Raw genomic sequence first — 115,343 nt, 5'->3', positions numbered from 1 at the left:
TAATTATGGAGAAGGCGTAATTGTAGGCATATCCGGAGGATATGACTCAGTCTGCCTGCTCCATGTCTTGCATTCTATTTCAAACGAATTGGGAATAAAAATATATCCAGTACACGTAAACCATATGTTAAGGGGTGAAGAAGCCCTCAGGGACGAGAATTTCGTAAGAAGCTTTTGCTCCACTTTAGGTCTTGAGGCTTACGTAAAGCATATAGATATCGCAAAAAAAGCAAAAAACGAAAAAATATCTCTGGAGGAAGCCGGTAGAAATGCCAGATATGAAGTATTTAGCTTAATTGCGGACGAGCATGGTGCGTCAAAAATAGCTGTTGCCCATTCAAGAAATGATCAGGCGGAAACTATTTTAATGAGAATTTGCAGGGGTACAGGTTTGGAAGGCCTTAGGGGAATGGAGTATAGGCGGGATAACATAATACGACCCCTGTTGGATGTTGACAGATCGCAGATAGAGGAATATGTAAACGGGATTGGGATAGAGGCCGTTACAGACAGTTCCAATCTTCATACTGATTATTTCAGAAATAGAATAAGGCTTAATGTGATTCCTGCAATTAATTCTGCATCCGGGTCAGATATTACAGAAAATTTACTAAGATTATCAAAAATAGTTGTAGCAGAGGATGATTATTTAAGATATAATTCTGAATTATACTATCAAAAATCAGTTCTTTCTGAAAAGAGAATGTATACAGAACTGGATTTGAAGGTATTGACAGAAGTGCATCAGGCTGTCAGATTACGTGTGTTGAGGATAGCTGTAGGGAAAACCTGCGGAACACTTAACGGGTTTGAGTACATCCATATGGATAAGCTCAACAACCTTATCGAAAACGGAAGAACTGGTGCTCAGATTGATTTACCCCACTTTATGGCAGCGGTGAGGACTTATAATTCTTTGATTTTAAAAGAACAGGGGAAAGTACAGCGGGAACAGTTTGAAAAAGTTCTTCATATTCCAGGAGTGACTGAAATACAAAATGAAGGTATAGTTTTTGAAACTGAAATTTTAAAAATTGAATCCATTAAAAGCTGTCGGGAATTTATAAATTGTAACGAAAAAGCTCATACTAAATTTATTGATCTAGATAAATTGACTTCATCCGGGGAAAATGTCCTTCTGAGAAACAGAAGAGACGGAGATGTTTTCAAACCATTAAAGTCAAATGGTACTAAAAAGCTAAAGGAATACTTTATAGATAATAAGGTTCCCAGAGAGATTAGGGATATAATTCCGCTTATAGCATTGAAAAAAGAAATAGTATGGATAGTAGGAAATAAAATAAGTGATAATTATAAAGTAACTGACAATACTAAAACTGTATTGAAGATTTCTTGTATTCCAGAGAAAAAATAAAAAAGATTTGCTTATATCAAGGGGGATTAGCATTAAATGGACGTAGTAGAGAGAGTATTGATTTCAAAGGAACAGTTGGACAAACAGGTTGAAGAACTTGGTGCCAGAATTTCGAAAGACTACGAAGGACAGGAGCTAGTTATTATTGGGGTTCTTAAAGGAGGATTTATTTTCCTTGCAGACTTAGCCAGAAAGATAACCATTCCTGTTGACTTGGACTTTATGTCGGTGTCAAGTTACGGTAATTCCTCAAAATCATCAGGAGTTGTAAAAATAATAAAGGATGTTGATACAAATATTACCGGCAAGCATGTATTGATAGTTGAGGATATTATAGATACAGGCCTTACACTTAACCACCTGGTAGAACTTCTCAAAACAAGAGGGCCACTGAGTGTAAAGGTGTGTGCGGCACTTGATAAGCCATCAAGAAGAAAGGTTGACCTCAAGGTTGACTATAAAGGAATTGAAATACCTGATGAGTTTGTTATTGGTTACGGACTTGATTATGCGGGTAAATACAGAAATATAGCTGAAGTGTGCGTATTGAAAAGGGAAGTGTACACAAAAAAATAAAAATTTATTACTGATAATGGTGTTTATTGTGTTTTATATGTGTATATGCTAATATAATATATACTGTACAAATTGGAATAATAAGCTAATAGAATAAAGCAATAGTGTTGTTTTTGCAATATATCCAGGAATTGCAGCCGCGTTTTTTGGGGTGTTTGGACTAAAATTTAAATAATAACTCAGTGTGCAAAATGAAGCAAAAAGGCCTTTGAGTTATATTTGATACCTGGGTCTAATTAAGGAGGGAGATATTTGAAATATTTTAAGGGTATCAGTTTTTATATAATTATTTTTATACTTATTTTGGTTATAATAACCTTTTTTACTGCTACTGATAATCCACCTAAAATGAGTTATTCTCAATTATTAACGGAAATGAAGGCCGGGAATGTAAAGAGTATAGGTTTACAAACAGATACGGCTACAATTGAATTGAAGAAGCCAAAGGAAAATAACAGGACCAAATTTGTAGTTATTGTCCCTCCGGATGTAACATCTGCATCTGATAGATTTACAGCTGCATTGGATAGTAACCTTATTGAAGATTTTCATGTAACACAGCCGCCTCAGCCACCATGGTGGGTGTCTATGCTGCCGACTGTGGGTCTTGTAATAATACTAATTCTGATATGGTTCTTTTTCATCCAGCAGTCTCAAGGCGGAGGCGGGGGCAACAGGGTTATGTCCTTTGGAAAAAGCCGTGCAAAAATGACTGTTGACGATAAGAAAAAGGTTACATTCGAGAATGTAGCCGGCGCAGATGAAGAAAAAGAGGAACTGGCAGAAATAGTTGAGTTCTTGAAAGCACCAAAGAAGTTTGTTGAACTGGGTGCCAGAATACCAAAGGGTGTACTCCTTGTGGGACCTCCCGGAACAGGTAAAACACTCTTGGCAAAAGCTGTATCAGGTGAAGCCGGAGTACCATTCTTCAGCATCAGTGGTTCAGACTTTGTTGAAATGTTTGTCGGTGTTGGTGCATCCCGTGTACGTGATCTTTTTGAACAGGCAAAAAAGAATGCACCATGTATTGTATTCATAGATGAAATAGATGCCGTAGGACGCCACAGAGGCGCCGGATTAGGCGGAGGCCATGATGAAAGAGAACAGACCCTGAATCAGCTTCTTGTTGAAATGGATGGTTTTGGTATAAATGAGGGAGTTATTATACTGGCCGCAACAAACAGACCTGATATTTTAGACCCTGCGTTGCTAAGACCGGGTCGTTTCGACAGACGTGTTGTTGTTGGTTTGCCAGATATAAAGGGTAGAGAGCAGATATTAAAGGTTCATTCAAGAGGAAAGCCATTAGCAGATGATGTAAAGCTGGACGATCTTGCAAGAATCACTCCGGGCTTTACGGGAGCAGATATTGAGAACCTTTTGAACGAAGCTGCTTTGCTTACTGCCAGAGCAAATAAGAAAAAGATAGGCAACGAAGAGATAAAAGAAGCTGCATTTAAAGTAATGATGGGACCTGAAAAGAAGAGCCGTGTTATGAGCGAGCATGATAAGAAAGTTACAGCATTTCACGAAGCAGGTCATGCTATTGCAATAAAGCTTGTATCCTCAAGCCAGAAGGTTGATAGGGTATCAATCATACCGGCAGGAATGGCAGGCGGATATACCGCAAGTAGACCCCAGGAAGATAAGAGCTATCATACCAAGTCACAGCTGATCGAAGAAATAATTATTGCACTTGGTGGAAGAGCAGCTGAAGAAATAATAATGGATGAAGTTAGTACCGGAGCATCAAGCGACCTTAAAAAAGTTAATCAGATTGCAAGAAACATGGTTACTAAGTACGGTATGAGTGAAAAACTTGGCAATATGATTTTCGGAAATGAGAATGATGAAGTTTTCATTGGAAGGGATCTTGCTCAGGCTAGAAACTACAGTGATGAGGTTGCAGCAATAATTGACAATGAAGTTAAAAGTATCATTGACAGTGCATATGAAAGAACCGTATCCCTGTTAAAAGAAAATATCGCAAGACTCAATAGACTTGCCGAAGTACTTCTTGAGAAGGAAAAAGTCGAAGGTGCAGAGTTTGAAGAGATATTCGAAAGTGTCGTACTGGAGGGTTCTTCACAAACACCTCAGTTGGAAGGTTAACTTTAATAGTTTTAAATATTTGGGGGGTTGCCTTTACAATGGGCAAGCCCCTTAATTATACTTATTTTCACATTGGAGGATATTATTCACATGGAACTAGAGGTTGGGATAACAGGAAGTGCACAGGTACTTGTTTCGGAGGCTAATACTGCAAAAACTATGGGGAGCGGCAGTCTTGATGTTTTTGCAACGCCTGCCATGATCGCATTGATGGAAAAGGCGGCTTCATTGGCTGTACAGAATTATATTGATGAAGACAGCTCAACAGTGGGAACTATGATAAATATAAAACATATAGCAGCAACCCCAGTGGGAATGAATGTAACTGCAAGGGCAGAGCTTGCTGAAATTGATGGAAAAAGGCTGGTATTTACAGTGGAGGCTTTTGACGGAAAGGCCAAAATAGGAGAGGGACAGCACGAGAGGTTCATAATAAACGCTCAAAAGTTTATAGCAAGGGCTAACAGTAAATTAAATGAATAATAGTAATTAACTTCTATTGACTAATAGACCCATTTATGGTTAAATAAACTTAAAAGTAAATATTTAATCCTTATCAAGAGAGGTGGAGGGAATGGGCCCGATGAAACCCGGCAACCAGCATAATTTTGCATGGTGCCAATTCCTCCGGGGCTTTGCCTGGAAGATGAGGGGTGTTATTGATATAAAACATGACAAACCTCGAAAGAGGTTTTTTTATTTTATAAAAAAATCTCTAAATTAATTTATATTAAATAGGGGAGGTAGTATTGTATGACAAAAAGGCTTTTTACTTCTGAATCAGTAACAGAGGGGCATCCCGACAAAATCTGCGATCAGATATCTGATGCAGTATTGGATGCAATTTATGAAAAGGACCCTCAAGCAAGAGTTGCATGTGAAACAGCAGTTACAACCGGTATGGTATTAGTAATGGGAGAAATCACAACCAACTGTTATGTTGATATCCCCAAGGTAGTAAGAAATACTATCAGGGATATAGGATATGATAGAGCAAAATATGGATTTGATTGTGACACATGTGCTGTAATGACTTCTATAGATGAACAGTCATCGGATATTGCTATGGGTGTTGACAAGGCCCTTGAAGCAAAAGTAGGTGAAATGAGCGAAGAGCAGATTCAGGCTATAGGAGCAGGCGACCAGGGAATGATGTTTGGTTTCGCATGCGATGAAACGCCCGAGTTGATGCCAATGCCTATAATGTTGGCTCACAAGCTTACTTTGAAACTAAGCGAAGTAAGGAAGAATGGGTTAGTAAAGTATTTAAGACCTGACGGTAAATCACAGGTTACTATTGAGTATGATGGGGACAAGCCTGTTAGAGTTGATACTGTAGTTATATCCACACAGCATGGAGCAGACGTTGACCATGATACTATAGAAAAAGATATTATGGAACATGTAATTATTCCTGTAATTCCTAAAGAATTGCTGGATGAGGGAACAAAATACTTCATTAATCCTACAGGAAGATTTGTAGTTGGAGGACCACAAGGGGATTCCGGACTTACTGGAAGAAAAATCATAGTTGATACTTACGGAGGTTATGCTAGACACGGGGGTGGTGCTTTTTCAGGAAAAGACCCCACAAAGGTTGACCGTTCCGCCGCTTATGCTGCAAGATATGTAGCTAAAAACATCGTAGCAGCAGGGATAGCTCGCAAATGCGAAGTTCAACTGGCATATGCCATTGGTGTTGCTAAGCCTGTATCAGTACTTGTTGATACCTTTGGAACAGCTGTTATATCTGAGGAAAAGATTTCAGAATTAGTAAACAAACACTTCGACTTAAGGCCAGCTGCTATCATAAGCAAACTGGATTTAAGAAGGCCAATTTACAGAAAAACAGCAGCATACGGTCATTTCGGAAGAGAAGATGCAGAATTTTCATGGGAAAAGACCGATGTAGCTGATGCATTAAGAAAAGAAGCAGGATTATAAGAATTATATTTTTAAATAACATAAAAGGGGTACAATTTAACGGCTGTAGTTAAGCGGCTGAGAAATTGTATCCTTTTTTAAATTGCCTCTTTGTAACAAAACATACCGATGTATCATAAAATATGGTACGAGGAATGTTACAGGAGGAGTTTATGACAGATTTCAGCTACATAGTTCTGGGGCTATTTTCTATTTATGGTATCATCAGCTTATTTAAAAGTATTTTCAGATTGTTGGAAAACAAAAAGTATTATGTTGAAAAAGCAAACCTTGTTCTCTTGGTTAATGATCAGGAGGAAAACATTGAAAGAATAGTCCGCGAAGCCATGATGAGTAAATTTGTAAGAAATATCGCTATAAACGGAAGTTTTATTGTTATAGATATGAAGTCAAAAGATCAAACTTATAAAATACTTAAAAGGCTTGAAAAACAGTACCCTCTGGTTGAAGTGTGCAGCTTTGATGAAAGGGAAAGTATTTTTTATAAATGAAAATAGAAATAACACCAAAGTATCCTTCTTGTAGCAGTATACAAAATAGGTTAAGATATATATGTTACGAATAAAAGTAAAAGGGACAAGCACTTATTTTACAGTTTTGGAGGTTACCGTGGCATCAGGACAATTTCAACAGCAAAGATGGTCATTCGACAGTTACCCCGTGGGGACAACCCTAAGCATTATTGGCCGGTTTGACTATAAAATATATGAAAATGCAGACAATGGCTATAAAATTTATACTTTTGATATAGAAAGAATTGTTGACGAGGACGGATTTGAGCATGAAGCCCAGGATCTAATAAGTGTAACAGGATACTATGAGGTGAATTACCATTGTGCGGTTTTGCCCTGTAAAATAGTCGGTATCGTAGGAGTATACAAAGGTGAAAAACAGCTTAAGGCTGATACTGTAGAATTTATTGAACCTGCTACGGATGAAGGAATAATAACCTTTCTATCATGTGGAATAATCAAGGGCGTGGGAGAAAAAACAGCAAGAAATATGGTTGTTGGCTACAAAACTGCTTCAGGCTTCGTAGAGGGCTTTGGAAGCAACACATTGGAGATTATAAAGAACGAACCGTTATCTTTGGTGAAAATAAAAGGTATATCTGCTGATAAAGCGAGGCTTATCCACGATTCCTATATGGAAAACATGGAGTACCAGAACGTTATGATTTTCTTTCAAAAATTCGGGGTATCATCAGCTAAGGCTATGAAGATATACAATACTTTCAAAGGAACATCTATAGCTATTGCTGAACAGAACCCATATATGTTTACAAATATTAAAGGCTTTGGATTCAGAACTTGTGACGAAATTGCAAAAAAACTTGGAATTGATTCTCATTCCATATTCAGAATGGAAGCCGCCCTAAAGAGTGTTTTGGAAACCGCTGAAACAGAAGGACATTGCTACTTATACAGACAACAGCTTTTACAGGCAACTTCAAAAGCTTTAAGTGATAATGTTGATAAAATCAACGAGGATGAACTGGACGAAGCCTACAAGAGGATGATAAAAACAGGACTTCTTGTGAACATAACATATACAGAAAATGAAGACAGATGTGAAGCGGTTTATACAAGGGAAATGCACAAACTTGAATACGAGACTGCACTTGCCATTAAAAATATAGTGACATGCCAGCCTGACATTAGCGTGGTACATGTGGACAAGTTGATAGCGGAATTTGAAGAACTGAAAGGCTTTGAACTTGAAGCCATGCAAAAGGAATCAGTAAGAGCTGTTTTTGAAACAAACATGCTGATTCTCACCGGTTCTGCAGGTAGTGGAAAAACTACTACTGTAGAATGTATGATATATGTGCTGCAAAGAGTTTTTGAGAACCGTGAGGAAATGAGTTTTATGCTGGCGGCACCTACAGGAAAGGCTGCTAAGAGACTTACAGAAATAACGGGTTTTGAAGCAATGACCATACACCGGCTTCTTCAATTTTCCTATGAAAATAAAGGTTTTTTTTACAGACAAGGCAATGAACTTCCTTACGACCTTATAGTAATAGATGAAAGCAGTATGCTTAGCATAGATCTGGCTCATGCATTATTTACTGCGATTTCACCTGGGACAACCGTAGTTATGATTGGTGATACGCAACAGCTCCCTTCCGTAGGTGCGGGAAACGTGCTTGATGATATGATAAAAAGCGGAGTTATACCTACAGTCAAGTTGAATGTTATAAAGCGTCAGGCAGACGGTTCTGGCATTATTTCAAATGCCAACAGGATTATAAATGGCGAAATGCCGGAAATAATCAATCAAAACAAGGATTTTTTTGTGATTGAAGAGGATGACAAATTCAGGGTTGTCAAAAAGACTCAGGAAGCATTAAACAGGCTTATGACAGCCTATAATCATACAATAGACGATATTCAAATAATTTGCCCGCAAAAATCTTCTGAAATCGGGACATATGAATTAAACAAAGCCATACAGGAGATGGTTAATCCTGAAGCGGCAAATAAACAGGAAATAAAAAGAGGAAATAGTGTTTTCAGAGAAGGGGACAAGGTTATTCACCTAAGCAATAATTATGAAACTCCTCACTATCAGAGAGACCCTGAAACCGGAAGATATTTTGCTGAAGAGAACTGTGGAATTTTTAACGGCGATATTGGGAGGATTATTGAAATATCCAATATCAAAGAAATTGAATCAGAGGACGAGGATACAAACACACCTGAAAAGAAGGTGGCGGTTCAGTATGATGATTTTATAATAATTTATCATATAAATGAACTTGAGGAGATAGATCTGGCATATTGCCTGACAGTTCATAAAATGCAGGGCTCCCAGTGCGAAGCTGCAATTATACTATGTCATATGAGAAACTATGTTATGCTGAACAGAAATCTTGGATATACAGCTGTTACAAGAGCAAAAAAAATGGCATGTATTATAGGACAAAAGAAGGCAATAAAATTAATGGTTTCAAATGTTAAAATTAATGAAAGAAATTCAATGCTGTGTGACCTTTTAAAAATATAGTAGCCCGTGAGACATAATAAATTGCTGTTGGTTTGTCAAACATGTGTTACACAATTAGTAAAAAAATAATGGAGCGTCTCATTAGGCGATTTCCAGCCTAATGGACGCATAGGAAATCTGTTATATTTCCAATTATGTATGTAAAGCTGCCTTTTGAAATCCTTAAAAGAATAGAATTTATGTACTGCATAGAAATACTCATTATCCTTGCGGTGGCTTCGCTCTACTTTACCATTATGTCTTGGTGTATATGGCCTGATTAATTTATGCTGTATGTCAAACTTGGCAAGTTCTAGTTCAAATAGTGTTGGTTTGTTTTTGTGTTGATTTAATCTATTAGTAAATTCAAATCCATTATCTGTTTGAACACATTCAACTTTGAAATCAAATGCGGCAATCATATTCCTTAGAAAAAGCATTGAAGTGTATGTGCTAGCTTCCTCAAAGGCTTCAACATACCTGAAGCGAGAAAACTCATCAAGTGCAGTATATTGATAAAGCTTTTGCCCCTGAATTTCGCCTACTATACAGCTTGTCGGGACATGCTTTACATCTATTTGAACCCTTTGCCCTGGGTAAAGCATTTGCTCATACGGCTTGGGAATATATTTGGGATTAGGTGGTTTTACAGCCATAAGTGAGCTTTTTCTAAGGAACCTGAATAAGCCCGGAATGGATCTGGTACATCCTCGTTGTCTGAGCTTTACCCAGAAAACGACCAACCCTTCATGAGGGTTCCTTCTCCTCATATCAGATATGAGCTTTATTTCTTCTGAAGTATGCTGGTTCGGGTGGCTATGAGGCCTTCTGGACATGTCAGCTAAGGAATCCAGAGTACCGTCATAACGATTAAGCCACCGATAAATGTACTGTCTATTTGTTTTATACTTAATGGCAGCTTTAGTTACTCCAAACTTCTGAGAATATTTAACTAGACGATATTTCATATCTTGTGTTATGCTGTTCATGCGGAAATGTATCCTCCTAATGTATATTTTTGTGTGGTAACTTAAACATACACTATGGATGCACTTTCCGCATTATTTTTTTACTAATTGTCACACATCTATTGTAATCCTACAGTAGCCCGTGCAACATAATAAATTGCTTTGTTGCACAAAAATGAAAAATGATGTAATATTAAGATATACTGTAATTTTCTATTAAAAATTGGGGGAGGAAAGTATTATAGCATTTATCGAATACATCTTTCCTCCGAGGTGTGCATTCTGCAACACTATTTTGAAGGCAGGAGTGCCGATATATATTTGTGAGAAATGTGTCGGGGAGATAGACTACTATAAAAATTCAATCCTATCATTAAATCTTCCCGTGGGAATACAAAACTATTGTGATGGCATACTTTGTGTGGGCAGATATTCAGATTGTCTGAAAGAGGCTGTGAGAAAGTTTAAGTTCAGCAATAAGTCATCATATTACCGGGTGTTTGGAAAGCTGTTAGCTTTAAAAATAGAAAATACAAGGCAATTAGACAGTTTTGACATTATTATTCCCGTTCCATTATATAAAAGCAGACAGAAGCAGAGAGGCTATAATCAGGCAGAACTGATGGCGGAGCAGATTGCTGAAACATTAAAGATACCATGTGGGAAAAATCTTTTAATCAAGAGTTCTGCTACAAAGAGCCAAAGTATGCTGAAAAGAACCGAACGGTTATTAAATCTCGAAGATGCGTTTATGGTTGTTAATGATGGATTAATAGCCAACAAAAATATATTATTAATTGATGATATCTTGACTACAGGAAGTACTGTTAATCAATGTTGTAAGACACTAAAGCGAGCTGGTGCCGAAAAGGTTATAGCGGGAGTTATAGCAACTACCAGAAATTATTGATACTGGGTTTTCAGCTTCAATTTGAGTATAATTGTTTGGGGAGGGATAGACATGCCAGATTTAAGAAACTGCAGAAGATGTGGCAGAATGTATAATTATATCGGCGGGGCTCCTATTTGTCAGGACTGTAAGAATGCCGATGAAGAAGTCTTTAAAAAGGTAAAGGATTATTTGTATGATAATCCCGGTGCAACACTATCACAGGTAGCTTTAGAGGTTGATGTGAGTGTGGAAAAGATAAAGTTGTTTTTGAAAGAGGGACGTTTGGAAATTACAGATGATTCCAACATAATTCTTGAATGCGAAAGATGCGGAAAATCTATAAAGACAGGAAGATTTTGCAGGGAATGTCAGAATGAAGTCAGCATTGATCTTGAAAAGACAACTAGAACAATTCAGCCGGATACTTCGGAGCAATTCAGGGCGAATGGCATTGGAATGAGATATTTAAACAAAAAGATATAAAAACTAACTTACTGCGAGGGTATATTAATACCCTCGTTTTTTAATGCCTAAAATTACTTTAAATTTATTTAAAATTTAAAATTATATTTACAAATAAAAAGCAATACTAAATAAATTCAATAATCTGTCGATAATATTTATATAGGTTGGATTTTATTGTGCACTTTAGAAAGTAGGTGTTTTAGATGAAGATTTCAGGTGACGTTTACAATGTTTCAAAGGTATACAACACTCAGAACCATGTAGGAGCTGTTAATCAGGTGAACTCTGTCAAACCCAAAAAGGATGTTATATCTATTTCGGATAATGCAAAGGATCATCAGGTTGTATTCAAGGCCCTCAAGGAGGTTCCTGATGTTAGGCAGAACAAAATAGATGAGTTCAAAGAGGTGTACCATTCCGGAACATACAATGTAAGCGGACAGGAAATTGTAGAGAAGCTTGGAAAAGCGATGATAGACGAGAAGGCATAAAGAGAGTCTATCTAATGGGTATGCTAACGTTCGGAGGTACTAAAAATGGATACAGGATTACTAAAAGAGTTAACGGACATTCTTAACAAGGAAAACGATATCTACGATACTTTTTTAAAGCTATCAAATAATAAGACAGATTTAATTGTGAGTGGTAATGTAAGTGAGCTTGAAAATATTGTTAAGATTGAGCAATCGCTGATTATAAAGATAGCAAAATTAGAAGATCAAAGAGAAAAGATCGTTGAATCCTTGTCCACAGTCCTTGGTAAAAACCCGGAGGAAATAACAATATCGGAGCTAACCTTGTGTTTAGGACAGAAGGAAGCAGCTGAGCTTAAAGAATGTCAGGAAAAAATACTTAATAGTATAAACGGTTTGAAAGTTAATAATGAGCTTAATTCAAAACTTATAAAAAATTCTCTGGAGTATATTGATTTTTCTATAAATATGATGACGAGTGTGGGGACTGTTACAAACAGTTATGGCAGTTCAGGAAACGCAGACGAGGTAAAGAAGAGAAACTTGTTTGACGTAAAGCTTTAATCAGACAGAACAATGTTTTTAGGGGGACAGCAAAATGGCTGTAGGATTTTCCAGTTATGAGATAGCACGATCCGGATTGAAGGTTAGTGAGAGAGGATTATTTGTTACAGGGCACAACCTGTCAAACGTTAATACGCCAGGGTTTACCCGGCAACAGGCAATTATCGAGACAAATCCTTATATTACCGAGTATGGTAAGAATGGTAAATTATTTCAATATGGGTTGGGTGCCGATATTCAGGAAACAAGGCAAATCAGGCATACATTTCTGGATATAGTATACAGACAGGAAAATACTATTCAGGGCTACTGGGATACCAGAAGTAAAGCATTTCAGGATGTAGAAGCAATTCTGAATGACCCTATGGGAGATGGCCTGCAGGGAGTTATGAATAAATTCTGGGACTCTTGGCAGGAACTGAGTAAGGAGCCTGAGAGCCTCACTGCCAGAGCGATGGTAAGACAGAGAGGACAGGAACTGGTATATTATTATAACCATATAGGGAATCAGCTGGATAAGCAGCAAAATGACCTTAATTCGGAGATTCAGGTTCGTGTTAATGAGGTTAATAATATAACAAGTCAGATAGCAAAGCTGAACACACAAATAGCTGCACAGGAAATAAACGGCGATAAGGCCAACGACTATAGAGACCAAAGGAATCTTCTGCTGGATAGACTCTCAATCCTGTGTGACGCTGAAGTGAATGAGATGCAGGACGGTCAGATGGATGTGACTCTGGGTGGGTACTATCTGGTTACCCGTGGACAATCAAAGAACCTTTATGTTCAGGCAAATGCAGAAGATGGTGAGTTCTTCTATCCCAAACTTGAAGGGACTAACATAAAGGTAAACGTAAAGAGCGGAATTTTAAAGGGATTAATGGAAGCCAGAGGAGAGGTTCCCGGCATTAAGGGGAGCACTGAAAATGGCACACCTAATTATAAGGTGGATTTAACCTTTGCAATAGATGTTTCCGATGGAAACAATTTTAATAACTTAAAGGCAGCGTTAACTTCATATGTAAATGAACTTAAACAGTCCGGTTTGGACTATAATATAAGATTTATAACCATGGGAACCACGTCCGATGTTTATGGAAAGGTTTATGATAAAAGCAATATTGATAGTATGTTAACCGATTTGACCGCGGCTAATTTATTAGAAGCGGACACGACAGTAGACGATGGTAGTTTTAAAGGATTACTTGATAAATTGGCTGCCTTGGATAATGCTCCAACCGGATTCAGGGAGGATGCAAAGAAATATACTTATGTATTCACAAATAAGAGTATAAATGGGAACAGCGGAGCGGCGGATGCATTTATCGGGGATGCTGCAAACTACGTGAACAGCCTGAATGCCATGAATATGAAGGTTAATGTAGTAACAGACCCCGCTTATTATACCAACGGGGAACCTGATGCCGCAAGTAATCCTGAGGCCGGATGGTCAATTATTACATCAGGAACCGGCGGAAGTTTGGTGGATATAAATAGTGATTTGACAGGTTATGAGGGTATGCTTAAAGGCTGGAATGATAATTTGGTCCAGACAGTAAAAGATGCACTTGGAAACATACCGCCATCATTAAATATAGTATCTGATGTAAAAATTAAGTTGAATGCAATGTTGAATAGGATGGTTAACGAAATAAACGCTCTTCAGATTTCAGGTATGACTTTGGATGGTAAACCGGGGGTAGCATTTTTTGAAACTATAGACAGTAACTATCCAATGGAGATGGGAAATCTGAAGCTAAGCAGTGCATTATTAAGTGATAGCGGATTAAACAATATAACAGCTTCAAAGACAACTGCAAAAGGTGATAATACAGTAGCCAGACAGATTGCTAACCTTAGGGATGTAGACATACTGGTTAACAGTACTGGAAAAGTAAGTATTGACGAATATTACAGAAACCTTATTCTTGAAATTGGAAACGGAGGCATGGAGGCTGACAGGATTGCCACTAGTCAGGCAACAGTGGTAAATGCGGTTGATGCTCAACGTAATGCAATTTCGGGAGTATCTATGGATGAAGAAATGTCAAACATGATGAAGTATAAGTTTGCATACGATGCTTCTTCCAGAGTGCTTAATGTAATGGATTCAATGATGGAAACTATTATTACATCAATGGGTAAGGTAGGAAGATAAGTATATTAAATAAAGAAATGGGTGAAATGAAATGCAGCAAAGCTTTTTTGGTTTGAATATCGCACTAAGCGGACTTTACACAGCACAAAGAAATCTGGACGTTGTAGGTCATAATCTTTCAAATGCAACAACACCCGGATACTCCAGGCAGCAGTCCATACAAAGTGCATCTAATCCTTTGGCCGTTATGGATGGAACAGGTATGGTGGGTACAGGATCACAGGTGACCGGTGTACAGAGAATCCGTGATACTTATCTGGATTTCAAGTACTGGAGCGAAAACGTAGCTAACGGGGAATGGAGCAAGAAGGCTGAGCTTATGGGTGAAATTCAGGTTACTTTTAACGAACCATCCAACAGCGGATTTGTCAAGATAATGGATGGCTTTTTTGATTCGTTACAGGAACTGTCAAAAGACCCTTCAAGTGGGGCTGCACGTTCATTGGTTGTTCAAAAGGCTACGACATTGACAAAATATTTTAACAATACAGCCACTCATTTTGAGCAGTTTCAAAACGATATAAATGATCAGGTTAAAACTGATGTTGATCAGATTAATATAATTGCATCTCAAATTCAACTTCTGAACAAGCAGATTTATAATTATGAGCTTACAGGAGGCACAGCCAATGATTTAAGAGATTCGAGAACCTTATTGGTTGACCAGCTTTCAAAGTTTGCAAATATTCAGGCCAAAGAAATTTCTTACGGCAAGCTTCCAAATGGAGATGACGATATACATTTCCAGATTACACTGGGTGGCAAAACACTGGTAGATCATTTCAGTGCTACTAAACTTACAGTAATCCAGAGAACTACGAAACTTAATGAAGAAGATATAGGAAATCTGTATGATATAAAATGGGAGGACGGCAACAGCGTAAACGTTTCAGGCGGCGAACTCCGGGGATTGCTGGATGTAAGAGACGGTAAGGATGGTATAGACGGTACTCCAATATATAAAGGAGTTCCTTACTATCAGAAAAAGCTGAATGAATTTGTTCAAACTTTTGCTATAGCTTTTAATGAAGGATATACAAAAATAGATTCAGGATATGCCCATACAGGTGTAGGACACATTGACGGGTACGGCTACGACTCCAATTTAACAGATACTAATCCTGCACCTACTGACATAAGATTCTTCTCAATGTTAGGCGTGGGGGATACACCTATAAGCAGTGCGGACTTAATAGCGGGGGTTACTGTGGGCGAAACAGATCCGGATTATATAAATCAAGTTGTCGCACAGTATAACAAATTAACTGCAAAGAACTTTAGTGTCAGCAGTGACATAATAGATAATGCTAATAATATTGCCACATCTGATGCAGATGGTCAAAACGGGAATACAAATATTCTTAAAAAATTAATGGGTATCAGATCAAACCAGAGTCTTTACAAGGAAGGTGCTCCCGAAGATTTTATGAAGTCATTGGTGGCAGGTATGGGTATAGATGCACAGCAAGCGGAAACCTTTGCCAAAACTCAGGAGACCTTAGTTAAGCAGGTTGATAATAGAAGAATGTCAGTATCCGGGGTAAACTTAAACGAGGAAATGACAAATATGGTTAAATTCCAGCAGTCATATAATGCGGCAGCCAGAATGATAGTAACTATGGGTGAAATTTACGATACACTTATTAACAAGTTAGGAGTGGGCTAAATATGAGAATAACTAATAACATGCTGATTTCAAATATGTTAACGGCCTTGGGAAATAACGAAAGCCGTATGAGCAAGTATCAAAATCAATTAAATACCGGAAAGAAAATTCAGCTCCCATCAGATGATCCTATTGTTGCCGCAAGAGCATTGAAATTGAGAACAGATGTCTCAAAGATAGAGCAGTACCAGAAAAATCTGGGGGATGCACAATCTTGGGTAGATGCTACAGATGCTGCCCTGGCTCAAATCGGAGATATATTAAAGCGTGCAAAGGAACTTTCTACTCAAGCCGCAAACGGTACCAATTCAATAACGGAGACCAGAGATATAGGGCAGGAAATGAAGCAATTGAAAATTCAGCTTGTGCATATTGCTAATACAACGTATAGCGGTAGATATATGTTTTCGGGATTTAAAACAGATCAAAATTTAATCAACGATGATGAAGCCAGCGCTGATTTTGGAAAATTCGAAATTGATGTTAATACGGTATCGGAAAAAATTCAGTTTGAGATTGGTGCTGGTGATAATATAAATATCAATGTAGCCGGGGGAGATATCTTTAACAGTGGGGGAGATGCAGTTGATGGGGCTGAACCCGCCATGATGGCACTTTTTTCCGGTGTCATAGCTGATTTGGATTCAGGAGATAACGCAGGAGTAAGAAGCAAACTGGATCAGTTTGATGTACAAATTGACAATCTGTTAAGAGTCAGGGCAGATATTGGAGCAAGGCAGAATAGAATTGATTTATCTGCAGATAGAATGAGTAATGATCTAGTTAATATGACAGATCTGATGAGCAAGAATGAGGATGCTGACCCTGCAGAAACAATTATGAATCTAAAAATGGAGGAAAATGTTTATCAGGCTTCATTAGCTGGGGGAGCAAGAATTATACAACAAACACTGGTGGATTTCCTAAGGTAATTTTAAAACAGTGTGATACAAGGACGTGAGAAGTATGGGACTTTCTATCCAAACGACACCCGCAAGAATCTCTATTGAGACTGTTGATTGCAAAATAGAACGTAAAAGTATGATGGCAAGGTTGGAGTTGAAACAAAAGCCGCCGGTAGTTAATATTAAGACTGAGCTGCCAAGAGTTTTGATTGACCAATATGAATGTTTTGCTGAAGAAGGGCTGAAAAATAACTATGATTTGCTTAAAGAGCAGTCAGATTATGCATACCGACATGCTATGGAGTATATTGCCAGGGTGTCACAGGACGGAGATGCCATGGCTAAAATCGGGAATAAGGCAAATATAATGATTGATATTGCCCAAAGGAATTCCGTTACTACCCATGAATTCGGTATGGTCACAGTTCCAATGTCGAGGCCAAAAATAGATGCTGTGGGTGGCACTGTAGAATTTGACCCGGAACCAATTAATGATATCGGTATGAGAAACGGGGTAACAGGAACATACATTCCAGCTCAGGTGGATTTCAATTACACTCCCGGGAAAGTTAATACAAGAGTGGAATCATACGGCTCCATAGAAATTAAATATACAGGCAATAATGTAGATAGTTATATTTAGGCATTATTGCCTTTTTACTTATCCACAAAAGCTCGTTTGAGAGGTATAATAAGCTAAATAGAAAAATAATTTTGGAGGAGTAAATATGCTGGTGAAAACAACGCACTTTGGTGAAATTGATATAAAAGATGAGGATATAATTGAATTTAATGAAGGTATTGTTGGATTTGAGGATATACACAGGTATGGGATTATCAGAAATCAGGATTCTGACTCGCCATTTAGCTGGATTCAGGCCATAGAAAAACCAGAGCTTGCGTTTGCAGTGATTGATCCTTTTGCCATAAAGAAAGACTATGATTTTGTATTGAACGATGAATATGTTAAGGCATTGGAAATAGAAAACCCTTCACAGGTTAATGTATTTGCAATTGTAGTAGTTCCAGAGGATTTGAAAAAAATAAGTATGAACCTTAAAGCTCCTGTGATTATAAACAAGGAAAATAGAAAAGCAGCGCAGGTGATATTGGATACAGATGAGTATTCGGTCAGACATTATATAATGGATGAGCTCCAGAAGCAGGAGGTGTAGCATGCTGGTATTATCAAGAAAAAAAGACCAGTCACTAATGATAGGCAATGATATTGAGCTTACAATCATAGAAATACAGGGTGATCAGGTTAAAATCGGTTTAAAGGCACCTAAAAATGTATCCATATACCGCAAAGAGTTGTATCTTGAAATACAGGAAGAAAACAAAAAAGCTGCCACAGCAGACATAGTGGAACTTGATTCCATATTTAAAAAGTAGTATTAAAAACAAAAAAAGTTTAAAGTTTTTTAGTTTTAGCTATAAAGTATTTTTAAAAAAGTACGATATATTAATTAAGCAGGAAGGCTATACGCTGTATACCGGCCGGATAAGCGGAGGGCAGGCCTGCATACCATTCGGGAAAGGAATCCCGGAAATATATATAATCATGGAGGATTTATATTATGAGAATTAATCACAATATTGCTGCAATGAACACTTACCGTCAGTTGACAAACAATACAACTGCAACAAGTAAGTCATTAGAAAAATTATCATCAGGTCTTCGTATTAACCGTGCAGGTGATGATGCTGCTGGTTTGGCAATCAGTGAAAAGATGAGAGGCCAGATCAGAGGTTTGGATCAGGCATCAAGAAACTCACAGGATGGTATCTCAATGATACAGACTGGTGAAGGTGCACTGGCTACAGTTAGTAATATACTTGTTCGTGTTAAGGAACTCGCTGTTGAGGCTGCAAACGGAACCTACGATGCAACAAACGACTTGGCAAGAATAACAGAAGAAGTAGCAGAGCTTGGAAATCAGATTACTGATATAAAAGACAATACAAAATTCAACGGTATTTCTTTACTTAATGGTAATGGAACTAAGGATATTGTTCTGCAGGTTGGACAGGAATCCGCACAGAAACTGACACTTACATCGTCTAAAACAGATCTTAAAGATGTTGTAACAGCAGTTTCAGGTTATGCCACTGCTTGGACTACTTCAAGCGCTGCAAGTGATGATATTGACGATATTGAAACTCAAATTAATAACGTAAGTGCGATGCGTTCTTATTATGGAGCAAATCAGAACAGATTGGAATACAATATAAACAACCTGGATACTTATTCCGAGAATTTATCTGCTTCTGAATCACGTATCCGTGATGTAGATATGGCTAAGGAAATGATGGAATTTACAAAGCAGAATATTCTGTCACAGGCAGCTCAGTCAATGCTTGCACAAGCAAATCAGCAGCCACAGGGTGTTCTTCAATTACTCAGGTAATAAATTTTCTGCAACTGACGGAGAGCCGGGGGATATATGCCTCTGGCTCTTTATTTTTACATTTATTCGGAATTACTTTATGCCTTTGGAGGTAAATATGACAGAAAAAATGAAAGTATTTCTCACCCCACAGTATTTTAGAAAATTCAGATGTATTGGCTCTGAATGTGAGGATTCCTGTTGTAAAGGTTGGAGGGTTAATATTGACAAGGAAACCTATAAAAAATATAGATGTGTACAGGATAGTGAATTAAGGCCTCTATTAGATAAATATGTAACTCGTGAAAGAAAAAATGGAGGAGACATTGTAAATTATGCAAAGATTAAAATGATTGATGAAGAAGCACTATGCCCTTTTCTTAACGATAAAAAGCTTTGCAAGATACAACGGGAATACGGAGAAGGCTATCTTTCAAAAGTTTGTACAATTTACCCCAGAACTGCAAATAGGGTGGACAACGCAATTGAAATGTCTACTACTCTATCCTGCCCGGCAGCGGCAAGATTGGCTCTATTGAATCCGGAAATCATGGAATTTGACAAATATGAAGATATTCCAAACCCAGATTTAATGGGTTCTCCTGGATTAAATACACAGGATAAACAATTTGCAAATCGGCCTCAGAGATATTTCTGGGATATCAGGATATTTACCATAGATATTTTACAGAACAGAAATTATTTTATGTGGGAAAGGCTAATTATTCTAGGACTGTTTATAGAAAAACTAAATAAATGTGTGATTGAAAACAAGGTAAATGACATACCCAATATAATACAATCCTATAATAAGATGATAGAAGAAGGGACATTTAAAGGAGTTCTTGATTCAATACCGGCTGATTGTACAGTACAATTGCAGTTAATTAAGGATATTATTGATATTCGTGTGAACAGGGGAGTTCTTAGTAAAATATATATGGAATGCTATGAACAATTTCAAAAAGGCATTAATTATACTGAAGAAGCAACAAAGGAAGAAATTATAAATAACTACCAGAAGGCGTTTGAAGAATATTACAAACCATATATGGATCAACACGAATATATATTTGAAAATTATCTTGTTAATCATGTATTTGCCAGATTATTTCCGTTTACCGATGGATCGATTTTTGATGCATATATTATGTTGGTTTTACATTATGCGATTATAAAGGTTCATCTGATTGGGATGGCGGGGTATAATAAGGGGCTTAACGAAGATATGCTTATAAAGCTCATATCTACATTCACTAAAACGGTTGATCATAATACCGTCTTTCTCAAAGATTTAGCAAAGCAGTTAAGTGAAAAGAATTACAATACCCTAGCATATATGACTATTATGATAAAAAATTAATATTTACATAGAAAAATATAGCTAACTCCAAAAACTGCTAAATACATGGTTGGTTTTTTCCGATAGAATAAGAAGAAGAGTTTTGGAGGTGCAGGTATGAAAATAGATGGCAGTGAATTAATGAGTAATAGTATCAGTTCAAAAAGTAATAACGCAGATATTCAAAAAATAAGTACAATAGGCAAACCGGATAGGACATTGACAACCACAAAGTCAATATCCCAAATAAACGATTATGATAAAGACAACATGCCTGTCTCTGAGAGAGTAGTTATCGAAGCGATACAAAAAGCAAACAAGGCGATTTCAGGGGGAAATAGAAGATTCGAATTTTCTATTCATGAAAAGACAAATGAAATAGTTGTAAAGGTATTTGATTCAGATACAAATGAACTTGTTCGTGAGATTCCTAACGAAAAGGTTTTGGATATGGTAGCGAAGATGTGTGAGATGGCTGGCATATTAGTTGACGAAAGAAGGTAGAGATATGAATGTTAACAGTTCCTCAAATACAAGTGGAATGCAGGGTACTACAAATTACTCAAGACTGACTGGAATGATATCTGGTTTTGACACTGATGCTTTGGTGAAGGCAGCACTTTCAAAGGATCAGGCAAGGATCGATAAGGTAAAGCAAAGCAGAGAGTTGAATATGTGGATGATTGATGCTTATAGAGATGTAACATCATCGCTGCAGAGCTTTTATAATCAATTTTTTGATACTGTTACTTCAACCACCAATTTGAAATTGGTATCTACATTCTCCGGTTATACCGCTGCACTGGCCGCAGGAAGTTCCTCTGATGTCGTTAGTGTAACTGCAGGAAGTGGGGCTAAAGCGGGGGTATATTCATTATCAAATATTGTTGCAGCGACCTATGCTCGTATATCGACCGGAGCAAATGTTACTAATACTGTTGAAACAGGTATGATTTCTCAGGCAGATTTAGATACAATAAAAAGTTCCAGTTATAATAATATATTCAGAATAACCCTGAATGGTAAAACAGTAGATATAAAATTGGACAATGACTCCGGTCAAATTTCAAGTGTAGACGATTTGGTTTCTCAACTTCAAAGTAAATTAAACAATGCCTTTGGAACGGATTCTTTAGGCAATGGTAAAATAAAAGTTGAAAATAACGGGGGAAGGCTTAAATTTACTACCCTTAGAAACACGGATACTTTTTCAATAGGTACTGTCAATAATGAAGGAGCAGGGAAATTATTCAGCACAGTACCATCTGGTACTACCCCTTTTGAATTAAATGGTGGTAATAATAAATTTGAGCTTACCATTGGAAACAGCACAAAAACTATTACCGTACTGCCATTGGCCGGAAACTCAACTTTTACAACTGCAGATGATCTGAAAGCTGCCATTCAGAATGGGATTGATGCTGCGTTCGGAGCCGGTTCAGGTGTAACAGCAGATATAAATAATGGGAAGGTTGTACTAAAATCTGATGCAGGTGTGAATTTCTCCATAGGGTATACAGTTAATGGAGCAGCTAATGCAATACTTCAGATTGATAGCTCCAATACTTCAAATAAGGTTGATTTAAAAGCAATGCTTTCAAGGATAGGTGCAGGCTTTGCAATTGACCCATTTAAAAATTCCGACGGGACATCAATTAAAAATGCAGATGGTACTTTCTCTAAAAATATAGAGTTTACAATAACAAGTTCCAAGGGAACTTCCACTTTTTCATTTGACCCTGCGACTACATCAATAAATGATATAATGAGAAAAGTAAATATGGACACTACTGCTAATGCAACCATGAGCTATGATGTTACCACAAATAGCTTTAAAATACAGGCTAAGGATACCGGTGCTACCTCTAAGCTTGATATAGTTGATACTGCAGGAGGTTTCATGTCATCACTGGGGATAGCCGGTACGGGTGCTGTCGGAAGTGATGCAAGTGTGACGGTTACAGGTGAGGACGGAACCTCCATGACTATAGTAAGGCCTAATAATTCATTTACCTATGCCGGACTTACATTTAATATATTGAAGGATTTGCCAGCAGGTGCAGATCCAATAAAAGTAACCGTTGCAAGTGATACAAGTAAAACCTTTAACACTATTAAAAGTTTTGTGGACCAGTACAATGCCTTAATTGATAAGTTGAATACAGAAATAAGTGAGAAAAAGGTAAACTCGTAATAGATGAATCAAAGTTGAAGGAAGCACTGACTAATAATCCCGACGAGGTCACAAATCTCTTTACTGCGGCTTCGGATAAGTCGTATTATAAGGCTTCCGGTGATTCTGCAATCAAAAAGGAGAGGTATAAAGAATCCGGGCTTGCAGACAGATTCTCTGATATTATACAGGATGCAATCAGAACTACACCTGATGCCAAGAGCAATCTCGGAACATTGATAATGAAAGCCGGTCAGGTTGGTGATGCATCAGAATACACCAACTCCTTAATAAAGGAGATTTTGGGCTTTGATAAAACAATAGATGATTTAAATGAGAAACTCACTTCCAAGGAAAATACACTATATGCAAAGTATGCAAACATGGAGAAAATGCTAAGCCAGATGAGTTCACAATCTAACTGGCTTGCATCCCAATTCAGTTCCGGACAATAAATAGAGACTAGAGAACAGCAGGAGGTTGCTAATGATGGTGAACAATGGTTATAATCAATATAAAGAAAATTCGGTATACACGGCTACTCCAGAGGAACTGACTCTGATGTTGTATAATGGTTTGGTTAAATTCATTATGCTGGCACAGAGTGCTATTGACGAGAAGAACATTGAAAGAGCCAATAACTCAATTATTCGTGCACAGGATATAGTCAGGGAATTTCAGGTGACCTTGGATATGAAATACGAAGTGTCCAAACATCTAGATAGTATATATGAATACATGCACAGAAGATTGATTCAGGCAAATATAAAAAAGGATAAAGATATTCTGGAAGAAGTGTTGGGAATGGCAAAAGATCTCAGAGATACATGGACGCAGGCTATGAAGCTTGCCAAACGGCATGTTTCATCTACGGATCAGATTGCAAGGTAAGTATTGAATTGTAAAAGCACCTCGCACACAATCAGATTTAGTGCGAGGTGTATTTATTAATTACAAGGCTTTGGAGGAGAGAAATAATGGCACCTGAACAATATATTCAAAAACTTACTGAATTATCTTTGAAAAAGTCAGATAATATGAAAAAAATTTTAACCCTTACAAAACGACAGTCTGACGTAATAACTGAAGACAGTATAAATGAATTACAAAACTTGGTCGATGTTAAGCAGAAACTAATAGATGAAATTAACGAGCTGGATGACGCATTTGAGGTATATTATTCAAGGCTGAAATCTATTCTTGGAATAGAGAGTATGGAAGAAGTAAGCATATCTGAGTACAATGAGGTTGTACGACTACAACAGACTATCAAAACAATATTTGATACAATAAAAGAAATACAAGCTGCTGAAAATGAAAATAATATGAAAGCCAGAGGTGTTCTGGACAGTCTGGGAGGACAAATAAGGCAGGTAAAACAAGGTAAGATAGCAAACAACGGCTATAATATCGGAGGGAAACTGCCCCAACAATCATATTATTTTGACACAAAAAAATAAAATAATACGTTAAGATAAAGTACACCTATTTTTAATGGGTGTACTTTTTACATATATAGGAATTAATATTTCATTATACCCCTTGTTAACATAAATTACAAGACTGCACATTACTTGGATAATGGTGTATAATAATACAGAAATATACAAAAGACTGAAAGGATGGTAGTACAAATGAGCTTAAAGGACAAGTTAAAGATTTTTAGTGCAATGGTATTTATGTTAGTCATCGTAATTTCAAGCAGTATGGTATTTGCGGCAGACCCGAATACCTGGACAACAAAAGCACCTATGGCGACTGCAAGGTATCTCACTGATGCAGTAGTTCTAAACAACCAGATATACATGATTGGAGGGCATGGAAGTACTACATTAAACTCAGTGGAGCAATATGATCCTGCAACTGATATCTGGATCACAAAAGCACCCATGGCCTATTCAAGATATGATCATCAAGTAGTGGTAACAGGCGGAAAAATTTATGCAGTAGGTGGTGGAGGAGGCACCTATGGTTGCGATACAGCGGTAGAAGAATATAACCCTGAAACCAACACGTGGAAAACTATGGCAGCTATGAATACACGGAGGAGTAGCTTTGCATCAGCCTTAGTAAATGGGAAAATATATGCTATAGGCGGAAGTGGAGTTAATTCGGTGGAGGAATATGACCCTGCAGATAATATATGGAGATTAAAGGCTTCTATGTCCGTTGTTAGGCAACAGTTTAAAGCAGCTGTGATAAACGGAAAAATCTATGCAATAGGTGGGTATGATGGTAAGAATTATCTCGGTTCTGTGGAGGAATACGACCCAGCAACTGACACTTGGACATCAAAGTCGCCTATGCACAATACCAGGTCTAGATTTGAAATAGCTGTACTAAACGACAAAATATACGTACTAGGGGGTACCACTGTTGGTAGTGATGTTGCTTCTTCCATAGAGGAATATGACCCTTTAACAAACACTTGGACAACAAAGACATCAATGCCCGCTTATTCAGGTGCGTCAGGGAGAGCAGTAGTATTAAATGGGAAAATATATATAGTTGGGGCTAGCGGCAACAAATTAGTTGAAGAATATGACCCTGCCACTGACAAATGGACCTATGATGCACCTATGTTGGCGGGTAGAAATGACCCCGGTGTAGCGGTACTAAATGGTAAAATTTATGCTATAGGGGGAAGGTACGGAGGTGCTACTTTAAAATCAGTAGAAGAATATACACCCACTAGTACAGGCGGTACCGGTGATGGTGGCAATGAGAATCCACCGGTTATTACAGGAAACAGTGCAATACTTGAAATAACAATGGTTAATGGAGTGATAAAGGAATACGATTTAAATGGTGTTGAACTTGATAGCTTTTTAACTTGGTATGATAACAGCTCAAACGGTAGCGCACCGTCGTATTACATATTTAATAAAAAGAACAATATTAAACCTTTCCTAAGCAGAAAGGAATATATCGCATATAACAAGATAGCAAGCTTCGAAATTAAGGAATATGCAGAATAATTTATATTCCGGTTAAGTTACGAGACTTAAAACAAAAAAGTGCAATTGTTAAATCACGATAAAATGGTTTAACAATTACACTTATTTTTTTACGTTATTTCTGCACTGCTTTTTCAGCTTCCTCAACACATTCATTTGAAAATTCAACTACCTGGTCTATATATTTATCCTGTGCAGACAAATAGCTTTCACCATAACCGGCTGCACCTGAATTCCAATAGTGTGCCTGTACGGGACTTTTTCTTTTATACATCTCATAAATCAACTTTGCATTATCAGAGGTACTGGGAGTATCCTGTGCCCCATCAATCAAAAGTACCGGAGTTGGAATAATAGAAGATACTTTTGATATTATGTCCATTGAACTGTCAACCTTTGCAATCTTTTTAACAGCAAATTTCACAGCAGGTTTAAAGGGGATATCAGGGAGCCACAGAGACGATTCCACTATATAGTCAATATAATCATCTATATTTGAGTAAGGACTGTCTGCAATTACGCCAATAATACTATCTCTATACGGAGTCTGTGTTAGTGCGGACAGGCACGAAGATGCTCCCGTAGAGAAACCCATTAGAATAATCTGTTCAGTAGTCCGCTGGTTAAGATATTTTACAGCACTTAAAACATCAGCGGTCTCATTTCTACCGAAGGTTGAGATTGAACCGGATGAGTTGCCGGAACCTCTCAGATCATAGGTCATTACATTGAAACCTTCTCTATTCAGATCTGCAATAAGAGGGAAGGTTTGTTCCTCAAACTGCAGTCTGTTTTTTCCATAGCCGTGAACCATAAGTACAGTTTTTTTGGAGCCGCTGTATGGGAAAAACCAGCCGTTTATTTTTTCTTTGGATTCACCTACCGTAAAGCTTATATTATTATAGTCAGGTGCTATATTGGAGGATATCTGAGGAGTAGTAACCTTTATGGGATGGGTAATTCTCCATGCAGAAAAAAAGGAAATCGCAGCAACAGCGGCTAACAACAAAACCAATATATAGATTACTGCCAAAAAGATATTCTTAGGTAAAACACTTTTGCGCTCCGCATAAGCAACAGGAAAAAGCCGCATATAAACTATCCTCCATTATTAAATAATTTACCAAACCCCAAGGAATGCTTGTAGACTTACAGAAATACCATATTGACTTATGATTTCCCAAGCTTTATTATATTTTTATTTACAGGGAATGTAAATACAATATCGATAATTGTTAAAACATGTCTAAAGGGAGGGAATTGTGTTATGAGTGAGATTTGCAGCTGCTGTCCGAGACATTGCGGAGTTGACAGAAATTGGGTTACGGGCTTTTGCGGGGTGCATGAACTGCCAAAGGTCGCTAAAGCTTTTTTGCATATGTGGGAAGAACCTTGTATCAGCGGCATAAACGGTTCGGGAACAGTATTTTTCAGTGGTTGTAACTTAAAATGTGTATTTTGTCAGAACTATGAAATCAGTCAGAAGGGATATGGAAAGGTGATAACCATAAGCAGACTGCAGGAAATTTTCATGGATTTGATTGGAAAAGGTGCACATAATATTAATCTTGTAAATCCATCACATTACACAAAAGCCATTAAAGAGGCGATTCTACCATTGAAACAGCAGGGTAGGATTAATATTCCCATAGTTTATAATACAAACGGATATGATTCACCCGAAACTTTGCAGGATATGAAGGGGATAGTAGATGTGTATCTGCCTGATTTTAAGTACTCTTCAGAGAAAACAGCTGTAAAATATGCGGCAGCATCGGATTATCCTCAAGTTTGCAGGAATGCAATTATCGAAATGCATAAGCAGGTGGGTTCACCAGTATTAGACTCGTACGGTATTATAAAAAAAGGACTTATTATCAGACATCTGATTTTGCCGGGACATGTTAAAGAGAGTATAAGTATTCTAGATTGGATATCTGAAAATCTACCCGGAGATGTTTATGTATCCCTTATGAGCCAGTATACCCCTTATTACAATGCAAAGAATTTTCCGGAGATAAACAGGCCTATTACAAGAAATGAATACGATAGGGCAGTTAACCACCTATACAAGCTTGGGTTGGAAGAGGGATATATTCAGGAAAGGGAATCTTCAGATACACAGTACATTCCGGATTTTAATTTGGATGGGATATGAAATTTTGTAAAAAAAGATTGCAATTAAGAAAAATGTGTTTTATAATTTTAGATGTCATTTCTATATTTTTCTATTTTATCTAAGAAATATTTCACTAAAATTATATTATCGAATACAGGTGTTTTCAAAATGCAGGATAGTTATTTTCATTTTAAGTACAGATATATAAGATTGCTGGGACACGGGGGCTGCGGAGATGTGTACCTTGCCGAAAATACTAAGTTGGGTAATTTCTGGGCTGTAAAAGAAATTCCAAAAGGCAGGGATTCCACCATCAGTGGTTACTTGGAACCTGAGATATTAAAGAGATTAAATCACCCTGCTCTTCCGAGAATATGTGATGTTTATGAGGATGAACGATGTATATATATCGTTGAGGACTATATAGAAGGAACCTGCCTCAAACAGATACTTGATGAAAAAGGCAGTGTTGAAGAGAAAAAGGCAGCAGAATGGGGGATACAGCTGTGCAGCGTCTTGGATTATCTCCACAGTCAGAAGCCGGATCCTGTTATATATGGTGATATGAAACCCAATAACATCATTTTAACAAAGGGAGAGACAATTAAACTCATCGATTTTGGAATTTCCTCCACGCTAAACGAATCGCGAGGCAAACCTCCCGGTTTGACAGAAACGGCTTTTATAGGCACAAAAGGCTATGCGGCTCCGGAACAATTTATGTGCTGTTGCTTATGCCCGGCAACGGATATTTATTCTTTAGGAGTTACTCTGCTTCATCTTATCACAGGGGTTGGCCCTGTAAAGAATTATTCTTTCTATCAGAATAACAATTTCTCAGAATACCTTTCACCTCAAATCGATGAAATACTTAAAAAATGTATAAATCCAAAGCCCGATTTACGATACAGGACGGCAGAAGAACTCATGAAAGACCTTAGACAGTATCTTTTGGCAAGTTCCGATACTCTTATTCGAAAATCCGTTCATGAAATATCCCCATCCTACATATTTTCTAAAATAACTGCAGTAACCGGAGCCGGTGGAACAGGTGTTTCTACACTTACAGCTGCAGTGGCTGAACAAGCTTCAAAGTCTGGTAATTCCGTATGTATAGTTGATTTAAGTAAGTCAGGAGATTTAGCAAAAATTTTTGTCCGGGCCGGTGAAAATTCCCCTTCAACCTTTCCCCATAAAACTAAACCTAACATGTATTATCTAAGACCGACAATCGAAGTGTCTGGTGATTCACCGGAGAATGTGACCTTAAACAAGCTGTTAGGACAACTTCAGGAGAAATACAGATACATATTTATTGATGGGCCACCGGACGTTCTGAAGACTATAGAAATATATCTTGATAACATTTTTATTGTTTCCGACATGAATCCTTTCAACATCATTAAAATTTTTCAAATTCTTGAAAAGGAAGGTCTGGCGGAAAAAATGGTATCCAGAACTTCTTTTATTATCAATAAATTTTATAAAGGTGAATTAAGTTCGGATATACTTTTACAGGGTGTTTTTAATAACGAACCGTTTAGAAAGACAGAAGTTTTTGAGGTGACCTACAGTGAAAAGGTATACTTGAAATGGATGTACGGTTATTTTGAAGAATTTGCAGGATTCAATAGTTTAATATCTGATAATTTCAAAAAGTCTATATCAAATATTATTTTACATAAAATCATTCCCAATGAAAAGAAAAGTTTATTTAAAAAGGAGTAAAGTCTATGAGTAAAAGGCTTATTATAAAGACCGTGCTTATCTGTCTCGGTTTATTTTTGATTTTGGATTCTGCAATATTTGCATATATCTTTACAAAATATCCGATTAATACGGAAAAGACAGTATCTGTTGTTGTAGCGACGGCAGATATAAAAGAAGGAACGGTAATAGAAGAACATTTTCTAAGGAAAAAACAAGTAAACGCATCGGCAGTAAGTTCTAATATTGAAACGGAAGTTGGTAATGTTGCAGGGACAAAGGCCCTTACAAATATACACAAGGATGATTATATAAGATCATACGACCTTCTGGAAAGGAAGAACTGGTATAAGGATGATGAAAGAATTATTGTGCTGCCGGTTAGTATGGAGGAAAGACTGGCTAATCTAATAAGAAAGGGTTCGTATGTTGACATAAGACTACAGAGGGACACTAGTGAAGTTACCGAGGATGTTTTATACAAAATACAGGTAAAGGATGTACTGGACGATACAGGTACAGCCTTGGATTCCAAGTCTGCAGTGAACTCCAAAACTGCTTACTTAAAGTTGGTTTTAGGTAAGAAGGACAGACAAAAGATATATTCTGCGTCAAGAAGCGGAAAGCTTATTTATGAGCTGTACTGCGATAGTACACAAAAATCAGTAGGGGAGGTTAATTAATGGGTAAAACGGCAGCGGTGATATCAGAGGTCAAAAACTCCGGCAAGTCAGTATTTACGTTTATTCTCGCGAACCAAATCAGGGAAATGGTAACTCAGGATACTAAAATACTGGTTTGCTGTCTCAATTCAAAATTCAGCCTTCTATATAAGCTACTGGGTATAAATGAGGTTTCCCCCGGAATTGAGGAATTAATAAATCTACAGGAATCGGGATGTGAAAATAAAGCTCGGACTTTAGCGGATTTGATTCCAAGGTCAAATGGCATATACTTTCTGGGAAGCTATAAAACTACAAATTCTTATGTTAACCGTAATGTGGAGGGCTTTTCAACACTTGTTGACAGTCTTGGAAAAACCTTTGATTTAATCATATTTGATACTGTGTCCAGCAAAGAAAATACTCTCACTGACATAGTATTAGATAAATCATCTATGCTCATAAATCTTTTTGTTCAGGATGCAGAAAGTGTAAATAAGCTTAAATTGGTTGGAGATAAAATGATACATAAATGCAATGAAATTTATCTGATAACAAAGTATAGAGATATCTATCCCAGAGTAAGTGACATAAAGAGAAGGTTTTCTCTGGATAAGCTGTTTAAGATGGATTACTGTGAAACTTTACAGGAAATGAAAAACAGGGACAGCCTTCATCTTTATTTACAAAGAGATACAGAGTGCAACCATTCTGTAAGAGTTATTTCAAAGTATATAACTCAGATATTTGATCTTGATATAAAAAGTAATAACAAGGATGGCAAAAAAGTGAATTATTTAAAAAGTATATTTGACATACTTACATAAACTTATTTTAAGATTTCAAAGGGGGTAAAAGTGTGAGAACGTTACTAAAGTTGTGTTTAAAGGAATTAATGGACTATGTGGAGGAAGAATTAAGACTAAACGGACTTAATGGGATAAAAGAATATCAGGAAGATACGGCAGGTATTATTATGGAAAATACAAAACAGGCTCAAAAGCTTCTGGCAATGGACGGAAGCCCTAAAGCAAGGGAATTTATGCAAAACAGCATATATTTTTTACTCATAGAAAAGTCTGAAATCATTACCCAGGAAAATATTGATGGAATTTTGGGAGAGTATCACATAAATTATTATGAAAATATATATACAGGCGCCGACGCAAACTTTATATCCAAGCCTATTGACACAGAGCTTGCAGAGTATTTAAGTCGGTATTCTATCAGTATAGACGACGATTTCGATATAAAGCTGCAAAAGCTTACGCAAATCATTTATCAGGAGATATACGGGTACGGCATCCTTGATGAATTGATTTTCGACCCGGTGCTCAATGAAGTTGCATGTACAAGGAGCGACTATATCTGGATTCAATACAAGGGTATAAAAAGGCATATTCCCAATAAGGCCTTTTGCTTCAGATGTGAGGACAGTTACAGAAAATTGATAGAGAATAGGTTAACCTCGACAGCAAGAGAAGAAATGAACGCAGGAGCACCCCTTGTATATGCAGTCTTAAAAAACGGGGCGAGAGTAACTGCCCTGAGACCTCCCTTATCAAAATACTATGTTGTAAATGTACGATTGTTTGCACCAAAAACTCAGTTGGTGAATTATAGAGACAACTTTATTGAAAACAGGATTGCCCGTATTATTGAACTCCTTGCGGGAAAGGGAAGAAGAAATGTAGCTATAATAGGGGAACAGGGCTCGGGGAAAACTACTGCAGCTGATGAGCTTATAATAAAGCAGCTTGACCCGGATATAAGCATAGGTCTGGCAGAAAACATACATGAGCTGAATATTTCTTCAAACTATCCCGGAAAGAATATAGTTGAACTGCAATACACAAAGGAGTTCAAGCCATCGGATATCACAGAGGTTTTTTTCAGACTGAACAGGGATATTGTAATATATGGAGAGGTTAGAAATTCATACGAGGCCTTTGAAATGATAAAGGCAATGCTAAGACAGGCCAGAGGCAGTCTATTTACCTTTCATTCATCCAGCCCTAGACGTATGATCCATGACCTGAGGCAGTTGTTAATGCAAACCGGCTATTATACCGACTTCAGGGAAGCCCAGTTTGATGTGGCAGATGCGGTTGATCTGATAATACACATAAAACTGGACAGAGAAACGGGACAACGTTATGTTTACAAGGTTTCAGAAGTTTTGGCCTGTGAAGAAAACATGACCTTTCAGATAAACGACCTTTTTGTTTTTGACAAGGAAAAAGGGAAGTACATATCAAACAAGAACGGTCTGTCAAAGCATCAATTACTATCCTGTCTGGAGTATGAATTTACCCAATCGGATGCAGAAGAATTGAGTAGATTGTTCTGCCAAAGTAATTCAGACAATGACTCTGGAAGTTTTGTGCCGGAGGTTGATAACATATGACGGTGATAGAGAGATTATCAAATTCAATTATAAATTTAATAAATGACTATCAACCGTACATTATCATGATTCTATCAGGACTGCTGCTTCTTTTAACAGGCATAGGAATTTCTGTATATAAGGGAGTTTTGAAAGAAAGTAAATACAGAATTAAAAAAGCCGCGCCGGGAAGCTTTGTTGAGTGTTTGGAAGTAATTACAGAAAAGTTTCCATTAAAATATGTTTCAAAGAGACTTGATAAGGCGTTAGGATATCTGATTCTGGACAACATTACCCAGAGAAAGCTTGTGGCAATAACCTCTATTTTTATACCCATAACCGGCCTTTTGCTCTATTGTACAATTGAAGCAATTATGAAGCTTTGGTATACAAAGCTGGTTGCACTTGCCTTATGTTTTATGGTACCGTACTATACCTTTACACTAACTCTTGATTATCTCAGATACAGTATAAAGCAAAGAATACCCTCTTTTATTGATTCCTTCAGAAGCTCCTTTGTTTCTCATAACAGAATAAAACCTGCGTTACAGGAATGTTGCTCAAAGGCCAATAAACATCTGGGAAGGATAATGTTAAGGGTATCGGACAGCTCTGATATTAATTACAGCCTCTGTGTCGTAAGAGACCGGATAAATGATATCTGGTTCAATATATTTGTGACACTTCTTATAAATTACAGAGAGAACGGAGGAGAACTTATTAGCCAGCTTTATAAGCTTAATAAGACAATAACCCGCTACAACAACATTGAGAAAAAGAAAAACAGGAGGCTTATCTGGTATGAATTTTTTACACTAGGTGCAAGTATATTCAGCCTGCCTGTAATTATGCTGATAAACAGAATGATTCTTGGGTCGAATATGAGGCTGTATTACAACACTGCACAAGCTGCGGGAAAGATAGCAATTTATTCTCTTTCGGCTTTAATAATAGTACGTGTACTTAGAAGACTATAAAAGTGAAAGGGGGATAAAAAGAGGATATGTTATTTATTCTGTTGATTATTGTTGGTGTTTTAGCAGTTTTTTGTGGATTAAGTTTCAAGGTTATTAAAATATCTAAAAATACTAAAAGAAAAAATATCACAGGTGTAATTGAAAGTGTGGAAGAAAATATCTTTGTAAAAACATTTCTTGATGTTCTTACAAAGAACAAAGGCCTGTGGTTGAACAGGTTTGAAGCGCGTGTACTGGAACTTAGCGAAGTTGGAATTAGTTTAAGAAGACTGTATCTGATTAAGGTATTATGTTTTTTATTATGTATTGTTGTTTTCTCTGCTATAAGATGTACAAATATGGGTTATGAACAAAGACTTGTCATTGAGAATACTGAGAAGGAGAATTCACTTTTTTACAGTACAAAGTCACAGGATAACCGGCAATACCGCTTCTACAGGGTAGTTTTAACAAAAGTAGGAAAGGATGTGCTTGAAAGCTCGGATGATACAGAGTTGTACCATCTGGTTGAAGAAAAAGTGGCTGAGGTTCTGAATTCATCAGATAAGCAGGAGATTGATGAAAATACAAGGTGGTTTATAGATAAATGGGAGGATACGCAAAAAATAGGGTTTTTTAAATCTGGATATATGTGGCTTATATTGATTTCGTTGTTCCTTCCGGACATATTTCTTGTTATTCGGTGGCTTGTAAAGGGTGCATTATATAAAAAAGAGATAATCAAACTTGAATACATATTTGAACTCCTTGCCAGAATAGATGGAATAAAAACACTTGACATAATCTACGAACTGGAAAAATCCTCAAAAACATATCAAGATTGGCTTCGGCAATTTGCGGTAATATTCAGGTACGATAAAAGGAAGGGTTTTGATTACCTGAAAAACAAAAACGTAAAGAGCCTGTCTAAATTCACTGATATTATAGAAATATACAGTCTCCATGACAAGGAGGTCGCACTGCAAATACTGGACAGAGAGGCTATAGAGAGGGACGAGGCAATAATCATGGTGGCAGATGAAACGCTGGACTTTATTGATTTAATAGCTTTTATCAGCATTGTACCTTTAGTATATGAGCTGGCGAGACTTATGCTGAATCCGATGCTGGATATCGTTTATAAGGCATTTGAATTCATTTAAAGGAGAGAGGTATGAAACAGGTAATCATAACTATAATAATGATGGCTATAGCACTGGCACTTGTAATAGGCGTGATAGTTCCATTAATAAGGCATGGGGCAGAAACGGGAAACCTTGCGGTAACCAAGGGGTACAGTGTACTTCCATGTATTGAAAATATTTTAAATTAATATAGAAAGGGTAGGAAAAATAATATGAAAAAAATAATTATCTCTATTGCAATGTTTGCGATAGCAATGGCACTTCTTGTTGCTGTAATTGTACCTCTTGCCAATCATGGCAGGGAGAACGGCGTTAAGGTTGAAGGGCAGTTGGATACCGTAGATTCGCAGATAAATACACTAAGCGGTACTATACGTTAATCGGGGGCATGTATGAAAAATATAATAATTGCAATAATCATGTTTGCATTATGTGTGGCTTTAGTGATAGGAACTATAGTTCCAACATCAGAGCTGATATCGGATACAGGCGAAAAGGTTTATCAGTCTGTGAAAAAACTTAACGATAATATTAAGGATGATTGATTGCACTAAACTTGGGAGGATGGATGAATAAAATATATGCGTTTCTTATTATTATTCCATTAATTGCAGTTCTCTTTTTTAAAACCCTCACATTTTATGAATATGACACCAAGCAAAGGTATGTAAAAAATACGGTAGACAGTGTTGCTCACAAGGTTATGATTACAGGGGTTATGACTGTCAGCGACCAGGAAGAACTCCTTGAAAAGCTCGGAGAACTGGGGACTTTCCTGGCCGGTAATATAAGTATCAAATGTGCAAATGTACAGCCGGATGGAACGGTTGGCGGACTTGGCGACTATGTTTTGGGAAGTGTTCTGGACAGGGAAGAAATATTCAGTATATATGTTGAATCGGAGAATGAGAGCATTTTTTCCGAAACGGAGGTTATTTCTGATAATGAAAGCAATAAGTTGCACTACAGGGCAAAAGCTACTTGCAGGGTTGAAAAAAACAGTGGGGTGGATTAAAAATCGGAGAGGTGGAGGCTTGGGTGTACTTTTCATAGGTATGGCTGTGACTTTTCTTGTATTGTTTGTATTTGTAAGTGTAGCAGACTATGCAGTTTATACATACAAAAGGAATTCTATTTCCAAGGCAATGGATTATGCAGTGACTGCGGCAGTTCAGGATATTAACAAATATAAAAGCCTTGAAGGACTGTCAGAGGGATTTAATGAAAACACGGGAACAAAAATTACAGACGGTATTGAAATAGACATTGACAGGGCTGAAACAACCTTTCTTTCAGTGTTTGAATCAAACTCAAATCATGAACAAACAGATATAAAAGGAAATTTACTTATTTGTGCTACATCGGTCAGTGGGGAAAATGTAAACTATAAGATTAAAACATCATCAGGAGAGGTATCAGATGGGACTGTTGAGGATCCTTACTTAATTGAAGACAGAATTAATGATACAGCTAAGAGTTGTTGGCCGGATTCATATGAGGACAATAGCAGAATATCAATAAACGGGAATCCTAAAACAAATATGGTTGAGAAAGGTACATATCTATTTGCTTATATAAAGGGTATAAGAATTACCGGGATATTTACGCAAAGAAAATTGGCTCTTTCATGCTTTGGGGGGGCAAAGCTTGAAAGAGCCAATGTGAAGAACTAAATAACTTACACTAATTGTTGTAACAGTTTATGGAGAGATTTTTGAAGCTGGACTATCTCTTCCATAGGCAAGTCAATACAGCTGCCAATTCTGTTGGGAATATCGAGTGCCTTATCCCGTAGATTCTTTCCCTCTTCGGTTAACCTTATATAAACATTCCTTTCGTCATCAGAACTTCTTTGCCTGACAACCAGCTTCTGCGACTCCATTTTTTTAAATAATGGGGTTAATGTGCCGGAATCAAGAAACAACTTTTTGCCAAGATCCTTTACGGTTATATTATCCTCTTCCCAAAGGGCCATAAGAGCTATATATTGAGTGTACGTAATCCCTAAGGGGTCAAGATAAGGCTTATATTTTTTTATTATTTCCTTTGAGCACGCATACAGAGGAAAGCATAGCTGATTTTCCAATTTTAGTTTATCGTACGGCATATAAATTCTCCTTAAAAAGTCATCTTTAAATTAGAATATCATACAATTCAATTTTATAAAACCATATCGAATCAACGGTATTGAAATCAGCCACAAGCAAAGAAATTAGCTCTCTAATAGTTCCTTTATTTTTGATTCCATATTCTCAGGTTTGTAAGTTGGAGAATATCTGCCTACAACGTTACCATTACGGTCAACTAAGAACTTTGTAAAGTTCCATTTAATGTTTGAACCTACAATACTCTGGCCTAAATCTTTAAGTACTTTCATAAAGGAAGAAGTCTCCTCGTTCTCCTTATCAGCAGGAGTTGCCTTTTTCAAAAATGTATATAAAGGGTCTGCATTACTTCCGTTAACATCAATTTTTGAAAAGGTTTTAAAAGAAACTCCATATTTCAACTGACAAAACTCAACTATTTCTTCATCAGTTCCGGGAGCCTGATTCAAAAACTGGTTGCAGGGAAAATCAAGAATTTCCAAGCCCTTATCCTTATATCTTCTATACAGGTTTTCCAAAGCTTCATATTGCGGTGTAAATCCGCAGCCTGTTGCCGTATTAACAATAAGAAGAACCTTGCCTCTATAGGAATCCATTGAAATCTCATTCTTTTGCGCATCTTTTACCTTAAAATCATAAAGTGTCATGTATATACCTCCTATTGAATAAAATTAAATTGTTCACAATTAGATTATATAATATTAAATTTGCAATGTCAATCTTAAATTTATTGTTATTGTTTACTGTTTACTATATACATATAACATGGTTTTTAGTGTAAAATAGCAATAACAATCTATATGGGGTAATCAATGAAAAAATTTAAAAAGGTATATATTGAGATAACTAATGTATGTAACCTTAAATGCAGCTTTTGTCCCGTCTCCGGAAGGCTGCCGGGATTTATGGATATAAAGGGGTTTACGCACATAATACGTGAAGTGAAACCGTTTTGTGATTATGTTTATTTACATCTTATGGGAGAACCATTATTAAACCCGAATCTGGAAAGTTTTCTAAAAATATGTTATGACAGCTTAATTAAAGTCAACATCACGACAAATGGAACCTTGTTAAACAGATGCGATGAGTTGTTGCTGAATTCAAAGGCATTACGGAAGGTGAGTATTTCACTTCACAGTTTTGAGGCCAATGAAGGAAATGAATTATTGGACAGCTATATAAATAACACTGTAAGTTTTATAAAGAAGGCTGTTGAGAAGGGCATTATCTGTGAACTAAGGCTTTGGAACATGGACAACGGCCCAATAAAAGGAACCAATGACATGAACGATGAAATTATAAGGAAACTGGAAGAGTCCTTTCAGCCCGATTTTGATTTATGGCTTGCTGTTAAGAACAAGCCAAATGTAAAACTGGAGGACAGACTGTTTATAAGCGGGTCGGAAATCTTTGAATGGCCGGACATTAGCAGAGATATTATTGATGAAAAAGTGTTCTGTTATGGGCTGAGGGACCAATTTGGAATTCTAGTGGACGGGACGGTTGTACCATGCTGTCTTGACAGTGAGGGGAATATCCCCTTGGGTAATATTTTCAAAGAGCCTCTGAGTGATATTCTAAATTCAGAACGGGCCCTACGAATATATGATGGTTTTTCAGGAAGAAAGGCCGTAGAAGAGCTTTGTAAAAAATGCGGATATGCAATGCGTTATAAATGATTAATAAAGGGGTACAAATAAATTACAGCAATTGTACTTCCTAAATGGTATAATAACACATAAGATAAAACAAGTAACGAAGGAGAATCAGGCAGTTGAATATTTTATCCGCTGAAGGTATTTCAAAAAGCTATAGTGAAAAAATATTATTTAATGATATATCGTTGGGCATAGGAGAGGGAGATAAAATAGGGCTTATAGGCGTCAACGGAACAGGTAAAAGCACTCTTTTAAAGGTAATAGCAGGTATTGAGACTGTTGATACAGGAAATATAATAAAGTCCAACAAAATACGAGTAGGCTATCTTGAACAAAGTCCTGCTTTTGAGCCGGGCACAACGGTGCTTCAACAGGTATTTAACGGACATTCCCCTGTTATGGTGCTGCTGAGGGAATACGAAGATATACTTTTAAAAAGCAGTCAGAATCCGGCAGATAAAAATCTTGAAAAAAGACTTCTGGATTTAATGCATAAGATGGATACAATGAATGCCTGGACTTTGGAGAGCGAAGCGAAAACTATACTTACAAGACTGGGAATCGATAGTTTTGAGGCGGATGTGGCAACTTTGTCGGGAGGACAGAGAAAGAGAATCGCAATGGCAGGAGCATTAATTAATCCCACTGAGCTGCTTATATTAGACGAGCCTACTAACCATATTGACAATGAAACTGTTGACTGGCTTGAAAAGTATCTGAATACCAGAAAAGGTGCTCTTTTGATGGTTACACATGACAGGTACTTTCTGGACAGGGTTGCAAACAGGATAATAGAACTGGACAACGGGAAGCTTTATAGTTATCAGGCTAACTACAGCCGATTCCTTGAAATGAAAGCCGAACGTGAAGAGCTGGAACAGGCTTCTGAGAGAAAAAGGCAGAACCTTTACAGAAATGAATTGGAATGGATCAGAAGAGGTGCACAGGCACGTTCTACCAAGCAAAAGGCCAGAATAGAGAGGTTTGAAAAGCTCAAAGAGACAGATGGACCCAAGCAGGATGAAAGTATTGAAATTCAGGTGGGAGCTGCGAGACTCGGAAGAAAAATAATTGAACTGGAAAATATAAAAAAATCTTATGGCGATAAGACGCTAATCAGCGATTTCAGTTATGTACTGCTAAGAGATGACAGGATAGGAATCATAGGGCCTAATGGAATTGGCAAATCTACACTTTTAAAAGTACTTTCAGGACAGATTGAACCTGATTCGGGAAGGGTCGAAATCGGCGAAACAGTAAAAACAGGATTTTTTACTCAGGAAAATACAGATATGGATCAAAGCCTTAGGGTTATTGAATATATCAGATCAGTGGCAGAGAATATAGAGACTGCAAACGGAAGCCTTAGCGCCTCCCAGATGTTGGAGAGATTTTTGTTTCCCCCAAGTGTTCAGTGGACGCCTATCTCAAGGCTTTCAGGTGGAGAAAAAAGGAGGCTTTATCTTCTCAGCATACTTATGGGTGCTCCAAACATATTACTTCTGGATGAACCTACAAATGATCTGGATATCCAGACACTTACCATTCTGGAGGCCTATTTGGACGAATTCCCGGGGGCAGTTATAACTGTATCCCATGACAGGTACTTTCTGGACAGAACGGCAAACAGGATATTTTCGTTTGAAGGTGATGGAGAGATTATCAAGTATGCCGGAAACTACTCGGATTACAGAGAGTATATAACCGGACGGGAAAAACAGGATGGTACAGGAAAGTCGGCTGACCCGGATAAAAAGAACGACGGTTCACAAAATAAGACAGAGTGGCAAAAGAATAAGGAAAAACCTCTCAAATTTACTTTTAAAGAGCAGAAGGAATTTGATGAAATAGACGATGTGATAGCCACTCTAGAGTCTGACATAGAAAAGGTAAAAAAGGATATAGATAAATCTGCAACAGATTTTACAAAGCTTCAGGAGCTTCTTCAAAAACAGCAGAAGCTTGAAAAGGAGCTGGACTTGAAAATGGAACGATGGACTTATCTGAATGAGCTGGCTGAAAAGATAGAAAACAACAAGAAAAAATAAAATGCGGTGTGTAAAGGAGAACGGCATGGAGCAGTTATTTGAGGACATGGAGCTGGAAAAGTCCCTTGTGGAGGCATTAAAAAAGGAAAGCATAACAGTACCTACCGATATACAGCAAAAAGCTATACCGGAGGAATTGAAGAACAGAGATGTAATTCTTCATTCTTCTACGGGAACGGGAAAAACACTGGCATATCTGCTGCCTCTTTTCATGAAACTCTCTGTTGATAAAAAGGAAATGCAGGCAATTATACTGGTGCCGACCCATGAACTGGCAATACAAGTTGAAAGACAGATAGAACTGCTTTCACAAAACTCTGAAATCAAGGCCACATCAACTCCTATTATCGGCGATGTTAATATTATGAGGCAGATAGACAAACTAAAGCTTAAACCCCATATAATAGTAGGAACAGCCGGAAGAATACTGGAATTGATTCAGAAAAAGAAGATTTCGGCACATACCATTAAAACAATTATTATAGATGAAGCAGACCGCCTCCTCGATGATTATAATTTAGATACAATAAAGGCTGTTATTAAGACAACTCTTAAGGAGAGGCAGATAGTAATGTGTTCTGCAACTATCTCAAAAAAGACAGTTGAGCGTGCCATGCCTTTAATGAAGGAACATCTTGTCATAGAGAGTAAATCTGACATGGGTGTTCCGGACGCGATTGAACACCTGTATTTTGTCGCCGAACAAAGAGAAAAAGTAGATGTGTTAAGAAAGCTTGTTCGAATGATAAATCCCAAGAAAGCAATTGCATTCTTTGCTAACAGCGAGGATATTTTTGTTTCGGAAGAGAAGCTCACATATCATAAGCTTAAAGCCGGGGGTATTCATGGTTCACACATAAAATCCGACAGGAAGAAAACCATGGACGATTTCAAAAATGGAAAGCTGCAGCTTCTCATAGCTTCTGATATTGCTGCGAGAGGTCTTGATATAGAAGATGTAACGCATATTTTTAATGTTAATATACCTGAAAGGTCAATGGACTACCTTCACAGAGCAGGCCGGACCGGTAGAAACGGGAAGCCGGGAGTGGCAATATCCATTGTCACCGAAAAAGAAATAGAGTTGATGAGGAAATTTGAAAAGGAACTCAAAATTAAGATAATTCCTAAATCCATGTATAATGGAAAGATTGTTGAATATAAAAAGGAAAGAAGCAAGAGGACACCGGACAGGGTTAAATCCGGAAGTCCAGCGGGTGCGGGAAAAAGTAAAATCAGTAATTTTAAGCAAAGCCTACCGGTTGATAGAAAAAAGTCTTTTGGAGATAAGAAAAAGTCGGGTAATGGAACTAAAGTATTTCGTAGACCGAAAAAATAGAAAAGCCTTGTCCTAAATGGTGTGGACTATCTAGGGTTGAAGGGAGTTGGGTAATATGGAAGCAACGACGCTTCCCAAAGCGTGGGAAGGTGTGCTGGGATCGGCAAGCTTTATTCCGGTTACCAGTGTAAAAGCCATTGAACGATACCATGATGCTGAGTGGTCAAAGGGACTAAGTGTACATGAAACCTTTGAAATGGTTTATATAAAATCAGGAAGCGGTGTTTTTGAGATTGGAGAACAGAACGTCTCTGTAGGCTCAAATGATATTGTAATAATTAAGCCAAACCAGAGCCATAAGCTAAGTGTAGATTCCGAGGACGGATGTGACTTTATAGTTCTGTACTTTAAGTTTATGGATCAGACGGAGCATACCCTTTCAGAGGTATCACTGGGGGATTTTATAAACTTCGTAAGCGGCAGGGAATCAGGTTCTTTTATTAAGCTGAAAGTGAGCCAGAAGAATGATATAATCGTTCTTTTAAACAGGATTCTCAAGGAACAGACAAATGACCAGTTGGGCAGCGACCTGCTTAACTATCTCATGCTGATGGAGCTGTTTGTACTCATATCCCGTGCCCTAAAGGCTGAATGGGAAAACAGTATAAAGAACAAAAGCCCAAAGATAAAAGAACTGATGCAGTCTGCAATACAGTTTGTTCACAATAATTTTGAACGGGAGATATCAATAACGGATATTGCAAAATATGTTTTTCTAAGTCCGAGTTACTTCACAAGGGCCTTCAAAGAGAACACAGGACTAAGTCCCATGCAATATCTGTTAAACATAAGAATCAAACGGGCATGTGAACTGCTTCAGGAGACAGATCAGAAGGTTGGCGAAATAGCTCTTAGTGTAGGGTTTTCCAACCAGCAGAGATTTAATGATATGTTTAAGAAACAAACCAACATGACTCCAATGCAGTATCGCAATTCGTCAAAAAACATTCATAATTGAAAAAATAACGGTAAATAACAGGAAGAACACTTTTTAAGCTTATTATATAATTGCTTTAATATTAAAAGCTTGAAAAGAGTTCTTTTATTTTACGAAAAAACATTTAAATTTATATATTTATATGACAAAAGGGGGATATAAAAATGGGAATGACAATGACACAGAAGATTCTTGCAACCCATGCGGGAATGGATAAAGTAGTACCCGGGCAGTTGATAAAGGCTAAACTTGATATGGTTCTGGGGAACGATATAACATCTCCCGTAGCTATCAAGGAATTTGATAAAATCGGTCTGGATAAAGTATTCGATAAGAATAAAATAGCTATAGTACCTGACCATTTTACTCCCAATAAGGATATTAAGTCCGCAGAACAGGTAAAGGTTTGCAGGGAATTTTCAAAAAGAATGGAAATAGTAAACTTCTTTGAAGTAGGACAAATGGGGGTTGAACATGCACTATTGCCTGAAAAAGGTCTTGTGGTACCGGGAGATGTAGTTATAGGGGCTGATTCCCACACATGTACTTACGGTGCACTCGGGGCATTCTCAACTGGAATAGGCAGTACAGATATGGCAGCGGGAATGGCAACAGGAGAGGCCTGGTTCAAGGTTCCTGAAGCAATTAAGTTCGTCCTTAAAGGTAAGCCTCAAAAGTGGGTTGGAGGAAAGGATGTTATCCTTCATATCATAGGGATGATAGGTGTTGATGGTGCACTTTACAAATCAATGGAGTTTACAGGTGACGGAGTAAACGCTCTTTCAATGGACGACAGATTCTCAATGGCAAACATGGCTATAGAGGCCGGTGCAAAAAACGGAATATTTGAGGTAGACGAAAAAACCGTTGAGTACGTAAAGGAACATTCTATCAGATCATATACCGTATACAAGGCTGACGAAGATGCTGAATATTCGGAAGTTTATGAAATAGACCTTGCTGAAATAAAGCCTACAGTTGCATTTCCTCATCTTCCTGAAAATGCACGTACTATTGATAATGTGGGTGATATTAAAATCGACCAGGTTGTAATCGGCTCATGTACAAACGGACGTATAGAAGACATGAGAATAGCGGCAGAAGTTTTAAAAGGGAAAAAGGTCAGCGACAATGTAAGATGTATTATAATTCCTGCTACTCAAAAGATATGGAAGCAGGCTATGAATGAAGGTCTGTTTGACATATTTATAGATGCGGGAGCTGCTGTGAGCACACCTACCTGCGGCCCATGTCTTGGAGGCCATATGGGGATACTGGCAAAGGGAGAGAGAGCAGTTGCAACTACAAACAGAAACTTTGTAGGACGTATGGGACATCCCGAAAGCGAGGTTTATCTTGCAAGTCCGGCAGTAGCTGCGGCTTCTGCCATAGCAGGCAGGATAGCCAGCCCTGATGAAATTTAAAAAGAGAGATTGACATAACAAAAACAGGCACGGATATTTGATTGGTATCTTGTCCGTTGTCGGAAAAGGAGATAGATATGAATGTTAAGGGTAAGGTTATAAAGTACGGAAACAACGTTGATACAGACGTTATAATACCTGCACGGTATTTGAACACATCAGACCCTACTGAACTTGCCAGTCATTGCATGGAGGATCTTGATGATAAATTTACCCAGAGAGTCAAAAAAGGAGATGTATTGGTTGCCGGAAAGAATTTTGGCTGCGGTTCATCAAGAGAACATGCACCAATTTCAATCAAGGCATCGGGAATATCCTGCGTCATAGCAGAAACCTTTGCAAGAATATTCTATAGAAATTCTATCAATATCGGACTACCGATTTTAGAGTGTCCCGAAGCAGCTAAAGATATCAAGGATAATGATCAGGTTGAGATAGACTTTGACAAAGGACTGATTAAAAATCTGACAACAGGCAAGAGCTATCAGGGCCAGCCGTTTCCTGGATTTATGCAGGAGATTATTTCTTCCGACGGGCTGATACAGTATATTAAAAATTCACTTTAATAGACTGCTGGAATGGAGATGAAAACATGAATTATAAAATAACAGTGCTTCCGGGCGACGGAATAGGCCCGGATATAATAGCGGAAGCCTTGAAGGTTTTAGAACTGATAGGTAAAAAATATGGCCACAGCTTTTTATTTACAGAAGCCGATTTAGGCGGTATAGCTATAGACAGGCATGGAGAGCCCCTGCCTCAAGCTACGGTGGATACATGTAAGGGTAGTGATGCAGTTTTACTGGGAGCAGTAGGAGGCCCTAAATGGGACACATTACCAGGAAACAAGAGGCCTGAAGCGGGGTTGCTGGGGATAAGGGCGGCTCTCGGATTATACGCGAATCTGAGACCTGCGGTCATATATAATGCTTTAAAGGATGCATCCCCTCTGAAATCAGAAATAATAAGCAATGGTATTGACATTATGGTTATACGTGAATTAACCGGGGGCATATATTTCGGCAAGAGAGGCAGACTTGATACAGAAGGCGGAGAGGCTGCATTTGACACCGAAATGTATAATGTATCTGAAATAAAGAGAATAGCAAAAGTAGGCTTTGAAACGGCGATGAAGAGAGGTAAAAAGCTTATGTCCGTTGATAAAGCCAATGTACTTGAAAGCTCAAGACTCTGGAGACAGGTGGTTGAAGAGGTGGCAAAGGAATACCCGGAGGTTGCCTTAAGCCATATGTATGTTGATAATGCGGCAATGCAACTGGTAAGAAACCCTGCTCAATTTGACGTTATACTTACAAGTAATATATTTGGAGATATCTTATCAGACGAGGCTTCCATGATAACAGGTTCAATCGGAATGCTGCCATCTGCCAGTCTTGGTTCAACAAAGCTGGGGCTTTATGAGCCAATACATGGGTCTGCCCCGGATATTGCAGGGCAGGATAAGGCAAATCCTATTGCCACAATACTTTCACTGGCTATGATGCTAAGATATTCACTTGATTTGTCCGGAGAGGCAGATGCCATTGAAAAAGCTGTTGCAGATGTTTTAAATACGGGCTACAGAACTGCTGACATAGCATCTCCGGGTACTAAGATTGTTGGTACCAAGGAGATGGGAAAGCTCATAAGGGAGCATATGTAGTTAAACATATATACAATTCCTAAAGCTGTTGCAGACTATTTAAAATGGTTTACAACAGCTTTTTTTTAAAAGCCTCACAGATTTTTGAGCCATTCATCGGAAGAGAGAACTTTACTGAATCTTGCTGCTTGTGTAACCAGAATAGCTTTATGAAGATCTTCGGCTGAAATAGTTCCTGCATTATTTGAAAATTGGAGTGTTCCTGTAGCATCTGAGAGGAATTCTACAGAATAACCCATATGCATTGCCTGTCTTGCAGTTGTATCACAGCACATCTGAGTCATATAACCTGTTATTGTAACAGTATCAATGTCTAGTTCCTTCAGCACGGACTCCAGATTAGTATTTGTAAAGCTGCCGGGTAGATATTTTTCGACGATATAATTATATTTCCTAAGTAAGAGGTCAGGATGAATATCCCATTCGCTACTTCCTTTTTTGAACGTGACTGCATTTTCACCGGGAGAGGTATGCTGAATCAGAATAACCGGTATATTTTTATCGTTTGCAGTATCAACAACTTTTAGAATATTGCCGTAGCTGTCCGAAGGATATGTAACAGGTAATTTTCCAGTAAAATACTCGTTCTGAACATCAATTACCAGCAATGCTCGTTTCATAAAAATACACTCCTTTAGAATCAATTTTAACCGCAATGTAATTATACACTAAGAGAAGGAATATATATATTAGATTACGGTAATATCTGGAATTCACGGAAAACCTCAACGTTAATAATTAGCAGTTAAGAGCAGCAGGTCTTTTTTTACAGGTTCCAGTACAATAGATGTATTTGTACTGCCACTCCAATAGACCTTTTGACTTCGGTCAATCTTCATAAACAGGCAGTCTTTGCCTTCCAGAATATTGCCGGAGAAAATTTTCCCGTAAAATTCTTCAAGGCACAGGTCTTTTGAAAACAGGAATGTACTAAGAGGGATTCCTGTGTATCTAAAATGCCAAGGCTCATAGGTAGCTCCCGTAACTGCTGTCTTGTTGCTGCCATACCTTAGTATAAAGCCGTATTTATAGGCATTTGAGTCCAGCCATATCTGTTCCTTGGTTCCTTCAAAATTACTTCTATGCCGCCCCTTAATACTGAATAAATCCACGGCAAGACCTGTCTGATGTTCGGAATAACCGGGCATCGCTACCAGTAAACGAGTTTTTTCAAGGGCTTCCATATTGGTCCTACTGGTCTTTTTAAAAATGCTGAGATTGTAATCAAATATTTCTTTTTGAGAGGCCTCTGACCTATAGGCACTGTTTAAAACAAACCCCTTAACACCGTCCCTTCGGGCTGAGTCAAGCATGGAATACAAGGCCTTGGCAGTGGAGAAATCCAGCTTTAGCCCCGGGTTTTCAAGGACTATTTTATTTGAATCAATATCGACAAGGTCAATATTCATATTATTCTTATCCAAGGGAGTATCCTTGTTAACCAGAACTTTTGTGTTAGATGACTCAACAGCAACTTCACTGAATTTTTTTAAATCAAAGTTATGGTTTATATCCGTAATATATAAATTATTGTTAAGTATCATTATTTTTAAATAATTTGTGTTTTTCGAGATATATAAAACTGTTGGTGAAAGGACTGACTCTGCCTGTCCTGCTTGGTTAGAATCTTTTGCCCAATTCAGTTTTATTTCCGACACAGTAATGGGATTGCAAAAAACCAACACTGATACAAGCACTGCGAACATAAGGAACTTTTTCATTGTAGCCTCCTATTTTTTAACAATTATTATTATATGCTAAAAATCAGCTTCAAATAATAATAAAATGCTTTTATTTGTATTTATTAGTTAAATGAATAGTAAAGTTACATTTTGCAAATAATAGGCTATGAATTAACTATAAACAGCTGAAAAAATGGCTTATGGAGGCAGTGAGGATTATGAGTGTTCACGAAATATCACAACATAATGTAGATTTCAGGAAAGGTTTTATTTTATTAGGAGGTTGGATTTCCGCCGTGTTATCACTTTTCATTTATCCGTTTGTTTTCGGAATGGTAGGAGTGATTTCGGGGATTCTTGTCGCTAAAGATGAGAAAAGCAGAGTCGGAGTCATGCTTGTTGCAGCCTCAATTATACTCATGGGAGCAGGACTAGCTTTTAGTAACAGACTTTTGGCTACAACCATGAGCTATTTTGGATTTTAAATTTAATTAATAATATACCTTTAATATATTTGGAGGAAAACATGGAAGACTTGGTTAACGGCAACCTGCTGATAATAGGAGGGGCTGAAGATAAATGGGGCCAGAGTAAGGTACTCAAGCATGCCATTGAGATGTGCGGAGGACCGGAATCAAAAATCATGGTTTTGACAACAGCTACACAAAAACCGGAGGAAGTTGGCAAGGAATATAGGACTGTTTTTTCAAGACTTGGAGTAAAATCCATAGACGTTTTAAATGTAGACAGCAGAACAGATGCAAACAGCGACTCTGTGGCCCAAAAAATATCAGGTGCTGCAGGGGTTTTTTTTACAGGAGGCGACCAGCTGAGGATTACAAGCATATTAGGCGGTACAAAGACTGCCAAGGTTCTTATGGATATGTATAAAAAGGGAATACCTATTATAGGAACAAGTGCAGGTGCTTCGGTAATGAGCAGTGTTATGATAGTTGACGGTAATGGAAATTCAGCTGCAAGAAAATGTACCCTCGGGATGTCTCCCGGACTTGGATTTATAGATCAGGTTATAATAGATCAGCACTTTGAGCAAAGGGGAAGACTAGGCAGACTTTTGATAGGGGTTGCCCAAAACCCTTCAGTTCTCGGTATCGGTATAGATGAGGATACTTCAATAAAGGTATATTCAAATGCATCCTTTGAGGTAATAGGGACAAATTGTGTTACGGTAATCGATGGAAATACTATTCAGGAGTCAAATGTTTCAGAGCTGAAATCAGAAGAAATAATTGCATTGTCAAATGTAACCATACACATATTACCCGGTGGATACGGATATGATATCAGTCAGAGAAAAATAATAAGGCCTAAAGAAAACAAACACAATTAAATGTTGTAATTTCAACTTATCAGGAGGTTTTTCAAGGTGCAGATTCAAAGCATTTATTGCTTTAAAGGAAGGAATATATACAGTCACCAGCCGGTAATCCGTATGGTAGTGGATATAGGAAAGTACGAAGAGGGCCCTACCAAGGATATACCTGGATTCAATAAAAAACTTCTCGAATTTTTCCCTGAAATAGCAGAACACACCTGCGGAGTGGGGTATGTAGGAGGATTCGGTGAAAGGCTTATTGAAGGAACATACATCGGACATGTAGCTGAACATTTGATAATAGCAATACAAAACAGGTTTGGTTACTATGTAAAATATGGTAAAACCAGACAAATAGGTAATACATCTAAATATTATATAATTTATGAATACAGCAATGAGGCTTTTGCCGTTGAATGCGGCAGAAAGGCAATTGAAATAGTGGAAGCCTTTGCTGAAGGTAATCCCATAGATTTAGAAAAAATAATGAAGGAATTAAAATATATATCCTCAGATACCGACATGGGCCCCAGTACAAAAGCTATTTATCTGGCTGCAAAAAGAAGAGGAATACCCGTAACAAGAATCGGCGACGGAAGTATTCTTAGGTTGGGCTACGGAAAGTACACAAGGGTAATTCAAGCATCACTTACGGATGGGTCAAGCTGTATAGCGGTAGATATTGCATCAGATAAACAGATGACAAAAAAACTTTTAATGGATAATAACATACCGGTTCCATACGGAGTTGTTGTAAGAACCGAACAGGAAGCCTTTGAGGCTGCTGCAAAGGTAGGCTATCCTCTTGTAATTAAGCCGATAGATTCCAATCAGGGAAAAGGAGTTACTGTAAATATCTGTTCTGAGGATAAAATCAGGGTGGCTTTTACAGAAGCACGAAAATATTCGAAAAAAGTTATAGTTGAAAAATATGTATGCGGCAAGGATTACCGGGTGCTTGTAGTAGGAGAAAAGGTCTGTGCTGTTGCTGAACGCAGGCCTCCCCGTGTCACCGGGGATGGAATGAGTACTATAGCACAGCTTGTAGAATATGAAAACGCTAATCCTCTAAGGGGCGAAGATCATGAAAAACCGTTGACCCTTATTAAACTCGACGATATATCATTAAATTATCTTAAAACTCAAGGATATTCTCCTGACACCATTTTAGAACCCGGACAGACAGTTAATCTCAGGCAGAACGGAAATCTTAGTACAGGAGGAACAGCCAAAAACTGTACAAGAGAAATTCATCCCAAGAACGCACAGTACGCATTGGCTGCTGTAAAAGCCATGGGACTTGATATTGCAGGGGTAGATTTTTCTGCTCAGGATATTTCAATCCCTATTGATAACAACCGGGGTGCAATTATAGAAGTAAATGCGGCGCCGGGACTGAGGATGCATCTTCACCCAAGTGAGGGTGAGTCGGTAAATGTTGCTGATGCTATACTTGATATGATGTATCCGCAAAATAAACCGGTCAGCATACCTGTTGCCGCGGTTACAGGTACAAACGGCAAAACCACTACAACAAGACTCATAAGACATACCCTTTCACTTATGGGATACAATGTAGGTATGACCTCCACAAGCGGCATTTATATAGGCGATAAATGTGTGCAAAAGGGCGATAATACCGGCCCTGTCAGTGCAGAAGTCATATTGGCAAACAAGGAAGTTGATATAGCGGTTCTGGAAACGGCCAGAGGCGGAATAGTCCGTAGGGGATTGGGGTATGATCTGGCTGACGTAGGAGTTCTTATTAATATAAGTGACGACCATCTTGGAATAGACGGAATAAATACAATTGAGGATCTTGCAAAAACAAAGGCTCTTGTGGTAGAAGCTGTAAAGCATGACGGATATGCGGTATTAAATGCTGATGACGGGATGACACCTTATATATTGGAGAGGACTCGCAGCAATGTCATAATGTTCAGCAGAGGTGTATCAAACCCTTTATTTAAAAGGCATTGCAAAAACCCTAAAAATATATCTGTATATGTAAGGGACAGTTATATTTGGATTCAAAGAAATAACAAAAAGATTCCCCTTATAGGCTTGGACGATATCCCTATTACTTTCGGAGGAATAGTGGACTGTAATATAGAAAACTCTCTTGCTGCCATATCAGCGCTCATCGGACTCAATGTCCCGCTGGATATTATAGTAAAAGGTATGAGTACGTTCCAACCTGATACGGAGCTTAATCCCGGTAGATTTAATATTTTTGACATGGGAACATTTAAGGTTATGATAGATTACAGCCACAATATAGCAGGATATTCTGCTGTAGTAAAGTTCATGCAAAGGGTAAAGGCAAAAAGACTGGTAGGGATAATAGGTATGCCGGGAGACAGGCAGGATTCAAATTTAAAAGAGGTTGGGGAGCTTTGTGCCAACTCCTTTCACAAGATTTATGTAAAGGAAGATATTGATTTAAGAGGACGAAGACGAGGAGAAGTAGCGGATATATTTGAACAGAGCATAATTAACGCCGGAGCAAAAAGAGAAAATGTAGAAATTATATACAGTGAAACCGAGGCGCTCGAAAAAGCCATGCTCGATGCACAACCCGGCGATTTGATAGCATTGTTCTATGAAGAATTTGATCCGGCAATTCAGGTTATAAACAGGTTTAAACAAGAGCAGGAACATGCAAATGAACTGCTGGAAGGTAGTTTAAATGCATCTATTAAAAATATGGAGCAATTCAGTACAAAGTCATAGTTGTTTAAATAGGGGCTGTAGCAAATCAAATTGGTTTTGCGGCGGCCCCTATTTGATAAAATATCCTTCCCTTAACAGAACGTATATGGTAGAATTTAAAAAAATGTAATAATAATGGATTGATCTTTTCGTTTATTATATGGAGGATAAAATGCCTGAGGTTTATTATTATGTGAACTCTGATAAAGTATCGGATATACTCGACTGCGGTCTGAAACTGTCTGCTTTCTTTGATAAGGAAGTAATGATTGAGGGGGACATACAGCAGTGTTTTGCAGGTCTTATAAACCCAAGGGATGACATGAATTCATATAATTCGGAATCTCTTACCTGTATAAAGATAAATGTTAGAAGTGACAAATGTTACGTTGCAGACAGATTTGTTTACGAAACTATAAAAGAAAAGCCTGAGAACCTTGAATTATATAATAAATCAGTAATTCCGTTGGAGAAATATATTTTCGGTACTTACCGTAAACCGGAATGTCTTATTACCTCTACTATATTGGCGGGAGAGGCGGCCAGACTTGACAGGTGCATGGATTTACCTGTTATTTATGAAAATTCCGAAACCCTGTACATAAATAATATAATAAATAATTTCAGAGAACAGTACGATAAATTTGACGACTATCTTTTATACAGTTTTTTCAGCAGGCTTGAAGAAATGGGTAAAGTTAATACGATAAAAAGCAGTGACGGTGGAAAAGCTGTATTTACAACCGAGTCTGGGGAAATCTATTGCATAAGAATGCCTGAATTAAACAAAATATTTTAGACAGAGGTTTCATGTGAAAAATCAGATTTTAAAAATATTAAAAGAAGGATATAAATATATATCAGGCGAAGATATCAGTAAAGCTTTGAACGTCTCCAGAACTGCAGTTTGGAAACATATAAATGAATTGAGAAAAGACGGGTATATTATAGAGTCATCATCAAAAAAAGGATATAGATTTCTTAAAGCACCAGATATACTGGACAAGAGGGAAATTAATATTCCGCAGGGACAGTTGATAGGAGCTGATATACAGCACTTTGAGGAAATAGATTCAACAAATAGTTATGCAAAAAAAATTGCAAACGAAGGCTGTGCTCATGGAACGGTTGTTGTAGCGGACAGGCAGACAACGGGTCGGGGTAGGATAGGAAGGCAATGGCAGTCTGATACATCAGAAGGAATATGGTTCTCCATAGTTTTAAGGCCGGAAATGGAACCTGAAAATATACAGGTAATAACTCTTGCGGCATCAGTTGCAGTAGTTGAGGCCATTAAGGAAACTCTGGGAATAGTTTGCGGAATAAAATGGCCTAATGATATAATAATAGATGGAAGAAAACTAGGCGGCATTCTCACGGAGTTAAGTGCCGAGCCGGGCCATGTTAATTATGTGGTTGTTGGTATAGGAATAAATGCAAATCAGGATTCTGAGCATTTTGATTATGAGATAAGGCAAAGGGCGATTTCATTAAAAATGTTCGGAGGTAAGACCGTATCAAGGTCGAACTTGCTTGGCGGTATTCTGACCAATTTTGAAAAAATATATAAAAGCGTGCTACTTGGAAAAAACAAAGAGATAATAGATAGGTGGACAGAATATTCGGTCACTATAGGCAAAGAAGTAAAGGTTGCTTACAGAGATGTAGAATATATTGGAACGGCCCAATCCGTTGCATCTGACGGAAGACTTATTGTACAATGTAATGATGGAGTGACAAGAGAAATATCAGCAGGTGAGATTCAGGTTAGGGGCTTGCTGGGATATACATAGTGCTTAGCAAATATGGCAAGGAGGATTTTATCAGTGGTTAAGAAGAATGAATACCCGAGAAAAAATTATGTAGGGGATGACGGACAGGCCGGGCAGCAGACAACTCAACCTGCACCGCAACAAAAGGTATATCAGAAGGACGGAGAGACACATCACAAGGAAAGTCATGTCAGAAGTACCAGACCTCCCAGAGACCAGCAAAAAGAAGGTTACCAGCCCAGGGAAAACAATCCGCAAAAAAGGGACTTTACCCCCAGGGAAAATAACCAAAAAGATAATACAAGCAGGGAATCATCAGCTTCGAAAGATACTCAGCACAGAGAAAATAACCACCAGAGGAATTACCACCGGGAGAATTTTCAAGGCAGAGAAAATAGAGAGCCATACAAACAACATTTCCAGAGACCTGCTATCAAACCCCGTGCTGAGGAAACTGTAGAGGATATTGCTAATGATATAATAAGGATACAAAAAGAAATAGACCTTGAGTTAAAAGAGATAAGGAGTATGAGGCTTGGAGTTTAGGCCTTGTTATCTGGAGGTAATATGGTTTTAGTAGTGGATGTAGGGAATACACATACTGTTCTGGGTGTATTTGAAGGAAAAAAATTGCTTGCAAGTTGGAGACTTGGCACAAATAAAGAACGGACATCGGATGAACTGGGAATGATGATACTTGGATTGTTTAACCATGAGGAGCTTTCAGTAGATAAGGTTGAGGCAGTGGTTGTTGCATCCGTAGTACCACCCATTATGTATACGTTGGAACACGCCATAAAAAAATATATAAATATTCAACCCATGATTATAGGCCCCGGTACAAAAACGGGAATAAATATCAGGTACCAGAATCCCAAGGAAGTTGGTGCCGATAGGATAGTAAATGCCGTAGCCGGTTTTGAACTATACGGCGGCCCCCTTATTATTGTTGATATGGGTACAGCTACTACTTTCTGTGCAATATCGGAAAAGGGCGAATATCTGGGCGGTGTCATATGTCCGGGTATGAAGATAAGTGCGGAGGCATTGTATCAAAAGGCTGCAAAGTTGCCAAGAATTGATTTGGTAAAACCTGAAAGCGTTATCGGAAAGAATACGGTTTCAAGTATGCAGTCAGGAGTTTTTTACGGTTATGTAGGTCAGGTTGATTATATTGTTAATAGAATTAAAAAAGAAATGCGGGAGGATAACATTCGGGTTATTGCAACAGGAGGTCTTTCAAGACTTATAGCCGGGGAATCAATGACCATAAATGACGTTAATCCCACTCTTACTTTAGAAGGCCTTAGATTAATATACGAAAGAAATATATAAAAAACAAAAAAAGACATTTTAGGGTGTCTTTTTTTGTTAAAAACATTATTTTGTATACAAATAGAGTAATTAGGTTTAAAAATGCTTGATTTGGCCACAATAAATGATGTATTCTTAAAAATTCGTGATTAATTGGAATAGAAATCTAAAAAAAAAGGGAAAATTATGTTTGTATATTAAAACATATTGTGTTACGCTAATAGCAATTGTGAAAAATATGGAGGGATTTTAATGGGTTTTAAAGTTGCGATCATAGGAGCAGGATTTGTTGGAGCATCAGCTGCGTATGCGATGTCTATAAACAACTTGGTTTCTGAATTGGTATTAATTGATGTAAATAAAGAGAAGGCTTATGGCGAAGCTCTTGATATCAGCCATGGCTTATCATTTGCAGGAAATATGACAGTTTATTCCGGTGACTATTCAGATGTTAAGGATTGCGATGTTATAGTTGTAACTGCAGGTGCAGCAAGAAAGCCAGGCGAAACACGTTTGGATCTTGCAAAGAAAAATACTATGATAATGAAGAGCATCGTTACTGAACTTATGAAGCACTACAATACAGGTGTAATAGTAAGTGTATCAAATCCTGTTGACGTATTAGCGTACATGACTCAGAAGTGGTCAGGATTACCAGCAAACAAAGTTATAGGATCAGGTACAGTGCTTGACAGTGCTAGATTAAGAACTCACATCAGCCAAGCATTGGATGTAGACATTGCCAACGTCCACGGTTATATAGTTGGTGAACATGGTGATTCTCAGTTACCATTGTGGAGTGCAACTAATATTGCAGGCATACCATTTGATGAATATGTTAAAATTAATGGCTTAAACATTGATAAGGATGCTCTTTTCAGTGAAGTTAAGGTAGCAGGAGCAACTATTATAAAGAATAAGGGAGCAACTTACTACGGTATAGCTCTTTCAATCAACAGAATAGTTGAATCAATTTTGAAGGACTTCAATACTATCATGCCTGTTGGTACTGTTCTTGACGGACAATACGGATTAAAGGATGTTTTAGTGAACGTGCCTACAATAGTTGGCGGTAACGGAGCTGAAAAAGTTCTCGAATTGAACATTTCAGATGCAGAATTACAACTTCTGAAACATTCAGCTGAACAGGTTAGAGCAGTTATTGACGAAATTAAAGATATATAAGTTTTTAAAACCAAATAAGTATCTTTAATAAAAAGAATCAAAAATAGGTTGTGAAAGATTTCACAATAGTGTAAAATTAAGAGGAACAAATAAACATACTTAATCCTTTCGATAGAAGTATCGTTTATTTGTTTCTTGCATTAAGAAAAAACCAGCATATTTACTATTAAACGTTTGGAGGAATATCAAATGGGTACCATTTATGAGGATTCACTTAAAGCCCACGAAGAGTGGCAGGGAAAAATAGAAGTTGTATGTAAGGCTCCTTTAAAGGATAAAAGAGATCTTTCATTAGCTTATTCACCAGGAGTAGCTCAACCATGTCTCGAAATTCAGAAAGACGTTGAGAACTCATACAAATATACTAGAAGACACAATCTTGTAGCAGTTATCACTGACGGCACAGCTGTACTTGGCTTAGGAGATATCGGACCAGAAGCAGGTATGCCTGTTATGGAAGGTAAATGCTGTTTGTTCAAAACTTTTGGTGATGTTGATGCATTCCCTCTTTGTATAAAGTCAAAAGATGTTGACACTATAGTTGAAACTGTTAAATTGCTTGCAGGAAGCTTCGGCGGCGTAAATCTTGAAGATATAGCTGCTCCAAGATGCTTTGAAATAGAAGAAAGATTAAAGAAGGAAACAGATATTCCTATATTCCACGATGACCAGCATGGAACAGCTATTGTTACTGCTGCAGGTCTTATCAATGCATTAAAAGTTGTTGGTAAGAAGATGGAAGATATCTCAATAGTTGTAAACGGAGCGGGTGCTGCGGCTATAGCTATTACAAAGCTTCTTTTCTCAATGGGCTTAAGAAAAGTTGTTCTCTGTGATACAAAGGGTGTTATATATGAAGGCAGAGATAACCTCAACCCAATTAAAGCTGAAATGGCTAAAATCACTAACCTCGAAGGCAAGAGAGGCTTATTAAAGGATGTTATGGTTGGAGCAGACGTATTTATAGGAGTTTCAGCAGCAGGAACTGTAACAAAGGATATGGTTAAGTCTATGGCAAAAGATCCAATAATATTTGCTCAAGCTAACCCAACTCCTGAAATTATGCCTGAAGAAGCTCTTGAAGCAGGTGCTGCTGTTGTTGGAACAGGTCGTTCAGACTATCCAAATCAGGTTAATAACGTTCTTGCATTCCCTGGTATCTTCAGAGGTACTTTTGATGTAGGAGCTCGTGAAATAAATGATGAAATGAAGATAGCTGCTGCATATGCAATCGCTGGACTTGTTAGCGATGAAGAAAGAAATGCAGAGTATGTAATTCCAGCTCCATTTGATCCAAGAGTTGCAAAAGAAGTTTCAGCAGCAGTTGCTGAAGCAGCTAGAAAATCAGGTGTAGCTAGAAAGTAATTTTGTACATGAAAACAAAAAGGCTGCCTTTTTAATAAGGCAGCCTTTTTTATATAACGGTGGGAAATACAATGCTTCCCGCTATTTATTTTACTTATTTAATTAAAAATTATATGGTCTGATTAAAAGTGAATATTGATTGAAAAAGGTATATTACCTATAATGATGACGAAGATGTTGATAGCATTTTTTAAATATGGCAATAACCTAAAGTTAAATATTATCCCTGACGAATTTTTAGCCAAAGTTCTGTTTGGGATATTTTATTAATGTTTTTTTGCCTGCTAATAAACTGCTTTAATGCACCGAAAATATTAAATAATTTTATACTTTGCGGGGGTGGAAATACAACATGAAATTAAATAGAAATGGAATAAAGGATTATAGTGCGTGGGAAGCAAACCAAGTAGAAGTGCCTAAATTTGATTATGACGAGATGCTGAGAAAGACCAAAGAAGAGCCTAGATGGGTTCATTTTGGTGCCGGTAATATATTCAGAGGATTTATAGCAGCATTGCAGCAAAATCTTCTGAATTCGGGAAAAGCGGATTCAGGAATAATTGTTGCGGAAACCTTTGATTATGAAATTATTGATAAAGTATACAAACCTTTTGATAATCTCAGTTTATTGGTTCACCTTAATCCCGATGGAAGTCTGGAGAAGAAAATTATTGGTAGTGTTTTCGAAAGCTTGGTGGGAGATACAGCCAGAACTGAGGATTGGGAGAGGTTACAGGAAATTTTCCGTAAGCCGTCTTTGCAGATAGCCAGCTTCACAGTTACAGAAAAGGGCTATTCACTGACAGGAATGTCAAATGAATTCCTGCCTGATGTAGTACACGACATGGAGCATGGATTCAAGGATCCAAAAAGTCTCATTGCAAAAACAGCGTCATTGCTTTACGGCAGATTCTTGGCAGGAGCATTTCCGGTTGCAATGGTAAGTATGGATAATTGTTCGCATAACGGAGATCTTCTTAGAAAATCTATCCAGACACTTATTCAAAAATGGGTTGATAATGGAATAGTTGAAAAGGGATTTTTTGAATATATCAATAACCCTTCAAAGGTTTCGTTCCCATGTTCAATGATTGATAAAATTACTCCGAGGCCTTCTGAAACAGTAAACAAGGCTTTAGTGGAAATAGGACTTGAAGACACTGAAATTATTCGTACAAACAAGAATACATATATTTCACAGTTTGTAAATGCTGAGAAACCGCAGTATCTGGTAATTGAAGACCAATTCCCCAATGGCAGAATGCCTCTTGAGGATGCTGGAGTGTATTTCACAGACAAAAGTACAGTTGAAAATGTAGAGAGAATGAAGGTTACAACATGCTTAAATCCTCTGCACACTGCACTTGCCGTATTCGGATGCCTTTTGGGATATACACTGATAGCTGATGAAATGAAGAACCCACAGTTGAGAAAGCTGGTAGAAAATATAGGCTATAAAGAGGGAATGCCTGTAGTTATTAACCCCGGAATCATTGAGCCTCAGGCTTTTATAGACGAAGTAATAAATCAGCGTTTTCCTAATCCGTATATCCCTGATACACCACAAAGAATCGCTTGCGATACATCGCAAAAAATACCGGTTCGTTTTGGTGAAACAATAAAGACATATGTTAGCCATCCCACATACGATGTAAAAAGCTTAACATATATCCCCCTTGTAATTGCAGGCTGGTGCAGATATCTAATGGGTATAGACGATAACGGAAATGTAATGGAGCTAAGTCCTGATCCGATGCTAGATCAGTTAAAAACGTATCTTGAAGGCATTGAGCTGGGAAAGGCCGATACAGTTGGAGAGCAGTTAAAGCCTTTGTTATCAAATGATAAAATTTTCGGAGTGAATCTGTATGATGTAGGCCTGGGTGAAAAAATTGAAGGATATTTCAAGGAATTTATTGCAGGCAAAGATGCAGTTAAAAACGTATTAGAAAAGTATGTAAAATAAAACGGAGTATTAAGGAGATGATACTTATGAAGATGACCTTTCGATGGTTTGGTGAAAAGGACGACAGCATAGGTTTGGAGCAAATAAGACAAATACCCGGCATTACGGGAGTTGTAGGAGCTTTGTATGATGTACCTGTGGGCGAGGTTTGGCCCATGGACAAAATTACTGCGCTAAAGGACTCTGTTGAAAAGGCAGGCTTAAAGCTTGAGGTTATCGAGAGTGTAAATGTACATGAAGATATTAAACTGGGATTGCCAAGCAGAGATAAATACATTCAAAACTACCGACAGTCTATAATTAACTTGGGAAAAGTGGGGGTAAAGGTTATATGTTATAACTTTATGCCTATATTTGACTGGCTGAGAAATGACCTTGCATATCCATTGCCTGATGGCTCCAATGCACTTTGCTATGACCATGATATAGTAAAGGGTATAGACCCGGTTAAATTGGTAGAAGATACTGCAAAAAGCTCGAATGGTTTTGCTCTGCCGGGTTGGGAACCTGAAAGATTAAGTGAATTGAAAGATACCTTTGAAAAATACAAGAACGTAAATGAGGATAAATTATTTGACAACCTTAAATATTTTCTTGAAAATATTATGTCCGCATGTGAAGAGGCCGATGTAAAAATGGCCATACACCCGGATGATCCGCCGTGGCCTCTTTTCGGTTTGCCAAGGATTGTTACATGCAAAAATAATCTTGACAGACTTGTAAAGCTTGTTGACAGTCCATATAACGGATTAACTCTTTGCAGCGGTTCTTTAGGCGCAAATCCCAATAACAACATACCTGAATTGATAAGATACTTCGGTAAAATGGGAAGAATACACTTTGGCCATGTTAGAAATCTCAAGTTCTTCGGAGAAAGAAAATTCCATGAGTCTTCACACCTTTCATCAGACGGTTCTTTCGATATGTTTGAAATCATGAAGGCTTACTATGATATAGGCTTTAAAGGGTATATACGTCCTGATCACGGCAGAATGATATGGGGAGAAAAGGCGAGGCCAGGCTATGGTCTTTATGACAGAGCATTAGGTATAGCCTACCTTAACGGATTGTGGGAAGCTATAGATAAGATGACTATCGGGGGTAAATAGAGTGTCTAGAACAACCATAAACACTGAAATATGTGATGTGAAAGGATATAACTGCTGGCTTGGATACCATTTACTTGAAAACTGTCAGTTAAAACAAGCCTATTCAAAGTGGGCTTCCAATATAGTTGTTTCCCAAGGAACAGAAGATACCGGAATTGCGATAGATGAGCTAAAAAGGGGTTTTAAAGGAATACTGGGAGTTGATGCTGCTGTATCATGTGAACCGGAACAAAGCTCTTTTATTACTCTGGGGGTACTTGGAAGGGGCAACTACATAGACTCGTATGTAAAATATGATGAGGTAGTTCAAATCGGTAGTGAAGGCTTTATAATCAAAGGAACTAAAACAGGTAATGGTGAGGCAATAGTTGTAGCCGGTACTACCATAAAAGGGTTGATTTACGGAGTATTTGACCTGTTGAGGCTATTGCAGACTGAGACAGTGATTGAAGGAATTTTAAAGATTGAAAACCCTGCAAATCAGCTTCGTATTGTAAACCACTGGGACAATATAGATGGAAGTATAGAAAGGGGTTATGCAGGTAAATCCATTTTCTTTACAGATAATAAAATAACTGATGACCTTGACAGAATAAGAGACTATGCCAGACTTCTGTGCTCAGTGGGGATAAACAGTATTGTTATAAATAATGTTAACGTCCACAAGTATGAGAGCATGCTAATTACAGACAGATATCTTAACGATGTTGCAAATCTGGCTAAAATATTCCGGGATTATGGGATAAGGCTGTATCTTAGTGCCAATTTTGCTAGTACTATTGAAATAGGAGGACTTTCCACCGCCGATCCTTTAGACCCTCAGGTAGGAAAGTGGTGGAAGAAAAAGGCTGATGAGATATACTCGCTGATACCTGACTTTGGAGGTTTTTTGATTAAAGCTGATTCAGAATTCAGGCCAGGGCCTTTTACCTACGGACGTACTCATGCTGACGGTGCAAACATGCTTGCCGAAGCCTTGGAACCACATGGCGGTCTGGTTATATGGAGATGCTTTGTATACAATTGTATGCAGGATTGGCGTGATCTTACAACTGACAGGGCAAGAGCTGCCTATGACAACTTTATGCCTCTGGATGGATTGTTTAAAGAAAATGTATTACTCCAGATAAAAAACGGGCCTATGGACTTTCAGGTGCGTGAGCCCGTATCACCGTTATTCGGAGGATTACAAAAAACAAACCAGCTGTTGGAGCTTCAGATAACTCAGGAATACACGGGTCAGCAAAAGCATTTATGCTATCTGGTGCCAATGTGGAAGGAGATACTGGATTTTGATACAATGGCACAAGGTAAGGACACAAGTGTTAAGAAAATTATCACAGGGTCAGTGTTTAATAATAAATTATGCGGAATGGCAGCTGTAACAAATATCGGAAATGACCTGAACTGGACGGGACATCAGATGGCCCAATCAAATACTTATGGGTATTCACGTTTATGCTGGAATCCGGATTTGTCGGCAGAACAAATTACTGATGAATGGGTTCGAATGACTTATTCAAACAACGAAAAGGTTGTAAGTACCGTAAAACAAATGCTGATGGGCTCATGGAGAACCTATGAAAATTATACCTCACCTCTGGGAATTGGATGGATGGTTAATCCTAATCATCATTACGGGCCTAACGTAGACGGATATGAATACGACAAGTGGGGAACATATCACAGGGCAGACCATAAGGGAATAGGCGTTGACAGGACAGTCAGGAACGGTACGGGTTATACAGGACAGTATCATAAGGATGTTGCCGAGATTTATGAGAATGTGGAGAAGTGTCCGGAAGAGCTGCTGCTGTTTTTCCACCATGTACCATATGATTACAGACTAAAATCAGGTGAAAAATTAATTCAATATATCTATAACACCCATTTTAAAGGTGTTAAAGAGGTTGAAGAATTAATAAACAAATGGAGGAGTCTAAAAGGGTTGGTAGGCGAAGAAATATTCAGGCATGTATCGGAAAGACTTGATGGACAGCTGGAACATTCCAAAGAGTGGAGAGATGTAATAAACACATATTTCTACCGCAAAACAGGAATACCTGATGAACTAGGCAGAAAAATATATTAAAACATACTATAAAAACAAAACAGGCCGTCTAACGGCTTGTTTTGTTTTGACCATTTATAATTAATTTGCTTTTATACTTCTGTATTCTCCAGGGTTAATACCAACATATTTCTTAAAGAACCTGTTGAAGCTCTGTTTATTGTTATATCCGAGACTAAGTGCAATATCATTAATATTCATGTTTGTTTGACGCAGCAGACGCTGTGCTTCTTCAATTCTCATATTGTTTATATAGTTAACAATGTTCTCACCGGTCTCGTCATTAAATATCTTTCTTACGTGGGAATAGCTAAGTCCCACATGTTCTGCAAGAGTATTAATTGCAATATCCTTCTTGTAATTTTTATGAATATAATCCAAAATCTTTACTATGTGGGATTTTCCTTCAACCTTGAACTTTTCATTGTACTCAATAATCTGCAAATATATATTTGACAGGAACAAACCTGCTTCGTCCAGAGTTTCAATCTCCGCAAGTTTACTGTATATGTTAAAGTCATTTCCAAAAACCTTGCTGACACTGATGTTTAAATCCAGCAAATACTTAATGGTGTTTCCGAGTAACTGGTTCAGTATAAGCATAACATTGTCATAGCTGAGATTTTTATTTTGCTTAATTTCATCGAAGAAGCAGCTTAGGGAAATCAAAAGTGCGTCTTTTGAACCGATATCAATATTGTTGAATATCTGTTTTTCTATATTAAACGGGTAGAAATACTTGTTGGTGTCAGCTATGTCTTCCTTTTGACATATAAAAGCCTCGTGTCCCATCATAAATCTTTGCTTTATGAGATTCTGCGCCTCATTATACGAGTTCCTTATATTCAGAATGTCATCGTAAATGCCCCCGAGACAAACAGATATGGTTGTTTCTATTACTTTTGCCGCTTCCCTCTGAACAATGGAGAAAGCATTTTTCAGTACGGAAGTAACACTTATAATGTCCTCATCGGAGATATTAACGATAAGAACTACCTTATCTCCATCTAAAACAACACCTGAACACTTAAAAGATTCACCTACCTTTTCTTCGGACAGGTTCAATATTACTGATTTAAGGTAATACTGATGCTCATATGAGAAGTTTGATACGAAATCATTGTACTTATCTATGTATATTACACAACACAGCGTGCTCTTCAACGGGAAAAGATTCATTTCATCTTCTGTGATTGAGGGCTTTCCCCTTAAAAGGCTGAGCAAATAGTTTTCACGGAAATTTTTATGATCCCTTTCAATGGTACGGAATAACTGATCCTCTTGCTTTATCATGGCATCAAAGGTTTTAGACAGAAGTGTAAACTCATTTCCGTTTCCAATAATGTCAATACCCTTTCTGGATTTGATTTCCTGTACCAGTTTTTTTACAGGGTTGAACAATCTGCGTGAAATTATATATGACAGTAGTACAAAAAGTACTAATAAGAAAATTGATATATAAATTATGGACATTTTTAATGAATTTACCTTGGTAGTCAAGGTATTCAGGGAAAAAACGCCTACATATGTCCAATTTTCAGCTCCAGTTTTCAGATATGTAATAAGAAATCTTTTACCGTTAATGCTTTCTATAAAATGTCCTCTGTCAATGTTACTGTCTAAAACCTTAGAAATATAGGAAATGTCTGACAAATTCTTGTTAAGGATGCTCTTATCAACTGAAGATATTACATCGCCCTTGGAATTTATAATACTTATAAAGTCGCTTATATCGTAGTTATTGCTGTTTATTAGTGTGCTAAGTCTGTTTTCATACACATTTATGGTAATAGACCCTTTGAGATTTGTGGTATAGGTTAAAGGGAATATGTATGATATAACAGAGCTGTTTCCGTTGGTATCGCTTGGTCTGGGATTTGTCCATGATAACGGTGCTCCCATCTCCTTACTTTTTATATATGATTTAAGCCAGGTATCATCTGGAAAGTTATCCTTGGGATAAACGCCATTGCTTGTTGCTACATAATTTGAATTATCTAAGTACAAGTATACGGAGGAATAGGCATTGTTAGTTTTAACTATGTCGGATAGCTTGGATACAAACTGATACAGCATTAAATTGTTATCGCTGTCCTTAATTGCCTGATGTATGTCATCCATTCCATATAATTTGTTAAGAGTTTCATCCAAAGACAGATGAAGGCTCTCATTACTTATAGTCTGAGCCAAAAGATCAGTAACGCTTCTTGCAGAATCAAGCTTACCAAGACCAGAACGACCTATTTCATCTTCTGAGTACTTCATTATCCCATAATTGAAAATAAAGGTAATAGTAATAATAGGTATTATTATAAAAAGAGAAAGGATAATCATCAATTTCACAATTATTGAATAATTTTTCATCATTACTGCACCCCATTGTGTTTTGTGTCTTAAAATATCATAATCACTATTATATATTAATATTTAATTCATTACCTCTTAATTAATATAAAATTTTTTTGGAAAAATCGAGTTAAAACAGTTATATTCCGAGAGAAAAATTAAATGTAATCCTTTGCAATTAATCCGGTACAGGGTTAATATTTAATATTAATTATATGAATCAAAATTGATTATTGTACAACCAATATATGTCCTTTGGACTCCTTTTGCCCCTAAACACAGACAAAATGATTAAAATTGAAATACTTAAAAAATTGTCATTCTTGAACTGAAATTTCCTAGTGATAAAATAATTCCATCAGCAGATCGAACCAAAGCTTTTATCTATTACAATAGATTCCAAAAAATTAAACCAGGGGGGTTGCTGTTTGCATGGGGAAAACTAATACTGCTGTTTCAAAAGCTTTACCAAATAAACTTCCTAAAAAGGGGTTTGGCCATTACTTAAAAAGAGATATATATCTTTATTTATTGTTGGTGCTTCCGGTTGCATACTTTATATTATTTAAATATGTACCGATGTATGGCATCGTTATAGCCTTCAAAGAATACAACATATTTCAGGGCGTATTTGCCAGTCCATGGATTGGGTGGGATGCCTTCAGGGAAGTTTTCAGATCCGATGATTTTTACAGAGCACTTAAAAATACATTCCTGCTTAACGGATTTGATATGATATTCGGATTCCCGGCTCCAATTATTCTAGCAATTATTATTAATGAAGTTAGATCCGTAAGATATAAAAGAATTTCTCAGACAATGCTTTATCTTCCGCACTTCTTGTCATGGGTTATTATCGGAGGTATAGCACTTCAGATATTTGCACCGAATTTTGGTATGATTGATACAATTATCAAATCAATGGGATTTAAAACAATACCTTTCTTAACTGAAAAGTGGCACTGGTTAGCAACGTATACAGGTATCGGTATATGGCAGAGTGCAGGTTGGGGTATGATCATATATCTCGCAGCTATAACCGGAATACCCTCAGAATTATATGAAGCTGCAGATGTTGACGGAGCGGGAAGACTCAGAAAAATATGGAGTATAACATTGCCGGCAATTAAGCCTACAATAATTATCCTGTTTATATTGAATATAGGTAAGATTTCAATGATAGGGTTTGACCGTCCATATATTCTCGGGAACCAGCAGGTTAAGGACTTTTCAGATGTTATCAGTACTTATGTATACAGGGTAGGCTTGCAGTCCTCCAGATATAACATAGCAACTGCTGTAGGGTTGTTCCAGTCGGTTGTAGGATTGGTATTCCTGTCAGTAACTAACTGGATAGCAAATAAGAGCGGCGAGCAAGGTATTTGGTAGAAGAAAGGTGGTATAGAGAATGGTTTATAAAACCAGTGATAAGGTTTTTAATATTTTTATAAATGTAATAACTTTGATTTGTGTAATACTGTGCTTATTCCCGGTATTAAATGTTGTCGCTGTTTCATTGAGCTCCAATTCTGCAATACTTGCTTCAAAGGTATTTGTTTGGCCTGTTAATTTAAATTTTGAATCGTATAAGGCTATTTTGAAAGATTCAACAATGATTTGGTCACTTGTGTATACGGTAATTATTACTCTTGTGTACACTGTAATCGGTATGTTCCTGACAATTTGTGCAGCATACCCTCTTACTAAGCAGAGGCTTAAAGGAAGAAATGCCATAATGCTGATGATTATATTTACGATGTATTTCAGCGGTGGACTTATACCCGACTATATGTTGGTTAAGAATTTGCATATGCTTGATAGCTCATGGAGTTTGATATTGCCGGGGGTATTAAGTGCATTTAACCTTATAGTTTTAAAAACATTTTTCACATCATTACCTGAGAGTCTTGAAGAATCAGCAATCCTTGACGGATGCAACGATATAGGTGTTCTTTTCAAGATAGTACTTCCGTTATCAAAACCTGTACTTGCTACATTGAGTTTGTTCTATGCAGTTGGAAAATGGAATAGCTTCATGGACGCTCTCTTTTACATTACTGATTCAAAACTATATCCATTGCAGTTAAAGCTATATCAGATAATTGTTAACAGCCAGACCGTAGATGCATCCATAGGAGACGGGAATATGTCACAGAACCTCCTGCCTGAAAGTCTTAAGGCAGCTTGTGTAGTATTTGCGACGTTACCAATAGTTCTTGTATATCCAAAGCTTCAAAAATACTTTGTCAGCGGCATAATGATAGGTGCTGTCAAGGGTTGATATAAGGTCTTCGGATAATCTGAAGATTTATATATAAAAATAAAGTAATGGAGGAGATATTAATGAAAAAACTAAGTACCAGAATTGCAAGCTTGGCACTGTTGACATCTATGAGCATTACTCTATTTGCAGGCTGCGGTTCAAACGGCGGAACAGACGCAGATAGTTCAAAGAGTGCTTCATCATCCAATGCGGCAAAATCAGGTCCTGCAGTAGAATTAACCGTAGAAGTTTTCGACCGAGCTACACCTGGGTATAAGGCAGATGATAATTTCCAGACAAAATGGATACAAGAGAACTTCGGTAAGCCGAACAACATTAATGTAAAGTTCGTACCTGTTTTAAGACAACAGGAAGTAGAAAAACTGAACGTTCTTATGGCATCAAACCAAGCTCCGGATATCAGCTTTACTTACAATGATGGTATTATATACAACTATGTTAAGAGTGGCGGACTTACGGATTTAGGAGATTTGTTAAAAAAGAATGCTTCAAATCTTACATCATACCTTGGAGAAACCCTTCTTAACTATGGTAAATTTGATGGAAAGCAACTTGCAGTTCCTGCAAAGAGAGTTATAGAAGGTTGCTTCTCGGCATATATCCGTAAAGACTGGCTGGATGCAGTCGGAATGTCCGTTCCTACTACTACAGATGAGTGGTATCAGGTAATGAAGGCATTTAAGGAAAAGGATCCAGGAAAACTTGGTGACAAGAACTATCCTTTCAGTACATTTGTTGATCCAAACAACATTAACTGGACTACATCAATGTTGTTAGAATCCTTTAAGAAACCTATTTCAGAAGAACAAAGAATGACATTGCCAAACTGGGTAATTCCGGGCTTCAAGGATGGTATGAAATTCTTGAACAAGTTATACAACGAAGGTATATTGAATCCTCAGTTTGCCCTTGATAAAGACGGTAAACAATATGAGAAAGACGTATCACAAGGAAGAATCGGATTCATGATACATAATTATGACTATCCTATAAGAGTTACTCCAGGTTTGATAACTGAGCTTAAAAAGCAGGTTCCTGGTGCAGATATGGTTCCATGTGATCCATTTACAAACTCAGAAGGCAAACATCCAAAAATGAAATATAATCCTAACGGATTGTATATAATAGTTCCGAAAGCTAGCAAACATGCAGAAGAAGCAATTAAGTACCTTGAATGGCAGTCAAAACCTGAAGTAATCAAATTCCTTCAAAATGGTATTAAGGGTGAACAATACACGGATGAAGTTGATGGTATCCCAGCTAACTTCATACAGAATGACCAGCTTCCTGATGCCAAGAAAGCAAACTACACTGACTTGTCATTAATAGTTAACGGAAAAGAATTCGGAGATCCAACTAAGAACATTCAAGCTGCTTCTTTCGGATATCCCGGATTTGAAGATACATTTAAGAAAGCATATGATATTTCACTTACAGATGCAGGTTATATTCCTCACTTTGATACTGTTATAGAATCACAGGCAAAATATCAGAAGGCTCTTACTGATAAGGAATCAGAAATATTTGTTAAGAGTATTACATGTAAACCTGCCGATTTCGATAAGACTTATGACAAACTCGTTGATGAGTACATGAAGTCAGGCGGACAGGAAATTGTTGATGAAAAATTAGCTGCATTGAAGAAGTAAAAATTTAAATGCATTATGAGCTTAACAAAAAACCCACTTGGACTTGTTCCAAGTGGGTTTTTTGTACTACGATAAAAACCATGTAGCTCATGCGTATAATAAACAACATGGTAGACTTATTCCATGGTGTTTTCGGGCGGCAAAGTAGGGAGATACCTATTTAACAGTACCTTTGTAACAGCAGTAACAATACTTTTAACTATAGTAGTTGCAACAATGGCTACATATGCTATGATAAGAATGAAATGGAAGTTTCAGAAGGTGTCCATGTCACTTATGCTTTTAGGCCTGATGATACCGATACATGCTGCTTTGCTTCCTGTATTCTATATGATGAAAACTTTACATATAATTAACACCCTATGGTTCCATATTTACTTTTTTGCAGGCTTGGAATGAATTGATGTTTGCAGTAGTATTTATAAATAAGGATTCTGCAAAAACCCTGATTGTCAGAATTCAATCCATGTCCGGACAGTACCAGACATCCTGGGGTCCTATAGGAGCGGCATTGGTAGTTGCTACTATTCCGACACTACTTATTTACCTGCTTTTAAACAAACAGGTTCAAAAAGCCTGGTGGCGGGAGCTGTAAAGGGTTAATTGTTAAAACATTTTGTCGAATAAAACCAATTGGCTTTTTGCTTATTGTGTTGTAAAATGAAAGAAAAGGACGATTAATGACATGAGATATGAATTTTATTATCCTCAAGGCAAAAAAAAGGCATTAACATTTAGCTACGATGATGGTCAGATACACGACCGACGGCTTGTAGAAATATTCAACAAGTACAATATGAAAGGAACTTTTCATATAAATTCGGGAACCTTAGGAACCGATGGATTTATTACAAAAGAGGAGATCGGAAGCCTGTATAAGGGGCACGAAGTATCCTGTCACAGTGTTACTCATCCTTATCTTACAAAGTTACCCAAGGAACAGCTTGTGGAAGAGATAAGAGAAGACAAACGGTGGCTTGAAAAAGAAGTAGGTTATCCTGTAAGGGGGATGTCATATCCATTTGGAGAATATGATTCCAATGTGGTGAATACCCTGGATGTATTAGGTATTGAATACTCACGTACGGTTAATTCAACCGGCGGTTTTTTCGTGCCATCAAGTTTTTTGGAATGGCACCCTACATGTCATCATAATAGTGATATAAAGGATAAGCTTATGGACTTTAAAAATCCATCACCTTGGCTAAAACTGCCGTTATTCTATATATGGGGGCACAGCTTTGAGTTCTACAGGGAAAATAACTGGGAGGTTATTGAGGATTTCTGTAAGGAGGCTGCTGATGACCCGGTAGTATGGTATGCTACCAATATAGAAATAAAAGATTATATATGTGCTCTAAAGGGATTGGTATTCAGTGTTGATCAAACAATAGTATATAATCCGAGTGCTGTTTCGGTATGGCTTTCAAGAGGCGGCGAGAGTGCAGTTGAATTAAAAGCAGGACAAAGCCTTACATTCTGCTAAAATATTTGAGAGGATAGTGAATTTGCCATTTAAATTGCATAAATAATTATATAAGGAAGGTTGCATTAAATGTTGAAAGTACTTCTTGTAGATGATGAACCATATGTTCTTGAAGGGCTGAAAGTTATGCTGGATTGGGAAGCACATGGCTTTAGAATTTGCGGTGAAGCATCAAATGGTGAGGATGCACTGGAAATTGTGAGAGTATGCAACCCCGATCTTATAATTACTGACATAAGCATGCCCGGTATAGATGGTCTGGAATTAATAAGACTGTCCACTGAAAAACTCAAATCCACTGCAAAGTTTGTTATACTCAGCGGTTATGATGATTTTTCATATGCAAAACGGGCCATGCTGTACAATGCAAGCAACTACTTGCTCAAACCATTGGATGATGTTGAACTGGATAGTGTTGTTACAAAACTGGCAGAACAGATCAGACAGGAACGGAAAAAAACCGAGAATATAAATAAACAGCTTTCATTCATTGCAAATCAGAGCATTATGAGATTGATAAACGGAGATAATAAACCGTCTCTAGTAGGCAGAGTAGGTATGCTTCTGAATATTGCAGGGGATGAGGAGGTTCGGTGTATTCTTTTTGAGATTGACTCAGCTGACAGCTGGGCTCAGGGAGAAGAAAAAATCGGACTGAATATGAATAGAATACAAGCCGGAAGGGTCATAGAAGATGCTCTTGGTCCGGCTTTTCAGTTTCATATTTTTGAAGATGGAAAAGGAAGAATCGGCATAATCGCCAGTGAAAAAATGCCGTTCTTCAATTCCCTTGAGGAGTTGGCCCAAAGCTTGCTTCTACAATTAAATAAAATTTTTGGAGACGTGGTTTACGCCTCTATAAGTGATTCTGAAAAGAGCCTATCATTGATAAACAAGGCATATAGACAGGCTCTTTTTGCCATTGGCTTTAAATTTTATTCGCCTGATAACAGCCTCATAAATTATGTAAATGTTAAGGGCTTAAATATTAATTTTGAAATGTGTACCGAAGATTATACTACTTTGTTAGAGCTAATAAGATCAAACCGTGCTGAGGAGATTGAGCCGGTTGTATGCAGACTTTTCGATAATTTTTCAGAAAACCACAGTGCACCTCAGATAATCATTTCATATCTTATGAGCTTCCAGATGGAGCTGGTAAAGGTTATAATGGAAATAAGCGGGGACTTGAAGGAGTTTTTAACTCTTGCATTGGAGTTTCAAAAAAACGCAGAACACATGAATATGTCAGAGCTCCGGGGTGAATTCCTGAAGCAGTGCTTGAGTGCGGCTTCGCATATAAACGGATGTAAACAGGGAAACCCTCAATACATTGTATGTGAGGTAAAAAACTATATTAAACAGAATTATTGCAAGGACATTAAACTGAAAGAGGTGGCACGGCATTTTTACATGAACTCTGTGTATCTGGGGCAGCTGTTTAAAAAGTTTTCCGGTATGCAGTTCAACGATTACCTGAATACTGTACGTATAGAAGAAGCCAAAAAGCTTCTTCAGAGAACGGATATGAAGGTGAGCGAAATTTCAAATGCCGTGGGGTATAATGATCCGAAATACTTTTTAAGTAAATTTAAAGCCATTACCAATCTGCCTCCATCAGCATTTAAAACAGGGAAAACTACTTAATTCGGAGATGAATCTACCATGAAACCTATGCCGAGAATTTTAAGCAGAGTTAACGATATTCCGTTAAATATCAAATTTCTTATAATATACGTAGTTTGTATATTAACACCGATAATAATAATTAATGCGGCATTTCTTGATAAGTTCTACACGGTAGTCACTCAAAGAGAAGAAAATAATTATAAAATTTCCATGCAGAGGGCAAAAAACGATATCAATACCTTGATAGAGGGAGGTATTGCCGTCAGCCACTCCATATCTACAGATGCAATCATATATGATTTAATGGACGCCAGATATGAAGATGCAGGGGAGTATTATGATATTTATAACAGTACCCTAAGAAACAGACTGTCAATTTACACTGTAGCATATAACTATATTACAAACATAGGCTTATATATTGACAACCCCAGCATCAGAGCAGGGGGAACATATTACCATATCGACCATAACGTTAAAAACACTCCATGGTACAGGGATTTGGCAGAATCCAATGAACAGGTTCTTATCAGAACATATCTGGGAAGTACCAACAGTGCTCCTGTAAGACAAATACAGTATTTAAGTATACTGAGGAGCTCAAAAAACAACCCTTCTTTAGGCAGCCGTGAAAAAATACTAAAAGTTGATATAAGTCTGGACAAGGTATTTACTATTTTCAATCGTGAAAAGGATTTTCTGAGTTTATACTTGTTGGATCCCCAAAATACCATAGTATGTTCAACTACAGGAAGATATGGACAGAGTAATATTGATGTTCTCCAAAAACTTAACAATCGTTCTCTTGGTCAGGAGAATATGATTCTTGAAGCGTATCTGGGGAATTCATCATATTTTAAAGGCTGGAAGCTTATAGGTGTTACAAATAGAGAGCGCATATCTGATTCTGTTGGGGATACCCTCAGTTTTGTATTAATTTTTGCTTTTATAAGTATTCTCATTTCATCACTGCTCATGTTCATTATTGTACGGTCATATAACTACAGATTGAAAAAACTTTCTAAGCATATGCTAAAATTCAGAGACGGAAAGTTTGATCTGATTGAAATAAACGAAGGGGAAGATGAAATCGGCGGAGTTATCAGAAACTTCAACCTAATGGCAGCAAGAATAAATACACTTATAAACGATGTCTATAAGTTGGAACTACAAAAAAAGAGTCTTGAATTGGAACGGGTCAGGGCGGAAATAAACTTTCTTCAGAGCCAGATGAATCCCCATTTTCTATTTAATACTCTAAATGCCATATTGGTAGTCAGCGTAAAAAATAACTATACAGAAATCGTAGACGTCATAAAATACCTGTCAAAGACATTACGACGTCTATTAAGCTGGAAGGACGATCTGGTAACAATCGAAGAAGAACTGTCATTTACGGAAATGTATCTTAAAATCGAAAAATTTCGTTTCCGTGATAAATTTCATTATGAAATAAATGTAAATGAAACCCTGCTTGATTACAAAATACCCAAAATGAGTCTTCAGCCTTTAGTTGAGAATGCCTGTAAGCACGGTATCCAGGCAATAAAAGAGGTAGGCATTATAAATATCAATATTGAAATGTGCGAATCAGGTCTTCTGGTAAGAGTGAAGGATAATGGTTCAGGCATGGATCAGTATACCTTGAAAGAGCTACTTCAAAATATTAAAAGCGAAGTAGAACTCAGTACAAGTATAGGCCTCCGAAATGTGTACAGGCGCCTAAAACTTTATTACGGAGAAGATGTATCTTTCAATATTGAAAGCCATATCAATGCAGGGACAACTATTTATTTTACGATACCTTTTGAAAAGCTATAGACCCCAGAACACAATATTTGGTATATATTTATAGAGATTATTATGCAATTTTCATGGAGGAGGCTTTTTAATGTTTAAGGTTTTACTTGTAGATGATGAGCCTATGGCACTGGAAGCATTAAAGATTGTTGCAGATTGGGAAGAACTTGGGTTTACCATTTGCGGTGAATGCGGAAATGGAGATGAAGCATTAAATAAAATTAAAGATATTAAGCCTGATTTAGTGGTAACAGACTTAAAAATGCCTGGAATGGATGGTCTGGAATTAATAAGGAATGTAATGGAACATGTAAATCCTGAGACAATATTTATAATTGTAAGCGGCTATGATGAATTTGAATATGCAAAAAAAGCAATGCAGTATGGAATCCGCTATTATGTTTTAAAACCTGTCTTCAAGGATGAATTTTCGGGAGTACTTTTAGAAATAGTAGACAAACTGGAGGAAAAATATCAACTCGGAAAAATGACCATTAATAACATAAGTGCCGATATAGGGAATCTACTTGGAAAGTTCCTTCTAGGAAATTTGGATGAAGATGAACTTAAGAGCAGAATGCCGGGAGATATATGGAAAAGTGATGCGAAATGGTTTTATGTTTGTATAGGTACGCCACAGGTATGGGATACAGTGAACATAAAAAACGATGACATCAGCGAGGACACCCTCGGCATACTAAAAGAAATAATGAATACAGGTCTTGAGGGTATATATATCTATCCGATATTAACAAATACGGTGCTGGAAGGTATTGTAGTCTGCACAATATGTGGAATGCAAACAGAGAAGGTAATAGAAACATTAAAATCAAATGTATCCTCAATTTTTGGAGAGGGCTTTTATTTAGGAGTAGGAAACACGGTAACTGAACTTTCGGAACTTTCCGAGTCTATGTCTCAGGCTCATAAGGCAATAGACTATAGATTTTTCAGTCCTCAGGGCAATACAATTTACTATCAAAACATAAAGGATTTTACATTAAACTACACCTTTGAGGGAATTTACAAGATTGAGGATATGTATAATGCCCTTGACAGTCTGGATGAAATGGGAATTAAAAAAGCAATTGAAGCAGTTTTTTCGGATTTCCGTCGTGAATTTACAGCCCCGGAAATAATCAAGATGTATGTGGTTAATATTATATATAAAAGTATAGCTATTGTATCCAGCTTAGGCGGTAATACAGATCAGATACCGCTACTTGATTCAATTACGGGAATACTGGCAAGAAGCCTGATAATAGATGAAATGGAGAACATGGCATATGAGTATTGTACCAAATTCGTTATATATGCTAAAAGCTTAAAAAACAATACCAAAAATTCAGATATGAAGCTTGTGGAGGAGTATATAAAGAATAACTACACAAGAAACCTGACAATCCGGGAGATTTCCAAGAAACTTTATATACACCCCAACTATCTCGGACACCAAATAAACAAGTGGTTTGGATGCAGTTTCAATGAGTATCTCCATGGACTCAGAATGGAAGAAGCAAAAAACCTGCTAGAGAATACCAATCTAAAAGTCCACGAAATAGCTGAAAGAGTAGGATATAGTTCATACAGCAATTTCCTGGATCAGTTTGTCAAAAAGTTCTCCATAAAGCCCAGTGATTATAAAATTATGTTAAATAACAAGAACTAAAATTTTTAGGTAGTAAATCTTTATTTTTGCAAATTGAAATATACCGCTTAAAAACTGATAATAAATGTGTAGTATCACTACTTTTTATGTGATTCTGCTTATAAAAATATATAAGGAGGAGAAAAAATGATGTTAAAAAAGAGAAATTGGCTAGTAGCACTATTAACAGGTTTATTGTCAGTTAGCTTTGTATTAACAGGTTGTGGCGGTTCCGATAGCAGCAGCTCTTCTACTTCAACTTCTGGATCAGCAACAGCTACAGGTTCAGCATCAGCTGAAAAGCTCGATCCAATAGAGATAAGCTTCTTTATTGCTGACCCAGGTCAGGCACCAACACCTGATAACAAGATTTACAAGAGAATTAAAGAAGAACTTGGAGTTACTTGTAATTTTGAGTTCTTAGTAGGTGACAAAAACCAGAAAATAGGTGTTATGATTGCCGGCGGCGAATATCCTGATGTAATAACTCTTGGATCAGATACAGTTAGTAAGTTTACTGGAGCGGGTGCTTTAGTTCCTTTAGAGGACATAATCGAAAAGGATGCTCCAAACCTTAAGAAGCATTTTGATCCTTATAAGAATAAAGTAAAGGACGTTACAGACGGACATTTTTATGTAATGCCTGGCTACGGTGTATATTATAATGATTTTAGTATAAATGTTAATGAAGGACCTGCTTTCTTTATGCAAAAAGCAGTACTGAAGGATGCTGGTTACCCAAAAGTTAAAACTCTTGACCAGTACTTCGATCTTATAGAAAAGTATAAAGCAAAGAATCCTACAATCGACGGGCAACCAACAATTGGATTTGAAGTTCTTTCAGAAGGTTGGAGAGATTTCTGTCTAAAGAATCCACCTCAACATTTGATTGGTCATCCAAACGATGGCGGTGTTGTAGTTGATAATAAGACTAATACTGCAGAATTCTTCTGGGATAAGGATTATGCAAAGAGATATTACAAGAAACTTAATGAAGTAAATGCTAAGGGCCTACTTGACCCAGAATCATTTACAATGAACTATGACCAATATATAGCTAAGCTTTCAAGCGGTAGAGTTCTTGGTATGTTCGACCAGCACTGGAATTTCAGCAATGCTGAATTAACATTAAAGACTCAGAAGAAGTTTGAAAGAACATATGCTCCATTGCCTGTAGTATTCGATGAAGGAACACAGGATTACTACATGGATAGACCTGTTCTTAATGTTAACACAGGTTATGCTATTACAAAGAGCGCAAAAGACCCTGCAAGAATAGTTAAATTCTTCGATGCATTACTGACAGAAAAATGGCAGAAGATCCTCGGTTGGGGAATCGAAGGTGAAGATTACAAAGTTGACGATAAGGGTTCATTCTACATGACTCCTGAACAACGTGTAAATTACAATGACCAGACATGGAGACTTGGAAACATGGCTCATACTCTCTGGTACTATGCTCCTAAGATGGAAGGTACATTCAGCGATGGAAATGCTACCGGCCCAGGCGGACAGCCAAAAGAATACTATGATGCACTTGACCAGTACGACAAAGATTTCTTAAAGGCATACGGATATGATCAACAGTCTGATTTCTTCAGCCCAGCTCCTGAAAACAGAATTTCATACCCAGCATGGCAGATAGATCTTGTTGACGGTTCACCTGCAAGCATGGCAAACACAAAAGCTGGAGATATTGCAACTAAGTTCTTACCAAAGGCAATACTTGCTAAACCAGATAAGTTTGACAGTGTATGGGATGAATATGTAAATCAACTCCACAAAGAAGATATTCAAGCATATGTTGATAGAATTAATGATCAACTCAAGTGGAGAGCTGAGAACTGGAAGTAAGAGATAGTTAAAGTCCATTGGAGCATATTAATTATGCTCCAATGGATATTTTAAAAAATCCAATGACTTGATTTACTGGGAGGCAGTATGGCTAATAATGTAACAGCTTTAGCTGATAATAAACTACAAGGCAAGAAAATGACGGGACATAAAATAACCTGGAACACGCTTGTAAAGCAAAAGCAGCTTATATTCATGTCCGTACCGATGCTCATTTATATTTTAATATTTTCATATGTACCGATTTGGGGCTGGCTCATGGCTTTCCAGAATTATAAACCGGCAAAAGGCTTTTTTGAACAAAAGTGGGTTGGTCTCCAAAATTTCAAATATCTTTTTAAAGATGATAATTTCATAAGAGATTTCAGAAATACAATTAGCATGAGTTTTATAAACCTGATTCTAAGTTATGTTACAGCAATAGTACTTGCATTACTTCTAAACGAAATTAAGAACATTTTCTTCAAGAGAACTGTTCAGACTATATCTTATTTACCGCACTTTTTATCTTGGGTAATTGTAACAGGTATTGTGGCTACTTGCCTTTCAACCGAGGGTGGTATTGTAAACATAGTACTGGTGAAATTAGGTATAATTAATTCTCCAATTAATTGGTTAAGTGAAGGAAAATACTTCTGGGGAATTGTAGGTGCCACCAACGTATGGAAAGAACTTGGATGGAATACTATAATTTACCTTGGCGCAATAACTGCCATCGACCCTGCTCTATATGAGGCAGCGGGCTTGGATGGAGCCGGAAGATTTAAAAAAATGTGGCATGTTACACTTCCGGGAATTAAAGCTACCTTTGTAGTACTTCTGATAATGTCTATAGGTCATGTTATGGAAGCAGGTTTTGAAATTCAGTACCTGTTAGGAAAGGGGCCTGTTTTAGACTGGTCTGAAACTATAGATATTTATGTTATCAAGTATGGTATTAACCAGTTCAATTATTCGCTTGCAACAGCAGCTGGTATATTTAAGAGTGTAATTGCAATTATTATGCTATTCCTTGCCAATAATGTTGCTAAGAGATTAGGCGAAGAAAGGCTTATCTAAGGAGGTACTATGATTAATCAACGAAAACCCGTAAGGATAGGAGACGTAGTTTTTAACACATTTAATTTTGTCTTCATGGCTACACTTATGATTGTAACTCTCTATCCATTTTTAAATACACTTGCAATATCTTTTAACAATGGTGTTGATACTTTAAGAGGTGGAATATATCTTTGGCCTAGAGAATTTTCACTGCAGAATTATAAGGCTATATTCATAGGAGGCAACGTATTTCATGCATTTTTGGTATCAGTAGAAAGAACAGTACTTTCAACATTGGCAAATTTATTCCTTACAACAATGCTTTCCTTTACGTTAAGCAGAAAGGAATATGTATTCAGAAAGCCTATAACAATAATATTTGTATTAACAATGTACTTTAATGCAGGTATAATACCGAATTACTTCCTGATAAAGAACTTGCATTTGTTGAACAGCTTCTGGGTATATGTACTGCCGTCAATGATAGCAGCATTTAACATGATTGTTATCAGAACCTTTATTATAGGTATACCTGAAAGCTTTGTTGAATCTGCAAGAATCGATGGAGCAGGAGATTTCAGAATATTCATGCAGGTAATCTTCCCACTTTGTAAACCGGTACTGGCTACAATTGCATTGTTCGTTGCAGTTGGTGCATGGAATACATGGTTTGATACCTTCCTGTATTGTTCATCGAAGCAGAACCTTAGCACGCTGCAATATGAGTTGATGAAGCTGCTGAGTTCGACACAGAATTTTAATTCAAATCCTGCTTTGGCAGCAGGTGTAGGTGCAAATTCGCAAACTGCAGATACTATGGTTACGTCCTTATCTATAAGGGCAGCTATCACAATAGTAGCAGCTGTTCCGATAATTGTTGTATACCCATTCCTGCAAAGATACTTCGTAGTAGGTTTGAATGTTGGTGGAGTTAAAGAATAATCCCATTTCCGTGAAGGAGAAGGAATAATGAGTATAGTTAGTAACAGCAAGTATAGCCATAGAATAGCAACAAAGACCATTAAACTTTCGGGACCAGACGGTAGCACTTTAAAAAATACAGAAGTTGTTGTTGAACAAACCAAGCATAAGTTCCTATTTGGTTGTGCACAATTTGATGCGATTCCATATGTTAATAATATATTTAAGGATGAAGAAAAAGAACGTGCAGAACAACGATTTGAGAAGTTTTTTAGTTTGTTTAACTACACGACCGTACCTTTTTATTGGGGTTTATATGAACGCGTAAAAGGTCAGCCCATGATAAATGAAACAAAGAAGGCAGCTCAGTGGCTGGCTTCACATGGACTTCTGTTAAAAGGGCATCCGTTGTGCTGGCACACTGTCACAGCACCTTGGCTGCTAGATATGACAAATGAAGAAATACTTGCGACTCAGATGAATCGTATTAATCGTGATGTTTCAGAGTTTAAAGGCTTAATAGATATTTGGGATGCAATAAATGAAGTTGTTATCATGCCTGTTTTTGATAAATATGATAATGGAATCACAAGGATTTGCAAGGAGCTTGGACGTATAAAGCTGGTTAGTAAAGTGTTCAATGAAGCCAAGAAAGCAAATCCGGGTGCGACACTGTTGATTAACGACTTCAATACTTCCGAATCCTATGCGATTCTGTTGGAAGGGCTTATTGAGGCCGGAGTACCTATTGATGCAATCGGAATACAATCTCATATGCATCAGGGCTACTGGGGTGTGGAAAAGACTTTGGAGGTACTCGAAAGGTTCTCCAGATTTAACCTCCCGCTTCATTTTACAGAAAATACTTTGGTTTCAGGAAAGTTGATACCGCCTGAAATTGAAGACTTGAATGATTATCAAGTAAAAGAATGGCCTTCAACAGCTGAAGGTGAGGACAGACAAGCCAGAGAAGTTATATCGCATTACGAGACACTTTTGGCGAATCCAAAGGTTGAATCCATTACTTGGTGGGATTTTGCAGATGGAGCTTGGCTTGGTGCACCATCAGGCTTTATAACTGTTGATAACAGGGTTAAGCCTGCATATGATGAATTACACAAACTTGTAAAAGGTGAGTGGTGGCTGAAACCTACTACGTACATGACTGATGAAAACGGAGAAATTAAGGTTTCCGGATTCCTTGGTGATTATGAGGTTTCCTGCCATGGGATAAAGATTGGTTTTACTATTGATAGCTCAAATGAGACTGTCAAATTAAAAATTTAAGAGTAGTAGTGTAGTGTTATATAATATTACCGGACGATTGACCTTCTCAAACTTCGATTTTGTCCGGTAATATTTTTTTATTCTTTTTTTCATTGGGGTTCAATAATTAAATCTTTGCACATACTAATTTTGTAAAGTTGATAAAATCGGTTACAGTAATTAGAGTTATAATTTAATTAAAATACTCCAAGGCTTAGGCTGTAAACCAAACCGTAAAGGATTGTGAAAAAATGATAATAAAAAATTATTTTGAAAACCCTAAAGAACTTCATGTAGGGACGATGGAAAAAAGGGCATATTATATACCTTATCCGCCGGGGGATATCAATAAGAACAGTGACAGAACAAATTCAAAAAGATTTCATTCAATAAACGGAGAGTGGGATTTCCTTTATTTCAAAAGCGTCTACAATATAACAGATGAATTCTACTTACCCGAATATGACCGCTCAGGATTTGGCAAGATACCTGTTCCTTCTGTATGGCAAAACCATGGTTACGACAAGCATCAATATACAAATATAAAGTATCCTTTTCCATATGACCCTCCATATGTTCCCGTAGATAACCCGTGCGGTGCATATGTCAGAGAGTTTAATGCAGACAGCAGTTGGATGGGAATGAAGAAATATATTAATTTTGAGGGAGTCGATTCATGCTTCTATCTATGGATTAATGGTAATTTTATAGGCTACAGTCAGATTTCTCATTCTACCAGTGAATTTGATATAACTGATTATGTACATGAAGGAACTAACACAATAGCAGTCCTTGTACTTAAATGGTGTGATGGCAGTTACTTTGAAGATCAGGATAAATTCAGGACATCAGGTATATTCAGAGACGTTTATATTATTCTTAGACCGGAGAATCATATAAGGGATTTCTTTGTAAAAACTTCACTGAACGAGAACTATAAAAGTGCTGAAATAAGGGTTGACATGGATTTCACAGGAAGTGTTCCCAGCATAGAATATAGGCTTGAGGATAATAGCAATGGGAATATTGAAGCCCGGGGAAAGGCACAGGGAAATAACCTGAGTATTAAAATAGATAATCCAAAGTTGTGGAGTGCTGAAATCCCCAATCTTTATACTCTTGTACTGGAGTCAGAATTTGAGACTATTTCAGTTCAGATAGGAATTCGTGAAATAAAAGTTGAGAAAGGTATTGTTTACCTGAATGGTCAAAAAATAAAATTCAAGGGTGTAAACAGACATGACTCTGATCCTGTAAAAGGGCCGGCGGTAGATGTTAAAGATATGTTGAGGGATTTAATGCTAATGAAGCAGCACAATATAAATGCTATTCGTACAAGTCATTACCCAAACTCTCCTCTGTTTACCGAATTATGCGATAAATATGGATTCTATGTCATTGCCGAAGCAGATATTGAATCTCATGGCACAACTGCACTTTTTGGAGGCTGGCAGGATGGAAAAGCATTTCCCATGCTGGCACATGACCCGGAATTTGAAGAAGCTATTACAGACCGGGTAAAAAGTTGTGTTATAAGAGATAAGAATCACCCTTGTGTTGTTATATGGTCTCTTGGAAACGAGTCCGGATATGGCAGGAATTTTGAGAGTGCGTTAAAGTGGCTCAAAAGTTATGATATCAGCAGACTTACCCATTATGAAAGTGCTTTGTATCCGCCGGAGTGCTATGATGCTGATTTCAGTGGTTTGGATTTGTACAGTCGTATGTATGCCTCATGTGAGGATATAATTGAATATTTTCAGGAGAATGTCACCAAACCCTTTATTTTGTGCGAGTACTCTCATGCTATGGGTAACGGCCCGGGTGATCTTGAGGAATACCATGAACAGATAGAAAAATATGATGGCTTATGCGGGGGATTTATCTGGGAATGGTGCGACCATGCTGTCTATATGGGAAGAACTGAAGATGGCAGGAAAAAGTATTTTTATGGCGGAGATTTTGGTGAATTTCCTCATGACGGAAACTTTTGTATGGATGGTTTGGTTTATCCTGACAGAAGAGTTCATACAGGGCTGCTGGAATATAAAAATGTTCTTAGACCGCTAAGACTAGTAAGTGAGAATTCTAAAGACGGCCAATTTACCTTTAGAAATATGCTTGATTTTATTAATGCAAAAGATTTCTTGTATATTTCCTATGAAGTAACCAAAAACGGAGAGGTTATATCGGAAGGTATTATAGATGATCCCAATCTACTGGATATACCACCCCATGAGAAAAAAGTCATAAGCATTGGCCTGCCTGATGGGGAAGAAGGCGACTGCTATATAAAATTTGATTATATACAAAAGACGGATACACAGTTTGTTAACAGCGGTTATCAACTTGGTTTTGATCAGGTTAAGCTGGAAGTTGACAAGGTTGGACTACAGGAGGATAAGATAACAGATATTTTGGGAGAATCAAATTCAGAGAGTGGAGAACTATCCTTGGTAGAATCCGACAGGAACGTCGTAATAATGGGGAAAAACTTTAGATATACCTTTAATAAAATGACTGGTGTGTTTGATAAAATAGTATACGACAATAATGTAATCCTTGAGAAGCCAATGAATTACAATATATGGAGGGCACCTACGGACAATGACAGAAATGTCCGGCATAAATGGGAAGAGGCCGGCTATGACAGAACTTTGTCCCGATCATACAATACTCATGTATTTAAGGAAATTGGTAATATAAGGATAATTACAGAACTATCCCTTTTGGCGGTTCACATACAGAGAATACTGAGTATCAGTACAGAGTGGAATATAGCAGAGAATGGACTTATATCAGTTAACATGCAGGTGGAAAGGAATATGGAAATGCCGTTTCTGCCCCGGTTCGGCCTGAGATTATTTCTTCCGGAGTACATCAGCAATGTTGAATACTTTGGATACGGTCCGTATGAGAGCTATGCAGATAAAAGAAGGTCGTCATTTATGGGAAGCTTTAAAGCCAATGTGGGGAGAATGCATGAAGACTACCTGAAACCCCAGGAAAACGGAAGCCACTGGGGGTGCCATTATGTAAAGCTGGTATCAAATTGTGGTCTCGGGTTGCTGATAACCGGAGATGAGCCTTTTAGCTTTAATGCATCTCACTATACTCAGGAGGAGCTGACAAGTAAGCTTCATAATTTTGAACTGGAGAAGTGTGGAAATACTGTACTATGCATAGATTATGCACAAAGCGGAATAGGCTCAAACAGCTGTGGGCCTGAGCTTATGGAGAAGTATCGTTTTAATGCACAGAGATTCCATTACACTATGTTTATAAAACCCTTTACAGAGGGGTCTTAGGACTGCATATTGTAAATAAAGCCTTTAAAAAGTAAAATAGATATATGAACCGGGTTATGCAGGCCGGGTGTTGGCGGAAACAAGTCATACCCGGCTTGAAATACGTAAACTGCGGTTTAACATGGAAAAGGGTGCAAAAGTGAATAATTTGCCAATATATAATTATTTGAGAAAATATGAAAAAGAAAATATAAATATATTTCATATGCCTGGTCACAAGTTGTCAAGAGGAGTTCCACAGGAACTTGCTACGGACATTCTCAAACTTGACGTAACAGAGATTGACGGAACAGACAACCTTCATTATCCCGAGGGGATAATAAAAGAGGCTCAAGAGCTTGCAGCGAGGGCGTTTGAAGCAGACAATACTTTTTTTCTTGTAAATGGTTCAACCTGCGGGATTCAGGCTGCGATTATGAGTGTTTGCACAAGGGGCCAAAAAATAATAATAGGAAGAGATTCACATAAATCTGTAGTGTCAGGGCTGATAATGTCCGGGGCAGAACCGGTATTTATATACCCCGAATACAACAGTAAGTTTGGAATAAATGAAGGAGTAACAGCACAAAGTATAGAAAAGGCTCTTCGTATGCACCCTGAAGCAGCCGCTGTACTCATAACAAGGCCTAATTATTACGGTATATGCAGCGATATTGAAACTATAGTAAAAATAGTTCATTCATACGGAAAACCATTGATAGTGGATGAGGCTCACGGAGCGCACCTGGTATTCAGCCCTCTGCTACCTCCTTCAGCAAACCAATACAAAGCAGACATTGTAATACAAAGTGCTCATAAAACACTTCCGGCTGTTACACAGGGTGCGTATATGCACATAAACGGCTCCCTTATAGACATTGAAAAAATCAGATTTAACTTAGCCATGCTCCAAACTTCAAGTCCTTCATATATTATAATGACGTATCTGGATATTGCAAGAGAGCTTATGCAAACGGAAGGAAAAGAAAAACTCTTTCATTTGATTGAAGAAATCAATGCTTTTAAGAACAGGATTGCTGAAATACATGGTTATAAGGTTTTAGAAGGCAAGTATCTGGGTATTAATACAATACAGGACCCAACAAGGCTGGTATTGAATACATCAGGGCTTGGTATAAGCGGATATGATGCAGAAGGAGTGCTAAGAGCTGAGTTGTCGGTTCAGGTAGAAATGGCTGATTATGAAAACCTTGTTTTAATTACAACAACAGCTGATAAAAAGCAGACTTTTGACAGGCTTAATGAAAGTTTGTCAAAACTGGCTCAAATACCTTTTAATGATGAGTGGGGAAGGCAAGCAGAAAAAATACGAAGTTTGACAGGACAGAAACCATATGATGCTTTACAGGTATTAAGTCCGTATGAAGCCTATGCTGCACATAAGGAGCAAAAGGAATTAAAATCCTGTTTGGGAAGGATATGTGCAGGAGTAGTCACTCCATATCCTCCGGGTATTCCGGTTCTTTACCCGGGAGAAATAATTGACAGTAATAAGATAAGCTACATAGACTCCATTATCAAACTAGGCGGAAAGGTTAATGGTGTTGGCAATAATAATAGTGTCCAAGTTGTAAAATAATGTGTTATAATTTTTGTATCAGACAAAAGATAAAACAGTTGGAGGTAAGATAATGCGTAAAGGTTTGTTTATAACTGTTGAGGGAACTGACGGGTCTGGAAAGACAACTCAGATTAAGTTGATGGAAGAATTTCTAAAGGCTGCCGGCATTGACGTAGTGTTGTCCAGAGAGCCCGGGGGTACCGAAATCAGCGAGATGATCAGGGATTTGATACTTGATCCACAAAATACTGATATTTCCCCTTTAACAGAAATGATGCTTTACGCTGGAGCCAGAGCCCAGCATGTCTTTCAGGTCATAAGGCCTGCATTAGAAAGTGGTAAATATGTTATATGCGACAGGTTTGTAGATTCAAGCTATGCATATCAGGGGTGCGGCAGAGGTGTTGACCTTAAAACTGTGGCGGATGTCAATAGAGCCGCAGTTGACGGTGTAGTACCCGATATTACATTTTTTCTTGACATTGACCCGCGTTTGGCAATAGAAAGAAGGATAAAATCTACGGGGGCAGACAGAATAGAACAGGAAAAAATGGACTTTCATATGAGGGTGTATGAGGGTTACAGGAAAATGTCATTATTATATCCCGACAGGATTAAGACAATAGATGCTTCAAAATCAATAGAAGAAATATCTTCACAAATAAAGATATTTCTGAAGGAAATACTTTAAAAACCAGACTATATTTAAGGAGGGATTATGATGAAACTGGTGTTTGCTATTGTACATGATGAAGACGGTCACAGGGTGATGGAGGAACTTAACAAAAACGGCTTTAGTGTTACTAAAATGTGTTCATCCGGAGGTTTCCTAAAGGCAGGAAATACCACTTTACTTGTAGGTGTAGATGAAGATAAGCTGGATGATGTGATTGCCATTATAGAAAAGAAGTCAAAAAGCAGGAGACAGGTTATAAATACGCCGGCCTCATCCGGAGGTATAAACGGAATGTTTATGCCATATCCCGTTGAAGTAACGGTAGGCGGAGCTACAATTTTTGTAGTTGACGTAGAAAAGTTCCACAAGGTTTAAAATAAGCTTAAGAAGGTGATTCCGATTCCCATTAAGATACAGGATTCGTCCGATAACCGCACAAATATTTCTGCTTTGGCTGGCAGAGATGAAAGAACTATAAGAAATGAGAGGGATGCAACTTTTTCATCTCAGCTAAGAAAACTTGAAACCAAGAATTATGAAGAGAGGGTTAAAGTACTTGCTGATAAAATAGAGAGTCAGGGCAAAAAGCTTGGAAAAAAGACTGACATCAGGGAATTGAAGGTTTACAAGCAATTGATTTCTGAATTTCTTGATGAGGCGGTTTCACATTCACATAATTTTATGAAGAAAAACTTCCTGGATAGAAGAGGTAGGCACAGGGTTTATGCAATTATAAAAAAAATAAATGAAGAACTTATTGAACTGACAAATGAAGTACTTAAATCACAACAAGACAACATTAGCATACTTAAAAAACTTGATGATATCAGGGGATTGATACTTGACTTGTTTTTATGACATTACGGAGGCAAAATGTTAGGGCACCAAAGAATACTATCCGCATTAGGAGCTGCAGTACAAAAAGATAATGTAAGTCATGCATATATTTTTGAAGGCCCGGATGGAGTCGGAAAAAGAGATACTGCACTGAAATTTGCCTCAATGCTAATGTGCAGTGAGGAGCAATTCCCGTGCGGTGGATGTAAATCATGTCAGTTATACAAGGAAGCCTCAAATCCGGATTTTCATGAAATAATTCAAAAAGATAAAAGCATCAGCGTCGAGGAGATAAGAAATATATTAAAGGGACTTGTTATAAGGCCTCTTTATTCCAAATACAAGGTAATTATCATAAACGATGCTGATGCTATGACTATTCAGGCACAAAATGCACTGCTAAAATCTCTGGAAGAGCCGCCCCCCTATGTAGTATTTATATTAACAGTCCAATCTTCGGCGGCAGTAGCACAAACTATACGTTCCAGATGTCAGAGAATACTATTTAACAGATTGTCCCGTGAAGACGTTATGGAAATTCTTGAGTCAAACTATGGGATTAGAAAACCTGACTGGGAATTTATCGTTTCATATGCTGACGGTGTGGCAGGTACAGCTTTGGAGCTTGCTGAATCGTCACATTACCTTGAATTACGTGAAGAAGTACTTGAATTTACTTCAAAGCTTGTATCAGATGGAGACGCTGACCTGTTTAAGTTTTATGAAACGTTTGAAAAAAATAATGACAGGGTAGGCTATGTACTGCATGTAATACTATTGTATTTCAGAGATTTACTAATTTACAAGGAGACTGGTGATACAAGTCTATTGATAAATTCAGATAAAAAAGATATGATTATTAGGAATGTGGGAGTATCCTTTTCACATGTTTTAAAATGCATACAGGCAGTATGGGACGCCCGTAAGGGCTTGGACAGTAATGCCAATTTCCAGCTGGCCATAGAAGTTATGCTTATGAAAATTAAACAGGCAAATAATACGTAAACTTTTTATGTATTGTAGAAAGGAACTTTATAGATGGTAAAGGTTGTAGGAGTTAGGTTTAAAAAAGCAGGCAAGATATACTATTTTGATCCCGGCGAATTAGTGATAGATCTGAACCAGAATGTCATAGTTGAAACTGCAAGGGGAATAGAATTCGGATTGGTTGTTGTTCCCAACAGAGAAGTGGACGAGTCAGAGATAGTTGCTCCCCTGAAAAAGGTTATCAGAATAGCAACCGAAGAAGATATTGTCCATGCTGAGGAAAATGACAGAAAAGAAAAAGATGCATTCAACATATGCCTGCAAAAAATCAACGACCACAAATTGGAAATGAAGCTTATAGACGTAGAATATACATTCGATAACAACAAGGTCTTGTTTTATTTTACAGCGGATGGAAGAGTTGATTTCAGAGAGCTTGTAAAGGATTTGGCATCAGTTTTTAAAACCAGGATAGAGCTTCGCCAGATTGGTGTAAGAGATGAGTCGAAGATGATGGGTGGAATAGGAATATGCGGCAGAGTGCTTTGCTGTAATTCATTTTTAGGAGAATTCCAGCCTGTTTCAATAAAAATGGCAAAAGAACAGTCCTTGTCCCTGAATCCAACCAAGATTTCAGGCACTTGCGGAAGACTTATGTGCTGTCTCAAATATGAACAGGAAGCGTATGAAGATTTGCTTGCCAGAGTTCCTAAAGTTGGAGCAATAGTTGAAACTCCTGAAGGTCAAGGAACTGTTGTGGAAGTAATATTATTAAAGGAAATTCTTAAAGTCAAACTGGACATTGGTAATGAATCCGACTTGAGAGTATATAATTTCAAGGATGGAGAAATAAAAGTAATAAAAGACGCAACAACCAGCGACGACAATGATATAGACATTGAAGCCCTTAAGCAACTGGAAGATTAAAAGAGATGGCAAAATAGTTTGTCAATCAGTATAATAGGTGGTAAAATAGTAGCGAAAAGCAAATAGTAAGATATTTGTTTTCCTTAATATTTAGGAGGTGTTAAAAAATGGCATATTCAATAACTGATGCTTGTATTAGCTGTGGAGCATGTGAATCAGAGTGTCCAGTATCATGCATAACTGCTGGTGATAGTGTTTATGTAATCGATGAGGATACTTGTATAGAATGTGGTGCATGTGCAAACGTATGTCCTGTTGATGCTCCTCAACAGAAATAAGTCTCGGGTAATAAGGGTCAGATAAAGGGTCATCCTTTATTTGGCCCTTTTTTCGGGAATAAAACTATTATAAGGGGTGTACTTTTGGTTACTATCAAAGAAAAGGAACGTATTGATGACCTTCAGCTCAACGGACTCAAGCTGATACAAAATACAGAAAAATTCTGTTTTGGAGTGGATGCAGTACTGTTGTCTGATTTTGCTGATGTTAAGCGAAACAACAAAGTTCTTGATATAGGAACGGGAACAGGGATAATACCGGTACTTCTGGCAGGGAAAACAAAGGCGGCCAAGATTGTTGGACTTGAGATTCAGGAAGAAATGGCTGAGATGGCGTCCAGAAGTGTACTCATGAATCAACTTTCAGACAGGCTTGAGATAGTTCAAGGGGACATAAAACTTTATCGGGAGTATTTTGGGAAATCCAGTTTTGATGTTGTAGTTTCCAATCCTCCTTACACCAATAAGGGCTGCGGATTGGTAAATCCCATGGACAGCAAGGCAATTTCCCGACATGAGATTTTATGCAGTCTGGAGGATGTTGTAAGTGCGGCTGCGGCATTACTGGTGCCGGGTGGACAGCTTGCAATGGTACACAGGCCGGAAAGACTGGCTGATATCATATGCAGCATGAGGAATAACGGAATTGAGCCAAAATATTTAAGACTGGTACATCCAAAACCCGGCAAGAAACCAAACATGCTGCTTATTAAGGGAAACAGAGGGGGCAATCCTGAACTTAAGGTATTGGAACCGTTATATGTATATAACTCGGACGGAACATACTCGGATGAGATAAATAAAATATATGGAAGAGAAGAGGAAAGACAAATTGAGCGAAAAGGGTAAACTTTTTCTGGTAGCAACACCAATTGGTAACCTGCAGGATATAACTTTCAGAGCAATAAACACCCTGAAAGAAGTTGATTTTATAGCAGCAGAGGATACCAGACAGACAATCAAGCTTTTAAATCACTTTGAGATAAAAAAACCTCTTGTAAGCTATTACGAGCATAACAAGGTAGTAAAGGGCAACTATCTTATAGAACAGCTGCTTCTTGGCAAAAACATTGCTCTGGTATCTGATGCGGGAAGTCCGGGAATATCAGACCCCGGAGAGGATTTGGTAAAGCTTGCAATAGAAAACAGTGTTGAAGTCACAATGATTCCCGGGCCTGTTGCAGCGGTTACAGGGCTGGTTATATCCGGGCTGCCTGCCGGAAGGTTTGTATTTGAAGGTTTTCTTCCCATGAATAAGAGGTCTAGACAGGAAAGACTCCAACAGCTGAAAAATGAAACCAGAACAATTATATTTTATGAAGCTCCTCATAAACTGCCATATACTTTAAAGGATATGTACAATGCATGGGGAGACAGAAGGATAGCTCTTGCACGAGAGCTTACCAAAAAATTTGAAGAGGTCATAAGATGCAGCTTATTCGAAGCGATGGAACGATTTCAGGAAGAAGCTCCAAAAGGTGAGTTTGTTGTCATAATTGAGGGACAGGATGAAGAATTCCTTGCTGAGCAGGAACGGGACAAATACTCTGAAATCAGCATAGAAGATCATGTAAACAGATACATTGAAGAGGGTCTTACAAAAAAGGATGCAATAAAAAAAGCCGCTGAGGACAGGGGTTTAAATAAAAGAGACGTATATAATGTCGTTATGAAAAAATAAAAAGAACCTGTGAAAACTTTCACGGGTTCCTTCTACTTTTGTTTTTCTGTAATAATAATTTATTACTTCTTTAGTTCTTTCATACACTCAGGGCAGATATTCTTACCCTTGTATACGATTACATCCTTGGCATTACCACAGAAGATACATGCAGGCTCATATTTCTTCAATATAATGGTTGCCTCATCAACGTAGATTTCTAAAGCATCCTTTTCTGCGATGTCCAATGTTCTGCGGAGCTCGATTGGAAGAACAACTCTTCCCAGCTCATCAACTTTTCTTACAATACCAGTAGATTTCATCAAAATTGACCTCCTCATATGCACTACATATTTCGACAAACTTCGAATTTATAATACCATAAATTCCAATAAACGTCAACTCATAAATTTTCAAATTTTTTGTTATTTTTGTTATTTAAATACTTTATAACCCAGTTAATTCAGGGCTTTTAATAAAAATGAATAAAATACTTAAAATGTTACGAAATTGTTAAAATTTTAGTTTGTTTCAATTTTTACAGAGATTGAAAAATAATACTGGAAAATTATTTGTTAGTTTAGAAGATATTCGACAAAAAAAACTAAAATTCTGTTTCATAAATGAATGTGTCCAGGCATATATAACTAGAGGTAACGTTTCCATTTAGCGGCCAGAAAAGAGGTATTTATGCTTAACTATATTTGGATTGGGCTGTTAATGATAGGCTTTGCATTCGGGATTGTAAACGGCAGACTTGATGATGTAACAAAGGCTGCAATGGATTCTGCCCAGACTGCTGTCACTGTTTGCATAGGCTTGCTGGGAGTTATGTGCCTTTGGACGGGGTTAATGAAAATAGCCGAAAAAAGCGGACTTATCAGAATAATAGGACGTGCAGTAAGGCCGGTTTTAGGGTTCCTTTTTCCTGAAATACCAAAAGATCATCCGGCTTTAGGCGCTATAGTAATGAATCTTGTTGCAAATTTTCTTGGTTTGGGAAATGCCGCTACACCATTAGGGCTAAAGGCTATGAAGGAATTGCAGAGTATAAATAAGGATAAAAAAACAGCTACCAATGCAATGTGTATGTTTCTGGTCTTAAATACAGCAGCGATTCAACTGGTACCTGCAAATATAATTGCACTCAGAACCTCTGAGGGCTCAAAAAAACCTGCTGAGATAATCATATGCATATGGATAGCATCCGTCTGTGCAACTATCATGGGTATTATAGCTGCAAAGATGCTGTCGGCAGTATGGAAAAAAGACAATTAGAGAAAAGTGGTGGAGTATGGGTTTAATAAGACACTTGTCTGACTACGCTGTTCCGGCAATATTTGTAGTAATACTTGGGGTGGCAGTATTAAAAAAAGTAAAAGCTTATGATGTATTTGTAGAAGGTGCAAAGGACGGAATAGACACAATAATAAAAATAATTCCCTCACTGGTAGGACTTCTGGTTGCAGTAGGAGTTTTCAAGGCATCCGGCGCAATGGATAGTCTGATACTTCTGCTGAGACCTGTAACAGATTTACTGGGAATGCCTCCGCAGGTTGCGCCGCTGGCATTACTACGTCCCATATCAGGAAGTGCGTCCTTTGCTTTTGTAACGGAGATTATCAAATCCTTTGGGCCAGACTCCTATGCCGGAAGGGTTGCAGCTACAATGATGGGTTCAACAGAAACAATTTTTTATACCCTGGCGGTTTATTACGGTTCGGTAGGAATAAAAAATATCAGGTATACCCTTATCGCTGCCATAATGGCTGATATTATAAGTGTTATCGCATCAGTGTGGGCCTGTCAGTTTGTATTCGGTTAGAACTTATTCAGAGATCTAAGAATTTTAGCGGCTAGGGAATATAGCCACATACCTTTTCCGCCTGACTTATACAATCCTTTGCTTGTAATTTTGTTCATACCTTCGCTTGCTTTGGGGTCTGTGATAAACAAGCTCAAAAGGATTTTGAGCACCGATTTTATATTGCTTCTGTACCCGGTTCTAATAGACAGAGCTTTGTCGGTAAAGAATTCAATTCTGTCCTCGTATTCTTTGAGACTCCCGTAATAAAAAACATAGTTCAGGCTACCGGAAGAAAGATCGTCATTATATTTAAGGTAGCATTCCAAAATCTTATGTATGCAGCTTACCCAAGGGAAGAAAGCGGTATTAATATTTTCGGCATCCTCCTCACTCAAATTGGGATTGGTTGCAAGTGATAGAAGAAGCAGTATATCAAGTCCTGAATCTATGCACATACAAAATTCCCAGTTGGTCAGGTCAGGATACTTCTGACCGTGCGCTGTACTCCACCTAATCAGGTTTACTTCCTTTTCATTATCGTTAGAGGAGTATTTTGTTACCTGCAGGTCTATGTACAATGCAAGATATGCAGATATGGAGTCTCTGACAATATCATATGAAGGTAGAAGCTGAATTTTTTGACGGCACTTTTCAACAAGAATACTAAGGTAGCCATTATCATCCTTTGAAGGGAAAAAGGTAAAATATTTCTCAAAGGATTCATTACGTATATTTGCAGCATCCTTTAATGAAGAAAATGCCACTCTGATAAAGGCCTCCGTTATTACTGATGAATTTTCACAGATTTTATTCAGGTAGCGTATAATAGCCATAAACGAAAAAATAACCTCTGAAGCAAGCTTGACATTAACACCCGGCCAAAAAGTGCAAACCGATGAAATGGCCATATCAAAACTACTTTGTTTCAAGGCTTCCACAGCATTTTTTTTAATATTGTATTTTACTATACGCCCGGTGTAATTGTAATACTCTTCGGACTTTTCCTCAACGATGGGATTTATTCTTTTAACGTATCTGTTTATGAAACGCATAGAGCCTATGATGTTTCTCATAATTTATCCCCTAAATAAAATATTCCAGACTAGATTTTTTCCATATGCCTTATTGTTTAAACAGTTGTATTCTAATCATGGTGCTTGAAAAATTCAATACAAATATGTATAGTAGTATCAGTAGCAATACACAATTTTCGGCTTAAAATGATAAAGCACCGGATAAATTATACCATGTTTGCACAAAAAGATTCAAATTGACAGCAATCTTAATAAAAATCGAGCAGGTGATAGTTTTGATATTTGATACACATGCACATTATGATGATGATAAATTTGATGAGGACAGGGACAGTCTTCTTCAGGAACTTCACAGCAATGGGATAGCATATATCCTAAATGCTTCTGCCGATATTAATTCTCTTGATGCCTCCATAGCGCTTTCCGGCAAATATGATTTTGTATATGCTGCTTTGGGTATACATCCTCACTATGCGGAAGAGATGAATGAGGAAGTAATTGAAAATATAAAAAAATTAGCCCAGAACAGAAAAGTTGTGGCAATCGGAGAGATTGGACTTGATTATTATTACGATAATTCACCAAGAGATATCCAAAGGTATTGGTTCGAGAGACAGATTGATCTGGCAAAGGAGCTTCAACTGCCTATAATAATCCATGACAGGGATGCACACGAAGACACTGTGAACATTATCAAAAAAACAGATGCACAGCAGGTGGGGGGCATATTTCATTGCTTTTCCGGAAGCAGGGAAATGGCTTTGGATATGCTAAAACACAATTTATATATTGCGGTTGGCGGTGCAGTAACCTTTAAGAATTCCAGAAAAATAAAAGAGGTTGTTGAGGCTGTTCCTTTAGACAAGCTGGTTGTTGAAACAGACTGTCCGTACCTTACACCGGAACCTTACAGGGGCAAACGCAATAATTCCGGATATTTGGTTCACATAGTAGAAAAAATTGCTGAAATTAAAGGTGTAGGCATGGATGAAGTAGCTGAGACTACACTCATTAATGCAAAAAAGGTTTTCAAAATAATATAGAATAATAGAATAAAAGCCCTTAATGTTAATTTAATATTTAAGGAGAAAAATTATGAAAAGATTTATTATTATTATTGTATTTCTATTTCTCATAGCTTTACTTATATCATTTAATTATCTGCTTTGGGATAGAGAGAAGCAGCTTGAAAACTTTCAGGATTTAAGAGAGGCTAAAAACTTTACAATAGATACTCTCGGAGAAAAAAACAATACTCTTGATAAAAAGAACAAGGAATTAACAGAAAAAGTTGAATCTTTGAATTCTGTTGTTTCAGACCTTAGGGAGGAATTTAACCGTATTTCGTTTGAAAATACAGATTTGAAGGCCCAAATAAGCAATTACGCAGATTTAATTATTCAATTCAAGAAGAATATGAATACTGCACCTATAAATGAACTTATAAAAAGTTGGTTTGAGGCAATTAACACAAAAAACTTCAAAGTAGCAAGTGCATTGGTAAGCAAGACTTCACAGGATGAGGTTATAAAGAATCCTGCTAGTTTCAGCAAAACGTATCAAGAGGAAATTAAGTCTATTCACCTTAAATCATCACAGATTTTTACCGGGTTGACGGATCAGGAACATCTGGGAAAACTTCAGTTCAGGGTGATTGCAGAGGTAGAAAAGCCTGACCAGCTTCAAGCTGAAAAGCTTTATAAAAACGGTGAGAATGAAAAGTATATAACGGTAGAATTCAATACACAATCTAAAGAATGGCTTATACTGGAGGTATCAGATAAGCCGTAGTCTTACAAATATTTCCTTTTTAAAACCCTCTTTATTAGCGGGCTTCAGCAATATGGTTGTTAAAAGTGAACATAAATCTCCTTACTGAATAGTATACTAACATCTAGTTAATAATTTATTACAAGGGATGAATTTGTACAAATCTATTTCCATAAACAGGTAATAAATTTGACAAAAAAATGGGTATGGAATAAAATATTCACAGTCCCTTTGAATATTTCTAACAGGAGGTTGGATTTATGATACCGATTGCGAAGAATATTAAAAGGTATTTTTCTAAACTAAAAATCAGATCATTGGATGTTGCAATAATATGTATTGTCGTTGTTATATCCGTTACAGCGGGGTTCGTAGTTTTTAACGGACTCAATAGGCACGTTGTAATCAACGATAATGGGCATACCATTGCAATAAAGACAATGAAAGTAACAGTGAAAGAGGTATTGGAGCAGACAGGCATCAAAGTTGACAAAGCAGACTACGTTAGTATGCCGTTTGACGCGAAGCTCACAAAGATTCATCAGAATGTCATAAACATAAAAAGAGCGGTACCTGTTTCAATTAAGGTTGATGGGAAAGAGCTGGACGTAAAAACATATAAGGATACGGTTAGTGAAGTTTTAAGGGATAATAATATCAGTGTAGATTCGGATGACAAGTTTGTAGGGTCTCAATTAGGAGACAAAATCGTATCAAATATGAATATTTCAATTGTCCGTGTGGAGGAGAAAACAATCACGGAGACATCGTCTATTCCATTTAAAACCATTACAAAAGAGAGCAACCGATTAGATAAGGGAGTACGAAATACAGTCAGACAAGGAAAAGAAGGCATCAGAGAAAAGTTATACAAGGTAGTTTATGAGGATGGAAAGCAGACCGCTAAACAGCTTGTAAAGGATTTTATATCAACAAATCCTTTAAATTGTATTGTTGAAGTCGGTACGGTTTTAAACTACGAGACATCTAGAGGCGAAACAATAAGGTTTTCAAAGGTAATGAATATGAGGGCAACCTCGTATACAGCTTCTTTTACAGACACAGGTAAAAGGCCCGGTGAACCCGGGTTTGGTATTACAGCAACAGGCGCGAGAGTAAAAAGGGGTATAATAGCAGTAGACCCCAGTGTAATACCCTTGGGAACAAGAGTATATATAGAAGTTCCCGGGAAGGCAGCCGATTATGGATATGCGGTTGCGGCAGATACAGGAGGAGCAATAAAAGGCAACAAAATTGATGTTTATCTTGAATCAGGCAGTCAGGTTGATGCCTGGGGTGTAAGGAAAGTAAAAGTTTATATACTGAAATAGGGCATTTGCTTTAAAGTATGTAAACAAAATAAAAAAGTATTAAAGGGACTGTTAGAGCTAATCCAAGTTTATTGGATTGGCTCTTTTTCTATGAATCTCGTAATAATTTCTCTTTGAAAAGTCGAATATATTAATTGATGCTATTGTGTTATAATATTTGACAATGTGTTAATTTAAAAGGTTAAGGAGTACCTATGATTAAAAACAATACGTCTGAGATAATAAAAAAACACGGGTTAAAGCTTACAAAGGCCTTGGGCCAGAACTTCCTCACTGACTTCAGTGTGGTGCAAAGAATAGTTGACGCATCCGATATGGATAAAGATACACTTGCAATAGAAATAGGGCCGGGTGTAGGAAGTATGACCCGGGAGCTGGCAGCAAGGTCTGCCGGGGTAGCCGCAATAGAGATTGACAAAAGGCTCATTCCTGCCTTAAATGACAACTTAAGCGATTATTCAAACGTCAGCATAATCAACGAAGATATAATGAAAGCGGATATTGACGCAATTATAAAGAAGTACAGAGAATTGTATAATGCAAAAAGCGTAAAGGTTGTTGCAAACCTGCCATATTACATTACTACGCCAATAATTATGCGCTTTCTGGAAGAAGTAAAAGGCGTTGACAAGATGGTTTTCATGGTACAGAAGGAAGTTGCAGAAAGAATGGTTTCAGGCCCCGGTACCAAAGACTACGGAGCTATCTCGGTAGCAGTCCAGTTCTATTCAAATCCCAAAATAATATTTGATGTTCCTCCGCACTGTTTTATTCCTCAACCGGAGGTACATTCAACAATAATAGGGTTAGATATATTAAGTGAGCCTCCTGTAGAAGTTGCTGACAAAAACCTTTATTTCAAAATAGTAAAGGCATCCTTTGGTCAAAGAAGGAAGACTCTTGTGAATGCATTAGCCAATTCGGGATTTTTCAATAAAAGCAAAGAGCAAATAAAGCGAATACTTGAAGAAATGGGATTAAATGAAAATATCAGAGGAGAAGTTTTGACGGTTGCACAGTTTGCACAGCTTTCAAACCTGATTTTGAAATAATAAAGGCGAATTAATAAGGCTATCAAAAAAGATAGTCTTATTTTTTTATTTATATCATATATTTTTACTGTTAGGAGTAATCTGCTTAAAAAAGGAGAAATCTGCAATGGGAAATGCATATGAAAGACAGTTTCATATATTTAAGACAATGGATAATAATTGGGAAAACCCCGGCGGATTTATAAAAGTGGAAATCAACGGCGATAATACTCGTTTTCAGCTTTCTCTGAATAATTTATCCGATAAAAAAGATTCAGCCTATAGTTTGTACGGTATACATAAAGATGGTGATATGCTCAAATATAGTGATATATGCCGGATACAGCCTATCAACGGAAGAATTGATATGAAAACAAATTTCCCTTCAGAGGAAATAGGTTCAAATAAGCTTAATGTGCAGGAAATAAATATTTTTGCAGTAATATGCCGTAGTACTGATAATAAGGCCTCAGGGACGGTTAAGTGTCCTTTAGTAGCATATACAAAAGGGGAGCAGGTGTGGAAAGAGCAATTTGAAAGATTGCTGGAACAGCCTGCTGCGACAAAAAACGAAATAGCACCGGAACCCAAGGCTGAGGATAAAACTATATATCAGGCAATACCCGAAGAACCTGAAACGGAGGCTGCCCTGACAGAACAAGATGGGGTAATCGATGAGACAGAGATAATCAATATACAGCCATGGACCGTTATTGAGGAAGAGGGATGTGAAAACTACTCTGAAACGCCTGAATCCGAAAGTACAGAGCAGGAACGGGGGGACTTTGAAGCAAATAAAGATGCAGAGGAAGACAATCTGTCTGCAAAGGATGCCCCTATACCTGACTTGTCAAGTAAATTTCAGGAGGGCTTGTCAAGCGTATATGAAAGTTCTTATGAAGAAGAAGAGAGGGAAATAGAGAAGCCTGAAGAATCGGAATCAGTGGAACCAGAGGAATCCGAGGAAGCTCAGAATGTATGGAAAAGGATTCAGGAAGATTTTAACGATATCTCATCTATTAAGGTAGATGAATCTGAGGAAGGGGAACAGCAGGGAGAAGACAGGGACCGTTCATTCAATATGCAGCTTTTAAAACAGGAGCTTGATAACAGCTTCGAGGAATATAACCCTTTCAGAACAAGGAACAGGAGCTTTAGGTGGTGGAAGATCAACAGCCCAGGCTTTCTTAACAACATTCTTTTCAGGAATAACATTAAGACTTATCTTTTATTTAATCCAAAGGTTATGCTTGCACATTATAAGTACAGGTATATTATCCTTGGAATAAGGAATACCAGACAGCCCGGCAAGGAAAAGCTAATATGCGGAATACCCGGTGTTTATAGTATAGATGATAATCCTTTTAATAATGTAGGCAGTTGGGTACAAATGGAAGGATTCAGACCCAAATACGGAGCCTTTGGATATTGGATTGTAATGCTTGACCCCAGAACCGGTAAAATATCAAAAATGAGGTAATTATAATTGTTTTAAACCATTCTAGCAGGGTATATATTAGACATACAAATTTTGATAATATTGGAGGCAGGAAAATGGCTATAAAATGGAGAGACAGCCTTGCTATAGGAATAACTGAAATAGATGACCAGCACAAAAAACTTTTTGAAGCTATTGATAAGCTTTTTACGGCATGCATAAAGGGAAAAGGAAAAGAGGAAGTTGTCAACACCATTAAGTTTCTTGAGGACTATACAATAGTTCATTTTACTGATGAGCAGGAAATGCACAAAAAGTACAACTATCCTGAAAGAGATGCCCACAGAAAAATACATGATAATTTTCTTAAAAATTTTGAAAATCTAAAGGAGCAGTTCGAACGGGAAGGTGCCAGTCCACTTTTTATTTCGACAATAAACAAGCAGGTGGTTGATTGGCTTATACAACATATTGGTAAAGCTGATAAGGCATTTGCGGCATTTGTAAAGGGTTAAGTAAAAATAATGGAAATTTAATACATATATTCAACAATATTTCAACTTTCCATAAGAATTTATTTGCCGAATTATGGTGCTATATAGTATAATTAGGGGTGTGGTTAGCAATTTGAAGGAGCTGATATACCTTGACTGCAAAAAACAAAGTTGTTATACGTATAGCCGGCAAGGATTATACTCTGGTTGGAAGTGAACCTGACGAATACATACACAAGGTTGGCCTTTATATTGATAAGAAGATGAACGAGATAATGCTGAGAAACAGCAGCTTTAGCACGTCTTTGGCTGCGGTGCTTACGGCAATCAACGTAGGTGACGATTATTTCAAATCCAGGGCCAGGGAGCTTTCCCTTGAAAAAGAGAAAGACGAGCTTGTCAGTGAAATGGAAAAACTTAAGAGTGAAGTTGAACAACTGAGAGAGCAAAATGAAGAGTTGGCTGCCAAAAATACATCTTTGCAGGTTGAATTGGCAAAGAGAGAGGCTGAACTTGGAGAGGTAAGAAACTCCATAGGCAGGGATAACCGGGTAATCGCTCAGAAAAGCCTTGCAGGATATGACATGTAAAAATATTTTGACTAATTGTAGGCCGGAGGAAATATTAATTTCTCTGGCTTTTTTAATGTTAAAATCCCTTTTAGCAGGAAGGGTAATGTCGAACAAAGAATTATATAATATATATGCAAATAATTCTTCAAGGAGAAAGACATGAAAGTAATTTTTACATTTTTAGACGGTGTGGGAATAGGTGAAAAAGATAGGATGGCAAACCCTGTGTATGCTAGTGAACAACAGGTACTTGCCCGACTTATAGATAATGCCAGATTTCAGGCTGATGCTTCAATGGGTGTGGAAGGTCTTCCCCAAAGTGCTACGGGACAGACAACCATATTTACCGGAGTAAATGCCCCTGAGGTACTCAACAGGCATTTGAGCGGACAACCCACCATTTCTCTTAAAAAGGTTATATATAAATCAAACATATTCAGCGAACTTATAAAAAGGGGCTATAAAGTTACCAGCTCAAATGTTTACCGGGATGAGTATCTGGAAAACATGCTGAATGTAAAGGACAGGAAACACAGGCCTTCGGTAACATCTGTTATGAGCATGGCAGCCGGAATCAATTTCAGGACAGTAAATGAATTCATAAACGAAAACGGAGTATACCATGATATTACAGGAGATATACTAAAGGAGTCAGGATACAGTGTTGATACCGTCACTCCACAGAAGGCAGCCCAAAACCTGTACAGACTTAGCAGAAATTATGATTTTACTTTGTACGAACATTTTTTGACAGATATACAAGGCCATAAGGCTGATTTTAATGAAGCAGTAAAATTAATAGACAGACTGGACAGCTTTTTTGACGAGTTGTTAAAACAGATGGATTTTGAAGAGGATGTTTTAATTATAACCAGCGACCATGGAAATATTGAGGACATGAGTGTTCATACCCATACCATGAACAAGGTACCTGTGGTAGTACTGGGCAAAAAAGCCGAAAACGTAAAGACAGAGGTTCACTCACTGACAGACATTATGCCCTTTGTGCTTGAATTGTTTTCAAAAAATGGACTGTGAAATGCAGCAATTTAATGGATATTTGGAGGTAGCAGTTTGGCGAAAAAAATAGAACTATTGGCACCGGCAGGGACATATGATGCCTTTTTGGCTGCAATAGAAAATGGGGCAGACGCAGTTTACCTTGGAGGAAAACTGCTTAATGCCAGACAGTTTGCGGGAAATTTTGATGAGGAACAGTTGGAAAGGGCATTGGACTATGCTCACACCAGAGATGCCGGTGTTTTTTTAACAATGAATACTTTAGTTTTGGATTCGGAAATGCAGGAGGCTGTAGAATATGCCGCAAAGGCATACGAAATGGGTATAGATGCCTTTATAGTACAGGATATGGGCCTCGCTTCCAATTTAAAAAAACTGATACCCGAAATTACATTACATGCCAGTACTCAGATGACAATTTACAGCATGGAAGGCATAAAAGCCCTTGAAACACTTGGGTTTCGCAGAATAGTACTTGCAAGAGAGCTGAATCTCGCAGAAATAAAAAGAATTTGCGGACAAACCCCTCTTGAAATTGAGGCTTTTGTCCACGGTGCTTTGTGCATATGTGTTTCAGGGCAATGCTATATGAGCAGTATGATAGGAGGAAGAAGTGGAAACAGGGGAAAGTGCGCCCAACCGTGCAGAATGCCGTATTCCATAAAAAGGGATGGCGGTGACATTGGCAGCGGATACCTTATTAGTCCTAAAGATATATGTTATATAGATCACCTTTCCGACCTTATCGATGCGGGAGTAACCTCACTAAAGATAGAGGGGCGAATGAAAAGCCCTGAATACGTGGCTTCTGTAGTTGGTACCTACAGGAAATATCTTGACTTGATTTATGAGGAAAAAGGTATTGCTGACAGTAAAACAAGTAGACATAAAGTATCGCAGGAGGATAGACACAAACTGCTGCAAAGCTTTAATCGGGGTGGGTTCTCTAAAGGTTACCTTTTGGGTAAAACAGGGCCGGAAATGATGGCATATGAAAAACCTAAAAACTGGGGAACCCCTTTAGGAAGTGTGGTTTCACAGGACAAAAGTACCAATTCCGTTTTGATAAAACTTGATAATATGCTGGGAATGGGTGACGGGATTGAGATATGGTCCGGCAGTAAGTTTCAGGAAAGCCCAGGAGGGATAATAACAAAAATCGTAAAGGAAAAGAAATTGGTCAGAAAAGCTCACAAGGGTGATACTGTATGGGTTTCAGTTATAAAAGGAAATGTGCAGAAGGGAAGCAGAGTTTACAAGACCTCGGACAAGGAAATGCTGGAGCAGGCTGCTGCAACCTATTCAAAGGGAAGCAGAAAATCCGGCATAAAAGCAAGCTTCACCATGAAATACGGACAGGTACCGGTACTAAACTTGCAGGATGCTTATGGAAACAGTGTTTCGGCAGCAGGAGAGCAATTACCTCAAAAGGCTGTAAATAAGCCTCTTACAAAGGAAAGAATAATTGAACAATTGAAAAAGATGGGTTCAACACCTTTTGATATAGAGGACATTAACCTTGACATTGACGAGGATGCAGTCATTCCGATAAGTGAGCTTAACAACATAAGAAGAAGTGCAGGTGAACTCCTGGAACAAAAAAGGATATTATCCTTTAAAAAGGAATCAGCTAACTTTGATAAAAGAACATTTAATTCAATTTCATATTTCCCGGGAAATGTTCAGAAGATAAATAAAGATAAAAAAATATCTGCAATGTTTTATGATTACCCTGACAGAATGGACTTTAAAGACTTGGACGTTGACAGAGTGTATCTGACCTTTACCGAAATAATGGGAAATGAAAAGCTGCAAAGTGTAGAAAATATTCGCCGGGCCGGGAAGGAAGTATATGCATATATCCCTGCTGTAATAAGGGGGAATTACACGGAAATACTGAAAAAAGGCCTACAAAAGGTTTCTGCTGACGTGGACGGATTTTTGGCCGGAAGTCCTGCTGTTTATGAAATAGTACGGGAAAAGTTGGGTAATAGGGTACCAATAGTCGGCGACTATACAATAAATATATTAAACAGTTATTCTTTGAATAAGTTAAAAGAACTGGGATTCACCGGAGGGACACTTTCCTGTGAACTTAATCTGTCCCAAATAACTGAAATGAAATATCCTCAGGATTTTGATACTGAACTTGTGGTATACGGAAAAATCCCCGTTATGACCAGCGAGTATTGTCCTGTAGGAGGAAGCGTGGGAAAATGTGAACCCCAAAAGTGCGGCAAGCTTTGTAAAAACGGCGTTTATAAGCTTAGTGACAGAAAGGGTGCGGAATTCCTTGTTAAAAGCGATTGTATTGACTGCCGCAGTACAATATTCAATTCAAATGTACTTTTTGCACCTGAGCTTTCAGAGCAGATAAGCAAAACCGGGATTGAGCATATAAGATTGAGTTTTGTTGATGAAACTGAAAAGGACTTACACGATATATGTTCCTTATATAGAAGTTTGCTTAGACATGATAAAATAACATCTAATATGGAAAAATTGGTTGAAAGGATTAAAGTATCAGGCTTTACAAGAGGGCATTTACAAAAGGGAGTATAAGTATTCAGAAAACGGTTTACATAAAACAAATAAGATTTAACTACTGGGGAGGAAATAGAATGTCTGTTGAGATATTTATAGAATTGTGCAGGGAAGATGCAATTTTACCGAAATACGCCAATCCGGGAGATGCCGGGATGGATGTCTATGCAGCGGAGAATGCCGTAATTGCACCCGGAGAAACCGTTGTTGTACCTACGGGGTTAAAACTGGCAATACCTGAAGGTTATGAAATTCAGGTAAGACCCCGCAGCGGAATATCCTTTAAAACACCTTTAAGAGTCCCAAATTCACCGGGTACAATTGATAGCGGGTATCGGGATGAGTTGGGCATAATAATTTCCAACAGCTCGGATATGGAGGTTCCAGACAATAGCAAGTCTCCTTTTACGCTGGATGAAAAAGAAAACCGTAAGGGAACATATATTATAAGAAAAGGTGATAGAATTGCACAGATAGTTTTACAGGTTGTTCCAAAAATGGAATTTACCATTGTTGATTCTGTCCGGGAAATAGGTAGTAACAGAGGCGGGGGATTCGGCTCAACAGGAATTACAAAGTAGGCTTTTATATTCTATAAAGGAGGCTGATTTTATTAAAGTTAATGGTAATATACAATCAATAAAGGACAAGATTCTTCAGGAATTGGAGGACTTATACGATAAAAAGTACGGTTCAATGGACTTGGTTCCTGAGGAACTTGCCGTGACTATTTCCAGAATTTCAGCAGAAATAAACAGGGAAATTTCCGTGCTTATTAACAGAAGGGGCGTTGTAGCATACATAAGCATTGGTGACAGCGGAACAGTTACTTTGCCACAGGTAGACGGCAGACGGGGAACAGCGAGACTGTCTGCGATAAGGTGTATTCATACCCACCCCAGCGGAGGAGGAATGTTGTCTCAGGTAGATGTAAGCACACTTCAGAAGCTGAGACTGGATACCATGATAGCCATAGGTGTTGTGGACGGACAGCCTTCTGAGATTTATACAGGCTGCCTGAACCATGAAGAAGGCGTTGACATTTATGGGCCATTTAGCATAGGAGATACTCGTCTCAACTATATCTACAGAATTATTGAAGAGCTGGACGCATCTGCAAAGAGCGAAATTTATGAAAATGAAGAAGAAGCAGAGACCGCAATACTCGTAGGTTTGGAAACGTCTCAAAGCAGACTGGAAAATATAACTTCAAAGGATGCTCAGGAATCTCTGGAGGAGCTTGAGGAGCTGGCAAAAACGGCAGGGGCAGTAGTTGTAGACAAGGTATTGCAGAAAAAGCAAACTGAGGACTCTGCGTATTACATTGGAAAGGGAAAAATAGAAGAGCTTTCTTTGATGTGTCAAGCCAGAGATGTTCAATTGCTGATTTTTGATGATGAACTTTCAGGGGCCCAGATAAGAAATATCGAGGAAATGATAAAGGTAAGGGTAATTGACAGAACAACCCTGATACTTGATATATTTGCACAAAGGGCTGTTTCAAAAGAAGGTAAGCTTCAGGTAGAACTGGCACAGCTTAAATACAAACTTCCGAGACTTATGGGTATGGGAACTCAGCTTTCAAGGCTTGGAGGAGGTATAGGAACCCGAGGCCCCGGTGAAAAAAAGCTGGAGGTAGACAGAAGGCATATACGCCGGAGAATCACAGGTCTGGAGCAGGAATTGAAACAACTGGAGAAGAGAAGAGAGTTTTTGCGTAGCAACAGAACCAGCAATAATACTCCTGTAATAGCAATTGTGGGGTATACCAATGCAGGGAAATCAACGTTATTGAACAGGATGTGCGGTTCTTCGGTACTTGTTGAAGACAAGCTTTTTGCAACCCTTGACCCATCCGCCAGACAGCTTACAATGAGCGACGGAAGGGAAGCAATACTCATTGATACGGTTGGGTTTATCAGAAAGCTTCCCCATGACTTGATTGAAGCTTTTAAATCAACACTGGAAGAGGCAGTTCACGCAGATATGCTTTTGCACGTGGTAGATGCTTCAAATGAGAACGTTTCAATGCAAATATCCGTTGTAGAAAAACTCCTTGAAGAATTGGGTGCTTCAACTAAAAACACCATACTGGTACTTAACAAGCAGGACTTGATAAAGGACGGTAGGAGAATCAGTACTGTGGGATATTCGGCAGTTTGCGAGATATCGGCTGCTACCGGATATGGCATAGAACAGCTGTTGGAAAAAATAACAGAAGGCTTTATGCATCAGCTGAAGGAGGTAAACCTTCTAGTGCCGTATAATGACGGATGGGTTATGCCGTATATATATGAAAATGGACAGATAATTCATCAGGAATATGAGGAAGGGGGGATAAAGGTAAAGGCTCTGGTTAAGGTGGAAAAAGTTAGCAGGCTTGCGGATTTTATGGTTGTATAAATTCACCAGTTAGAGTATTATAATAGTAACAGACAACTAAATAAAAACTAAATTCTATCAGGAAGGGGTTTTGATTATGCTTGTTAGAAACTGTGCAGGTGGAGTGGTCTTTTCTGGAGAGAAAGTGTTTCTTTTAAAAAATGAGAAGGATGAATGGGTACTTCCAAAGGGAGTCATCAGAAGTGGAGATTATCCCGATGAGGTAGCCAAAAGGAGAGTAAAGGAAGAAACGGGAATTGATGCGGAAATTATTTTAGCAGCAGGCAATACCAACTATGAATTTTTCTCTGTAACACGTCAGCGTCCGGTTTGTAACAAGATTACCTGGTATGTAATGAAATCCCTTAATGATAATTTTGATATTAATAAAGAAGATAATTTCAGTGAAGGCGGATACTTTTCCATTGAAGAGGCTTTGGAGAAGATTACTTACAGTCAGGACAGAGCACTTATAAATTTGTCTTTTGCGAAATATAAAGAGCTGGCTTAGCAGTAAGCTTAGAGTATTATAATGCAGTAAGTATCAGCACTCCCGGTTTTTGGGGGTGCTGTTTTTAGATATAGGATAGAATTAAAAAAAGTTTACATAATCAAAAGGTAAAAATATACTGCTGGGAGGTTAATTTGTTACCTGAATACAAAACAATACTAAATACCGCTGAAGCGGAGTTTGAGGAAAAAAAGTCCAGATTTATTGCTAATGTCCGTCCTGTAACATGTGAAGAAGAAGCACTGGAGTTTATCGAAACATTGAGGTCAAAGTACTGGAATGCAACTCATAATGTATATGCCTACAGTATAAAGAATGAAACCTTAATCCAGAGATACAGCGATGACGGTGAGCCTTCGGGAACAGCCGGAATGCCCACACTGGAAGTAATAAAACGTATGGGCTTGCAGGATGTTGTGGTGGTAGTGACCCGCTATTTCGGAGGGACATTGCTTGGGGCCTCCGGGCTTATCCGCGCATACAGCAAGAGTGCCTCCTTGGGACTTGAAGCAGCTGAAATAGTTACCCGTAAGCTCTGTTATAACTTGAATATTATAATAGAATATACTATTTTTGGACGACTGCAGAATATGCTTATTTCAAATAATAATATAATAAAAGACATCAGATATGAGCAGGATGTTGAGCTTTGCGTTCTTATAGAGGTAGGAAATGAAGAAAAACTCATGAAGGATATTGTAGAGGTTTCCAATGGTAGAGCTATCCTTGACCTTGGTGAAAAAACTTACATTACATTAGGCAGTGATGGAAGGTTGATTATTTAACAAATAACTATTATAATTTATAATGGATTTTAATTGTAAAATAAAGCTTAAGCTTTTAAAAGAATATAAATAGGATTTATTAGGAGGTAAACATGTCAGGGCATTCAAAATGGGCGAATATTAAACGCCAAAAAGGTGCAGCAGATGCTGTCAGAGCCAAGATTTTTACTAAGCTGGGAAGAGAAATCCAGATAGCTGTAAGAATGGGAGGAGCTGACCCAAATGCAAATTCTAAATTAAAGGATATTATCGCTAAGTGTAAAGCTAATAATATGCCTAATGATAATATTCAAAGAAGTATTAAGAAGGCATCGGGTGAAGCCGATGGTTCCAACTATGAAGAAATAACATACGAAGGCTACGGCCCGGGCGGAGTTGCTGTTATATGCGAATGTACAACAGATAACAGAAACAGAACGGCAGGCGACCTGAGACACTATTTTGATAAATTCGGCGGAAACCTTGGACAAAGCGGCTGTGTTTCCTTCATGTTTAATAAAAAAGGTGTTATAGTTATCGAAAAGGATGACAAGGTTAACGAAGAAACCTTGATGATGGAAGCATTGGATGCCGGAGCGGAAGACTTTGATTCAGATGACAACTGCTATGAAATAGTAACTGATCCTGCTGATTTTTCAGCTGTTCGCGAGGCACTTGAAGCAAAGGGCTACGAATTTATTGAAGCAGAGGTTTCAATGATACCAACAACTACTACAAAACTTACAGAACCTGAACAGATTAAGTTTATGGACAAGCTGATAGAAGCTTTGGAAGACCTTGACGACGTGTCAAATGTTTACCACAGTTGGGAACAGGAAGAGGAAGAAGAGGAAGAATAAGATATTAATGATATTGCCAATTTTTTTCAGGATTTCAAATAAACCTGATTAAAATTGGCAATTTTAATTTTCAAACCTCATCAACTGGCTTTTGTCAAAGTCCCATTCAGGTGTCTTCAACGTATCACCAAAATTAGTTGAGTACCAAGGACTTAGGGTTTCATTTTCCGGGTTTTTAAGAATATGAATGCTTTGTGCAGGCATGTAACTCTGTGCTGTCAAAAAAATCTTTTCTCCCGTTTTTTCGTTTTCTGCCATGTCCAGTACGATAACAGCGTGGCCGGGAGTAGCACCCTTTAGAAATACATCTCCTATTTGCATGTTTTCTATAGGTTCATTTTTCATCTCATTTGAAAGAGATAAGGTTCCTGCGTATGCAAAAACTACATCCAGATACTTTCTGAAACTACTGTATTCTTTTGAATAATTTGCATTATTAACCCAATAGGTGCTAGTACCCTTAACTACAATTCTGTTTCCATTTATCCATTTCCAATAATCAGCGTTAAATCCGTTTGTAAAATTAAAGTGTATTCTTTTATAAAGTCCTTGACTGTACAAATATTCAGCTCTTAATCTGATAACTGCATCAGCACATTGCTGTAAATCCCTATTGCCCACATCAATATCAAGCACTGCAACATGAACATTTTTTTCCGTTACGTCGCCATTGTAAAGCATTATTTTCGTACCATCGGGCTTTACGGGTAAATCCCTTAGGTACTGACCAAATGAGTTGTTTTCTACGTTTATTCTTTCAAAGCCTTTAGGAACCCTGATTCTTTCTTGTACCATTTGTCCATTGGCATTAATAAGATTCTCGGGTTTTTTGATTGTATGAGAAGGTTTGCCGGATGTATGCATTGGTTCAGTGACAGTGCTTTTAGTGGTTTGGGCAGGATTTGTATTTGAACATGCCGTAAGTAAGAGTAGTAGCATGGTAATTAATAATTTTTTCATTGGTTATCCTCCTGAATTCATTGTACCAAATTTTAAAACTAATGGATACGTGAGGCTATATTTTTGGAAAAAAAGTCGGACAGCTAAAATTCTGGTATGATATTATATTCTCATCTTAAGAGACCAAAGGAGCGCTTCTTTAATGAACTACTATGAAAGAATTCAGAAATCCGTTGATTACATTGAAAACAACCTTGAAAACAAAATAAGCATAGATTTTGCAGCACAAACAGCATATATGTCTTTGTCAAACTTTTATAGAATGTTTTTTGCACTAACCGGCTACTCGGTAAAAGAATACATCAGGCTTCGCAGGTTTAATCTGGCGGCTTTTGAGCTACAAAGCAGCAATACTTGTTTAATTGATATTGCGATAAAGTTTGATTTTGAGAGCGGAGACAGCTTTTCGAGGGCTTTCAAACGTGTGACGGGATTTCTGCCAAGAGAGTATAGGAAACAGAAGAACTTGTACAACTTTGAGAGGATTGATATTATGGAAAAGTATTTTGATATTCAGGACAAAGAACTTATTGAGAATTATCCTGACATAAAGGTTTTGAAAGAACTGGAGCCAACTCGTGTAGCATATTTTTGCTATTATGGAAAACAACCTGAGCACCATGCTTTTACTGTAATGGCAGAATGGCTCAATACGAATGGTCTTAACGTAAATGAACAGAATTTACGTATTTTCGGGTACAATAACCCGAATCCGTCTTCTCCTGAGGAAGAAGAATACGGGTACGAAGTTTGCGTCACTATTGCAGATAATATAGTTGTAAATGATGACCTTGTGAAGGAAAAAGTTCTAGACGGAGGACTTTACGCTGTTACAAACGTTAAACGGGGGCAGGATGGTGATATAGGGGATGAAATCGTCAAGGCATGGAACCGTTTTAAAAACTGGCTTTCGGACAGTAAATACGTTTACGGCGGACACCAATGGTTGGAAGAACACTTGGGCTTTGATGATAATGCCAACCATATCGGAGGAATAGACTTATATATGCCTATAGCCGTAAAATCCAGCGAGTATGACGTAACCAAAACATTCGATTACGTAGAACCTATGTTGACGGTAACATATACTGCAACCGGGAAAGATGCAGCTGAAAAAGCACGTGATTTCTTTTTCAAATGGGCAGATTCGCAAGGCCTATTTAGTGGTAGCAAGTCACACAGGTTTTTTGCTTACTATAACCATGAGAAAATAGGGCATAAAGACTTTTTCTATAAAATCCATGTTACAGTTGATGAGGAATTCAGAACTGATAATCAAAATATTAAGCTGGAAGAGTTTAAAGGCGGTTACTATGCCATAATGAAAGCGAAATACAGTTATAATGGTTGGGCATGGGGCGAGTTTATAAAGTGGTTATCTAAAAGTACGGAATTCGACTTTGGAGACTACTGGTTTTTTGAAGAATATAAGCTTAATAAACCTGAACTTGACATGGATACAGAGGTAGTTTTACATATGCCGGTAAAACAAAAAGAGTAAGGGAAGTACATGGGAAAAAGGGGAGAGGTACCCTGCAATATAGTGCATGAATTATGGTGCTAAACCCACATCAGCACACGATATGGCATACAGTTAAAAGCCTATGCACACATATCCTCTCATGTCTCTAATTTATTTTTTCATCGAACTCGAAGTAATGTTTTGTATCAGTATCAAACAATATAGTATTTTTGACTTGTGAAGGACCTAGTGCTTTCCCTTTTTCCTTATCCATAAAAATATAGTCATCTTGTATTTCCAGTACTCCTACTTTACCATTCTTAAATAAATCTAAATTGCTTTTGCCTTTTTTTATATTTAAATCAATTATATCTGACTTAATTATGTATTCTGAACTAAAATTGGGAGGATTAAGTCTATCATGGATGAAATCCTTGAACCTATCTTGCAGCTCCTTAGAATTATGTTCAATATACAAACTATTATAAATCAAGATATATTTATTTAAGTCCGGGTTTATAATTAAAAAACAGTCATTATCAGATTTATCAACAAATGATACATGGTAAGTAAACTTTCCTCCCAATATTGGAGGAACTGTCTCATTTATCGACTTTATAGTTTTACATTCAAAGTTTTTTGAAATATAACTATGAATGTCTTTTCGGGGTTGCTGTGCGCAGCTGACCAAGAATACTAAGACAAGTAAGAATACTAGGGTTATTTTTTTCATCTAATTACCTCTTATTTATTCAAAAATTTAAAAACCCTCCGGCAATCAAAAAATCCTTGCTTATAGAAGAAGGTTTGATTGTCGGAAGATAGCTTCCCGTTTATGCTGTCAAGCTCCAGAACCAGTGCAAAGGTTTCAGAAGGCAGTATATTGGCCAGCTTCTTTAAGATGTATTGATACTTATTATATAACTCCGGACAATCAGCTGAATTGATGAACTCGTCGCTCAACTCATCAATTCGCCTATCCATGCAAGATAGAATGAAACTTTCCCTGCTCTTAAAAATATCATTTTTTTTATTAAACATATATTTTCCCTCCAAAGAAAAAATGGAGGGAAAATTAAAAAGTGCGGATAGGTGTGACCCTACACGCACTTGTTTGATTGCAAAAAGAAATAAAACCAAGTATAATAAAAACTGGTTGCTGTGGTGGACAAAAGTCCATACGTGTGGGTGGTCGTAACACCTGCATGAGTTACTAAGTGTTTGCGTCACTTAGTAATCACGGCAACTATTTAATTTTCCCTAAAAAGATTATATCCATTATGTGAGAATTTTGCAAGAAATTTATATCCCCGTAAGCTTATGCTGATTTCGGTATTCAACAGGTGTTATATGCATTAAAAATTTATTTATGGAGAAAAGATTATGAATAAAAATATGTTTGCTGTTATGCCACCCATGGGTTGGAACAGTTATGATTACTATGATACTACAGTCAATGAGGAACAGGTTAAGAAAAATGCGGATTATATGGCTGCAAACCTGAAGGAATATGGATGGGAATATATAGTTGTTGATATATCCTGGTATAGCCATGAGGCAGGCTTGAAAAGAGATGAATTTCAATATGTACCCTTCGGGAAAGTGGAAATTGATGAATATTCCAGACTTCTCCCATGTCCGGAGCGTTTCCCGTCCTCTGCAAACGGTATGGGCTTTAAGCCTCTGGCTGATTACGTACATAGCCTTGGGCTAAAGTTTGGGATTCACATTATGAGAGGTATTCCCAGAGTCTCAGCCCACAATCACATGAGGGTTTATGGAACTGATAGAACAGCAAATGAGATTGCCGACCCATATTCTATATGCATGTGGAATCCTGATATGTATGGGTTAGAGGTCAATAAACAAGGAGCTCAGGAGTATTACAATTCCATTTTCAATTTATATGCCCAATGGGGAGTGGACTTTATAAAGTGTGATGATATATGCAGACATGACATGAAATCTGCTGAAAAAGAAATTGAAATGCTTTTTAATGCTATACAAAATTGCGGACGTCCGATGGTTCTAAGCTTGTCGCCGGGGCCTGCTCTTATAAATAAGGCATGGCACTATGAAAAATATGCGAACATGTGGAGAATTACAGATGATTTCTGGGATAGCTGGCCACTGTTAAAGAATATGTTTGAGAGATGTGAAATTTGGCAAAATCATGTTTCAGAAGGTTGCTACCCTGATTGTGATATGCTCCCTCTGGGATATATCGGTAAAGGCTTCGGGGAAGAAAGATTAACAAATTTCACTAGGGAAGAACAGGTTACTATGATGACCCTTTGGTGTATCTTCCGTTCTCCTCTTATGGTTGGGGCGGAATTAACCAAACTGGATAAGTGGACACTGGAACTTATGACGAATAGGAAAGTATTACGTCTTCTGACCCACTCAACAGGTGCAAAACAGATTTCAGGGGATGCCCAGCAGGCGATATGGTTTTCAAAAGATACGGAAGAGGAGGTTTACTATCTTGCCTTATTCAATCTCAGTGACCAAGTGAGGAATATTCAAATTACTCCTGAGGAGCTAGGGCTTGACTGCTGTAAAGGGTATGTTTTTGAAGAATTGTGGTGTAAGGATAGCATAAATAACGTTAATGAGAAGTTGGAGGTAGCTATTTTGCCGCATGGAGCGAAGTTGTTTGAAATTTCCATAAATATCCTTTATACTGATATTTAAAGGGGATATCTTATGATTAAAAAATCAGTGGTTGTACCTATACTGTTTATTCTTATTACTCTTGCGGGTATTAAATTTTTCATACCTTTGGATAATCCCGTTCATAAAGAAATTAAGAAAGAGGATGTCCTAAGCATAACGAGTTGGAGTGCAAAGGTAAATGGCCAGACAGAAATAAAAGACCCTGTCCTATTTGATAATATAATTAAGTGGTTTAATAACTCATTTGATATAAGAGAAAATCCGGAGTTTGCAGGTACGACTCCGGAGGCTGGCATTACTATAATATTAAAATCCGGTAAGGGAATAAGTATTTTAGAGGGAGCCAGAGACTTTGAGGTACAGAGAAATGATGTGAGAGATAAAAATATATCTTACTTTGCAAAACAAAAAGATATCGCCGAATATATAGATAATTTATGTTCAGGGGGAAATAGATGAATGAAAAGAGGCCCATCATAATAACGATAATTGCCGATTTAATTATTTTGGCTGCAATGTTTTCAATAGGAGCAACTATTTTCCCCGGATATTTTGAAAAACTGGGATTTCACATGAATTCTATGCCCATTTTTTCAAACAGTGTTATGAATATATTACTTTCATTAGTTCTTACAACTGCGGCAGTTGGATTGTTACTCCTTAAAAAATGGGGCTATAGGCTAATGATTATTTATAATATTTTCTTTATGCTGATAAATGTTATATGGTGTTTACAAAATGGAAAAGTACCTCTTAACTCAGGTATCATTTTTTCATTTATAATACTTGCTGATATCATACCTTATAGAAAGTGCTTTATGCAGGGTGTGGGAAGTGCCGGAGTTGAAAGAGGTCAATGATGTTGTATGAACGAATGCTGGACAAGAATATTAAGCCCACAATGGATGAAATATTTCGTACTATTGGAGATGAAGGTAGAATTAAAACAAATACTAAATGCTATTGTTAAAATACTTGAAGGAGAAGTGCCGAAACATTTAAGTGCACAAATAGATTGTCATGGGTTCATGTCCCTGCTTTATATTGTTTCTCATGTAATGGGATACTTGAATAGTAACATGATTTTAAATATTCCATAAATAAATGAACGGAACACTACTGCCTTCTGTATGTTTAAGGATTCGATGGTGCTAACACCTTGATGTTAAAAAATTACTTATCTGGCCCAAAATAGTATTGGAAAAAATAAATGCAAAAGCTATTCCAAAACAAAGTTTCTTTTTTTTGATGAAATGTCCTTTTTAAAGCTGGTGTACACTTGATTATCATTAAGATATAAAAGAACTATAATTGCTATAGCCGAAATATATAGGATGTTTAAAATAAAATCAAATTCACGCAAAAAAGTGTGTCCTCACCAATTCCTAATACAAAAATTTTAGTATATAGACCAAATAGGAAAGTAATTATCTTTTGTATTAATAAAAATAAAAAGAATGATACACTCAACCACCATGACCAACTTTTCAGTTTTAGGATACCAATTCCTGCAACAATGTTGGTTAAAATTAAAATTATACAAATCCCCAGAGAGATATATTCTACTGCATCTATTACGGCTTTATTTATAAATTAATTATTAATAAGCATACTATTTCTTATATTAATAATCTGTTGGATTATATAGAAGACAGCAATAATAAAGTGTGCTATTGCTAAAAAACTATTTGGTAATTTCGACTTTTTTGACAAGTTAATTTCTGTGTAAGTATTCATTTACATTTGCCCCTTTTGTATTTTATTTTCTACAAATGAATTTATCATATTATATGACATCTTTTGACATATACTCATAATTATAATGGAGTAAATTAATCCATGCAATAAAAGTAATGTAGTGTAATTTTAAAAGTTACAAATCTTTGATAAATTGGAGTGTAAAATTTCCAAAAA

Annotated in this window: 112 protein-coding genes and 1 riboswitch (1 of these 113 running past the window's edge); of the genes, 100 read left to right on the top strand and 12 right to left on the bottom strand. The window is 37.5% G+C overall.

Annotation, left to right across the window (positions count from 1 at the left end; all coding sequences use genetic code 11):
- The 7 genes from tilS to recD2 form a co-directional block, all read left to right on the top strand.
- Positions 1-1,375: the 3' portion of a tRNA lysidine(34) synthetase TilS gene (gene tilS / locus L323_RS22145; RefSeq protein ID WP_031341692.1), read on the top strand. It extends 47 nt beyond the left edge of the window; 1,375 of the gene's 1,422 nt are visible here — the last part of the coding sequence; its start codon lies beyond the left edge, outside the window; the stop codon is at positions 1,373-1,375.
- A 36-nt stretch (positions 1,376-1,411) separates the two neighbouring features.
- On the top strand, positions 1,412-1,951 hold the full coding sequence (gene hpt, locus L323_RS22140) for a hypoxanthine phosphoribosyltransferase (protein ID WP_014311778.1): 540 nt from the start codon (positions 1,412-1,414) through the stop codon (positions 1,949-1,951).
- 252 nt (positions 1,952-2,203) lie between these two features.
- Positions 2,204-4,063: an ATP-dependent zinc metalloprotease FtsH gene (gene ftsH, locus L323_RS22135; protein ID WP_020813828.1), complete on the top strand. Its 1,860-nt coding sequence runs from the start codon at positions 2,204-2,206 to the stop codon at positions 4,061-4,063.
- A 90-nt stretch (positions 4,064-4,153) separates the two neighbouring features.
- The gene (locus L323_RS22130) at positions 4,154-4,546 is read left to right on the top strand and encodes a thioesterase family protein (protein ID WP_020813827.1); all 393 of its coding nucleotides are present in this window, start codon (positions 4,154-4,156) and stop codon (positions 4,544-4,546) included.
- 67 nt (positions 4,547-4,613) lie between these two features.
- A riboswitch (SAM riboswitch) is annotated at positions 4,614-4,716 on the top strand.
- A 100-nt stretch (positions 4,717-4,816) separates the two neighbouring features.
- Positions 4,817-6,007 carry a methionine adenosyltransferase gene (gene metK / locus L323_RS22125; RefSeq protein ID WP_020813825.1) on the top strand — a complete coding sequence of 397 codons (1,191 nt, stop codon included), beginning with the start codon at positions 4,817-4,819 and terminating at the stop codon, positions 6,005-6,007.
- Between the two features lie 152 nt (positions 6,008-6,159).
- On the top strand, positions 6,160-6,498 hold the full coding sequence (locus L323_RS22120) for a hypothetical protein (RefSeq protein ID WP_020813824.1): 339 nt from the start codon (positions 6,160-6,162) through the stop codon (positions 6,496-6,498).
- Between the two features lie 118 nt (positions 6,499-6,616).
- Positions 6,617-9,016 carry an SF1B family DNA helicase RecD2 gene (recD2, locus tag L323_RS22115; protein ID WP_020813823.1) on the top strand — a complete coding sequence of 800 codons (2,400 nt, stop codon included), beginning with the start codon at positions 6,617-6,619 and terminating at the stop codon, positions 9,014-9,016.
- 35 nt (positions 9,017-9,051) lie between these two features.
- On the opposite strand, the gene L323_RS22110 is transcribed toward recD2, so the two are convergent.
- Positions 9,052-9,984: an IS481 family transposase gene (locus tag L323_RS22110; protein WP_020813822.1), complete on the bottom strand. Its 933-nt coding sequence runs from the start codon at positions 9,982-9,984 to the stop codon at positions 9,052-9,054.
- 286 nt (positions 9,985-10,270) lie between these two features.
- Between L323_RS22110 and L323_RS22105 the strand changes: the two genes are divergently transcribed.
- The 18 genes from L323_RS22105 (at position 10,271) to L323_RS22020 (ending at position 25,972) form a co-directional block, all read left to right on the top strand.
- Positions 10,271-10,873, top strand: coding sequence for a ComF family protein (locus L323_RS22105; RefSeq protein WP_242835216.1), 603 nt, complete (start codon positions 10,271-10,273; stop codon positions 10,871-10,873).
- Positions 10,874-10,924: 51 nt separating this feature from the next.
- Positions 10,925-11,338: a MerR family transcriptional regulator gene (locus L323_RS22100; protein ID WP_020813820.1), complete on the top strand. Its 414-nt coding sequence runs from the start codon at positions 10,925-10,927 to the stop codon at positions 11,336-11,338.
- Between the two features lie 185 nt (positions 11,339-11,523).
- The gene (locus L323_RS22095; RefSeq protein WP_020813819.1) at positions 11,524-11,811 is read left to right on the top strand and encodes a flagellar biosynthesis anti-sigma factor FlgM; all 288 of its coding nucleotides are present in this window, start codon (positions 11,524-11,526) and stop codon (positions 11,809-11,811) included.
- A 45-nt stretch (positions 11,812-11,856) separates the two neighbouring features.
- Positions 11,857-12,357, top strand: coding sequence for a flagellar protein FlgN (locus L323_RS22090; protein WP_014311788.1), 501 nt, complete (start codon positions 11,857-11,859; stop codon positions 12,355-12,357).
- 34 nt (positions 12,358-12,391) lie between these two features.
- Complete coding sequence (gene flgK / locus L323_RS22085) at positions 12,392-14,518, top strand: flagellar hook-associated protein FlgK (protein WP_020813818.1); 2,127 nt, start codon at positions 12,392-12,394, stop codon at positions 14,516-14,518.
- A gap of 31 nt (positions 14,519-14,549) precedes the next feature.
- On the top strand, positions 14,550-16,184 hold the full coding sequence (gene flgK, locus L323_RS22080; RefSeq protein WP_020813817.1) for a flagellar hook-associated protein FlgK: 1,635 nt from the start codon (positions 14,550-14,552) through the stop codon (positions 16,182-16,184).
- Positions 16,185-16,186: 2 nt separating this feature from the next.
- Positions 16,187-17,116, top strand: a complete 930-nt coding sequence (gene flgL, locus L323_RS22075) for a flagellar hook-associated protein FlgL (protein ID WP_020813816.1) — start codon at positions 16,187-16,189, stop codon at positions 17,114-17,116.
- Positions 17,117-17,150: 34 nt separating this feature from the next.
- Positions 17,151-17,732: a DUF6470 family protein gene (locus L323_RS22070; RefSeq protein WP_020813815.1), complete on the top strand. Its 582-nt coding sequence runs from the start codon at positions 17,151-17,153 to the stop codon at positions 17,730-17,732.
- 85 nt (positions 17,733-17,817) lie between these two features.
- On the top strand, positions 17,818-18,264 hold the full coding sequence (gene fliW / locus L323_RS22065) for a flagellar assembly protein FliW (protein WP_020813814.1): 447 nt from the start codon (positions 17,818-17,820) through the stop codon (positions 18,262-18,264).
- A 1-nt stretch (position 18,265) separates the two neighbouring features.
- Entirely contained in the window at positions 18,266-18,484 is a 219-nt protein-coding gene (csrA, locus tag L323_RS22060) for a carbon storage regulator CsrA (RefSeq protein WP_020813813.1), read from the top strand.
- 185 nt (positions 18,485-18,669) lie between these two features.
- Entirely contained in the window at positions 18,670-19,500 is an 831-nt protein-coding gene (locus L323_RS22050; protein WP_020813811.1) for a flagellin, read from the top strand.
- Positions 19,501-19,597: 97 nt separating this feature from the next.
- Positions 19,598-20,842 (top strand): flagellin lysine-N-methylase, encoded by a 1,245-nt coding sequence (fliB, locus tag L323_RS22045; protein WP_020813810.1) that lies wholly within the window; start codon positions 19,598-19,600, stop codon positions 20,840-20,842.
- Between the two features lie 96 nt (positions 20,843-20,938).
- Positions 20,939-21,325 carry a flagellar protein FlaG gene (locus L323_RS22040; protein WP_020813809.1) on the top strand — a complete coding sequence of 129 codons (387 nt, stop codon included), beginning with the start codon at positions 20,939-20,941 and terminating at the stop codon, positions 21,323-21,325.
- A gap of 4 nt (positions 21,326-21,329) precedes the next feature.
- Positions 21,330-23,015, top strand: coding sequence for a flagellar filament capping protein FliD (fliD, locus tag L323_RS22035; RefSeq protein WP_242835215.1), 1,686 nt, complete (start codon positions 21,330-21,332; stop codon positions 23,013-23,015).
- Between the two features lie 14 nt (positions 23,016-23,029).
- Positions 23,030-23,449: a flagellar filament capping protein FliD gene (fliD, locus tag L323_RS41550; RefSeq protein ID WP_242835214.1), complete on the top strand. Its 420-nt coding sequence runs from the start codon at positions 23,030-23,032 to the stop codon at positions 23,447-23,449.
- Positions 23,450-23,480: 31 nt separating this feature from the next.
- The gene (gene fliS / locus L323_RS22030) at positions 23,481-23,885 is read left to right on the top strand and encodes a flagellar export chaperone FliS (RefSeq protein ID WP_020813808.1); all 405 of its coding nucleotides are present in this window, start codon (positions 23,481-23,483) and stop codon (positions 23,883-23,885) included.
- A gap of 86 nt (positions 23,886-23,971) precedes the next feature.
- On the top strand, positions 23,972-24,454 hold the full coding sequence (locus L323_RS22025; RefSeq protein WP_020813807.1) for a flagellar protein FlgN: 483 nt from the start codon (positions 23,972-23,974) through the stop codon (positions 24,452-24,454).
- Between the two features lie 174 nt (positions 24,455-24,628).
- Positions 24,629-25,972 carry a Kelch repeat-containing protein gene (locus L323_RS22020; RefSeq protein WP_020813806.1) on the top strand — a complete coding sequence of 448 codons (1,344 nt, stop codon included), beginning with the start codon at positions 24,629-24,631 and terminating at the stop codon, positions 25,970-25,972.
- 94 nt (positions 25,973-26,066) lie between these two features.
- On the opposite strand, the gene L323_RS22015 is transcribed toward L323_RS22020, so the two are convergent.
- A complete protein-coding gene (locus L323_RS22015) occupies positions 26,067-27,044 on the bottom strand; it encodes an alpha/beta hydrolase (RefSeq protein WP_020813805.1) in 978 nt (325 codons plus the stop codon).
- Between the two features lie 174 nt (positions 27,045-27,218).
- On the opposite strand from L323_RS22015, the gene L323_RS22010 reads away from it, so the two are divergent.
- The 12 genes from L323_RS22010 to L323_RS21970 all read left to right on the top strand — a co-directional run bounded on the left by L323_RS22010 (position 27,219) and on the right by L323_RS21970 (position 36,599).
- Positions 27,219-28,109 carry a radical SAM protein gene (locus tag L323_RS22010; protein WP_020813804.1) on the top strand — a complete coding sequence of 297 codons (891 nt, stop codon included), beginning with the start codon at positions 27,219-27,221 and terminating at the stop codon, positions 28,107-28,109.
- A 129-nt stretch (positions 28,110-28,238) separates the two neighbouring features.
- Entirely contained in the window at positions 28,239-29,798 is a 1,560-nt protein-coding gene (locus L323_RS22005) for a serine/threonine-protein kinase (protein WP_038275016.1), read from the top strand.
- A 5-nt stretch (positions 29,799-29,803) separates the two neighbouring features.
- Positions 29,804-30,460: an SAF domain-containing protein gene (locus tag L323_RS22000; RefSeq protein ID WP_020813802.1), complete on the top strand. Its 657-nt coding sequence runs from the start codon at positions 29,804-29,806 to the stop codon at positions 30,458-30,460.
- On the top strand, positions 30,460-31,266 hold the full coding sequence (locus L323_RS21995; protein WP_020813801.1) for a hypothetical protein: 807 nt from the start codon (positions 30,460-30,462) through the stop codon (positions 31,264-31,266). Before L323_RS22000 ends, L323_RS21995 begins: the two co-directional genes overlap by 1 nt.
- Before the next feature lie 32 nt (positions 31,267-31,298).
- Positions 31,299-32,846, top strand: coding sequence for an ATPase, T2SS/T4P/T4SS family (locus tag L323_RS21990; RefSeq protein WP_020813800.1), 1,548 nt, complete (start codon positions 31,299-31,301; stop codon positions 32,844-32,846).
- On the top strand, positions 32,843-33,802 hold the full coding sequence (locus tag L323_RS21985; protein WP_020813799.1) for a hypothetical protein: 960 nt from the start codon (positions 32,843-32,845) through the stop codon (positions 33,800-33,802). Before L323_RS21990 ends, L323_RS21985 begins: the two co-directional genes overlap by 4 nt.
- A 26-nt stretch (positions 33,803-33,828) precedes the next feature.
- The gene (locus tag L323_RS21980; protein WP_020813798.1) at positions 33,829-34,944 is read left to right on the top strand and encodes a hypothetical protein; all 1,116 of its coding nucleotides are present in this window, start codon (positions 33,829-33,831) and stop codon (positions 34,942-34,944) included.
- Positions 34,945-34,955: 11 nt separating this feature from the next.
- The gene (locus L323_RS41220) at positions 34,956-35,114 is read left to right on the top strand and encodes a hypothetical protein (protein ID WP_020813797.1); all 159 of its coding nucleotides are present in this window, start codon (positions 34,956-34,958) and stop codon (positions 35,112-35,114) included.
- A 24-nt stretch (positions 35,115-35,138) separates the two neighbouring features.
- A complete protein-coding gene (locus tag L323_RS41215; protein WP_014311811.1) occupies positions 35,139-35,306 on the top strand; it encodes a hypothetical protein in 168 nt (55 codons plus the stop codon).
- 12 nt (positions 35,307-35,318) lie between these two features.
- On the top strand, positions 35,319-35,471 hold the full coding sequence (locus L323_RS41210) for a hypothetical protein (RefSeq protein WP_020813796.1): 153 nt from the start codon (positions 35,319-35,321) through the stop codon (positions 35,469-35,471).
- A 23-nt stretch (positions 35,472-35,494) separates the two neighbouring features.
- Complete coding sequence (locus tag L323_RS21975) at positions 35,495-35,941, top strand: hypothetical protein (RefSeq protein WP_020813795.1); 447 nt, start codon at positions 35,495-35,497, stop codon at positions 35,939-35,941.
- Positions 35,871-36,599, top strand: a complete 729-nt coding sequence (locus tag L323_RS21970; protein WP_242835213.1) for a hypothetical protein — start codon at positions 35,871-35,873, stop codon at positions 36,597-36,599. The genes L323_RS21975 and L323_RS21970 overlap by 71 nt, the downstream gene beginning before the upstream one ends.
- Positions 36,600-36,604: 5 nt before the next feature.
- On the opposite strand, the gene L323_RS21965 is transcribed toward L323_RS21970, so the two are convergent.
- Both L323_RS21965 and L323_RS21960 read right to left on the bottom strand, forming a co-directional pair.
- Positions 36,605-37,033, bottom strand: a complete 429-nt coding sequence (locus tag L323_RS21965) for a MarR family winged helix-turn-helix transcriptional regulator (RefSeq protein WP_020813793.1) — start codon at positions 37,031-37,033, stop codon at positions 36,605-36,607.
- Positions 37,034-37,138: 105 nt separating this feature from the next.
- The gene (locus L323_RS21960) at positions 37,139-37,678 is read right to left on the bottom strand and encodes a glutathione peroxidase (RefSeq protein ID WP_020813792.1); all 540 of its coding nucleotides are present in this window, start codon (positions 37,676-37,678) and stop codon (positions 37,139-37,141) included.
- 165 nt (positions 37,679-37,843) lie between these two features.
- Here L323_RS21960 and L323_RS21955 point away from each other — a divergent pair, with 165 nt between their 5' ends.
- The 7 genes from L323_RS21955 (at position 37,844) to leuB (ending at position 46,103) form a co-directional block, all read left to right on the top strand.
- Entirely contained in the window at positions 37,844-38,713 is an 870-nt protein-coding gene (locus L323_RS21955; protein ID WP_020813791.1) for a radical SAM/SPASM domain-containing protein, read from the top strand.
- Positions 38,714-38,808: 95 nt separating this feature from the next.
- Entirely contained in the window at positions 38,809-40,740 is a 1,932-nt protein-coding gene (locus L323_RS21950) for an ABC-F family ATP-binding cassette domain-containing protein (RefSeq protein ID WP_020813790.1), read from the top strand.
- 25 nt (positions 40,741-40,765) lie between these two features.
- A complete protein-coding gene (locus L323_RS21945; protein ID WP_020813789.1) occupies positions 40,766-42,079 on the top strand; it encodes a DEAD/DEAH box helicase in 1,314 nt (437 codons plus the stop codon).
- Between the two features lie 55 nt (positions 42,080-42,134).
- A complete protein-coding gene (locus tag L323_RS21940; RefSeq protein ID WP_020813788.1) occupies positions 42,135-43,037 on the top strand; it encodes an AraC family transcriptional regulator in 903 nt (300 codons plus the stop codon).
- 143 nt (positions 43,038-43,180) lie between these two features.
- Positions 43,181-44,440, top strand: coding sequence for a 3-isopropylmalate dehydratase large subunit (gene leuC, locus L323_RS21935; RefSeq protein ID WP_020813787.1), 1,260 nt, complete (start codon positions 43,181-43,183; stop codon positions 44,438-44,440).
- Between the two features lie 77 nt (positions 44,441-44,517).
- On the top strand, positions 44,518-45,006 hold the full coding sequence (leuD, locus tag L323_RS21930) for a 3-isopropylmalate dehydratase small subunit (protein WP_020813786.1): 489 nt from the start codon (positions 44,518-44,520) through the stop codon (positions 45,004-45,006).
- A 26-nt stretch (positions 45,007-45,032) separates the two neighbouring features.
- The gene (leuB, locus tag L323_RS21925; RefSeq protein WP_020813785.1) at positions 45,033-46,103 is read left to right on the top strand and encodes a 3-isopropylmalate dehydrogenase; all 1,071 of its coding nucleotides are present in this window, start codon (positions 45,033-45,035) and stop codon (positions 46,101-46,103) included.
- 74 nt (positions 46,104-46,177) lie between these two features.
- On the opposite strand, the gene L323_RS21920 is transcribed toward leuB, so the two are convergent.
- Together L323_RS21920 and L323_RS21915 are read right to left on the bottom strand one after the other, a co-directional pair.
- Positions 46,178-46,723: a cysteine hydrolase family protein gene (locus L323_RS21920; protein WP_020813784.1), complete on the bottom strand. Its 546-nt coding sequence runs from the start codon at positions 46,721-46,723 to the stop codon at positions 46,178-46,180.
- 111 nt (positions 46,724-46,834) lie between these two features.
- Complete coding sequence (locus tag L323_RS21915) at positions 46,835-47,824, bottom strand: M15 family metallopeptidase (RefSeq protein WP_020813783.1); 990 nt, start codon at positions 47,822-47,824, stop codon at positions 46,835-46,837.
- A 179-nt stretch (positions 47,825-48,003) separates the two neighbouring features.
- On the opposite strand from L323_RS21915, the gene L323_RS21910 reads away from it, so the two are divergent.
- The 12 genes from L323_RS21910 to L323_RS21855 all read left to right on the top strand — a co-directional run bounded on the left by L323_RS21910 (position 48,004) and on the right by L323_RS21855 (position 62,636).
- Positions 48,004-48,270 (top strand): hypothetical protein, encoded by a 267-nt coding sequence (locus L323_RS21910; RefSeq protein WP_020813782.1) that lies wholly within the window; start codon positions 48,004-48,006, stop codon positions 48,268-48,270.
- Between the two features lie 41 nt (positions 48,271-48,311).
- On the top strand, positions 48,312-49,136 hold the full coding sequence (locus L323_RS21905; RefSeq protein WP_020813781.1) for a cyanophycinase: 825 nt from the start codon (positions 48,312-48,314) through the stop codon (positions 49,134-49,136).
- A gap of 36 nt (positions 49,137-49,172) precedes the next feature.
- On the top strand, positions 49,173-51,854 hold the full coding sequence (gene cphA, locus L323_RS21900) for a cyanophycin synthetase (protein ID WP_020813780.1): 2,682 nt from the start codon (positions 49,173-49,175) through the stop codon (positions 51,852-51,854).
- Positions 51,855-52,005: 151 nt separating this feature from the next.
- The gene (locus L323_RS21895; RefSeq protein ID WP_020813779.1) at positions 52,006-52,632 is read left to right on the top strand and encodes a hypothetical protein; all 627 of its coding nucleotides are present in this window, start codon (positions 52,006-52,008) and stop codon (positions 52,630-52,632) included.
- A gap of 13 nt (positions 52,633-52,645) precedes the next feature.
- Positions 52,646-53,626: a biotin--[acetyl-CoA-carboxylase] ligase gene (locus tag L323_RS21890; protein WP_020813778.1), complete on the top strand. Its 981-nt coding sequence runs from the start codon at positions 52,646-52,648 to the stop codon at positions 53,624-53,626.
- A gap of 33 nt (positions 53,627-53,659) precedes the next feature.
- On the top strand, positions 53,660-54,151 hold the full coding sequence (locus L323_RS21885; protein WP_020813777.1) for a hypothetical protein: 492 nt from the start codon (positions 53,660-53,662) through the stop codon (positions 54,149-54,151).
- A 21-nt stretch (positions 54,152-54,172) separates the two neighbouring features.
- The gene (locus L323_RS21880; protein ID WP_020813776.1) at positions 54,173-54,940 is read left to right on the top strand and encodes a type III pantothenate kinase; all 768 of its coding nucleotides are present in this window, start codon (positions 54,173-54,175) and stop codon (positions 54,938-54,940) included.
- Positions 54,941-55,171: 231 nt separating this feature from the next.
- Positions 55,172-56,104, top strand: coding sequence for an L-lactate dehydrogenase (locus L323_RS21875; protein ID WP_020813775.1), 933 nt, complete (start codon positions 55,172-55,174; stop codon positions 56,102-56,104).
- A gap of 189 nt (positions 56,105-56,293) precedes the next feature.
- Positions 56,294-57,469, top strand: coding sequence for an NAD(P)-dependent malic enzyme (locus L323_RS21870; RefSeq protein ID WP_020813774.1), 1,176 nt, complete (start codon positions 56,294-56,296; stop codon positions 57,467-57,469).
- Positions 57,470-57,821: 352 nt separating this feature from the next.
- Positions 57,822-59,435, top strand: a complete 1,614-nt coding sequence (locus L323_RS21865) for a mannitol dehydrogenase family protein (RefSeq protein WP_020813773.1) — start codon at positions 57,822-57,824, stop codon at positions 59,433-59,435.
- 26 nt (positions 59,436-59,461) lie between these two features.
- On the top strand, positions 59,462-60,544 hold the full coding sequence (uxuA, locus tag L323_RS21860) for a mannonate dehydratase (RefSeq protein WP_020813772.1): 1,083 nt from the start codon (positions 59,462-59,464) through the stop codon (positions 60,542-60,544).
- A gap of 1 nt (position 60,545) precedes the next feature.
- Positions 60,546-62,636: an alpha-glucuronidase family glycosyl hydrolase gene (locus L323_RS21855; RefSeq protein WP_020813771.1), complete on the top strand. Its 2,091-nt coding sequence runs from the start codon at positions 60,546-60,548 to the stop codon at positions 62,634-62,636.
- A 60-nt stretch (positions 62,637-62,696) separates the two neighbouring features.
- On the opposite strand, the gene L323_RS21850 is transcribed toward L323_RS21855, so the two are convergent.
- Positions 62,697-64,982, bottom strand: coding sequence for a helix-turn-helix domain-containing protein (locus L323_RS21850; RefSeq protein WP_020813770.1), 2,286 nt, complete (start codon positions 64,980-64,982; stop codon positions 62,697-62,699).
- 411 nt (positions 64,983-65,393) lie between these two features.
- Here L323_RS21850 and L323_RS21845 point away from each other — a divergent pair, with 411 nt between their 5' ends.
- From L323_RS21845 to rsmI, 23 genes are all read left to right on the top strand, one after another.
- Positions 65,394-66,350, top strand: a complete 957-nt coding sequence (locus L323_RS21845) for an ABC transporter permease (RefSeq protein ID WP_020813769.1) — start codon at positions 65,394-65,396, stop codon at positions 66,348-66,350.
- Positions 66,351-66,369: 19 nt separating this feature from the next.
- Positions 66,370-67,242: a carbohydrate ABC transporter permease gene (locus L323_RS21840; protein ID WP_020813768.1), complete on the top strand. Its 873-nt coding sequence runs from the start codon at positions 66,370-66,372 to the stop codon at positions 67,240-67,242.
- Between the two features lie 62 nt (positions 67,243-67,304).
- Positions 67,305-68,894 (top strand): extracellular solute-binding protein, encoded by a 1,590-nt coding sequence (locus L323_RS21835; protein WP_020813767.1) that lies wholly within the window; start codon positions 67,305-67,307, stop codon positions 68,892-68,894.
- Between the two features lie 123 nt (positions 68,895-69,017).
- Entirely contained in the window at positions 69,018-69,293 is a 276-nt protein-coding gene (locus L323_RS42055) for a hypothetical protein (protein WP_051153492.1), read from the top strand.
- Positions 69,294-69,297: 4 nt separating this feature from the next.
- Entirely contained in the window at positions 69,298-69,489 is a 192-nt protein-coding gene (locus tag L323_RS42050; RefSeq protein WP_431602525.1) for a hypothetical protein, read from the top strand.
- A 90-nt stretch (positions 69,490-69,579) separates the two neighbouring features.
- A complete protein-coding gene (locus tag L323_RS21825) occupies positions 69,580-70,380 on the top strand; it encodes a polysaccharide deacetylase family protein (protein WP_020813766.1) in 801 nt (266 codons plus the stop codon).
- A gap of 69 nt (positions 70,381-70,449) precedes the next feature.
- Entirely contained in the window at positions 70,450-72,027 is a 1,578-nt protein-coding gene (locus L323_RS21820) for a response regulator transcription factor (RefSeq protein ID WP_020813765.1), read from the top strand.
- 18 nt (positions 72,028-72,045) lie between these two features.
- Positions 72,046-73,830, top strand: a complete 1,785-nt coding sequence (locus L323_RS21815; protein ID WP_020813764.1) for a sensor histidine kinase — start codon at positions 72,046-72,048, stop codon at positions 73,828-73,830.
- Positions 73,831-73,900: 70 nt separating this feature from the next.
- Entirely contained in the window at positions 73,901-75,478 is a 1,578-nt protein-coding gene (locus tag L323_RS21810) for a response regulator transcription factor (protein WP_020813763.1), read from the top strand.
- 126 nt (positions 75,479-75,604) lie between these two features.
- Complete coding sequence (locus L323_RS21805) at positions 75,605-77,311, top strand: ABC transporter substrate-binding protein (RefSeq protein WP_020813762.1); 1,707 nt, start codon at positions 75,605-75,607, stop codon at positions 77,309-77,311.
- Positions 77,312-77,398: 87 nt separating this feature from the next.
- On the top strand, positions 77,399-78,370 hold the full coding sequence (locus tag L323_RS21800) for an ABC transporter permease (RefSeq protein ID WP_020813761.1): 972 nt from the start codon (positions 77,399-77,401) through the stop codon (positions 78,368-78,370).
- A gap of 9 nt (positions 78,371-78,379) precedes the next feature.
- Positions 78,380-79,294 carry a carbohydrate ABC transporter permease gene (locus L323_RS21795; protein WP_020813760.1) on the top strand — a complete coding sequence of 305 codons (915 nt, stop codon included), beginning with the start codon at positions 78,380-78,382 and terminating at the stop codon, positions 79,292-79,294.
- Between the two features lie 27 nt (positions 79,295-79,321).
- Positions 79,322-80,560: an endo-1,4-beta-xylanase gene (locus L323_RS21790; RefSeq protein ID WP_020813759.1), complete on the top strand. Its 1,239-nt coding sequence runs from the start codon at positions 79,322-79,324 to the stop codon at positions 80,558-80,560.
- 230 nt (positions 80,561-80,790) lie between these two features.
- Complete coding sequence (locus L323_RS21785; protein WP_020813758.1) at positions 80,791-83,847, top strand: glycoside hydrolase family 2 TIM barrel-domain containing protein; 3,057 nt, start codon at positions 80,791-80,793, stop codon at positions 83,845-83,847.
- Positions 83,848-83,917: 70 nt separating this feature from the next.
- A complete protein-coding gene (locus L323_RS21780; RefSeq protein WP_020813757.1) occupies positions 83,918-85,426 on the top strand; it encodes an aminotransferase class I/II-fold pyridoxal phosphate-dependent enzyme in 1,509 nt (502 codons plus the stop codon).
- A 52-nt stretch (positions 85,427-85,478) separates the two neighbouring features.
- A complete protein-coding gene (gene tmk / locus L323_RS21775; protein ID WP_020813756.1) occupies positions 85,479-86,099 on the top strand; it encodes a dTMP kinase in 621 nt (206 codons plus the stop codon).
- A 30-nt stretch (positions 86,100-86,129) separates the two neighbouring features.
- Entirely contained in the window at positions 86,130-86,459 is a 330-nt protein-coding gene (locus L323_RS21770; protein ID WP_020813755.1) for a cyclic-di-AMP receptor, read from the top strand.
- 15 nt (positions 86,460-86,474) lie between these two features.
- Positions 86,475-86,942, top strand: coding sequence for a YaaR family protein (locus tag L323_RS21765; protein WP_020813754.1), 468 nt, complete (start codon positions 86,475-86,477; stop codon positions 86,940-86,942).
- Between the two features lie 15 nt (positions 86,943-86,957).
- Positions 86,958-87,926 (top strand): DNA polymerase III subunit delta', encoded by a 969-nt coding sequence (gene holB, locus L323_RS21760; RefSeq protein ID WP_020813753.1) that lies wholly within the window; start codon positions 86,958-86,960, stop codon positions 87,924-87,926.
- Positions 87,927-87,959: 33 nt separating this feature from the next.
- Complete coding sequence (locus L323_RS21755; RefSeq protein ID WP_020813752.1) at positions 87,960-88,835, top strand: PSP1 domain-containing protein; 876 nt, start codon at positions 87,960-87,962, stop codon at positions 88,833-88,835.
- 107 nt (positions 88,836-88,942) lie between these two features.
- Positions 88,943-89,113, top strand: a complete 171-nt coding sequence (locus tag L323_RS21750) for a DUF362 domain-containing protein (protein ID WP_020813751.1) — start codon at positions 88,943-88,945, stop codon at positions 89,111-89,113.
- An 84-nt stretch (positions 89,114-89,197) separates the two neighbouring features.
- Positions 89,198-89,962, top strand: a complete 765-nt coding sequence (locus L323_RS21745; RefSeq protein WP_020813750.1) for a tRNA1(Val) (adenine(37)-N6)-methyltransferase — start codon at positions 89,198-89,200, stop codon at positions 89,960-89,962.
- A complete protein-coding gene (gene rsmI, locus L323_RS21740; RefSeq protein WP_020813749.1) occupies positions 89,946-90,794 on the top strand; it encodes a 16S rRNA (cytidine(1402)-2'-O)-methyltransferase in 849 nt (282 codons plus the stop codon). The genes L323_RS21745 and rsmI overlap by 17 nt, the downstream gene beginning before the upstream one ends.
- A 62-nt stretch (positions 90,795-90,856) precedes the next feature.
- Here the strand turns inward: rsmI and L323_RS21735 are convergent, their stop codons facing one another.
- On the bottom strand, positions 90,857-91,096 hold the full coding sequence (locus tag L323_RS21735; protein ID WP_004619198.1) for an AbrB/MazE/SpoVT family DNA-binding domain-containing protein: 240 nt from the start codon (positions 91,094-91,096) through the stop codon (positions 90,857-90,859).
- A gap of 367 nt (positions 91,097-91,463) precedes the next feature.
- Between L323_RS21735 and L323_RS21730 the strand changes: the two genes are divergently transcribed.
- Together L323_RS21730 and L323_RS21725 are read left to right on the top strand one after the other, a co-directional pair.
- On the top strand, positions 91,464-92,051 hold the full coding sequence (locus tag L323_RS21730; protein WP_020813748.1) for a nucleoside recognition domain-containing protein: 588 nt from the start codon (positions 91,464-91,466) through the stop codon (positions 92,049-92,051).
- 16 nt (positions 92,052-92,067) lie between these two features.
- Positions 92,068-92,598 carry a spore maturation protein gene (locus tag L323_RS21725; protein WP_020813747.1) on the top strand — a complete coding sequence of 177 codons (531 nt, stop codon included), beginning with the start codon at positions 92,068-92,070 and terminating at the stop codon, positions 92,596-92,598.
- Here the strand turns inward: L323_RS21725 and L323_RS21720 are convergent.
- Positions 92,595-93,653, bottom strand: coding sequence for a DUF2600 family protein (locus L323_RS21720; protein ID WP_020813746.1), 1,059 nt, complete (start codon positions 93,651-93,653; stop codon positions 92,595-92,597). The two genes, L323_RS21725 and L323_RS21720, sit on opposite strands and share 4 nt — an antisense overlap.
- Positions 93,654-93,889: 236 nt before the next feature.
- Between L323_RS21720 and L323_RS21715 the strand changes: the two genes are divergently transcribed.
- From L323_RS21715 to L323_RS21650, 14 genes are all read left to right on the top strand, one after another.
- The gene (locus L323_RS21715) at positions 93,890-94,657 is read left to right on the top strand and encodes a TatD family hydrolase (RefSeq protein ID WP_020813745.1); all 768 of its coding nucleotides are present in this window, start codon (positions 93,890-93,892) and stop codon (positions 94,655-94,657) included.
- Positions 94,658-94,709: 52 nt separating this feature from the next.
- The gene (locus L323_RS21710; RefSeq protein WP_020813744.1) at positions 94,710-95,405 is read left to right on the top strand and encodes a hypothetical protein; all 696 of its coding nucleotides are present in this window, start codon (positions 94,710-94,712) and stop codon (positions 95,403-95,405) included.
- Between the two features lie 239 nt (positions 95,406-95,644).
- A complete protein-coding gene (locus L323_RS21705) occupies positions 95,645-96,715 on the top strand; it encodes a 3D domain-containing protein (protein ID WP_020813743.1) in 1,071 nt (356 codons plus the stop codon).
- 194 nt (positions 96,716-96,909) lie between these two features.
- A complete protein-coding gene (rsmA, locus tag L323_RS21700; protein ID WP_020813742.1) occupies positions 96,910-97,767 on the top strand; it encodes a 16S rRNA (adenine(1518)-N(6)/adenine(1519)-N(6))-dimethyltransferase RsmA in 858 nt (285 codons plus the stop codon).
- 106 nt (positions 97,768-97,873) lie between these two features.
- Entirely contained in the window at positions 97,874-99,226 is a 1,353-nt protein-coding gene (locus L323_RS21695; RefSeq protein ID WP_020813741.1) for a hypothetical protein, read from the top strand.
- A 74-nt stretch (positions 99,227-99,300) separates the two neighbouring features.
- On the top strand, positions 99,301-99,699 hold the full coding sequence (locus L323_RS21690; RefSeq protein WP_020813740.1) for a bacteriohemerythrin: 399 nt from the start codon (positions 99,301-99,303) through the stop codon (positions 99,697-99,699).
- Positions 99,700-99,830: 131 nt separating this feature from the next.
- Positions 99,831-100,268 (top strand): cell division protein ZapA, encoded by a 438-nt coding sequence (gene zapA / locus L323_RS21685; protein WP_020813739.1) that lies wholly within the window; start codon positions 99,831-99,833, stop codon positions 100,266-100,268.
- Positions 100,269-100,409: 141 nt separating this feature from the next.
- On the top strand, positions 100,410-101,288 hold the full coding sequence (locus L323_RS21680; protein WP_020813737.1) for a peptidase: 879 nt from the start codon (positions 100,410-100,412) through the stop codon (positions 101,286-101,288).
- Between the two features lie 36 nt (positions 101,289-101,324).
- A complete protein-coding gene (locus L323_RS21675) occupies positions 101,325-103,832 on the top strand; it encodes a U32 family peptidase (RefSeq protein ID WP_020813736.1) in 2,508 nt (835 codons plus the stop codon).
- Between the two features lie 59 nt (positions 103,833-103,891).
- Positions 103,892-104,395, top strand: coding sequence for a dUTP diphosphatase (gene dut / locus L323_RS21670; RefSeq protein WP_020813735.1), 504 nt, complete (start codon positions 103,892-103,894; stop codon positions 104,393-104,395).
- Positions 104,396-104,426: 31 nt separating this feature from the next.
- Positions 104,427-106,217 (top strand): GTPase HflX, encoded by a 1,791-nt coding sequence (hflX, locus tag L323_RS21665; RefSeq protein ID WP_031341678.1) that lies wholly within the window; start codon positions 104,427-104,429, stop codon positions 106,215-106,217.
- Positions 106,218-106,293: 76 nt separating this feature from the next.
- A complete protein-coding gene (locus tag L323_RS21660; RefSeq protein WP_020813733.1) occupies positions 106,294-106,707 on the top strand; it encodes an NUDIX hydrolase in 414 nt (137 codons plus the stop codon).
- A gap of 134 nt (positions 106,708-106,841) precedes the next feature.
- Positions 106,842-107,492: a YigZ family protein gene (locus L323_RS21655; protein WP_020813732.1), complete on the top strand. Its 651-nt coding sequence runs from the start codon at positions 106,842-106,844 to the stop codon at positions 107,490-107,492.
- Between the two features lie 92 nt (positions 107,493-107,584).
- Positions 107,585-108,331 carry a YebC/PmpR family DNA-binding transcriptional regulator gene (locus tag L323_RS21650; RefSeq protein WP_020813731.1) on the top strand — a complete coding sequence of 249 codons (747 nt, stop codon included), beginning with the start codon at positions 107,585-107,587 and terminating at the stop codon, positions 108,329-108,331.
- Positions 108,332-108,394: 63 nt separating this feature from the next.
- Here L323_RS21650 and L323_RS21645 read toward each other — a convergent pair whose 3' ends face one another.
- Positions 108,395-109,291, bottom strand: a complete 897-nt coding sequence (locus L323_RS21645; RefSeq protein WP_020813730.1) for a DUF4846 domain-containing protein — start codon at positions 109,289-109,291, stop codon at positions 108,395-108,397.
- A gap of 142 nt (positions 109,292-109,433) precedes the next feature.
- Here L323_RS21645 and L323_RS21640 point away from each other — a divergent pair, with 142 nt between their 5' ends.
- Complete coding sequence (locus L323_RS21640) at positions 109,434-110,792, top strand: AraC family transcriptional regulator (protein WP_020813728.1); 1,359 nt, start codon at positions 109,434-109,436, stop codon at positions 110,790-110,792.
- 127 nt (positions 110,793-110,919) lie between these two features.
- Here L323_RS21640 and L323_RS21635 read toward each other — a convergent pair whose 3' ends face one another.
- Together L323_RS21635 and L323_RS21630 are read right to left on the bottom strand one after the other, a co-directional pair.
- Entirely contained in the window at positions 110,920-111,486 is a 567-nt protein-coding gene (locus tag L323_RS21635; RefSeq protein WP_020813727.1) for a hypothetical protein, read from the bottom strand.
- 11 nt (positions 111,487-111,497) lie between these two features.
- The gene (locus L323_RS21630; RefSeq protein ID WP_020813726.1) at positions 111,498-111,794 is read right to left on the bottom strand and encodes a hypothetical protein; all 297 of its coding nucleotides are present in this window, start codon (positions 111,792-111,794) and stop codon (positions 111,498-111,500) included.
- Positions 111,795-112,136: 342 nt separating this feature from the next.
- Between L323_RS21630 and L323_RS21625 the strand changes: the two genes are divergently transcribed.
- Genes L323_RS21625 through L323_RS21610 form a run of 4 tightly spaced genes read left to right on the top strand, consistent with a single transcriptional unit; the run spans position 112,137 to position 114,529 of the window.
- Positions 112,137-113,447: a glycoside hydrolase family 27 protein gene (locus tag L323_RS21625; protein ID WP_020813725.1), complete on the top strand. Its 1,311-nt coding sequence runs from the start codon at positions 112,137-112,139 to the stop codon at positions 113,445-113,447.
- A gap of 12 nt (positions 113,448-113,459) precedes the next feature.
- On the top strand, positions 113,460-113,888 hold the full coding sequence (locus L323_RS21620; RefSeq protein ID WP_020813724.1) for a hypothetical protein: 429 nt from the start codon (positions 113,460-113,462) through the stop codon (positions 113,886-113,888).
- Positions 113,885-114,289 (top strand): hypothetical protein, encoded by a 405-nt coding sequence (locus L323_RS21615; protein ID WP_020813723.1) that lies wholly within the window; start codon positions 113,885-113,887, stop codon positions 114,287-114,289. Before L323_RS21620 ends, L323_RS21615 begins: the two co-directional genes overlap by 4 nt.
- A 6-nt stretch (positions 114,290-114,295) precedes the next feature.
- Positions 114,296-114,529, top strand: a complete 234-nt coding sequence (locus tag L323_RS21610) for a hypothetical protein (protein ID WP_020813722.1) — start codon at positions 114,296-114,298, stop codon at positions 114,527-114,529.
- The last annotated feature ends 814 nt before the right edge of the window (positions 114,530-115,343 follow it).

Origin of the sequence: Ruminiclostridium papyrosolvens C7 (assembly GCF_000421965.1) — a bacterium.
GTDB classification, from domain to species: domain Bacteria; phylum Bacillota; class Clostridia; order Acetivibrionales; family DSM-1351; genus Ruminiclostridium; species Ruminiclostridium papyrosolvens_A.
This window is presented reverse-complemented; position numbering and strand designations above follow the sequence as displayed.

What these genes read in the sequence shown, in the direction of transcription:
- L323_RS21690 (WP_020813740.1), top strand. Translation starts at nt 99,301, where the DNA reads ATGGCTATAAAATGGAGAGACAGCCTTGCTATAGGAATAACTGAAATA.
- leuD (WP_020813786.1), top strand. Translation starts at nt 44,518, where the DNA reads ATGAATGTTAAGGGTAAGGTTATAAAGTACGGAAACAACGTTGATACA.
- L323_RS21620 (WP_020813724.1), top strand. Translation starts at nt 113,460, where the DNA reads ATGATTAAAAAATCAGTGGTTGTACCTATACTGTTTATTCTTATTACT.
- L323_RS22005 (WP_038275016.1), top strand. Translation starts at nt 28,239, where the DNA reads ATGCAGGATAGTTATTTTCATTTTAAGTACAGATATATAAGATTGCTG.
- L323_RS22020 (WP_020813806.1), top strand. Translation starts at nt 24,629, where the DNA reads ATGAGCTTAAAGGACAAGTTAAAGATTTTTAGTGCAATGGTATTTATG.
- hpt (WP_014311778.1), top strand. Translation starts at nt 1,412, where the DNA reads ATGGACGTAGTAGAGAGAGTATTGATTTCAAAGGAACAGTTGGACAAA.
- L323_RS22110 (WP_020813822.1), bottom strand. Translation starts at nt 9,984, where the DNA reads ATGAACAGCATAACACAAGATATGAAATATCGTCTAGTTAAATATTCT.
- L323_RS21695 (WP_020813741.1), top strand. Translation starts at nt 97,874, where the DNA reads ATGGGAAATGCATATGAAAGACAGTTTCATATATTTAAGACAATGGAT.
- L323_RS21790 (WP_020813759.1), top strand. Translation starts at nt 79,322, where the DNA reads ATGAGTATAGTTAGTAACAGCAAGTATAGCCATAGAATAGCAACAAAG.
- L323_RS21995 (WP_020813801.1), top strand. Translation starts at nt 30,460, where the DNA reads ATGGGTAAAACGGCAGCGGTGATATCAGAGGTCAAAAACTCCGGCAAG.
- L323_RS21880 (WP_020813776.1), top strand. Translation starts at nt 54,173, where the DNA reads ATGGTTTTAGTAGTGGATGTAGGGAATACACATACTGTTCTGGGTGTA.
- L323_RS21625 (WP_020813725.1), top strand. Translation starts at nt 112,137, where the DNA reads ATGAATAAAAATATGTTTGCTGTTATGCCACCCATGGGTTGGAACAGT.
- L323_RS21840 (WP_020813768.1), top strand. Translation starts at nt 66,370, where the DNA reads ATGGTTTATAAAACCAGTGATAAGGTTTTTAATATTTTTATAAATGTA.
- tmk (WP_020813756.1), top strand. Translation starts at nt 85,479, where the DNA reads ATGCGTAAAGGTTTGTTTATAACTGTTGAGGGAACTGACGGGTCTGGA.
- L323_RS21735 (WP_004619198.1), bottom strand. Translation starts at nt 91,096, where the DNA reads ATGAAATCTACTGGTATTGTAAGAAAAGTTGATGAGCTGGGAAGAGTT.
- L323_RS21945 (WP_020813789.1), top strand. Translation starts at nt 40,766, where the DNA reads ATGGAGCAGTTATTTGAGGACATGGAGCTGGAAAAGTCCCTTGTGGAG.
- flgK (WP_020813818.1), top strand. Translation starts at nt 12,392, where the DNA reads ATGGCTGTAGGATTTTCCAGTTATGAGATAGCACGATCCGGATTGAAG.
- fliW (WP_020813814.1), top strand. Translation starts at nt 17,818, where the DNA reads ATGCTGGTGAAAACAACGCACTTTGGTGAAATTGATATAAAAGATGAG.
- L323_RS21850 (WP_020813770.1), bottom strand. Translation starts at nt 64,982, where the DNA reads ATGATGAAAAATTATTCAATAATTGTGAAATTGATGATTATCCTTTCT.
- L323_RS21870 (WP_020813774.1), top strand. Translation starts at nt 56,294, where the DNA reads ATGGGTACCATTTATGAGGATTCACTTAAAGCCCACGAAGAGTGGCAG.
- L323_RS21920 (WP_020813784.1), bottom strand. Translation starts at nt 46,723, where the DNA reads ATGAAACGAGCATTGCTGGTAATTGATGTTCAGAACGAGTATTTTACT.
- L323_RS22100 (WP_020813820.1), top strand. Translation starts at nt 10,925, where the DNA reads ATGCCAGATTTAAGAAACTGCAGAAGATGTGGCAGAATGTATAATTAT.
- metK (WP_020813825.1), top strand. Translation starts at nt 4,817, where the DNA reads ATGACAAAAAGGCTTTTTACTTCTGAATCAGTAACAGAGGGGCATCCC.
- L323_RS22000 (WP_020813802.1), top strand. Translation starts at nt 29,804, where the DNA reads ATGAGTAAAAGGCTTATTATAAAGACCGTGCTTATCTGTCTCGGTTTA.
- L323_RS21965 (WP_020813793.1), bottom strand. Translation starts at nt 37,033, where the DNA reads ATGCCGTACGATAAACTAAAATTGGAAAATCAGCTATGCTTTCCTCTG.
- L323_RS21980 (WP_020813798.1), top strand. Translation starts at nt 33,829, where the DNA reads ATGTTATTTATTCTGTTGATTATTGTTGGTGTTTTAGCAGTTTTTTGT.
- L323_RS22070 (WP_020813815.1), top strand. Translation starts at nt 17,151, where the DNA reads ATGGGACTTTCTATCCAAACGACACCCGCAAGAATCTCTATTGAGACT.
- L323_RS21955 (WP_020813791.1), top strand. Translation starts at nt 37,844, where the DNA reads ATGAAAAAATTTAAAAAGGTATATATTGAGATAACTAATGTATGTAAC.
- L323_RS21835 (WP_020813767.1), top strand. Translation starts at nt 67,305, where the DNA reads ATGAAAAAACTAAGTACCAGAATTGCAAGCTTGGCACTGTTGACATCT.
- L323_RS21795 (WP_020813760.1), top strand. Translation starts at nt 78,380, where the DNA reads ATGATTAATCAACGAAAACCCGTAAGGATAGGAGACGTAGTTTTTAAC.
- L323_RS21615 (WP_020813723.1), top strand. Translation starts at nt 113,885, where the DNA reads ATGAATGAAAAGAGGCCCATCATAATAACGATAATTGCCGATTTAATT.
- L323_RS22025 (WP_020813807.1), top strand. Translation starts at nt 23,972, where the DNA reads ATGGCACCTGAACAATATATTCAAAAACTTACTGAATTATCTTTGAAA.
- csrA (WP_020813813.1), top strand. Translation starts at nt 18,266, where the DNA reads ATGCTGGTATTATCAAGAAAAAAAGACCAGTCACTAATGATAGGCAAT.
- L323_RS21910 (WP_020813782.1), top strand. Translation starts at nt 48,004, where the DNA reads ATGAGTGTTCACGAAATATCACAACATAATGTAGATTTCAGGAAAGGT.
- flgK (WP_020813817.1), top strand. Translation starts at nt 14,550, where the DNA reads ATGCAGCAAAGCTTTTTTGGTTTGAATATCGCACTAAGCGGACTTTAC.
- L323_RS21905 (WP_020813781.1), top strand. Translation starts at nt 48,312, where the DNA reads ATGGAAGACTTGGTTAACGGCAACCTGCTGATAATAGGAGGGGCTGAA.
- L323_RS21825 (WP_020813766.1), top strand. Translation starts at nt 69,580, where the DNA reads ATGAGATATGAATTTTATTATCCTCAAGGCAAAAAAAAGGCATTAACA.
- L323_RS21805 (WP_020813762.1), top strand. Translation starts at nt 75,605, where the DNA reads ATGATGTTAAAAAAGAGAAATTGGCTAGTAGCACTATTAACAGGTTTA.
- L323_RS21635 (WP_020813727.1), bottom strand. Translation starts at nt 111,486, where the DNA reads ATGAAAAAAATAACCCTAGTATTCTTACTTGTCTTAGTATTCTTGGTC.
- L323_RS21730 (WP_020813748.1), top strand. Translation starts at nt 91,464, where the DNA reads ATGCTTAACTATATTTGGATTGGGCTGTTAATGATAGGCTTTGCATTC.
- L323_RS21770 (WP_020813755.1), top strand. Translation starts at nt 86,130, where the DNA reads ATGAAACTGGTGTTTGCTATTGTACATGATGAAGACGGTCACAGGGTG.
- L323_RS22040 (WP_020813809.1), top strand. Translation starts at nt 20,939, where the DNA reads ATGAAAATAGATGGCAGTGAATTAATGAGTAATAGTATCAGTTCAAAA.
- fliS (WP_020813808.1), top strand. Translation starts at nt 23,481, where the DNA reads ATGATGGTGAACAATGGTTATAATCAATATAAAGAAAATTCGGTATAC.
- L323_RS21865 (WP_020813773.1), top strand. Translation starts at nt 57,822, where the DNA reads ATGAAATTAAATAGAAATGGAATAAAGGATTATAGTGCGTGGGAAGCA.
- L323_RS21785 (WP_020813758.1), top strand. Translation starts at nt 80,791, where the DNA reads ATGATAATAAAAAATTATTTTGAAAACCCTAAAGAACTTCATGTAGGG.
- fliD (WP_242835215.1), top strand. Translation starts at nt 21,330, where the DNA reads ATGAATGTTAACAGTTCCTCAAATACAAGTGGAATGCAGGGTACTACA.
- L323_RS42055 (WP_051153492.1), top strand. Translation starts at nt 69,018, where the DNA reads ATGGTGTTTTCGGGCGGCAAAGTAGGGAGATACCTATTTAACAGTACC.
- L323_RS22095 (WP_020813819.1), top strand. Translation starts at nt 11,524, where the DNA reads ATGAAGATTTCAGGTGACGTTTACAATGTTTCAAAGGTATACAACACT.
- uxuA (WP_020813772.1), top strand. Translation starts at nt 59,462, where the DNA reads ATGAAGATGACCTTTCGATGGTTTGGTGAAAAGGACGACAGCATAGGT.
- L323_RS41215 (WP_014311811.1), top strand. Translation starts at nt 35,139, where the DNA reads ATGAAAAAAATAATTATCTCTATTGCAATGTTTGCGATAGCAATGGCA.
- L323_RS21610 (WP_020813722.1), top strand. Translation starts at nt 114,296, where the DNA reads ATGAACGAATGCTGGACAAGAATATTAAGCCCACAATGGATGAAATAT.
- L323_RS21970 (WP_242835213.1), top strand. Translation starts at nt 35,871, where the DNA reads ATGAAAGCAATAAGTTGCACTACAGGGCAAAAGCTACTTGCAGGGTTG.
- L323_RS21650 (WP_020813731.1), top strand. Translation starts at nt 107,585, where the DNA reads ATGTCAGGGCATTCAAAATGGGCGAATATTAAACGCCAAAAAGGTGCA.
- L323_RS21720 (WP_020813746.1), bottom strand. Translation starts at nt 93,653, where the DNA reads ATGAGAAACATCATAGGCTCTATGCGTTTCATAAACAGATACGTTAAA.
- L323_RS21960 (WP_020813792.1), bottom strand. Translation starts at nt 37,678, where the DNA reads ATGACACTTTATGATTTTAAGGTAAAAGATGCGCAAAAGAATGAGATT.
- L323_RS22015 (WP_020813805.1), bottom strand. Translation starts at nt 27,044, where the DNA reads ATGCGGCTTTTTCCTGTTGCTTATGCGGAGCGCAAAAGTGTTTTACCT.
- L323_RS21660 (WP_020813733.1), top strand. Translation starts at nt 106,294, where the DNA reads ATGCTTGTTAGAAACTGTGCAGGTGGAGTGGTCTTTTCTGGAGAGAAA.
- L323_RS21710 (WP_020813744.1), top strand. Translation starts at nt 94,710, where the DNA reads ATGAAAAGATTTATTATTATTATTGTATTTCTATTTCTCATAGCTTTA.
- rsmA (WP_020813742.1), top strand. Translation starts at nt 96,910, where the DNA reads ATGATTAAAAACAATACGTCTGAGATAATAAAAAAACACGGGTTAAAG.
- L323_RS22090 (WP_014311788.1), top strand. Translation starts at nt 11,857, where the DNA reads ATGGATACAGGATTACTAAAAGAGTTAACGGACATTCTTAACAAGGAA.
- L323_RS21640 (WP_020813728.1), top strand. Translation starts at nt 109,434, where the DNA reads ATGAACTACTATGAAAGAATTCAGAAATCCGTTGATTACATTGAAAAC.
- flgL (WP_020813816.1), top strand. Translation starts at nt 16,187, where the DNA reads ATGAGAATAACTAATAACATGCTGATTTCAAATATGTTAACGGCCTTG.
- dut (WP_020813735.1), top strand. Translation starts at nt 103,892, where the DNA reads ATGTCTGTTGAGATATTTATAGAATTGTGCAGGGAAGATGCAATTTTA.
- leuC (WP_020813787.1), top strand. Translation starts at nt 43,181, where the DNA reads ATGGGAATGACAATGACACAGAAGATTCTTGCAACCCATGCGGGAATG.
- L323_RS22120 (WP_020813824.1), top strand. Translation starts at nt 6,160, where the DNA reads ATGACAGATTTCAGCTACATAGTTCTGGGGCTATTTTCTATTTATGGT.
- L323_RS21725 (WP_020813747.1), top strand. Translation starts at nt 92,068, where the DNA reads ATGGGTTTAATAAGACACTTGTCTGACTACGCTGTTCCGGCAATATTT.
- holB (WP_020813753.1), top strand. Translation starts at nt 86,958, where the DNA reads ATGTTAGGGCACCAAAGAATACTATCCGCATTAGGAGCTGCAGTACAA.
- L323_RS21630 (WP_020813726.1), bottom strand. Translation starts at nt 111,794, where the DNA reads ATGTTTAATAAAAAAAATGATATTTTTAAGAGCAGGGAAAGTTTCATT.
- L323_RS21680 (WP_020813737.1), top strand. Translation starts at nt 100,410, where the DNA reads ATGAAAGTAATTTTTACATTTTTAGACGGTGTGGGAATAGGTGAAAAA.
- L323_RS21815 (WP_020813764.1), top strand. Translation starts at nt 72,046, where the DNA reads ATGAAACCTATGCCGAGAATTTTAAGCAGAGTTAACGATATTCCGTTA.
- L323_RS21820 (WP_020813765.1), top strand. Translation starts at nt 70,450, where the DNA reads ATGTTGAAAGTACTTCTTGTAGATGATGAACCATATGTTCTTGAAGGG.
- L323_RS21810 (WP_020813763.1), top strand. Translation starts at nt 73,901, where the DNA reads ATGTTTAAGGTTTTACTTGTAGATGATGAGCCTATGGCACTGGAAGCA.
- L323_RS21975 (WP_020813795.1), top strand. Translation starts at nt 35,495, where the DNA reads ATGAATAAAATATATGCGTTTCTTATTATTATTCCATTAATTGCAGTT.
- L323_RS21895 (WP_020813779.1), top strand. Translation starts at nt 52,006, where the DNA reads ATGCCTGAGGTTTATTATTATGTGAACTCTGATAAAGTATCGGATATA.
- L323_RS42050 (WP_431602525.1), top strand. Translation starts at nt 69,298, where the DNA reads ATGTTTGCAGTAGTATTTATAAATAAGGATTCTGCAAAAACCCTGATT.
- L323_RS22050 (WP_020813811.1), top strand. Translation starts at nt 18,670, where the DNA reads ATGAGAATTAATCACAATATTGCTGCAATGAACACTTACCGTCAGTTG.
- L323_RS41210 (WP_020813796.1), top strand. Translation starts at nt 35,319, where the DNA reads ATGAAAAATATAATAATTGCAATAATCATGTTTGCATTATGTGTGGCT.
- L323_RS21875 (WP_020813775.1), top strand. Translation starts at nt 55,172, where the DNA reads ATGGGTTTTAAAGTTGCGATCATAGGAGCAGGATTTGTTGGAGCATCA.
- L323_RS21985 (WP_020813799.1), top strand. Translation starts at nt 32,843, where the DNA reads ATGACGGTGATAGAGAGATTATCAAATTCAATTATAAATTTAATAAAT.
- L323_RS21645 (WP_020813730.1), bottom strand. Translation starts at nt 109,291, where the DNA reads ATGAAAAAATTATTAATTACCATGCTACTACTCTTACTTACGGCATGT.
- L323_RS21755 (WP_020813752.1), top strand. Translation starts at nt 87,960, where the DNA reads ATGGTAAAGGTTGTAGGAGTTAGGTTTAAAAAAGCAGGCAAGATATAC.
- L323_RS22130 (WP_020813827.1), top strand. Translation starts at nt 4,154, where the DNA reads ATGGAACTAGAGGTTGGGATAACAGGAAGTGCACAGGTACTTGTTTCG.
- fliB (WP_020813810.1), top strand. Translation starts at nt 19,598, where the DNA reads ATGACAGAAAAAATGAAAGTATTTCTCACCCCACAGTATTTTAGAAAA.
- L323_RS21800 (WP_020813761.1), top strand. Translation starts at nt 77,399, where the DNA reads ATGGCTAATAATGTAACAGCTTTAGCTGATAATAAACTACAAGGCAAG.
- L323_RS22010 (WP_020813804.1), top strand. Translation starts at nt 27,219, where the DNA reads ATGAGTGAGATTTGCAGCTGCTGTCCGAGACATTGCGGAGTTGACAGA.
- L323_RS21940 (WP_020813788.1), top strand. Translation starts at nt 42,135, where the DNA reads ATGGAAGCAACGACGCTTCCCAAAGCGTGGGAAGGTGTGCTGGGATCG.
- L323_RS21915 (WP_020813783.1), bottom strand. Translation starts at nt 47,824, where the DNA reads ATGAAAAAGTTCCTTATGTTCGCAGTGCTTGTATCAGTGTTGGTTTTT.
- L323_RS21845 (WP_020813769.1), top strand. Translation starts at nt 65,394, where the DNA reads ATGGGGAAAACTAATACTGCTGTTTCAAAAGCTTTACCAAATAAACTT.
- leuB (WP_020813785.1), top strand. Translation starts at nt 45,033, where the DNA reads ATGAATTATAAAATAACAGTGCTTCCGGGCGACGGAATAGGCCCGGAT.
- L323_RS21705 (WP_020813743.1), top strand. Translation starts at nt 95,645, where the DNA reads ATGATACCGATTGCGAAGAATATTAAAAGGTATTTTTCTAAACTAAAA.
- L323_RS41220 (WP_020813797.1), top strand. Translation starts at nt 34,956, where the DNA reads ATGAAACAGGTAATCATAACTATAATAATGATGGCTATAGCACTGGCA.
- L323_RS21750 (WP_020813751.1), top strand. Translation starts at nt 88,943, where the DNA reads ATGGCATATTCAATAACTGATGCTTGTATTAGCTGTGGAGCATGTGAA.